The following is a 111,833-nucleotide window of genomic DNA, read 5'->3' on the forward strand; positions in this document are numbered from 1 at the left end:
TCCTTGCGGAGATGGGCCAAAAGTGACCCCGCGTTGCTTAAGAGTTAGCGGACTTCGAAGCCAGCCTCGCGAATGGCCGCTTTGACTTGGGCGATCATGTCATCCGGACCGAAGTGGAACACCGAAGCTGCCAGCACGGCGTCGGCTCCGGCCTCGACGGCTGGAGGGAAATGCGCAGGCTTCCCGGCACCACCGGAGGCGATGATCGGAATGTTGACCGCCCCACGGACAAGGCGGATCAGTTCAAGGTCGAATCCGTCCTTGGTGCCGTCGGCGTCGATCGAGTTCAAAAGGATTTCTCCCACACCCCGGTCCGCGGCTTCCTTGGCCCAGGCGATGGCGTCGATTCCCGTCCCGGTCCGGCCGCCGTGTGTGGTGACTTCAAAACCGGACGACGTCGGGGCGTCGCCTTCGCGGGTACGGCGCGCATCCACGGAGAGCACCAGGACCTGGGAGCCGAAGTGGCGCGTGATTTCATCGATGACCTCCGGCCGGGCCACAGCGGCGGTGTTGATCGATGCCTTGTCAGCACCGAAGCGCAGGAGTTTATCCACCTCCGCCACGCCACGGACGCCGCCGCCCACAGTCAGCGGGATGAAGACTTCCTCGGCGGTGCGGCGAACGACGTCGAACGTGGTTTCGCGGTTGCCCGATGATGCCGTGACGTCGAGGAACGTGAGTTCATCGGCGCCGCCATTGTCGTAGCGATGCGCCAGTTCCACGGGGTCTCCGGCGTCCCTCAGGCCTTCGAAGTTGACGCCTTTGACCACTCGGCCGGCATCGACGTCGAGGCAGGGAATGACGCGTACGGCTACAGCCATATGCTGCTCCTTAATTCTGCTGCGCGATGCTGAGGAATTCTGCTGTGCGCTGCTCAGGCGGTCCGGTCAGATACGGCAGGCGTGGATGCTGCTGACCAGGATGGCGCGGGCGCCAAGATCGTACAGCTCATCCATGATGCGGTTGGTTTCCTTCTTGGGAACCATGGACCGCACGGCCACCCAATCCGAGTCCCGCAGCGGGGAAACGGTGGGTGATTCAAGGCCGGGCGTGAGCGCAGCTGCGTCCTCCACCAGGTCCTTTCGGATGTCGTAATCCATCAGCACATACTGCCGCGCCACGAGGACGCCCTGCAGGCGACGGATGAGAACGTCGATTTCCTTGGCAGTGCCGTTCGCGGCACCACCTGGGCCTGTGCGCCTGATCAGCACGGCCTCGGACTTAAGAATGGGATCGCCGAAGATTTCCATCCCGGCTGCCTTGAGGGTGTTGCCCGTCTCGACGACGTCGGCAATGGCGTCGGCGACGCCGAGCCGCACCGATGACTCGACGGCACCGTCCAGTCGGACCACCTTGGCGTTCACGCCGCGATCCGCCAGATAGTCACGAAGGAGACCGTCGTAACTGGTGGCGAGGCGCTTACCTTCGAGCTGTTCGACGCCGGTGAAGTCACCCACGGGGCCGGCGAAACGGAAGGTGGAAGGGGCAAAGCCCAAGGGAAGGAGTTCTTCGGCTTCCACCTTTGCGTCCAGCAAGAGGTCGCGTCCGGTGATTCCGACGTCCAGGGTTCCCTGGCCCACATACACGGCGATGTCGCGGGGGCGCAGGAAGAAGAACTCAATGTCATTGTCGGGATCAACCATGACCAGTTCGCGGGTGTCGCGGCGCTGGCGGTAACCGGCCTCGGACAACATTGCAGAGGCGGCGTCTGACAGGGATCCCTTGTTGGGGACTGCTACACGGAGCATGGGGGAGACTTTCTGTTTGGAATGGAGGTTTTCAGGCACTTCGGCCACGCAGCTGGCTTCGCTTGAGGAATGCGAAGTGGCGTGGCTAGAGATGCTTGTAAACGTCTTCCAGGCTGAGGCCCTTGGCGAGCATGAGGACCTGCAGGTGGTACAGCAACTGGGAGATTTCCTCGGCAGCGGCTTCATCGGATTCGTACTCGGCGGCCATCCAGACTTCGGCGGCCTCTTCGACCACTTTCTTACCGATGCCGTGGATTCCGGAGTCCAGTTCGGCAACCGTACGCGAGCCTGCCGGGCGGGTCGCTGCTTTCTCACTCAGTTCTGCGAACAGCGTCTCGAAATTCTTCACGCCCTACAGACTACTTGCTTCGGGGCTGGCACCGCTTGTTGGGGCCTTGCATGACGAAGGGGATGTGAGTGAAGACACACCCACATCCCCTTCGACGCTTGCTGTCCCAGTGTCAGCTGTACTGCTTCAGCGTCACTGCCGTGGCAAGGGCCGCGGTGACTGCCTCGTGTCCCTTGTCTTCGTTGGAGCCCGGGAGGCCAGCGCGGTCCAAGCCCTGCTGTTCCGTATCGCAGGTCAAGACGCCGAACCCGACGGGAACGCCCGTGCGGACGCTGACGTCGGTGAGTCCCGACGTCGCGGCCTGGCATACGTACTCAAAGTGCGGCGTCCCGCCGCGGATAACAACACCAAGGGCCACGACGGCGTCGAAGTGCGGTGCGAGCCGGGCCGCGGCAACCGGGAGTTCGAAGCTGCCGGGGACGCGCAGAAGGGTGGGCTCGGCGATGCCGGCTTCCTTGGCTGCGCGGAGTGCGCCATCAACCAGTCCATCCATGATCTGGGTGTGCCAGCTGGCTGCCACAATGGCGAGCTTGAGCTGCGAGGTTTCCTCGGGCTTGAGGGTGGTGAGGTCGATGGTGGGTGCGCCGTGTCCGCTCATTGTTTGCTGGAATTCCGTTCAGTCTTGTTCGTGGTCAAAGGGGCTTCGGGACGGTGTCTTTCCGTTGCCGACGGTCTCGGTTTCGAGCGTCAGGCGGTGATCCATCCGGTCTTTCTTGGTCTGCAAATAGCGAAGGTTCTGTTCGCGCGAAGGAACTTCCGTGGGAACCATTTCCACCACCGAGACGCCAGCCTCGGCCAGCCGGTTCTGCTTGTCCGGATTGTTGCTGAGCAACCGGACCTCATGCAGGCCCATCTCGGCCAGGATCTGACCCGCGGCACCATAGGAGCGTGCGTCTACCGGCAGGCCCAGCTGTTCGTTGGCCTCGACGGTATCGAAACCGGCTTCCTGCAGCGCGTAGGCCTTGATCTTGTTGGCGAGGCCAATGCCGCGCCCTTCCTGGCCGCGCAAGTACAACAGCGTTCCACCCTCAGCGTGGATGAGTTCCAGGGCAAAGGCCAATTGCTCGCCGCAATCGCAACGATAAGATCCGAAGACGTCGCCAGTGAGGCATTCGGAGTGCAGGCGCACCAGTGGTGCCTGGCCATCCTTAGGCGGGTTGGGGGAACTCACGGCAAGGTGTTCCACGCCCGTAACGTGGTCCGTCCAGGCCTGGGCTACAAAGTCCCCAAAGGCTGTGGGCAGCTGGACAATCGGGCCGCCGCTCACCGGGTGGGGTGTGGGCTCGGTGTCGCCGCTGCTGCGCGTTGTCGGTGCGGTCATCGCTTCTCCTCGTCTGCCACTGAAACGTGTGCCGTCTGGGACTCTACCGCGTCAACGTATGCCACCAGATCCTCAATGGAGATGAGGGGGCATCCATGTTCGGCGGCAAAATCACGCAGACTGTCCAGGCGCATCATTTCACCATCGTCATGTACCAACTCAGCGATCACGCCCACCGGAGCAAGCCCGGCAAGCCGACACAGGTCCACGGCTGCTTCCGTGTGTCCCGGACGTTCACGCACTCCCCCCTTAACCGCCCGAAGCGGGAAAATATGCCCGGGGCGCGTAATCGCCGCTGGAGTGCTCTGCGGATCGGAGAGGATCCGGGCCGTCAATGCGCGGTCCGTAGCCGAGATACCAGTGCTCACTCCGATGGCCGCGTCGCAGGAAACAGTGTAGGCAGTACCTTTGGCGTCCTCATTGACTGCCACCATGGGCGGAAGCGCAAGGGCATCTGCACGTTCCGCTTCAAGCGGAACGCAAATGACGCCCGATGAATACCGGATGGTCCACCCCATGAGGGCGGGCGTGGCGTGTTCGGCAGCGAAAATGATGTCGCCTTCGTTCTCGCGGTCTTCGTTGTCCACCACGATGACTGCCTGGCCGGCAGCCATCGCCGCGATCGCAGCTTCCACAGGATCCAGACCTGTACGATCCGTCGCCGTCGAGACAGTCTTGGTCGGGGTGCTCATCGCGCAGCCTCCTTGTTTCCAGCTGACTCGCCCGCGCGGTGCGCCGGGGAGCCCTGCGGAGCGAAGGACAGGAGCCTTTCGGTGTACTTCGCAAGCACGTCCACTTCCAGGTTCACCCGGGCACCAACCGGCTTAGCCCCCAGGCCTGTCTCCTCCAGAGTCGTAGGGATAAGCCCTACTTCGAACCAGGGAGCCGCTTCAGCGGCTGGGCTCACGGCCGTCACGGTCAGCGAAACACCGTCGACGGCGATCGACCCCTTCTCGGCAATGTACCGTGCCAGCGGACCAGGGACGCCAAACCGCAAACGGTCCCAGTTGCCCAGCGGCTCACGTTCCAGCAGCTCACCCACGCCGTCAACATGTCCTTGGACCACATGGCCGTCGAGGCGCCCACCCGCAGGGACGCAGCGTTCAAGGTTCACCGTATCGCCCGCGGCCAACTCGCCGATGGTGGTGCGGACCAGGGTCTCCCCCATGACGTCGACGCTGAAATCCTGCCCGTCAATCTGAGTGGCGGTGAGGCAGACTCCATTGACTGCGATGGATCCTCCCAACGGGAGACCTTCTGTGGTGGTCGGGGCTTTCAGCCGCAGCGTCGCGCTATCATCGCCGTCGCGGTCAATACCCAGGACGGTGCCCTGTTCGGCAACGATTCCGGTAAACATTTAGTGTCCTCCTGTGAAGTATTCCGCAGCTTCACTGCGCGGAATGGAATTCGTGGTGGTGCTGGCTGGTGCTGTATTGGTTGCCGATCTCATTGACCGCAAATGCAGCCGAAGGTCGTTGCCCAGGGTCTGTACAGCCCCGCCACCGGCATCGTCCCAGGCCCATTGCTGGGCATCGGCCAAGGTGGTAATGCCGAGGTCGTTCAGAGCGGGCGTTCCGGACCCCAAAAGGGTGGGAGCAAGATAGACGATCAGTTCGTCCACCAAGCCAGCAGCAAGGAACGTACTGAGGATGCTGGATCCGCCTTCCACCATGACGTGCCTGACGCCTTGGTGGAACAGTTGGCTGAGCGCTTCCGCCGGGTCCCTGCTTTGCAGGTGCACAAAAAGGCCATCGGTTCCGCGTACCGCCGCGTCTTGGGGAACGTCCCTCAAACCCATGACGGCGCGGAGCGGCTGGCGCTGAGCCAGGCTACCGTCGGATGCCCGGGCCGTAAGCCGGGGGTTGTCGATAAGTACCGTGCCTGTGCCCACCAGGATCGCGTCGATGAGTCCCCGCAACGCATGGTTGTCCGCGAGGGACTCAGGACTGGAGATCCATTGGCTGGTACCGTCCACGGCGGCGATGCGGCTGTCCAGCGTCTGGGCAATGTGCAACGTGACGAACGGACGTTTGGTTGCGACGGCGTCGAACCATTCGCGATTGAGGTCAAACGCCTTGTCGGCGGCGAGCCCGGATTCGACGTCGACTCCCGCTGCTTTCAACGTGCGGGCGCCGCCCGCGGCGGGATCGTGGGGATCGTCGACGGCGTAAATCACCCTGGAGATTCCGGCCTCAATGATGGCCTGTGCGCAGGGACCGGTACGGCCCACATGGTTGCAGGGCTCCAGGGTGACCACCATGGTGGTTCCTGCAAGGTCCACTCCCTGACGGCGTGCCTCAAGAATGGCATCTGCCTCGGCGTGGGCTGTGCCGGCCCCCCGATGGTAGCCGACGGCGAGTTGTTCGCCCCCGGCGCTGAGCACAACGGCGCCCACCAAGGGGTTGGCTCCACGCGGCCCGCCCAAGGCGGCTGCAAGTGCCACATCCATGGCCGCTGTCTCGGCGGTACTGAAGAATTTGGGTTTCAGAGTCACGGAGCAACCCCCACAACAGCAGGAGCGGGGCCGGCCGAGGCACGTTCACGCTTCTCTGCACGCCACCACACGAAGAAACCGGTCAACGTAAAGAAGCCATAGAAGAGGTACATGACGGCACTCGCGTAGTATCCGGCGCTGAAGAGCAATGGGACGCCAACTATGTCCACGGCTACCCAGATGAGCCAGAACTCCGTCCATCCCCGGGCCATACCGTAGGTGGCCAGCAGGGAACCCGTGAACGTCCAGGCATCAGCCCACACGGGCGGGTAGGAACCCAGCGCGTCGAAAAGCGGAGTCAGGGCGGCCGTTCCTGCCACCATTGCCCCGATGAGGGCTATGCGGACCTTGTTACTGGCCCAGCCCGGAAGGATTGCGCGTCCCTGGGTGCTGGCCTGCCGCCCTTGTTGCCAGCGGTACCAACCGTAGACGGCGACGGCTATGAACATGATCTGCCGTGCGGCCTGTCCCCATAGCGTCGCGGGGGCGGCCGCGCCGAAAACGTTACCGAGGAAGACCGTCAGCAGGAGGATATTCCCCACGATGCCTATAGGCCATGCCCAGACTTTGCGGCGCATTCCGCCGAGGGCGCTGGCGAGCCCAAAGATGTTGCCAAGCACTTCGCGTAAAACAAGCGCAGATCCTCCAACGGGAATCTGTGCTTCGAAGAGCCATCGCAGAAAGTCCATGCCGTTCCTTCCCAGTAAGCCGCGATGGCTCCGGGGGTGTACGACAGCGAACTGCGCGGCATCCCTAAGGACGCACACAGCATGACTGTACGTGCTTCTCCCATCCAGACTTTAACTGTCGGTACCGGAATTCCACCGGTTCAACCGTTTGCCAGCGGCTTCCAATTACTTGGATTCCAAGGCGCGCGGGTCGCGGACTATAACCGCCGGTTCGGACTTACACCGACCCCGGAGCACGTATGTGTGTTGCTATTCTGCCACAACTGCGAAGATACCTGAGCTATTCCCTGCAATCTTCGTAACATCTGATGACGGTCGTCACGGTTTCGCCGAGCCACCCGCCATTGCGGCCTTGGATCCGGCGGCGCGGAGCCGATCAATTGCCGCCGCGGGGTCTTGGTCCCCGTACACGGCTGAGCCTGCCACGAACACATTCGCGCCTGCCTCAGCGGCGCGGAGGATGGTTTCCTCAGTGATCCCGCCATCCACCTGGATGGCCACGCCGATTCCGGATCCTTCAATTGCTACGCGGGCGCGGCGGATCTTGGGCAAGGTGATATCCAGGAAGGACTGGCCACCAAAGCCCGGCTCAACCGTCATGATCAGGAGCATGTCCAGTTCACTGAGCATGTCAAGATACGGCTCAACGGGAGTGGCAGGCCGCAATGCCATACCCGCTTTTGAACCTCGGGCCCGGAGCTCACGGGCAAGCTTGATAGGCGCCATGGCAGCCTCGGCGTGAAACGTCACCGAGGCAACACCGGCATCCGCGTAGGCAGGTGCCCACCGGTCAGCGTCTGAAATCATCAGGTGCGCGTCCAAGGGAACCGGGCTGACAGCTTGGATCCGCTGTACCACCGGCAAGCCAAGCGTCAGGTTGGGAACGAAGTGGTTGTCCATGACGTCCACGTGGACGGCATCGGCATTGCTGATCCGCTGCAGCTCCGCCTCAAGGTTGACGAAGTCTGCGGACAGGATGCTCGGGTTGATACAGCACTGAGACAAGGCAGCCCCTTTGGGTCAGTTGTTTTATCGATTGAGTTCAAGCGAGGGTGGCGGCGGGCCAGGACTTTTTGCGGAGCTAGGACTTTTTGCGGATGAGCGCCATGAACATGGCATCCGTGTGGTGAACGTGCGGCCAAAGCTGGGCCGTAAGCTCATGCCCGGCACCGAGGCCACCGGTGAGGCTGACAGCGTCCAGCGCCTGACCGGCGTCGAGCATCTCAAGGTCATCACGCTTTCCCATGACGTCACCCACAACGGCTGTTGTTTCCGCCGGGTGGGGTGAACACGTCACGTACGCCACCACGCCACCGGGCTTGACGGCGTCGATGGCCGACGTCAGCAGTTCACGCTGCAGTGGACCAAGGTCCGCGATGTCCTTGGGTGCACGGCGCCAGCGCGATTCGGGACGCCTGCGCAGGGCACCAAGACCACTGCAGGGAACGTCCACCAATACGCGGTCAAAGGAGTCGGGCTGTTCGCCACCAACCTCCCGGCCATCACCGGTCCGCACCGTCCAGGATTCGCCAGGCACCGCAGACAGCGCCTGCTGGACCAGCTTGGCGCGGTGCGGGGCGGGCTCGTTGGCCAGCAAGGTGGCGCCATCGCGGTGAGCCAAAGCGGCAAGCAATGCAGCTTTGCCTCCCGGACCTGCGCACAAGTCCAGCCAGCGCTCTCCTTCCCGGGCAGGGGCGCCGAGATCGACGCTTGCAACGGCGCGGGCCACGAGTTGGGAGCCAACATCCTGAACACGGGTAGTGCCCTTTCGGACGGACTCGAGCCGGCCAAGGTCGCCTCCGGCCGACAGCGCGGAGTCCTCTACGAGCTCTCCGGCTGTAGCCCCGTTCTCGAAGGCTTCCTCCAGGTTACCCAGCCCAGGCAGGGCAACCAGATTAACCACAGGCGCTGCGTTGTCTGCCTCCAGCAGGGCGTCAATCTCGGTTTTGGATCTCCCATGGTTCACCAACGACTGGCGCAATGCGCGGACGATCCATTCCGGGTGCGCGTGCCGCAATGCAGCAATCTTGGTCTCGTCAGTCTCCTGCTCCAGCAGAATGTCCAGCCACTCGGTCATGGTGTGCGCCGTGACTTTACGGAGAACAGCGTTGATGAGCGCAGACGGCCCGGCGCCGATGACCGCGCGGGCCAGGCCCACGGTTTGGTCCAGCGCAGCATGGGCCGGAACACGCATGGAGAGCAGCTGATGCGCGCCGATGCGCAAGGCATCCAGGATCGCGGGGTCAAGTTGCTCGAGGGGGCGGTCAACGCAGCGGGCCAGGATGGCATCGTACGTGCCCTGCCCTCGCAAGGCACCGTAGCTCAGCTCGGTGGCAAAACCAGCGTCGCGGCGGTCCAGGCGGTGCTCACGGATTCTGGCGGGAAGGACAAGATTCGCGTACGCGTCTTCCGATGCGACGGCACGGAGGACTTCGTAAGCTACCAGGCGTGCAGGATCAGCGCGGCGCGTCCGCTGCGATGGGGCGTTATTGGAGTAGCCCCTCTGGGGCCCCCTGTTTCGTTCCCTGCCCTGGGCATTGCGCTTGCTGTCGCTGCGGCCTCCACGATCGGCGTGTCCGCCACCGTCCCGGCTCCCGCTGTTGTTGGGGCCTCGCCGGCCGGACTCACTCATTCGAATACCACTTTCTCAGGTGCAGCCAAGCCGCGGGCCCAGTCGGCCGGCGACATCATCTTTTTGCCGGCGGGTTGAATCCGCCCCAGTTCCACGGCGTGGGAACCAGTCCCTACCAGCACGGTCTTTCCATCAACGCGGATGGCTCCAGGAGCAATGTCCTTGACATCGGGTCGGAGTGCGACGGGTTCAAGCTTGATCCTTTGCCCCTCCAACGTTGTCCACGCGCCGGGCTCGGGCGTAACGCCGCGCGCCCTTCGATTCAGGGCAAGGGCCGGCTGCTGCCAGTCCAACCGTCCATCCTCGAGCGACAGCTTGGGGGCCAGGGATACCTCGCCCGTCTGCGGCTGCGGCGCCGCCTGACCGGCGTCGATGGCGGACAGCGTCTGGCTGAGGAGGACGGCGCCACTCAGGGAAAGACGCTCGAGAAGATCGTCAGCAGTGTCATCCGGCCGCACGGTTTCGGTTAGCGTGCCAAACACAGGGCCGGTGTCCAGCCCTTCTTCCAGTTGGAAGGTAGCGGCTCCCGTGACGTCGTCACCCGCGATGATGGAGCGCTGAACGGGAGCCGCACCACGCCACGCGGGAAGAAGCGAAAAGTGGAGATTGACCCAGCCATGCCGGGGAACGCCCAGGGCAGCGCGGGGAACGATTCCCCCATAAGCCACGATGGCGGCTACATCCGGAGCAATTTCAGCAATTCGAGCCGTAGTGTCAGCATCCACTTTGGCAGCGCGAATGACCTCGATGCCAAGTTCCTCTGCTCGGGCGGCAACCGGTGAAGGTGTCAGGACCCGTTTGCGTCCCAACGGTGCGTCCGGGCGGGTCAGGACTGCAACGACGTCGAACCCGGCCTTCACCAAGGCGTCCAAGGATGGGACGGCAACAGCCGGGGTTCCTGCAAAGAGGACCCTCACTCGGGAGCCCCGAAACTGCCGCCACCAAAGCTGGAACCAACAGAGCTTGCCCGCTTGGATGTGGTCTGCTCAGTCACGGCGTGGTAGTTGGCGTTTCGGATGGCACGCAGCGCAGCTTTTCGGTCTTCGCCCTCAAGCCTGTCCGTGAAAAGGACGCCGTCAAGGTGATCGGTCTCGTGCTGGAAGCAACGTGCCAGCATTCCCTCCGCTTCAACCGATACTGGATTGCCATTCAGATCCACGCCGGTGGCGTGCGTTGCGCGGTGACGGCGCACGGGGAAACCAAGGCCGGGAATAGAGAGGCAGCCCTCAACTTCGTCCGGTTGGAAGTCATCGCTGTTTTCCAGGACCGGGTTGATGATGTGTCCTTCTACACCATCAATGCGATAGGTGAAGACTCGCTTACTGACGCCCACCTGGGGTGCGGCGAGGCCTGCGCCTTCCACGTCCTCCATGGTTTCCATCATGTCTGCTACCAGCTTGGCGAGCTCCGGACCGAATTCAGTGACGGGATCGGCTACGGTGCGCAACACCGGATCCCCAATGATTCGGATACTCAAAATTGCCATCTGCTGTCAGTCCTCACGATCGTCACACTCTGGTCCGGCTGTTGCGGAGCCTAAGCCAGTTTAGTTGAGTGCAGGCTGCTGCCGCTGTCCCCAGTCCCAGCGCCGGCAGGCACCAGCGACGCCGACTCAAACGACGGTGAAACGAACGACGGCGGTGGGACGGGCATGAGCGCCTGACCGGCCGCAGTAACATCAGCTGACATCTCCCAGACGCGCCTCAGGGCGCAGAACTTCCACCAATGGTGCTTCAGGACATCCGGGTTGGCTCGCTGGGGCCGCACTTCGGTCTCTCCGATGGCTACCGCCAACAACATAGGGTTCTCGCCAAACTTCCATGCCTCCCACTCCCCCGCTACGGGGTCCACGAGGCTCTCTTCCGCTTTCATCCCCGCCACAAGTTGCATCACGACTTTGTCGTCGAGGGCCTTAACAGTGCCATCGCGTGTGGTGCCCTTGGTCTTGTAATCGATCAGGCAGATGCGCCCGTTAATCCGCGCAACGAGGTCCAGGGTGCCGGCATAGCCAACGGTCTTGTTCCAGACAGTGATTTCCGGAGCAAGCGGCTCCACTCTGTACAGTTCCCACCATTCGTCGAAGCGCGCTGCAAAGGCCTGTTCACCGTGTGAAGCAAGCTCATCGCGGCATTCCTGCATCCGATGCGGACGACCCAGGGCGCGAAGGGCTACCTGCTCACAGTAGTTGTGGACGCGATCGCCCCTTGCCGCAGCATGGTCCCTGTAGGCCTCAGCAGCCTTGGAGGCCTTATTGACCGCCTGCCGGATCCTTGCCGGGCTGCCAAGCAAGGCGGGGAGTTCGGGATCTGCGGCCAAGCTGCTTGCTCCCATATAACTGAACCAACCGTCCAGGGAGTGCGCCTGCTGCCCTATCACCGTGGTGATGGAGGGGACAGAGAATTGCTCTGTTGTGGAGCGGGCGTACATACGTCCGTAGTCGGTAGCGTGGGCAAGAAGTGGAGCAGTCATATAAAGACTCTGACACAGAGCACCGACAGAATTCCCCTCAGCCGCCAGACGTGCCTGTGCATATACCGCCTTCAGCGGGCTTTTCCCCAAAAATCATGGCCGCTTGTTCAGCCGGCAGGCGGGCGAGCTTAGCCGCGAGGATGGGCGACGTTGTGGCCAAGTCCTTCAGGAGTACCTTGGAGTCTTCAGCTTCTGTTGATGCATTCATGTTGATGGTGTGCGCTGGCGGGCATTTTTGTGACGCCGAATGCTCCAACGGTGTCCTGAGAAAGAAAAACCCGTCCGGACTGAGTCTTATCAGTCCAAGCGATGGATCGATCAGCGGGCGCGCAGTTATGAACTTCGCGATAGGCCCCTGTAGGTGCCCGAATCAGGCTTGTACTCAGTGCTGAACGCACACACCCGGGAAAAGGTACTTACTCCCCCTCGACGGCGACGAACCGGAAGAAGGCAAGAAACGGAAGCGCACACAGAACTGCGCCTGCTATCCACCAAGCCATAGCTCCGGCAAAAAGGACCGTACCCAAAAGAACGGTCACCACGACAAGCGCACCAGCGATCGGAGTCAGGCTGTAGGCCCACGGCCGCTTTGACGAAGGGAACTTTCCTTGCACGACCAGTCCAAGCAAGATAGCCACAGGGATGAAGGCCAGGGCGGAAATCAACTGAAGTCCGCCGGGCGATGAAAAAGCACCCACGACAATGACAACAAAAACTTCCATCAGGGCAAGTGCTAAAGCGACCCATCGGGTTTGTGTGGACAACGAATGACGTACAACAGGCGACGTGCTCATTTGGTTTCCCCCTTTTACTGACCATCTCCACTAGTTGAGCCACGTGCCACTTCTGAGGCTATGCGGCGGCAATCAGCCTTAAAGATCTCCGCCATCATACCAAGAAGGGCGTTCATCAGCTGGTAAGAATCCAAGCAGATTCATTTCCATATGAACGTATTCCGATAAGAGCTGTTCGCGCGATGGACCTAGCGACAACCTTTCGGCCGTATCAAGCGTTGGGTTCAATTCTCATGCAATTTCCTCGGCCATGTCCACTATTCACGAGCCGTGACTAATAGATGAATGGGGAATCATTCGTGAACGTACAGGAGCCGTCTTCATCGACGTGTGGCTCGCCGGATTCCATTTCCGTAGAAACCTTGCGCTCACGGCGATGCAATTGGTCATCACCGGCTTGAGACTCGGCGGTTCCGGTGGGGAATGCAAGTGGGGAAGAGCGCGTGGTTGGCGTTCTTCCCCACTTGGGGTCACTGCGGGGGCCCCGGGTAGCGGCCCCCGCAGTGTTGCTTACCAGCTGTGGTGCTGTTGCTGGTGTTGGTTGGTGTTGGTGTTAGTTGTTGCTGGTGCGGCGGTTGCGGACGAACATCAGGGCCGCGCCGACGACGAGGAGGGCACCGGCTGCGTAGAGAATGCCGGTTCCGACGCCACCGGTCAGCGGCAGCTGGAAGCCGCTGTTGGAGGGGATGTTCTTCACTTCAAGGTCGATACCGACCGTGGTGCTGGCGGCGTTGATCAGGAAGGACACCGGCTCGGCGAGCAGTTCATAGCCTGTCGGGGCGGTGGTCTCTACCAGGTAGTACGTGCGGTAGTCCGGGGTTCCGGGTGCCACGGCTGCGCCGTTGGCCCAGTCGGAGTACCGCAGGCCCGAGATCGTCAGGGTGCCGTCAGCGGCGACGGTGAAGACCGTCTGGCCGTTGAGGTCCACCGGGTTCGTGCCGGCCTTCGCGTCGGCTTCGTTGGTGTAGACGGAGAACGCGGCGCCGGCAAGGGCTGCACCGTTCTCGTTGACCTTCTGCAGCGTCATTTCGCCCCACTTGGTCACGACCGGGGGCGTGACGATCGGGCCGCCGGGCTGGCCCGGTGCAACGGTGAAGCTGGAAGCGTTCGGGTAAACGAGGGCTTCGTTTTCGATCTCACCGATGGTGTTGACCTTGGTGTTGACCATGACCTGCACCCGGGTGTCGGTGTGGGCAGCCAGTTTGGCCCGGCCGGCGGTAGTGAAGATGACCGAGACGGTGTTGGTCGCGGCGTCGAAGCTCACGGTGTAGTCCGTGCCGGCCGTGATCGGGGTGCCGTCAACGAGGGTCGCGGACGCGCCGACGTAGGTCAGTTTCGGGTCCAGGACGTCCACGATCTTGTAGCCATCGATGACGGCTTCGTTCGGGATGTCACCGGTGATGGTGAAGTCGATCTGGTCCCCGAGTTTGACGTCAGGGGCGTCCGTGACGGTCTTCTCGGCCCCCGCAACGGAGTTCTTCGGGTAGACGTGGACGTCGTAGATCCAGTTGTCCTTGTTATCCGGGTCCGTCAACGGCACGGACACCAGGAACGGGGCCGACGGCGTCACACCGGCCGGGTAGTTCGTTTCGGTCACCAGGTACAGGCCCACCGGCAGTGCGGTGAAACCGGCGGTCCCGGCAGCGTCGGTGGTTTTCGCCTGGGCAGCGCCCAGGGTGTAGCCGGCACCGGTGATCGAGCCCGCCGGGTTGGCCGGGGCGAACACGCCCGAGAGGTTGTGCGCGGCGTCCCAGCCGGCGTTGGTGGACAGGTCAATGGTGTTGACCTGCTGGATCGTGAACTCGATACCGGCCAACGGTGTCAGGCCGGTGGTGTCCACGGACGTGCCGTTGTTCGGCAGGCCCGTCGGAGTAGCGGGACGTTCGAACTTGTGGACCGTGATGGAACCGGTCTGGTCCCCATCAACCAACGGTGCGGCCGAAGCCGGGGCCACGGAGAAGGACATCGCCAACACCGCCCCGGCGATCGTGGCGGCGGCGGTCTTCCAAACCCGCCCGGTGTGGTGATTACTCACTGTGTATTCCTCTTTCATCGTGATGGTTTCTGGTGGTGGTGCTGATGCTCGGAAATGAACATTCGCTGCCCCCGCCCCGCAAACACGCACGCAGGGCACGGGAATTCTTCTTTAGCAAGCAAGGGGCTGGCGTTTGCGGCGGTTGGCGGCCAGGGCCAGTGCAAGAGCGCCGATCAGCAGGGCTGATCCGGTGGTGGTGAAGGGCCACCAGCCGATCCCGCCGGACTCGGGCATCTCCAGTGCCGGCACGTCCCGGACCGTGAGGAGGAAAATCCCGTCCCCGTCCGCGTCGGTGCTGGTCACCACCCCGGCACCGGACCCTTGACCCGCGGAGCCTTGACCCAGGGTCACGGCACCGGTGGCTGCGATGGTGAATTTCACCGGTTCGGCGAGCAGGTTGAACCCGGCCGGGGCCTTGGTTTCTTCGAGCCAGTACGTTCCGGGCTGGATTCCTTCGAGTTGGAACCGGCCGGTTTGCCCGGCTACGGCGGTGACGACCGGGCTGGCCAGGACGGCGCCGGGTGCGCCGTTATTGTCGACGTGCACCGCCCAGGTGGAGCCGGCCATCGGCACCCAGGTCCCTCCGGAGGACTCGCCGATCTTCTCGATCAACACCTTGGCCGGGGTGCGGTGGGTGGTGGTGCAGTCAGGTCCCGGCCCGCTGGAACCTGGTGCGCACGTCTGGGGCGGGGTGGTGGTCGCCGTGCCCGTCACCATGTTGACAAGCTCCTTGTTCCACGCCCCGGTCTTGACCACGACGCTGTATTTCAAGGTGGCGGTCTGCCCGGCGGGCAGGGTGAACGCTGCGGTGGTCAGCAGGGTGGAGGGCGGCACCGGGTTGGCTACCGCCACCGGTGATCCCGTACCGATCACCAGGGACGCTGACCCGGAAACGAACGTCGCGTCATCCAGGACCTCCCCCAGGTTGTCCTTCAGCACAACCCCGGTGATGGTGCCGCTGATACTGGTCGCCGTGACCGTGTACACGATGGTCTGCCCCGGGCTGACGGATCCGTTCGCCGGAACAGCCCCGTTGGCCGTGGCGGTCTTTTTGATCTTCCACGCCGGCGGTGCGGTGACCTGCGCGTCATCGATTGCCGTGACGGGCAAGCCCAGGGGCGGGTTCCCGGTGACCTTTGCCGTGTTGGTCAGCAACCCCGTGGTGACATCGCTCGTCGTGACCACATAGGTCGCGGTCGCGGTCACGGACTGCCCCGGCAAAAGGATGCCCGGAAGGGCCGGCCAGGTATAGGACAAGGGCGACATCGTGCCCGTTCCGGAGAACTGGGTCTCGCTGATCACGACTCCGGTAAGTATCACGTTGCCCGTGTTTTTCGCCACGAACGTGTACGTGGCCGTTTCACCGGCCACCAGCGTGGTCTTGTTCACCGTCTTCACCAACGTGATCGCCGGAGCAGCGGCAGCGATCGTGAAGATGTAATCTTCCACCTCGCCGGAATTGGATCCACCGATCGGAGACTCGATCTGGGCGGCCGTATAACCGATCCGGAACCGCGCATACGTTGTCCCGGCCGTCACCCCCGCAGGGACCGTCCAGGTCAGTGTCGCGGTCGTGGCTCCGGGCTGGAAGGAGGCGCAGGCCTGCTCGGCCGGGTTGTCGAATTTCCCGTTCTTGTTAAAATCAATCCACGCACAGGTCCTACCGGGCTTGCTGGCTCCACTGATTGCGACCGTTGTGGAGTAGCTCGTGGCGCCCTGCGTCATCGGTGCGAGCGTCACGCCGTCGTCCATCAGGTCCTGGGCCGCCGTCGAACCCGCGTTCGGGGAGGCGGTGCCGTTGGCCACCGTCGCGTTGTCCTCAGTGACGTTCGGCCCAAGCGTCACATCGGACAGAACGGCCCAGGCCGCGTTGCTTTGGTCATAAGTGGCCGGGGCATCACCGAAATCCTGCGGGACGGTCATCGCGATAACGTAGTTGTCCTGGTTGTGGTCCGGATCCTGGACGTCATTGGTGGTGTATGGCGGAAGCGCGCTGGTGGTCTGCACGAAGACCGCGGTGATATTGAAGGTCAGAGAGGTGACGATTCCGTTGATCCGTACAGCCCCACAGGCTGCAGTCGCTTGTGCGTTGACAGGCTGGGGATCGTTCCCTTGGACTGTCGTGTTGCACTGGGTACCCGCGTTGTCGTTGGTAGCCGTAATGGCATTTCCGGACACACTGAGGTTTCCGCCGGAAAGCTTGGTCATTGTCAACCCCGTGGTTGCGAGATTCAACACGGCATGGAGCTGGGACTGTTTGTCGACAGGTCCTTTCTTGTTTCCGTAGGCGTTCACGTTTCCACCGAGGCCGGCGATGTTGAGCACAGGATTCCGCACCGGCTGGCTGAAAGCTATGGTGACAGTCCCCAAGCCGCTACAGGGGCCGGTTGCCCCGCAATTGTTGACTGCGTTGGTTGCGAATTCAACAGCCGGGGTCCCGGTTCCGATGTTTTGTGAGTAATCAGAGGCCACATATCCACGGCTGCCCATCGTTGTCTGCCCCACGAGGTCAGTCAGTCCGGATTGATCATAGGTGGCCGTGAGACCGGATCCCGGCATCGTCAAAATGGCCGCCCCACCGGTGACGTTCGCCTGGTTGGTTGCTACTTCGTAAGCGTGAGCTGGTGCAGTCGGGTGGAGCACCCCCAATAAAAGTGCGCCAAAAACAACCATTAACACGGTAACGAAGGCAGTAATTTTCCCAAGCAGATACTTCAAGGGATTCTCTCCAATGAACAGTGACCGACAGACCCCACAGCCGACGGCCAAACATATGTTGCGGAGACTGACCGATTGCGTCCGGCAAGGTCGGTCTCCAGTCAAAGGAGTGCAGGATAGGAATAGTTCATGTCGCAAAATGCGAAAACTTTTTGAGAGAAAGGCCCCGGAGCTCCTGCAGGGATGGCTGCGGTCCAGAGCTCGTACCGTGGATGGAGGCTGCTGAGCGAAACGAGCAGATCCTCACAGCATCGTGGGGAAAAATAGTACTGACGGTCCCCATGAGGGATCACGTCGCGGGATGAGACGAAAATGAGGCTTGAGCTGTTCTCCTGCAAAGCCGAAGGCATTCACACCCTGACGGCCAGACCTCGCTGACTATGAGGCCACTGGCCGACAGTCCGGGATCGGCATGGAGCTGGAGCTCGCGGGCAAAGGGGCAGAATCAGTCTGATTCGCGCAACAGAGCCTGAATTCTCTCTAAGTTTGCGATCCATCCAACGTAGTCATCGTCATCTTCGCCGAGCTCCGCCCATGTATCGTGACCGTCAACTTCCGGGTCATCGATGACGGCGTGGATCGCATCCGCTGCCGCCAGTTTCAAGGCGGATGACGGGGCCGGTCCGCCAGCACACCATTCGATAACATCCGGGTGAACGTCTGTATGCAGGTGTCCGCTCAGCACGGCCAAAACCGCGCCGGCGGCAATGATGCTCTCGGTCGAACCGTTGTTCACAGTCTGTTCAATGAAGGGCATTGCTTCAGGGGCTTCCCGCAGATCCCCAAACCAATCGAGGGCCTCGTCATTTCCGAAACTGCCGGTCGACCAAGTTCCCATTGCAAACTCCCGTGTTTTTAGTGCCGCTCACTTAGGCACCTCAAACGTTCATGTTCATAACATTCCAGCCGGGCCGACTCACCCTATCGTCAGGCACTGGTCTGGACCGGCCTTTGCTGCAAGCCGGAAACCTGCGTGTCGCATTCTTTGGAAGCGGTCGGATGGGTTGAGATGCCCCCAGTCCGCTGACTGGACGTGACAACGTCATCAATTGCGCGCAGGCTGGTCCGATGGGGGAAAGGAAGCGCGGCCAGGCCGATGGGCAGCGGGGCGAGGCACCGTCGACGTCGGTTGCGGTTGCGATCCTCTATATAGCCAGGGTCGTTACTTCTCTCATGATCATTGGCGGGCTTGGTCTGGCCATCTGGATGTACGTGTGGTCCCGGCAGGTGATCGCAACATACCCTGTCGAGCCTGACAACGACGTAACACGCGGGTTCTTCATCGGCGTGGCTGGCGGCCTTGGAATAGCAGGACTCTCCGTCGTGGCCCTTGTCGGATTAAGCCGCGGAAGGCGCTGGGGCGGCATTGTTGACGTGTTCCAGTGGGTTGTTATTTGGTTGCCCTTCTCGTTTGGCCTTCAACAGTTCTCAGCTGATGCCTTCGCGATCTCCACCACCGTGTCCCTGGCGGGTGCGCTGGTGGGCGTGCTGGCGTTCATTGCTGCCCCGCGAGGCCGCCTCGCCAAGGGCAGGCCCGGCGTGAGGCTTGGGCCTGAGACCTGAAGCGGTGGCGCACAACTCTATCGTCCGCTAAATGGCAGGCGTAATCTGAGTGGAATTCAATACCATCCAGCAAAGCCCGGCAGAAGGGGACGTCCAGGCATGAGCATTAAACACGAATGGAATCGGCTCGACTCGGAAACACGGACATGGCTCTTAGAGAATCCAGCGTGCCTTGTTCTGCCCGAAGCTCTATCAAGAAGGGTCAGCAACGAAGGATACAAAGACGTAGAGTACGACGTGCACGGGCAGGTTGTACTTTCCCGTGATGATCACGATTTCCTCCGGGACAAAGCGGAGGCCGCCGGCACCATCCGCATTCCGGATACGGAATACCGATTCTTCGACACGGCGCCCATACCGATCATCGGGACACCGTCCATTGGAAAGCATGCCCAAGAGTCGGCCAATAAAGGCCCGTAGGAGCAATTACCAAGCTTCCACTAGAGATGAACGCAACACCAGCGAAAGCCCATGTGTTTGTGAATCCGTTGTTTCGACCAGCGCGCCTAAAACGCGGAAGGCTGACCGCCTTCGGGTCGCACATGCTGCTGGGAGATCGCTACCCAAAGCGGGCATAGATCGTGCCCAAATACCAAGCGGCTAGACAGAAACCCACAAACCAAGCCAAGGAATGGGGCCATCTATCTCGATGCTGCTCCTCAGGCGGTTTCGCCCTTGCTCCAGTAGCCGGACTGAGGGCCAATGGGAGTCTCTGGACCTTCAAGGGGAAAAGAGCAAGCGAGGCGAGCAGGACGACGGCTGAGGTAAAAGCAATTCCTGGCAGACCCTGGAAAGCAGTCAGAGGTGGCAAGACGATCATGATCAGGGCAAGGAGCCCGATCCCGACGAGGTGGATTGTTTGGTAAGTCCATTCTGTCCGGGAACCACTCTTGAGGGTCATTCGGAATCGTCCGGACCAACCGAGTCCGTACCCAAAAATCACGAACACGATAAGTATGATTCCTTTGGTCATTAGCAGCGCCTGGTGGAGACCAAGGATTGGGATGCGAAACGCGCTCCATTCTGGGCGGCTAAGGCTCTACCAATATTCATGCCAGAACTTTCTACAGAACAGAAGCGACTCAATCCGAATTCGCGTTTCAAAACTGTTCCACTCGTTAGCTTCGTTCTCGCGGCGCTGAAGATCCAGAGCTGACACACCGCGATTTAGTGCTGTTTCGAACTCCTGGGACCACGGAATCCGTAGCCCTCCTGATATGTGGGATGGTCGATCTCGCGGCCCCCGGCCCTGAAGAGGCCGTGGCCAGCGTTACGGAACGGTCGTCTGTAGTAGCCAGGACATGGCCTCATCGCGGGAGGTGAAGAACCGAGTGGGACACGGGAGTGTCCGCCGTGCCATGGCGAAGTTGGCAATCACACGACTGACCGGGTTTGAGCCCAGCAGCGCAATTCGTGAAGCGGCGCACTTGACGCTGAAAACGGATCTGGCTTGGCGGGTCACGGCTTGGGTGTTCGCTATGTCGATCAACATCGGGTACTCGGCACCGGCGGCAAGTTCATTGACCTTTGCCATCGCCGCATGTACGTCAGCAGCCTCCAGAACAGTCCCCGGATGCCACACCAGGTGAAGAACTTCTTCGGCATCGAGTTCCACTGTCCCCTTGCCGCCGTCAACGGTTGTTGGCTTCATTTACTCCCCCAGAGCCTTGTAGAGCTAAGACTAACTGCCTGCTTGAATATGCGCACCGGAATGAACAGACAAAGGCGTGCAATTCGTTCGCAAATGCTGCTTGTGAACGGACCCAGACGGTCAGTCTTGTCCGATTTCGTTGGATATGGGCACGTTGGTGTCAGGAATCGGGTGCCTGGAGAAGCCAAGACATCGCCTCATCGCGGGAGGTGAAATACCGCGTGGGACACGGGAGTTTCCGCCGCGCCATGGCGAAGTTTGCAATGACCCGATTGAGTGGGCTTGAGCCAAGCAGGGCAATTCGTGAAGCGGCGCACTTGACGCTGAAAACGGACTTGGCCTGAAGGGTCACCGCTTGAGTGTTGGCTATGTCGATCAGCATCGGGTACTCGGCACCGTCGGCAACTTCATTCACCTTTGCCATCGCTGCATGTACGTCATCGGCTTCCAGAACAGTCCCCGGTTGCCACACCAGGTAGAGAATTCCCTGGACGTCGAGCTCCACTGTGCCCTTGCCGCCGTCGACGGTGATTGGTTTCATCTCTTGCTCCCCCAGAGTCTTGTAGAGCTAAGACTAACTGCCTGTTTAAAGATGCGCACCCAAACGACCAGTCAAAGTTGGCGGCGCCGAGAAGCTCCTATGACTTGACCTGACCGAGCGCCGGCTATTGAGCGTCCGGATACCGAAGCGGATACTGGTTGGGTCAACAGGCTTAGGCCGTTGTAAAAATACCGACAAGGATGACGGGGTGTTCGATATGGGAGCTGCAGAAAACGCTGAACTCGTTCGGCGCGGGTACGAGGCCTTCAACACTGGGGATTTGGCGACCCTTGGCGAACTATTCGCGGAGGACGCAGTCTGGTACGCGGCCGGAAGCGGCGTGCTGGCAGGCAAGAAAGAAGGACGCGAAGCCATCCTGGCTTACTTTGGCGAGCTGGGCGCACGCTCCCAGGGGTCGTTCCAGGCGAACGTCCAGGACATCGTCGGCGGGGAAAACCACACCGTGGGGATCCAGCAAAGCCACGCGGAAAACAACGGGAAGACTTTGGACGTGGCGTCAGCCATCGTGTTCGTGCTCCGCGACGGAAAGGTTGTCGAGGGCCGGGAGTTCTTCGAGGACACCGCCAAGGCGGACGAATTCTGGACCTGAGTTCTGGAATTGTCCAAGCCGGAGAATTGAGAACTCCAGGGGGTAAGGACCCCGATAGTCACAGCCCCAACTCTCTATCTTGTGTATGAAGCTTAGTCGGCCAGCACTGCGCCATGGCTGGCTTCCAAAATGCGCATACGGTCATCGGCCGTCGGCCCAAGCTTGACGTGGACCGCTGCGATGAGGGCTTCCACCAACACCGTTGCCGGCACGATGCTGTCGAACGAACCTGCTGCCTCCACCCGCGCCGGCAGAACGACGTCCGCGACAAAGGAAACCGGAGAGAGCCACGGGTCCGTGATGAGGACAATCTTTGCCCCCTTCTCACGGGCTGCCTTTGCCAGGTCGACGGTGTCTTTCTGATAGCGGCGAAAATCAAAAAACACGCAAACATCGCGTTTGCTGAGGTCAGCTATGAACGTGGAGTCATTGTTCGGATGCTGGGCGTGCACAACGGTGTTGGGTCGCATCAGGCGAAGGTGCAAGTCCAAGTAACTGGCCAGCAGGTGAGAGAACCTGCCACCGATCGAAGTAATGTTCAGTGACGTATTGCATAGAAGAGCAACGGCACGGTCAAACTCATGCTCCGGGAGCGAGGCGACCGTGCTCTCGATGCCCTCGACTGCGGTTTCGGCCACCGACTGAGCCAGTTCCGGGGCCGCTGAATCAACTCGTATTGTGCCTTGGAGCGTCAGCGGGGACGCCCGCCGCGCCTGCACTTCTTCCCGTAGGGCATCCTGGAAGTCCCGGTACTTGTTGAAGCCCAACCTGCTGACGAACCTGAGCACGGTGGGGGCACTGACATTTCCTTTCTTGGCAAATTCAATTGTGGACTCGAGCCCTGCAGTCGGGTAGTTGGCGAGGAACACACGGGACAGCTTGTGCTCTGCCGGAGAAAGCGAACCCTGAATTTGACGGATTCGGTCCGCCAGGGTCAACCGGGCAGATTGGTTCTCAGACTGTTCAAACTGTCCGGACTGCGTCATGGCGTTCCTTTCTTGCTCAGACGGCAAAGCTGGAAGTTAGTATGAACTCCACCGCTTTTATCCCCATTCAATCAGGAAACCCAGAATGGCTTGAGCAGTAGCCTGCCATCAGCTTGTTGGAGCAGCGACCAGGGGCAGCTCGTGGGCGGGCAGTAACGTGCTGGCGGCGCCAACGTATCCAGCCAGCAGTGCATGCGCTACATCATGGACGTGAGAGTCGTCGGGCACGAAAGTGCTTGAGTGCAGCCGTTCCCCGGTTCCGCTGGTACCCACGAACATCATCAATGAAGGCATCCTTTCCGAAAAATACGAAAAATCGTCGGAGCCTGCCGACCTGAGATTGCTGTCCACTTCCAAGCCCAGAGCCAGCAGTAGAGGGGCAGTCGCCTTCACGATGTGCACATCATTTTCCAGGACGGGTTCGCCTTCGGTGACGCTGACTTCGCCGCTGCAGCCGTGCGCAGCAGCAACCAGGTGCACTGTCTCGGCAAGACGACGCAGCACTTCCTCCCTCACTGGGGTGGCCATGGTGCGGACAGTTCCCCGGGCGGCCGCGGTCCCCGGTATGACATTGGCCGCGCTACCAGCCTGAAGGGTCGCAATGGTGAGCACCACCGAGTCCATGGGATCCACGTTCCGGCTCACGATGTTTTGCAAAGAGACCACTACGTGGGATAGCGCCAGGACAGGATCCGCTGCAATGTGCGGGTAGGCAGCGTGGCCGCCCCTTCCACTGATGTTGATGATGAACTCGTCCGATGAGGCATTCACGGCCCCCGGCGTGCATGCCACTGTCCCTCCGGGTAGCAGCGGCTGAACATGGGCCGCGACTGTGGCACGCACGTCTTGCTCCGCCAGTATCCCTGTTGCGCAGATGTCCTTTGCCCCGGACGGGTACGTTTCTTCCCTGGGTTGCAAGACCAGTGCCACAGGAGCTGCACCGGGTGTTGAATGGAGAGCCCTCGCCAAGGCAACGACGGCAGCCAGATGGACATCATGCCCACAGGCGTGCATGACACCTGGCCTTTGGGAAGCCCAATCGACTTCGGAATCTTCCACCGCCGGCAGTGCATCCAGCTCAGCCCTGATAGCGATCGCCTTGCCGGGCCCGCCGATTCGCAATACTGCCCCCGTTCCGGCCACAAACTTGGTCTGCAGGTCGCCAGGCAAGGCATTCAAGACCAGATCCAGGGTCGGCCCTTCGGAACCGGATAAATCCGGCATGCTGTGCAATTTGTGGCGCAGTTCTATTGCCTGCGGAATTTCCTGGTCAATGCGTCTCCTGAGCACTTCAAACAGTTCAGAGTTCACTTCTCCCCCAGCTCATAGACGCGCACCGCGTTATCCCTTCCGACCATGTGAACCACTCGAATGGCATCCTCCTCAGCCCAGTCCCCATCACGAACCCAAGCCCCCAGGACCTTGCCCATTCCTTCGCGCCATAGTCGCGCCCCGAGATAATGGAGTTCCGGAGGCCCCCATGCGTCCGTTGAAAACAGGATTTTGGAGAACGGTGCCAACTCGAAAGACTCTTTGATCAGTTCCAGAGACTGAACGCCTGTGTAGTTGGTCCCAAGCCCGACATCAAAGTAGACGTGCGGGAACACCTGCGCAAGGTAGCCCGCGTGACGATGGAATGGGTAGCAGTGGAGAAGGAGTACGTCCACCTTCACTGATTCAATCAGCTTCAACCAGGGAACCAGCAGCAACGGGTCGCAACGGTCCAGACGCAAGTCGGGATCACCGTATCCAGTGTGCATTTGAATGGGCAGGCCACGGTCGACGCCGGACCAGAGAAAGAAGCGTAAAAGCACAGGATCCGAAACACGGAGCGAGTAGCCGGCTGCTACCAGACGGAGCCAGGAAGCGGCCGCTTTCACCACTTCTTCTTTGGAGGGCCTGATTGGATCAAAGTCGAACCCATGTCGGTAGGCGATGATGCTCTTGACTCCCACCGCGTTCTGGGTTGCCAGCGCAAGCCGGGCCGTATAAGCGTTAGCGAAATCGGCGGCTGATACGCCTTCCCACGCCAAAGACTCCGCTATGGATTCCAGTCTGACAACCTCACCTACCGTGGCTGAGCTGATGCGCTCCATCCCCGAAAGGCCATGGATTTGATCACCGCGATATCCAGTCTCGACCAGGAAATGACCTATCCCCGCAGACTTGAGCAGGCGTGAGGTTACTTCCGACGTCCCGAGCCCCACACGCCGTTCAAAGTACGCGTCGGCACTCGCATGTGCAGGAAGGCCCAACAACGGCGCACACCAACGACGAATCGCGAAGCCCAACTGCGAATCGAATTGCGTCATCCATTCAGGAATGGGCCTGTCCGACTCCGTCAGCAGTTCCTCCAGTGAGGACCGGTCAACGTCATCCTTCAACGCTCCATGGACATGGTGGTCCACCAAGGGGATTTCCTCGATGGTGGTCAGGAGATCTTCTACGGAATTAGTAGACATCAGATACCGCTTTGACTCGGGCAGCATCGTCGAGTGTGGCCACGTGGGCGAGCTCATGCCGCTTGACCGCCAAATAGGTTGCCAACAGATCAGGATGGAACCACGACGTCACGGTCTGGTCCTTTTCCAATGCCAGGAGCGCGTCCTGGAGTGTATGAGGCAGTTGAGGGACGTCGTTCAATTCAGCCGGGCCGGCCGACTCAGGGAAGATGTAAGGATTGGGGTACTCGTCACCGCCTACGATTCCGGCCAACCCTGCCCGGAGCAGGACACCAAGCGTGAGCCACGGGTTGGCGGTTGCATCGGCTGCCCTGTATTCAAGGTTGAACTGATGGTCCGGAGCCGATCCACCTGCGGAACTGGTTGGACAGATTCGTAGAAGAGCCTCCCTGTTTCGTTCTGCCAGGAATATTCCCCCTACGCTCCATCGATCCGGGGCCAGGCGCATGAAGGAAGCCGGGCTTGGGGCTGTCCAGGCCGTCAGCGCTTCGGCGTGACGCAGGATTCCTGCGCTGAATCTTGATCCGACTTCGGATAGGCGCGCCGGACGGGTGGCGTCGAACAGAACCGGAGTACCGCCGTCGTCGACCAAGCTAATGTGGACATGGACGCCGGTACCGGTACCGTTTGGTTCCTGAAGCGGTGCGAAGGAAGCTCTGAGGCCGCGTCGGATTGCCAAATCGCGGACCAATTCGCGCAAGAGTACCGCCCTGTCTGCCGCAGTGAGGGGGTCGCTCGGTTCCACCGTGATTTCAAACTGGTTCGCCCCGTATTCGGGCAACCAGTTCTCGGGTGCGAGACCACAATCCGTCAAGAGACGCAGCAGGTCCATTCCGAACGGATCGGCGTCCAGGTGCCTGCGCAAGGAAAACGGAGCCGATTGAGGCAGGCCCTCCACAACGAACTCGTGTTCGAACGTGGCGATAACGCGCAGGCCCGTTTGCTCTCGAAAGTCGTTGATGGCCCGGCGCAGGAAGGTCCTGGGACAGCAATCCCAGTCGGTTCCGTCAGGTTGTGTTTGGTCGGCGAGCAGAATCCTGAGTCCGGCCTCTTTGGGGCCATCGGCCACGGTGATTTCCGTGGCCTCGTCCGGCATAAGGCGCAGGTCGCCGGTTGAACCGAAGGCGCTGCCCGGCGCAATGCTGCCGAAAGCCGAAATGCCAAGGTTGGCCGGCACCCAGCCCAGTCCGGAGCGAAGGACAGAGCCGTAGGCTTCCCCGGGTGCGCCTCGTCCTTTGACCTGACCAGCGAGATCGCAGGTTGCAACGAAGATATCAGGGGTGTTCACGGGCGCCTCCGGCCGGTCGTGGGTGGATTGATGTTGGATTCAGTAGCCGAGACGCCGCAATAGTCCATTGCAGATAGGGCGTATGTCTTTACTGCGGTGATGATCTGGTGGATTGGCACGTACTCGTTTTCCGCGTGCGCGGTTCGGCCAACCCCGGGCCCGTAAACGAGCCCGTCAATACCTTGGGCATCCATCCATGTGAGATCACAGACACCGAGGAACCCCTCTTGTTTGGGAGGGGTGGCCAGGTCAAACCCGCCGACGGAATCACCGTGGGCCTTCATGACCGCGGGGATGAGCTCATGGCTGGCCGGCGCGGTGTACGGCGGCCATAGGAGCTTCCAGTCGAATTCGGGTCGGTGGGCGCTCAGCCAGGGATCGTTGGCACAAGCTTGACGCACGGTTCGTTCGATCTCGTCGATGACTTCCTCGTTGCTTCGCTCAGGATGATGGTAGACGCAGTATTCGACTGTGAGCGTGTCGGCGAGGAAGAACGGGACCAGGACGCCCTCCGGGTTTCCACGGATCACCCCGGGCAAGAGATTGAAGTAGCCCGGCTGGAACAGGGGGTGCCTGTCACGCCGCGCCCAAGTATCTTCCAACTGCCGCAAGGCGTGATAAATGATCCAGAACTTATCGATGGTATTAACGCCCAAAGCTTCGCCTTCAAGGGTTGGATGGATGGTAAGACCCCGCAGTCCGGAGTGCGCAGCTTTGCCGACAAGAGACAGTGAGAACCACAGCAGGCCCGGCGTGGTGGGAACCAGATTGGGGGCTGCGTCCGAGAAGTTCGACGGTTCGCAGACGATTGCGGCGTCGGCCCCGTATCCCGCCTGTAAGGCTGCCGTTGTACCCGAGAGGTGGTCACCGACTTCTTCTCCGACGACCGCCTGCAGTACGAGGTCTCCTTTGAGCCGGATACCTGCGCTGGCTAATGCGATGGCAGCATATGCCGTGGCGACTGTGCCGGCTTTGTTATCCGTAGCTCCCCTGCCATGAACCGCGTCATCGGTAATCAACCCGGAGAACGGCGCCTGGTCCCACAGACCTTCCCGGTTGGGCGGAACAACATCAACGTGCCCGTTGAGAAGCAGCGAGCGGCCACCGCCCGTTCCGCCAATCCGCCCGCAAGCATTGTCCCGGCCTTTCTCAACTGTGACGAGTTCCGTGGAGGCTCCTGCTTCGCGATGAAGATCGTTCATGAGCGCGCTCACCTCACCCTCACCGCCCACAAGCTTCTGGTAGTCCTGACCGGGATACTTGGGGTTTATGCTCGGGATCCTGACTGCGTCGGCGACGGACTGCACGATCCTGGGCGCCAGACGATCCACAGCGTCCAGGACCGCCTTTCGCTGGTTCTGCTCTGCCCGGGCAGTGGCATCAATGGACATGCGTGGTGTCCTCGACTTCCATAGTCTGGCGTGCGGAATCTCGTAGTGCTCTATGGGCGGATTTGTTCGGGCTTCTCGGAAGGAGCCTCCGTGCTCTGGTCCATAAGTCTTCAAGGAGCCCGGAAATGCCGCGTGGAAGGAAAATGAGAACCAGAAGGGTTCCAATGCCGATGATGATCGCACGCGCAGGCCCAAGGTCCGTGAGTTGGCGGTCGACGACGGTGACTATCAACGCCCCCAGGACCGGACCCCAGATGTGGCCGGTACCGCCGAGGAAGATCATGCTCAAGCCAAGGGTGACGAATCCGAAACTGAAGAGTGTGACGTCCGCAACGCGGAAGTATGCGACATACAGGGCTCCGGTGACACCGGCAACGGCTCCACTGAGGATGAAGGCCAGGAGATGCTGCCTTATGCGGTTCATTCCGCGGCTCACGGCAAGGTTTTCATTGTCGCGCAGCGCGATGAGGCTCTTGCCGAACGGGCTGCGCAGGATGGTCCGGAGCAGCGCCAGGAGCAGGACCACTGCCCCGCCGAGCAACCATAAATAGCCCAATCCCGAGTACTTTGCGAAGGAAAAATCTCCTAAGCTCAGGGCAGGTACGCCTGTCAGTCCGCTGGATCCGCCGGTGATTCCGGGAATGGCCAACACCAGGTAGTAGCAGAGCTGCACGAAGACGAAGGTGATCAGTGCGATGTAAATGCCTCGCATGCGTATCACCGGGATATAGGCCAGGGCACCAGCCAGCCCACCGGCAACGGCTGCCAGTATGAGCCCAAGCCATGGATTCATATCCCATGTCACTGTGGCAACGGCCATCGTGTATCCACCGACACCGAAGAATCCAACGTGGGCGAAGTTGAAGATACCGCCGATACCCAGCGTCAGATTCCAGCTGGCAGCGAGCAGGGCGTAAATGAGCGCTGTCGCGGCCAGCAGGCGTGCAGAGCCGCTGATGACGACATATGGCAGCAAGGCGGCGGCAAGCAAGAGCAACGGCCACGTCGCGAAGCGCTTGAGGAATCCAAGAATGTTCATCAAGAACGTCCTTTCACTAGACCTTGGGGGCGGACCAGCATGATGAGGACCAGCACGAGGAATACGGCTACAGGGCTCCATTGCAGACCGAGCCAGTACGTTGTGCCCGCCTCCAACAGGCCTATGGTGAAGGCGCCGACCAAGGTTCCCCACAAAGTCGCCGACCCGCCGAAGACCAGGACGACAAAGGCAGTCAGCAGGGGTTCAAAGCCCTTGGTGGGCGTAATGGTGGTGGTCGTTCCGTAGACGAAGGCAGCGGCGCAGGCCAGAATTGACGCCACCGCAAATACGCCGGCGTATATGCGCGCTGGCCTGATTCCGACGAGCATTGCCATGTCCCGGTTTTGTTCCACTGCCCGGACGGCCATCCCCCACTTCGTCTTGCGCAGCAACGTAATCAGTCCTACGACTAGAACTAATGCCAGGGCCAGGGCAATGAGGGTGGAGCTTGCGATTTTTACGTCGCCCAAGGCAAATGTTGAGGTGCTCACGGCCTTTATCTGCTTGTTCTGCGGTCCCCAGATTAGTTGTGCAGCACCTTCGACGGCGTTGGCGATGGCGAGGGTGGAAACCATGACCAAGAGAGTTCCGTTTGCCCTGCTGATGAACGGCCGGACCGCGACGAGGTCCAGGAGCATACCCAGGAAGGCCAGCAAGGGAATCGCAGCGGCGAAAGCAAGGAGAACCGGGAGCCCGACCTTCTCTGAGAACGTCCAGATGAAGTACGCGCCCAGCAGCAGGAGCGCGCCGTGAGCGTAGTTGAAGACTCCTAGTGTGGACCAAATGAGGGACAGTCCGCTGGCCATCAACGAGTAGAGCGACCCAAGCACGAGAGCTGAGACGAGGATGGAAAGGAGCGCGTCAAACATGTCTGTCTCCCTCAATGTTGTTGGTGGCGGATGACGCGCGGGAACCGACGTACATATCCATGACTTCCTCGTGGCTGGGCTTGATGTCGGTGGTTCCGCTGGAGGCGATCCGCCCGAGCTCCACAAGATGCCAACGGTCCGTGAGTTCGAAGAGGAACTCAATATCGCCGTCGGCGACTATCAGCGACAGACCCAGTCGGCGGACTTCGTGGAGTGTGTCAAGGATTTCGTACCGGATCTTGGGTGCCAGCCCGAGAGTTGGTTCATCCAGCACCAGAAGCTTGGGCTTGGCCATAAGGCCCATTCCGATGGCCACCATTTGGCGTTCGCCTCCTGACAACGTGCCCACAAGTTGTCCTCGGCGTTGCTGGAGCTTGGGAAAGAGTCGCTGGATCATTTCCAGAGTCTCTTCCCGCTGGCCCCTCGCTGCCGGGATCGCGCCTGCCAACGCCAGGTTCTCCCTGACGGTGAGCCTCGGAAAGAGCTGATTGCCTTGGGGCACATGCATCATTCCGTGATTGACTACCGTATAGGCAGGCATGCCGGTGATATCGCTGCCATCGAAGACAACCTGACCTGACGAGATCCTGCCCAGGCCCGAGATGGCGCGCAGGGCGGTCGTCTTTCCATGTCCGTTTGGACCCAACAGGGCCAGAGCTTCACCCGGGAGAACCTCGATGGAAAGTGATCGGACCACAGGCAGGCGGCCATATCCCGCCTCCAGGTCACTGACTCGGAGCAGGGGGCTAACGGTCTGCTGATCGGTGTTCATGCTGCGGCCTTCCCCAGATATGCCTCCATCACCCGCGGATCCGAAAGAACGGCGTCGGGGGTTCCTTCAACCAGGACTTCGCCGGCCGACATGATGACCATCCTTTTGGCCAGGTCGCGAATGAGACTGAGCACGTGCTCAATGATCAGCAGTGTCAGGCCGCCTTTCTGAAGTTCTCGCAACAGCAGGATCAGTTCAGCCTGATCTTCATCGTTGAGGCCTCCAGCTGGTTCATCCAGCATCAAGAGCCGCGGCTGTGAGACGAGGGCGCTGGCTATCATCAGCTTCTTTTTTGCGAGCAAGGGTATGTCCGCCGCCCGATCATCCCTGTACCTGGTGATTCCGACGGTCTCCAAAGCAGCTTGCACGTCCCCTTTGCTTCGCTGGCGCCCGCCGAGGTACTGGTTGGCCACTGCAATGTTGTCCGAAACGCTCAACGAGGGGAACAGCTGTTCCGACTGGAAGGTTCGACGCATTCCCGAGCGAGCGATCCGGTGCGCGGGAAGCCTGTCAATCCGTACGCCGTCGAAGACAACCTCTCCGTCCGTCGGACCGAACGGCACCCCGGAGATCAGGTTGAAGAGAGTACTTTTTCCGGCGCCATTAGGACCGGCAATCCCCAGAATCTCCCCCTCGTCAACATTGAGCGTGACGTTGTCCACGGCCACGAATCCCCCGAAGCGCCGACTGACCCGTCGTACTTCCAGGAGGTGCCCTGTAGACGTGCTGGGGGCAGGTGACTTGGCGATCCTCATTTCATCCACTCGGGCCTCTGGAACTTGCCGTCGGCGAACTCTTCGGGAGCGATGTTCAGGCGTTTGCCGTTTTGGATTTGGTAGTACGTCATCGGGATACCGTCCTTGCCGGCTACGGCCAGATGGGTTGTGGGATCAAAATGGACACGCCCGAGGGTGGTTTGTTTGTCCAGCTTGCCCAATGCAGCTCCCACTTCCTCTCGTTTTTTAGGATCCCCGACTTCCTTGACGGCGTCGGCCCACAGATAGACCTGTTCATAAAGGCCATAGCTATAAAGGCTCGGTTCGTTCTGGTAAGCCCCCGTAAGCTTCCGGGTAAGGTCCCTGGTTTCCGGCAATGCCGGCAATGGGGCAAACGGCAGGTTGTAAAGCACGCCATCAGCGTTCTTCCCTGCAAGCTCAGTGAACTCCGGGACGCTCGGGGCATACTGCGAAAACACCAATGACTGCGTGGGATTCTGGCGGAATTGAGTGAGGAATTTTGATGCATTTGCAGTCAAGTAGTCGAGGTTAATGATCACAGCCGGATCGACCTGCCGGATTTTGGTAATTTGCGTCGTCCAGTCGTCCACTTCCCCAAAGGGAACAGTGTCAGGGCCGGTGACCTCCCAGCCTTTTGCCTTGAAGTTCTTGTCCAGGCCAGACGCGATGCCATTGGAATATGCGTTGTCGCTGGAGATGATGTAAACCTTGCGATTAGTCAGTGGGAACGTGCCATCGGCGTTCCAGGCATCCAGTTGTTCAGGGATTCCAGTGCTATAGCCCTCGTATGAAGGGGCAAGGGACCAAACACCTGGGTACCTCTCGGGGTTCTTGGCAATAATGTCCTGCGTTTGGGCGCTGTTGCCGCTGAGCAGGTAGGGAATTCCAGCTTCTGCGAGCTGATCGATTTCGAAGTTGGTAGTGCTGGCGTAGCCGGTGACCACTGCCGCAACATCGGGGTCTGAGGTCAATTGCGTCACAGCAGACGAGACCGCATCCGACTTCTGGTCCCGTACGTCAAGGGCTTTGAGTTCAACCTTCCTGCCATCGATGCCGCCTTTGGCATTGATTTCGTCGACCGCGAGCTGTGCACCCTGTTCCATGAGCTTGCCATCGGCAGCAGCCACACCTGTGAGTGGGGCCAATAGACCGAGCGTGATGGCATCTCCGGATGTCCCGGAGTCACCACCTTCGCCGGTGGGAACGGTACAACTCACCATCGAAATGGCCATGAGTGCAGCTGCTGATAGAAGAAGGGAAGAACGTAAGTGGGGCTTGATTGAGGTGGACATAGCGCTCCGTGGGAGATGGGGATTTTGGTCCGGGTTGGGGAGTCATAGCTGGAAGCATTTGGTGGATGGAGTCAGTCGCCTAACCAACGGGTGATAAGGCACCGACAAGACCGAACAGGTCTTTGGGGTCGTCGGGATTGGCAACGAGGTCGATGTCTTCAAAGAACTCGGAACCATCCACGGAGTCCCGCACATAACGCAGGGCTGCGAAGTCTTCCACAGCAAATCCGACGGAATCGAAGATAGTGATTTGATCTTCTGATGTGCGCCCGGGTGCGGCGCCAAGGAGGACCTTCCAGAATTCGGTAACGGCGAAATCGGCTGGCATCTGCTGGATTTCACCTTCGATCCGCGTCTGGCTCTCGTACTCGACAAAGACGTCACCGATTTCCAGGATCAACGGATCCAGTTCCGTCTTTCCGGGGCAATCTCCACCGATGGCGTTGAGATGGACGCCAGGAGCAATGTGCTGAACGCTGAGGATCGTGGCCTGGGCCTTGTCTGCCGTGCACGTCGTGATGACATCGGCGCCCTGAACGGCTTCCAGAGCAGATGAAGCCATGTCTATTTCGAATCCAAGCGGAACCATGTTTCGGATGAACTTCTGCACTGCGGCGGGATCGGTGTCCCAAACCCGCAGCTTCGCAACGCCCAAAGCCGTTCTCATGGCAAGTGCCTGGAATTCAGCCTGGCTGCCGGTTCCAATCATGGCCATGACCCTGGAATCCGGTCGAGCCAGTGCCTTCGCAACCATGGCGGACGTGGCGGCGGTGCGCAGCGCGGTAAGGATCGTCATTTCTGCAAGGAACGTTGGATAGCCGTTCTGGACATCTGCGAGGACGCCGAATGCCGTGACGGTTTGGTAGCCGCGTGCAGGATTGGAAGGGTGCCCGTTCACATATTTGAATCCGTAGGTCTCATGATCGCTGGTGGGCATGAGTTCTATAACGCCGTACGGGGTATGACTCGCTACCCGGGGCGTCTTATCGAACCGCGCCCATCGGCGGAAGTCTTCCTCCATGTAGTGGATCAGATCTTTGATGATCGTCTCCGGACCCTGGGATCTGACCCAGCTGATCATGTTGTGTACATCAACAAAGCGCGTCATCTGCGCTCCCTTCTTGTTGGTGCCGCTCGCGTCCTCGGGAACGGCTGATTCCATGATGCGTTACAAACAAACCAAAGTCAGTAGTTTTGAAGAATTTGTTACATTTCTTTCAGAATCTGTCTGTCAGAGACGGGTGTCGCGCTTCCTGGTCAACGACGGCGTGGACGGTCACCTCCAGCTGGCCGGTCACTCACCTCCCGGATCAACGGACACCCGCTGCAACGTGGTGGGTGCTTACTATGTCGCAGCTCGGCAGTACACTGAACTATCGAACATATATTCGAATAAAGGTGTGTTGTGGGCGTGATAGTTGGCCCCCGCGTGATAGATGCGGGACTCTCTCTGGTGAAGGTGTTGCTGGCACCCGTTGCGGTGGCAGCGGGCTACCCCTCGCCGGCCCAGGACTACTTCGACGGGCGGATCGATCTAAACGAACACCTGATCAAGGACGTGACCAGCACCTTTATCGTCAGGGTCACCGGCCAGTCCATGGAGCAGGCCGGAATCAGCGACGGCGACGAGCTGATCGTCAACCGCGCACTGGAACCCAAGGACGGTTCCGTGGTCGTGGCTGTACTTGATGGCGAGCTGACCATCAAGCGGCTGAGGATCACCGCCCACGGTGTCATCCTGCAGGCCGACAACCCGGACTTCCCCGATATCAAGGTTCCAGCGCTCTCGGACCTGACAATCTGGGGCGTCGCGACACGGTGTCTGCATTATGTCTAAGCCCGCGGTCATGCGCCGCATGCAGGAGATAGCGCACGTGGACGTGAACTGCTTCTACGCCTCAGCCGAGCGTGTCTTTAATCCGGCGTTGGAGGGTAGACCCCTCGTTGTGCTCTCCAACAACGATGGCTGCGCAGTAACCCGCTCTCCGGAAGCCAAGAAGCTCGGCGTTCCCATGGGTGAGCCGTGGTTCAAGCTCAGGCCCCGGGCCAAGGAATGGGGACTGGTGGCCCTGTCCAGCAACTACGAGTTGTATGGGGACATTTCTGCCCGGGTGATGGAGCTGCTGGGCCGCTACTCAGCCTGGCTGGAGGTGTACTCGATCGATGAGGCGTTCCTAGGCGTCAAAGGCGAGCCCGATGAGCTGCTGGCCCTGGGCCGGACGATAAAAGCCGCCTGTCGACGCCATGTCGGCGTGCCAGTGTGCGTGGGCATCGCACCCACAAAGACCCTGGCCAAACTTTGCAACAAATGGGCCAAGAACAACCCCGCCTTCGACGGCGTCTGCCGCTGGGAGTCTGTGCCCGTGGATCAGCGCGAAGCGCTGATGGCGAAACTGTCGGTCATTGAAATCTGGGGCGTGGCCACACGGCTGACCAAGCGCCTGAACGCGATGGGTATCTTCTCGATCCTGGACCTCACCCGGGTTAACCCAGTGGCGATCCGCGACAAGTTCTCCATCGTCATGATGCGTACGGTGCTGGAGTTGCAGGGAACACCCTGCATTCCGATGGAGGAAGAGCGCATCGGCCGGGACCAGCTGATCTTCTCGCGCTCGTTTTCGACGCCCATCACGACGACGGCCGGCTTGCGGCAGGTCATGAGCGTCTACGCACAGATGGCCAGTGCCCGTCTGGCCAAACACGACCTCCAGGCCAAAGTGCTGACTGCGTTTGCTGCGACGTCGCACTTCAATCCGAACGAAAAGTCTTTCCCCTCTGTATGTGTAGCACTGCCGATGCCCACTGCGGATCCTGTGTTGCTGACCAGGGCAGCCTACGCCCTGCTCCCCCAGGTCAACGAGGGCGTGAAGTATGTTCGCGCCGGGATCATGGTCACGGACCTCCGGCCGACCGGGAACCAGAAACCCTTGGAACTGTTCGAGAACCCGCACGAAGAACGCGGCATCGGGACCCTGCTGGAGGACGTGGCCAAACGCTACGGCCGCCGCGCTATTGGACTGGGCCACGCCGGGATCAAAGGCGGCCCGGACTGGACCATGAAACGCGACATGCTCTCCCCCAGATACACCACCCACTGGGACGAGCTCCCCCTCGTCAAAGCCGCCTGACCGGCAGCTCACGAAATTGAAAGGAACACCATGACCATTGCGCCTGAAACACCCACCACCAGCCACGAAGTCGCTATCCGGTTCAGCCCCGACGGAACACCCCTGGCCATCAGGTACGACGGCCGGATCTGGATGGTCGACCCCGAGGTGCATACAGCACACTGGTTCACCAGAGAGGCCTGGTGGGAAACACGGCAGCGCGTAGCCGCCGGTACCGGCGACGTCGTCAGCGTTGAGTACTGGCAAGTGCAGGCCCGCCCCTCTGGAACCCATGCAGAGCTACGTACGTTCACGCTTCGCCGCGAGCCCCTGGCCACCGTGTGGCAACTCGAATCCATCAGCTGGTGCTAGATGACATTTACCGCCAGCCCGTCCCGGACCAGCTCTGGGAACGAATCCGGAACGAGTTCAAGCTACCAAGCCTGGAACAAGTCCGTGAGACACGCTGCCCTCAAGAATCAGGACATCTTCGGCCCAAGTTCCGTTGGATGGACGACAACGCCAACAGGACCAATCCCAGGCTGCGCCCGAGGCAGACGGCCAGCACGCTCCATAAATTCATTGGCGTCTGCCAGCGCAGCTTTTAGGCGATCGCCCTTTTGTTCTATCGCGACGACGAAAGGGACATCTACGGTGCGCCAACGATCGAGGATATTGGGAAACATTGATATGAAGTCACCCGCGATGGGTGAGGAATCATTGGCCCCGCGAACGGATACCAAGTAGCCTTGTGCGCTCCCAAACCATTCAAGGTCCGAGATCAGGTCAATTGCTGCATCGAGTCCTGCGGTCCTGTGAGGGTACATAAACTCTGTTTCGAGGTACTGGCAGAGGGCTGTAACGTCCGAAAGTCCCGAGAGGTCAAGTTCGAAAACCATCATGCCGAGTAGACGCGCGTCAGCTTTGAGTTCATCAAGCTGAGAACCAGCAACCCCCAGATGAACGGCATACTGTTTGCTGATTTCGTCGATTTTCACGTGCCTACCTGATCTGAACCGGTGGATTTATGTGGTCCCAATAATAGATCCGATCTCACCGCTAGGACGCCCCTACACCCAAGACCGTTTGGGACGGTCTGATGTGGGGTCCACATTCGTACTTCCGAAGGAGGTACTTACGGTCATTATCTGGATCGCCCGTTTAAATGATCAATTCCCAAGAACCATTCTCCTCAATTATGAACAATTGATTCGACGTACGAAGCTCGATGCTCCTGGCTCGAACATAGGCAGTGCCTACGCCGGTTTCCTTACCTTGCAGCTCCGCGACCGATAACTACACTTTTCTGTCACTTCAGGAAATAGCCATTCTGCAAGCATCCCAACACCATTGGATTGGGCGCTCATGCGCCCTGACCATTCCACTATCGCTTGCCTACGTCCGGACAGGTTCGGGGAATGTAACGGGTGGCCCTAGACAATGGGGCTCATGACGTTCCAGCCCTGACCTACTTGGACTCGTGGCATCCAGCCGTAGTCACCGGCTTCCGGATAAAGCCACAGCAAGCCCTCATTGTCCCTTGCGAGCACGTCCGGCCTACCGTCACCAGTGAAGTCACCGGGTGCGGTGATGGCGCTCATGACGTTCCAGCCCTGCCCTGACTGGAACCGTGGAAGCCAACCTCCGGCGCCGTCGCCGGGGTACACCCACAGCAGCCCTGCTGAATCCCTGGCCAGGACATCAGGCTCCTCATCCGCGTTCAGGTCACCGGCGCCAAGGACCGTCGTCATGCCGTTCCAGCCCTGACCAACCTTGATCCTGGAGAACCAGCCGCCGGTCCCGTCGCCTGGATATAGCCACAGCACACCCCCGGGGTCCCGCGCCAGGACGTCAGGGAAGCCATCGCCGTCGAAGTCCCCCGCACCTAAAAGGGCCGTCATCGACTGCCAGCCTTGCCCGACTTGAATGCGTGGAAGCCAGCCGCCATCCCCATCCCCCGGGTATAACCACAGCAACCCGGCGGTGTCCCGGGCCAGCACGTCGGCTCGGCCGTCGGTGTTGAAGTCACCACCGGCGATGATGGTTGTCATGGCGTTCCATCCCTGGCCAACACGTTCTGGGGCAAGCCAGCCGCTGGAACCATTCGTCGGGTACAGCCAGAGGGCGCCATTACCGTCACGAGCCAGCACATCGGTACGCCCATCGGAGGTGAAGTCCCGATTGGAAGGGTCCCGGATGACAGCCACTGCGCCGACCGGCGAGGGGACATAGACAGAGTGTGATACCGGGTCCACCTCGGGTCGACCGGGTTTGTGGAACGAGACGCTAGAGGACACCGCGCTGCCATGAATTACGGACACCAGGTGGGGACCGGGACTTGTGACGTACGCGGTGTGGGTTGATGAATCCACCGCAACGTCCCGGGGAAACAAGGGAACATCAATCGTGCGCACCACCGCGCCGCCGTTGATCACCACGACTTTCCTGAGGAACTCAGCCGGCACATAGACGTCATGGGTTACCGAATCGACAGCGATTGACCAACCACTGGCGGCCGGGATGGTTTTCGTGACGACGCCATCGACAATGACCGAAACCGCGGCCTTGGAATAGTTCCCTGCATACACTGCGTGCGTGGAGGTGTCCACGGCGATCGACCACACGTATCCTTCATCCTTCAAGGCAATCGTGCCAGTGACTTTATCGCCCTCGATGACTGTCACACCCGCCATTCCGTTGGCGATGTAGACCTTTCCGGTACCGGGGTCCAGTGCCAGATCCTGAGACCCCTCAGGAACCGGAATGGTGGCCGTCACTGTCGTCCCGTCGATGACCGCCACAGTGTTGTGTGTTGAGTCGAGCGCGTACAGCGTGTGCGTCAGAGGGTTTACCGACATAGTCCCCGCAACCACGGCAATCTTGCCCACCGTGACGCCGTCCTTCACAACGGAGATAGCTCCATCGGCCGCCACAAAGAGAGTCCGTGTCGTCGGGTCATAGGCAACCGCGTACGCGGAGTCCCCAACCTCGAGCCAGTCGCTCACCTCCGGAGCTGCCACCGCAAGATTACTGCCCCCAGCAGCAGCGACAGAGAAAGAGAGGGTCATAACCAGAGCAATGCCAATACGACCCAGATGCCTAGCCAACATCACGCGACATCATTCCCCCAAGGATTTCGCACCAATTCATCCTGCTCAGACAATATGTCCAGACCCGCTTTGCGGCAAGCTGTTTGGACACGCATCGGGGAATTATGGGTGCCTACGGGCGGCAAAGTGATGGTCGGTCCACCAGGGAGACCGCTGCCCGGAAGACAAGGCACGCGTTGACGACCATTAACGCAGACCACGCCACAAGCCAGGGGGTCGCCCCGCCGCGCTTCACTGCAGTCGTCGTTACCTCTGCTTTATCCGTGCCCTTCCCTTGGTATTGCATGCGGGCCGATGGACAACTTCTGGTGTAACGGGAGCCCTCATCGGACGCATGTTCACGATGCTTTCCTATTGGCACCCTGAAGAGGTCTGACCACCGCGATAGGAGGGCCCTGCAAAGGATGCGTTCGCGGGCAGCTGAACCGATACCGGCGCGGTCATCGTCGCAAGATCCAGTCCATCGGGTATGCGAGTTCCTCGAGACTTAGAAGCAGTGGTTCGGGAGGGAGCGCAAAGACAAAGAGCTCAAAGTCGCCTCCGCGGATGTGGATCCGCTTAGAGAACAATCCGCGAGTGGTGAAGACCTCGATGACCTGTTCCCAGCGGAATTGCCATGGCCCGAAGATGCGCCGACGACCGAACCGAAAGCGAAAGTTGAGATCCTCCTGCGTTGCGGTTAGTTCAACGAGCGGCGCACTTGACTGGAGTGTTGGCTATGTCGATCAGCTTCGGGTAGTCGGCACCTCCGGCAACCTCGGTGACCTTCGCCATCTCTGCATGTACGACATAGTCCTCAAAGAGGCTCCAGGCCGACTCTTTCCTCACTGTTCAGAGTTTCCGGCGGCGATTCCGGCATATGTGCATGCGATCAGCAGTGAGCTGGCCGCATGCTGAGGCGTATCTCGCTCGAACGATGCACACCCTGTCCTCGTCGCGTGTTTCTAACGAGAGCCTGGTCATCGACTCGATGGAACCGCGCGGATTCCCCCGCGTTCCTTCACTAGAGTGTTCTCGCCCTCTTTCGCCGTTATGACTGCCTCCAGCAAGTGCACGTTGAATAATCGCAAGGAGGCTTCCTCGACAGTAGCCTCGGGCCATAAAGCATTCCTGTCCGACTCACGCACTTGTATTTGATTCCACAAATCTTCCGGTTCGATCGGCATTGTGAACTGCCGGGAAACGCCTCGGTCATCTGTGAAGACAACTTCGAATTGCCGCTCGGACTCATTGAACGTCGCTTCCAACTCGCTATCGTTCATTTTGGCCAGCAGCGCGGCGAGATGTTCGATGGATGTGTTCATCAGGTCCGATCTAACTAATGCGCAGGTTATGCCGTGATCAGCACGTAGTTACAGAGTCCACGGTGAAGCGTCCATCTGAGCAGTTACTAAAGGCTCTTACTCTTACGCTAAGGCGCCATGTGTGGCCGTGAGGGTGAAGCCTGATCTCTGGAACCAACTTTGGCCCACCTATACGCCGCTACTGCGAAGGCACTCCCAACAACGGGGCCAGTGACAGCAGCCGCCACCCAGCGATCGTACGTCAGCGGAAAAAGAGTGTAGTACGTATAAATGAGCGCGCCGGTCATCAGCATTGCGACGATACCAGCCACCAGAGACCAGACTGTTGGGGGCATCACCTTCGGGAGTCGAAGCAGGACGACGAGCACTGCAGCTGCAACGACTAAGCCCAGAATCACCATGGTAGGTACCTCGAACACGAAAAGATTAAACAAGACCCATGGAACGTACGCGATACTGAAGCGCCCTGTGTTGTACGAAGCGCTGAGCCCCACGGCCCCACATGCACCAAGAATCGCGCCCAGGAGGAAAAGTCTCCAATTCAAGCTCTTGGAGCGCCACCAGTTCCCCGGACGTCGACTAACCACCATAGTGCTGCACCTCTTCGAGTTTCACTTTTAGTTTGCTCCACGGGATCTGCGCCTCAAAGGAATGTTGATACCGGTAGCGGGGTAAGTACTGGCGCCACGCCCCACTCACGATCCAGCTGAGCGCCACTAAATATGTCTTGCTTATCCCAGCAGCTTGGATGGGATGATGTCGATTTGGCGCCGGGCGAAAGTGAAGCCTCCGCTGCCGTTGCCCGGGTAGAGCCAAAAGGCACCAGCCCCGTCCTTGGCTATGACATCGCCGTAGCCGTCATAGTCAAAATCGCCGGGAGCAACCATCAAGTCCATGTCCGTCCAGCCCCACCCGATCTGAAGGCGCGGCTTCCACCCTCCAGTCCCGTTGCCTGGGTAAAGCCATAGGTTTCCATTCGTGTCCCTGGCAATGACGTCGGGGACGCCATCGCCGCTGAAGTCGTGGCCGCTGAAGATGGACGTCATGATGTTCCATCCCCAACCAACCTGCGTCCTGCCCGGTATCCAGCCGCCGGTTCCGTCGCCACGGTACGTCCAAAGAGCACCAGAACTGTCTCGGGCCAGAACGTCCGGTGCCCCATCGCCATCCCAATCTCCAGGCGATGTTAGCGCCGTCATGACGTCCCATCCCCACCCGATTTGGGAGATATACGCAGATCCATGCCCCTCCTTCAGCCCTCCACGTACGTGCAGTCCGCCGTCGGCATGCCGATACAGCCAGTCGGCGTAGCCATCACCGTCCCAGTCGCCGGGCAGGAGGAGGGCATCAGCATCCGGAATCACAGTATGGCCGATGGTGAGCAGCTGGGTCTCCCAATTCGGTTTGCCCTCATAGACCCACTGGTCCCCGTTGCCTTCCACAACCAGGAGATCAGAATAGACCACGTCCCAGTCCCACCAGATCTGGATGAAGTTGTGCCACGAGTCGTCGGCACGTGCCGGCGCGGCCACTGCCGGTGCAGCCAGGAAGAAGACTAGAAGAGCGGCAATGGAAAAACTTATGCGACGCACGGTACTCCCCCTCAAACCGTTATCCCCCACGCGCACGAGGGATTTCTTGACCTTATCTGCCGCGAATACGCTGGGCAATGGCCGACGACCAACCGCGACCGGACTTAGTATCGGATAGCTTTGTCTGTGCCATCTGTCTGTCTCTAGGCGCGTTGGACCCCGGACGTCCGGCAGACACACTGAAGGGAGTCCCCGAATGGCCGCAAATGCCGGTGTTGAGGTACTCAAGGGTCTTTACCTGGACGACAGCTATGTGCTGGACATTCGAGCCAGCCGCGGTCTGCTAGCCATCACTGTGGAGTTCGCCCTCGCCCCGGAACATACGTCCTACTCTCCAGCTCTGGCCGGCGAGCAATACTGCTACCGCCAGGGCGTCCTGGTCTTCGAGGGAGTAACCGAACTGAACTGGACCGGACAGCTCACTTCCAGGCCGTCACAAGACCCTGACGGATCGATCGACTATGGCAACATTGACACCCTCGTTATCGACGGGAATCACTACACCCTGGAAGGAGACTTAGGGACGATCGAGCTTCTAGCCGCTTCTATCAGAGTGGCCCTGGTCTCAGACGGCACCACCCGGACACCGCCACAATAGGTATGGCAAGTACAAGTCAACAAGGGGCTCCGCCCGCCCCCGTACCTTGGTAGGCAGTCATGAATTACATCCTCGTGTTGCAATGGCCAGGTCGCACTGAGGCTGGCTATTACGAACTTGTCGCCATGGAAGACCTTCTGCTGGCTGAACTCCCGGAAGCGCATGGATTGGTTGATGGGCACGATTTTGGGTCAGGCGAGATGAATATCTTCATCCATACTGAACGACCGCTGGAAGCGTTCGCGGATGCGATGAGGACGCTGGGTTCTCACTCACGATGGGCCGATGCCCGGGCAGCGTACAGGAGCATTGATTCAGATGATTTTGTCATTCTGTGGCCAAAATCCCTGGAACAATTTGAAGTGTCATGACGATGCAACTAAGTCCCTGGAGGCCGGCAAAGTTGGGTCTGGCTCACAGAGGGCCGCGGAGGTAGTTGCTGTCCGGGCGAGGCTCCAGGACGGGCGAGCAGAAAAATAACGCAGACACGAGCCGCTGTCCTATCACGATTCCATCAGGAGAAATGGTCCCGGGGATGGAAGAAGGGAACTCCCGCCTCACGAAAAATCGTGGATGCCAGTTAAGAAGGCCAACGCAGCTGCAATCAGGTGGCAATACTGCATTACGAATTCGCTTGTCTGAGCAACACACAAGCGTGGCAGCTGGCTAATTTCTTGTTGGGATCAGGCAACACAGACCGAGGTGGAAAAATGGCGTACACCCGGTCGGCCACAGGGACACCGCCGAACTACATCCTGCTTATTTGGCGGTGTCCCGCCAAATAAGCACTGTCTCGTGGGCACACCCGAAGCCACTCAGGAACCACCTAAAATGTGAACGCGATAGTAACCCTGACCGTAGAAGCCCCCGATGGCACGCCGGACCATGTCAGTGCCGGAGGCCAGACATATGACGAAGCCAAAGCAGCCGCCGAGGCACTGATTCCCGAGGGCTTCAAAGTACTCGTCATCCGGACAAGCGAGAGCCGGGATCCGCAGCCGTAGGCACCGCCCCGTACTTTCAGCAACTGATCCAGCGCGAGTCCGCACAGGCCAGAACAGGCGATCGCTGGCCATTTGTTCAAGTTGATGTTGGTAATCCGCACCCATACCGTTGGGGCGGAAGCCCGTCGATCCCCCATCGGCGGGCTTCTTCTATGTCCGCGGGCGGCCTGCCCGACAACGCGACCGTTCGCGGAGAAGGCCAGGATTTTCTCTGGCGTTGCGTGCTTTGGGTGATGTATAAATACGGATCAGAGAGGACGAGTATGTTCTGGAACCAGCGTCTCCTGGCATCAGTTGTAACGTCCGTACTGTCGCTGTGTAGTCTGGCTCTGATTGTGGTCGCGGCGCTCCAACCTGGCGCCGGTCCTCTGGACGCCCTCTGGCTTGGTTTTTCGTTAATGGCGATTTACACGCTTGTACGCGCTTGGCAGCTAGGTAGAAAACAGCGCTCACCGCAGGTGCTTAGTACCAAGCTGTGGAAATGGGTGGTCTTCGTTGCGGCCCTTTTTGGTTCAGGTATTTTCGCGGCTTTTACCATAGGCACTCCCCGAGTTTTTGGCATCAGCGGCATGCTCCTGCTGTTGATTGCCAACCTGATCCCAATGCTTCTTTTCGAGTCTGACCCTAGGCCCGCTCAGCAGACCGATGACGCCAAGCACTGAGACCCTTGGTCAGTGGGACAACTCTTTTTGTGTTCGCGAGCGTCGCATAGGTCCTTGGCCTCGTCGGCACAGTACTTTCAGGTCCGACCAACTAAATCAAAGGATATACACAATGAAGGGGTTGATGCTCACTTTCGGCGCGTTGGGTCTAATAAGCATTGCAATGGTGTTCCTATCTGAACAGCTAAGCGTTCGTATCATCTTCGTCGCTCTATTGGCTGTCTGCGTGGGAGCCATCCTTTGGATGGGCCGCAAGTCCAGAGCGCAGTAGCCTAAACGAGCACCATCAGTTACGCGCAGCAGCGACGACGAGGTCTTCTGACAAGAAAGGAGCTCGCGTGAGGAACCTTTCGAGCAAAGCGACTTGGAACGCTGTCCTCTCGATGTTCGGTCCTTACAACATCGCCAACGTCATCATGCTGATCACGATCATCTTCTTCTGGGTCACACAGCCAAAAATCAATGACGCCTCCACATATTGGTCCATCGCCTTAGTGGGCCTGCTCTTGCTTGCGGCGGCTCTGTTCGTGGTCAAGGGCGCACGGGGACTACGGCGAGTCAACGCGGAGGCAAGGGAGGACCGTCGGCGACACGCAGCAGGTCTTCCCCTGGAACGCGAAGAGCCTGAACCGCCGGAAACGAGATCAGCGGACGGAGATGGTCACTAACCAGCTTTACGCGCCAAATTTGATGCGGGTCCTTTGTTTGGGGCCGCTGGAGGCCTTGTATCAGGTGGTAGGAACGATTGTGACGGTTTTCGTTCTCGTCGAGGTAGCCCGGAATGCTTGGATTTATAGAAGAAGACACAGGAACAGTGGCCAATAACCTGGCTTCGATCAAGGTGGTCAAATGACGTACATGTTCAAAGGCGGCCTGGAGAGACCCGGGAAATTGATAAGGATCCTGGGTCCTTGGGTGCTGCTGATCCTGGATGACTCACACATTGAATTCCGGATGAGGTTTCGTTGGCTAGCGCACTTTGCCGGGCCATGACGTGTTGAACGGTCCGCCATCCGTGAGGTGTACCTGGGCCGTTTGAACCTCATAACGCCGGCGCAGGTGGAGTTCCTCGCAGATGAGAACATGCCCTGGACGTTTCTTGCCCGAACACCACATATCGTGCTTGAAGCCGCAGAGGAGCTTGGCTACCCGGTTCGATATGACGACCGAATGCCATGACGGTGCGTTTACCACCCGTCGGTAGCCTCGCGAAGACACAAAACGAAACCGCCAACTGAAACTGCAAACGAAAGGAGCCTTGACTTTGAGCGGAAAATCAAAACGCCTGATACCTATCGGCAAGTTTCCCACTCCACTGGCCATTTTGTTTGCTCTAACAGGGATCTCGGCGTTGTTTACCGACGTACACGAACCCTTCTGGGTGACGTGGAAGATTGTGCTTGTCGTTATCACTCTCGGTTTTGCTGCAGCCAATGTCATCGCCTATGTCGTCCTTTGGTATCGCCAACAACGATCCGCCCGGAAAAGGAGCAACCAATGATCGGCGCGATTCTGATGGGAGCAACGCTTATCGTCATGGGCCTTGTGGGGTATGCCATATCCACCACGCTTGCAAGATGGGGTGCAAACTGGCATTGGACACTCCGAGACGAACAAAAGCCCGCATATGCGAGTAGGAATCGGCAAACGCTTAGGATCGGGGCGATCTGCTTCATGGCGCTGGGTGGTGCACTGATAATCATTGGTCTTCTTACTGCCCTTGTGACCGGTCGCTGGGTGTGGAGCTCTCTGGCCCTTTGATCATCGCCCTTGGTGGACATTGCAAGAGAAGCCAGCCAACTGCGACAAAACCACAAGGAGAAAAAACGATGGCGTCGGGAACGTCAAGGTGCTGGGCGCCATGTTCGGGGCCTGGATTGTCCCGGGCGTTGTCCTAGCCCTCGTCGCTTGGATCTCAGGGCCGTCATGATTGGTCTGCAGCGCCCTGGCGCTCAAGCAAAGTACGCAAGATGAGCCTTTTGCCGGGACGAAGCAATCCGGAGGCCAGCCGCTAGCTCCTGCTCATAAATAGCTCCACGACTTTGCGGCTAACGGCTCCCCGAGAGGCAACATGGATGCCGTTCTCTTTGACCCAAGCCCGCACCTTCTCATTCTCTGGTTGTGGAGAGCGTGGCTTCCGGGCCTGTTTCACGACTCGGGCAGCTGCAGCGCACGGAGCAAGCGCTGAATGTAGCTGCTGTGCATGTACATCGTTGAGGTCGATTTCGTACGAAGTGCCCTCAACGGAAAAGGAAACTGTCTGGTGGGCTTCAGTTCCATCCAGATCGTCGTGCAAGGTGATTATTGTTTTCGTAGCCACCCTCAGACAGTACCTCGCGGAATAGCTGGTTTTGAAGCAAATAAGCGTGAACTGCGGCCTTTTAATTTACGTTAGAAGCGACCTCCTCCACGGCTACAATTCCCCCTACGGCTACAGTGCGTTCCGACTTGCAATCCTGACGCGAAAAGCGCCAATGAATATAACGCGCAAGGACGAAATAGGCTCTTCGACTTATTCACCCGGGCGGCCAAGCTGCTCGTCGCCGGAAGCCACCGAGGCTGGCTCGATCAGTTCAGGTCCGTTGTGGCGCACACTGTTCACACGCGGGCTGACTATCCGTGGCGTCAACGTCGGCTCGGGCAGCGACTTGAGCAAGTGCTGGACAATCGGCTTTATCAGTGAGGTTCGGATCCAACCACTCAGCGAACCTGTCGCGGGGAACAATAACGGGCGACCTGTCGTGGACATGCCCCAGAGCGTCCTGCGTCGTTGTGGTGAGCACCGTGCAGCTGAGCAGCCAACGGTTTGGATCATCCTCTTCCAGCTCCGGGTCCGGCCAGAACTCGTACAGACCCGCGAAGCCTAGCAACGGCTCCTGCTCCGAGAACAAGTAATTGGGAGTCTTCTTGCCATCCTCGGTCTTCTGCCATTCGTAGTAACCCTCGGCCGGATATGGCACGGCGCTTCACTGCCGCGTTGCGGAACGAGGGCTTCTCCAAAATGGTCTCGCTCCGGGCATTGATCAGCTTGGAGCCGATCTTGATGTCCTTCGCCCACGACGGAACAAGGCCCACCGGGCGATCAACAAGTGTCGATCGATCGTGCCCCTCGTCAAGGCGCTCAGCGATGATCGGCACATCCTGTGTTGGCGCCACATTCCAGCTCGGACGCGGAGGAGTGCCTTCGACTTCCTTGGCCTCGAAGTAGCTCAGAAGATCACTGGTTGCCTTGGACATCACGTATCCGCCGCACATAAGCCCATTCTGCCAACAGACTCACCGGAATAGATCCACCACGCCAGCGCTACAGAGTTACTCATCGCGACACGACCGAACCCTCACTCGGTTGTCTCGAGATTGCGGCCGAATGAGTCTCAATGGTTCATGACAGGATTGCTTTGTGATTACCGAGACGATGAATGAGGCGATGCGGCCCCTTCGCGGCATGGCACAGCTTCTTCTGGAGACCAGCCACCTGGAACCCGGAATCCAAGCTGAACTCGACAAGGGCCTGACAATCCGAGACGGGTGCCTGTTCTTTGTCTCCCAACTACACAACATCCGCCAGAACAGCGAGGGTGACTTCGGCGGCCCCACCGGCTTTGAGGGCTACATCAACAAGCTCCCTCTGGACTGGCTTATCGACGGTGCCAATGATTCGCCAGCTTGGCCGGAGTTCGCTGGGACCAGCGACTGGGCGGCTGGTTGTTTGACCCAGGGCATCCTGCTGGGCCACCTGGTCATCGCCGCAGCTGCTGAGCTCACGGACAATCCCATCGATGTCTGGATCCACGTCGACTACGGCCACGACGAGGAGAATCCCTCTGCGTCTTTCCGCTTCGTGACATACCGGGAAGAAGACCTCTGGGCTAGCAACCTGGACGGCTTCGAACAGCCGGTCCTGCGGATGGCTTCCAGGAACAAGATCAAGAGCGTCGGAACATGATTCAATCAGCCGAAGAGTTCGTGAGACTGCGCTCGAGCGAAGACGCCGCGGAGTATCACCGGGCAGCTCATGAAGAGGCTGACGTTTCGGTATGGCTGGACGTCATCGACAAGTACCCTGACATGCGCTTCTGGGTCGCCCACAACAAAACGGTGCCACTGGAAATCCTTGAACTACTCGCGTCAGATCCCGACGTGCGCGTCCGCTCCTTCGTGGCGACAAAAAGAAAGATCAACATTGATCTCCTGCAAAAACTCGCCCTGGACGAAGACGACACCGTCCGGGCCGCAGTCACCCGCCACCGCCGAGCAACCACCGAGCTTATCGAATCACTGCTTGATGACGAGTCCTGGTTCGTCAGGGATGCCGCCAACGAGGCACTGGCCAAGAGGACAATCAGCCGCGGGCTCGCCTGAAATTGACTCGAGACTCAGGCCATGGGGAACGATCCGTCCTTGCCTTCCCTTTGCAAAGGGGCGCGGATGACTGCCCGCCACAAGAGAACGGTTGGGCTGCGATGCCGCTACTAAAGTCCACTAACGAGTCCGGCCAGACATGGGAGGATCCTTCCGAGGATGCCTTGTTCATGTTCATGGAGGACATCGAGCAGGGTGAAGAGGCATTCCTGATCGTGGAGCTACTGGCTGATCCCAGCGGTCAGACCTTCATACAGTCAACCCGCAACGATGACGGAACCTACGTCGTCGAATTCCGTGAAGGAGCCCGAGCCAGCACTTCGGCACGGTAGTGGACGACATGCGCGCCGCCCATGCCCTTATCGCTTCGTGGTCCTTTGGTTTGGACGGCTGGCGCGAGAGTGTGGAATGGACCAAGATTCTGTTCGACGAATAATGGCCAACGTGGAAGGGCAGCTCCGCGGGCATGGCCAATTTTCCATGCGATCCCCATTTTGGGGGTTCCGGTAGTTGATTCACCAAGGCCACAGACTCAGCTCCGGCGCTATCAGTCGCCGCCCATGCTCAGGTAGCAGTTTCGGGCAAGGTCCAGTCAAAGTCGCGGGGACTTAATTGCTCATCGGTCGGACTGAAATCCAAGGTGATGAACTCTCCTGAATCGGGATCTATCTCGCCGCCTACAAACCGAATGCCGGACCAGACGCCCATCACGCAGGAACCCGGATGACGGCGGGCATGATTGACCTCGTTGCGGGTAACGATGACTGACTCACCACGGCTCTGGGTACCTTTTGCCTCAAGATAGATCCGCTCATTGCCTTTGACGGCCAGTGCATCGTACGGATGGTTCAGTCGAGTGTCCGTCACCGTCCATCCTTGTTCGACGTAGAGCCCCATCAACCGGTCCTGGGCAGCGTTCTCGATGACCCGGCGGATCTCGGCGTCCATTTGCTTTCCCTGACCCCGTGCACCGGGCAGGTCGATTCCACCATTGAGCAAGTCAGAAGCAGCTGGGCCTGCAACGGCAGGGTCTGCAGTGTAGAGGATCGAGTTCCGGCTGCCTGCTGGATAGTCCACCTGTGTTCCGATGAGCGCATCGTAGATGGCAGAACCGCCTTCCAGGACACGGCCAAGGAGGGCCTTCTTCGGCACCCTTGAAGTGCTAGGAAGAATCTCGTGATTCGGGTCCAGGAGTTCCGCTACCAGCACGACGCGGCCCTGATAGTTCAGCGCTGCCCAACGATGCTCCGAAATCCTGTCCGCATTCAGGGACCAGTCGCCGCGGTTGTTCTCCCACAAAAGCTCCGGCGTCACGGAGGGATCGTAGCCGTACCACGTCCGTCCCAACGGGTCGTCGCTCTCGGCAGTCTTTCGATCGCTGAGTCTAATGTTAATGACCATGAATTGAGTATCGCCGATCGACGCAGAATCATCGTGGACATCGAATCCCAGCAGCGCAGGATGCAAAGGCTCTCGCTGGAGAAAGCTAAATTTTACAATTGGAACCGTGGTGGATCCTCACCTGTGATCATCTCCGGAGCCGCAACCGTGGCCTGGCGGAACGCTACCCTGATCGGAGCCTGATGGTCATTGCCAGGTGCCCAGGACAACACGACGCGGCCTGCTAGGACTTGAACACCGGCAAGGTCTCCATGTAACACTCCATCTGGGACGATAGCGACGAAGTCGCTGTTCATAATGTCCTCGCCGCCTTGTCCACGAAGCTTTCATGGGCCAAAATTCCCAGTCCCGGCTGTAAGAATCCTGCCGATGGCGGAAACATAAGGGGTATCTGGAAACAAAAGGCCTCAAACGGACGGGGGCGGCGTGATGTTGTTGCAGCGGGAAGCCGAGTTCATCTCTCTTCATGCTGCCCAGCACGAGCGCGTTCTGCACTATGTCCTCCGCCGGGTTGGCGACGTGGAAGTAGCCCGGGAACTCACGGCGGACGTTTTCCGGATTGCATGGCAGCGATCCGAGGATGAGCCCACGACCGACATTGCCTGGCTGTTCGGCGTCGCGAGAAACGTCATAGGCAACGAGTATCGCGGCAGACGGCGAAGGCGAGAGTTGATGCTCAAACTCGCCGACGGTGTCCGCGCCGCCGCCCCATCGGATGGCGAAGTGGAGGCCACGGTTGCCGAAACGCTTGGCAAACTCCGCCCAAGAGACAGGGAGATCCTGATGTTGCATTTCTGGGACAGGCTCTCCACGGCGGAGATCTCGGCTACGCTCGGCTGCACCGAAAACAGCGTAAGCGTGCGCGTTCACAGGGCAAAGCGGGCATTCGCGGCCGCGATGCCCCCAGAACTCCGAACCGGTCATATGGACAAAGCGGGTGATCACTCACATGGACAAGATTGACCAACTCCTGGAATCAGCCAATCCCGTGCGCCCCCCGAACGCGCCGCGGCTTGACCCCCGGGCAGAGCTGCGTGCCGCACTCGATGGTGCGCCCGGCCTACAAGCCAGCGGTTCGGACTTTGTTGGACAAAACAGAAAAGCCCTTCCCCGGAGCAGATACTCTCGCAGGTCCTTCGCTCTTGCCGTGGCCATGGCCGCGTTGACCGTCCTGGTAATAGCCACCATCGCCCTGGTCCAACTGCTGGCCCCGCTGCAGCCCACACCACCGGCAGTCAGCCCATCACCAAGTGTCAGCAGCACCACCGAGATTGGATCGGAGGGGTGGCGGGTGGTGCGCCTATCCACTACACAGGCTGGCTCTGATAAGGGTCCTCAGATTCAATTGGATATTGCGCCCGGATTTACGACAAGCAGCGACGTCCCGAACGAAGGCTACGACTCCCTTTCCATCAAGATCGTCAGGGACACTCCGACGCAGGATGTCCTTGCCCAGATCTACTACGGAAAGGCGCTGCCGCAGCGCGACCCCCACGCCTGTGTCGCCTCTCCGGAGAACTATGTGGAACTGGATAGCACCCCGGTGGATGTACCCGCCAACGCTGCTACGCCCGGAACGGCGTCGCCACGGTTCGTTTACCGGGTTGTGGACGGATCGACATTGAAGCCATCCCTCGGAATCACCTCGCTGCCACCAGGGAATGCAGTCGATTCCTGCACTGAATACCACCACGTGGAATCCTTCCCGGCCGGCACCATGCTGATCGTTTCCGACCACTTCCAATTCAATGGCCTGGCCGCCGGCTGGTTGTCGAGCTCGACAACATCACTAACCCCCAGGTTTGCCTCAATTGACGATGCCCGGGCATACATGGGGACCGATGAATACCTGACGTTCAAGCGGATGCTGACTTCGGTGCGCATCATCGAGCCGAAGTAGGAGCGATGACGATGCCCAGTGCAACGGACTATCAGCGGCTGGCCATCTTCCTCGCCCGCCGGATAGGCGATATGGATTATGCCCAAGTGCTTACGACAGACACTTTCCGCTGGGCCGTGAGCCAGGCACAAGCCGGAATAGAAATCCCCTTCGGAGCCCTGCTTGCCGCATCCGCCCGGTCCGCAGCAATTGCAATTCGAGACAATGACAAAGCAGTCGCCGAACAGGTGTCCATGGCCGGGATCATCGCGGCACTACACCCTGTGGAGCGCGAAGTACTGAGGCTCATTTACTGGGACCAACTCAGCATGGGTGAACTTGCAGACTATCTGGGCTGTTCCATCTCTCATGCGGGAGCGCTTCTGGACAGGGCTTATGGACACGCGGAAGACCGGGCCAAGAATCTCGGATTCTCTATGGAGGACAGCGCCCATGAAACCCCTTGAGCTGCAAATATCCAACGCAGCTCCATCCATCGACGTTGCAGTCCTTCCCGTCAACACGATTCCGCCAGGCACCGTCGATGACGTCGAAACACTCGGGATCGGTTTAGCACCGTCCTGGCGTCGGCCTAGATCCAGTCGGAGAAGGATTAACCAGACCATCCTTATCTTCGCCCTGTCAGCCCTCATTGCCTTAGCGATCCCTGCCGTCCTATCGTCGGCGACAAAGCAGACGGGCAACGACGGCGATGCTGGCCGACCAATAGCCAGCGGCAATTCCGGAGCCGCAACCCACGAAGCCTCACCAGCAAAATGGCGCACCGCCGTCTTGGTCAATCCGTGGGCCGACACCGACACCGCGGCCGAGGCCAGCATCGACCTACCCGCTACATGGAGTGTTCAGCGCCACGAGCCCTCGGCCGAGTACCCGGGACTGCACGTAACCGTATTGGACCAAGACTCGCTGCCTGTCGCCAATCTGTACTTCGGTCCGTTGGCCGATGCCGTTTCGTGCCCGCTCCTGCCGCCGCCCATTGTCCAGCTCCAACATTCGGAAATTTCAACGGGCGCCGAACTCCTGGATCCGACCCTGGCAGCTGCATTCTCCTTTGGATTGACGGCGGAGGCAGAACCCAGGGGTTCCTTCGGGCTCGTGGCTCAAACGACCGCCGACCAAGTCTGCGACAGTCCGTTTGGAGCAACGGTGGGACCTCGGTCCGTCCTCCGCTTCGGCGACCAGCTGGGACTGGGTAATGCCGCTCACCAGTCCAGCTACGCCCGCACTTTTGTGTCGGCGGATGAAGCGCAGCAGTACGTCCGATCCCAGGAATTCGTCACGATCAAACGCCTCATCAGCTCACTAAGGTTCGCATTTCCTGAGGACCGGTCGCGGATGTGGCAACTTCCCCCTCAACGGCGCCCCGTGGGCTGAAGTCAAAGATGGCCGCCCGCGGCACAAAAGAGATCCTGCACATCTCTGCTACGACGACCAATCCCGCCCGTAAGCTTGTCGCGAAAGGGGCCCACGTGAATTCAAAGAGAACCTGCGTCGTCATCGAAGACAATGCTGACATCCGCGACCTCATCGCACTGATCCTCACGGGTGCCGGCTTCGACGTCCATCCCTGCGAAACAGCACATGAAGGCATGACCGCAGTCGAACGGCTGAACCCGGTACTGATCACCCTTGATCTGGGACTGCCCGACATGGACGGTCGCGAAGCCGCCCGCCTGATTTCCGCGGTTTCCCAGGCCCCGATATTGATGATCACAGCTTTCGCTGAACGGGACGATGAACTCCATGGCATTGCCTCCGGCGCCACGGCATACCTGATCAAGCCCTTCCGGCCCCGCCAACTGCGTGAGCTCGCGCTGAAACTCAGCCCCCAGGAACTCACATCCCCGGATCCCTACAGCACCTGAAGGGACGTCTGAGCCAGACCTGCCAGTCGCCCTCCGCTACCCTTCCCGGTTGGCAGACTGCAACTATTTACGACGTCGCGCAGTACTTCGCGGAGGTAGCCGTGACGCAACTGTTCGCTGCATAGGCTGATGCGTGGAATCCGTGCTCCTGGACAAGTTCGACCTCATCCGGGGTGACAATGGCGGCTTCGACTGCATCTACGAAGAGGACTTGTCCAGCTGCGGCTTCACGAGCAAGAGCCTGATCGTCTGAACGCAGATACCCACATTCAGGAACAACATAAAAAGACTCGGAATCCTGCCGCTGGTCGTCGCGAAGTCAAAGACATTGATCACGGTGAACGTCAGCGCGAGGCACGACAACACAAGCGCAGCAATGAGCGGCAGTTTGGACGTGCTACGCCTGGCAGCGATATTCCAAATACCAACTGCAGCCAACGCCATGAAGTAAAAGATGTTGAGGGTTACGAAGACTGCGTGTTCAGACCTATCGCTCTCGGTGAGGGTTGCCAGCCCAGCCCCATACAACGAATACAGCCAAATCATTGCCGCCGCACTGATCACGGCGACAGCAATGAGGCCGATGCCAATGGAAGTACGGGCTTTGCGGTTCTTCTTCGGGTCCTCGTCTGCTGTCGCTGCGGGTAGGTCGCCCGGGCGCGGAATCTGAAGGCTCATACGGGAACTCCTCGGCGTGCAGGAAGCACCCTTTGCACCCCCCATCGGAAACAATGTAGCAGTGAGCGCAGTCACATACGGAGCTTCTTCGCGATAGCGATCGATGCGACGCCCTGGGGGTACAACGCAAAAAACCCCCGGAAATCCGGGGGTTTCTCTTGGTGGGCGATACTGGGTTCGAACCAGTGACCTCTTCGGTGTGAACGAAGCGCGCTACCACTGCGCCAATCGCCCGGGTAGAACGTGCATCAACTCGCTGATGCATACAGAAGACTAGCCCACCCTGGCTGGATTGCAAAACGCGCTCAAACGTCCGAATCACAACGAGGGAATTACAACCATGAAACTCCCCGCCAGCCCCGTAAATTCAACGATCCAAGGCCGTTAAGAAGCCAAAGCAACCAACCGATTTGGAGTTTCAAGCAACCTCCTATAGAGTTTTTACTCGTCGGAAAGCGACGGAATGCCTACTGGGCAGGCCGGCGTAACGGCACTGCGGACGTAGCTCAGCTGGTAGAGCACCACCTTGCCAAGGTGGATGTCGCGAGTTCGAATCTCGTCGTCCGCTCGCAAGGCACTGTCAAGGCAAGAATTCCTCGGAATCTGCTTACACGGTGGGTTGGCCGAGAGGCGAGGCAGCGGCCTGCAAAGCCGTATACACGGGTTCGAATCCCGTACCCACCTCGGTGAAAACCATGTCTTCCAGCCACGGCTGGATGCATGGGCGATTGGCGCAGCGGTAGCGCGCTTCCCTGACACGGAAGAGGTCACTGGTTCGATCCCAGTATCGCCCACCAGAACAAGGCAACTTGTTTGTTGTTGAAGGCCAGGCATGTGCCAGGCAGACAACATGTGCGGACGTAGCTCAGCTGGTAGAGCACCACCTTGCCAAGGTGGATGTCGCGAGTTCGAATCTCGTCGTCCGCTCTCTTTCATGAGGAACGGATTCCTTCATGAGGACCCGGAAACGGGCGATTGGCGCAGCGGTAGCGCGCTTCCCTGACACGGAAGAGGTCACTGGTTCGATCCCAGTATCGCCCACCAGAACAAGGCAACTTGTTTGTTGTTGAAGGCCAGGCATCTGCCGGGCAGACAACATGTGCGGACGTAGCTCAGCTGGTAGAGCACCACCTTGCCAAGGTGGATGTCGCGAGTTCGAATCTCGTCGTCCGCTCCAACGAAAAAAGGCAGCTCCTCGGAGCTGCTTTTTTTATGCCCACACTGAGCCTTTATGCGCACACGCGGAGCCAAATGCCATTCATTATTTGAAGTAACTGATACACCTAAGAAAAAGTCGCTTTATCTAATGTGATTCGTCTCGCAGAATGTAATGCGAGCTCATCACCGTTCCACGCCAACTGGCAGGAGTACCCCATGAATCAACAGACGGCTTCCCAATCCGTCATGAGGCGCAAGCCCATCGACGACATCGAGGAAGAAAGCAAGCACAGTGGACTCTTCAAGAGTCTTGGCCTCTGGCAACTGACGGCCATCGGCGTCGGCGGCATTATCGGCGTCGGCATCTTCTCGCTGGCCGGCCTTGTAGCCCACGGCGACGCAAACAACCCGGGCGTTGGCCCTGCAGTGCTCGTCTCGTTCCTTATTGCCGGACTCGCTTCCGGAGCCGCCGCTCTGTCCTATGCCGAATTTGCCGGCATGATCCCCAGGGCAGGCTCCGCCTACACCTATGGCTATGTGGCTTTGGGCGAGATCATCGGCTGGTTTATTGGCTGGGATCTCCTGCTTGAATACATTGCCATTGTTGCCGTTGTGGCAATCGGCATCTCCGGCTACTTCGATGCCTTCTTGTCCGGCATCGGAATCCACATGCCCACGTGGATGACATCCACAGCGGATGAAGGCAAGGGCGGCATCATCAACCTTCCGGCGATCCTGGTCTGCCTCTTGGTGACCTGGATCCTGAGCAGGGGAACCAAGGCTTTCGGGCGCTTCGAGTTGGTGGCTGTCGCCATCAAAGTGGTGCTGATCCTGTTCATCATCGGGTTGGGCACTTTCTACATCAACACTGAGAACTTCAATCCGTTCATGCCTAGCGGCTTCGGCCCGGTCTTCTCCGGTGCAGCCACGGTGTTCTTCGCTGTCTTTGGTTACGACGCCATGAGTACAGCCGCGGAAGAAGCCAAGGACGGCAAGAAGCACATGCCCAAGGCGATCGTCCTGTCCCTGATCATCGCCATGCTGCTGTATGTCGCGGCTACGCTCGTCCTCACCGGCATGCAGAACTACAAGGACATCGATCCCAAGGCTGGCTTCGCATCGGCGTTCACTGGGGTGGGTCTGCCTGTCATCGCCACCATCATTTCGGTTTTCGCTGTCCTGTCCATCCTGACGGTCATGCTGACCTTCCTCCTGGGCGTCACCCGCGTATGGTTCTCCATGAGCCGCGACGGCCTGCTGCCGGGCTGGTTCGCCCGTACGGACCGTCACGGCACACCGCAGCGCGTGACGTGGATCGCGGGCATCGCCTCAGCGTTCCTGGCTGGCGTTTTCCCGATCAAGGAAGTGGCAGACCTCACCAACATCGGCATTCTGGCAGCATTCGTTGTGGTTTGCATTTCCGTCATCGTCTTCCGCTACAAGCGGCCCGAGGCCCCCCGCACGTTCCGTTTGCCCTGGATGCCGGTTGTTCCTGCGTTCGGCGTGCTGGCCTCCGCGTTCCTGATGTCCCAGTTGCACTGGGAAACCTGGCTGCGTTTTGTCGTCTGGCTCATTGTTGGCTTGGTCATCTATTTCTCCTACGGCCGTAAGCACTCGCTCATGAATCCGGACAGCCCGCGCCACCTTGAGCTCAGTAAGCCCTTGGCGTAGCGCGTCTGGAATCCTTGGCACACCCTGAATGTGGTGTTAGGGTCGGACGCGGAGGAGCGAACTGGCTCCGCGAAGGAAGGGAGGTGCCCGTGGGTTTAATTGACGACCTGAAGGGTAAGGCTCAGGGTCTCATTCAGGGCAACGAAGAAGCCATCCAGAATGGCATCGAAAAGGCCGGAGACTTCGTCGACGAAAAGACAGGCGGCAAGTTCGCAGGTCAGGTTGACGCGGTTCAGAATGCCGCTTCCGACTTCGTGGCTACAACAGACGGTGACGCCGCACAGGCTCCCGTCGCGGATGAGCCTAAGCAGCTGTAGCTGCCTGAGCCCGCCGTACCAGATACGTCAAGGGGGCACCGGTCCCGCCGAGAGGCGCCACCGGTGCCCTTGGCGTTTAACAAGTAACCAGCTTCCTGTCCGGTATTTTGGTCCTTATGCCATCAGTCTCTTCCGCAGTCCAGCGCCCCTCCCGCCAGGACACGTTGGGGCCACCCATCACGGCAGGCATCGTCACCGCCCTGGTCGGTTTCACGTCCTCCTTCGCTGTGGTCCTTGCCGGACTCCGGGCTGTGGGAGCCAACCAGACGCAAGCCTCCAGCGGCCTCCTGGCCCTCACGCTGACGTTCGGCCTGGGCATCTTATGGCTGGCGTGGAGGTCGAAAATGCCTGTCACGTTGGCCTGGTCCACCCCAGGTGCGGCGCTCCTCGCCTCGGCAGGAATGGTCGACGGCGGCTGGCCGGCGGCGGTGGGTGCGTTCGTCGTCGTCGGGGTGCTGATCGTCCTGACAGGGTTACTGCCCAGCCTGGGAAACCTCATGGCGAAGATACCCACAGCGCTTGCGCAGGCGATGCTGGCGGGCGTGCTGCTCCCCCTATGCCTGGCACCCTTCAAATCCCTGGGTGAGGCGCCCTTGCTGGTTGGCCCGGTGGCCCTTTGCTGGTTGGTCATGATGAAGTTCGCGGCCCGCTGGGCAGTCCCCGCCTCACTGTTGGTCGCCCTGGCCGTTATCGGCATCCATATCGTGACGAACGGCGTTCAGATTCCCGGGGACGACCTGTTGCCGCGGCTCGAATGGACTACTCCAACATTTACTGTGGAGGGAGCAGTGGGGCTTGCCTTGCCTCTGTTCATTGTCACGATGGCATCGCAGAACATTCCCGGCGTCGCCGTGCTTAAATCCTTTGGCTTCACAACACCCTGGCGGGCATCGATGGTGGTAACCGGAGCCGGAACCATCGCGGGCGCTCCGTTCGGAGGCCACGCCATCAACCTTGCTGCTTTGAGTGCCGCCTTGGCCGCGGGCGAGGAAGCGGGGAAAGATCACGGCAGGCGCTGGATCGCCGCGTTCGTTGCGGGGCTGGCCTACCTGATATTGGCAGCGTTCTCCGCAGCCCTTGTCACAGTGGTGGCTGCTGCACCGGCGGGTTTGCTTGAAGCAGTGGCAGGGCTGGCCTTGCTGGGCACCTTGGCCTCAGCCATTTCTTCCGCATTGGCAGTCGCCGAAGAACGCGTACCGGCGTGCATCACTTTCCTGCTTGCCGCCTCAGGGATCAGCTTCGCCGGAGTAGGTGCCGCCTTCTGGGCATTGGCGGGAGGCATCCTGGTCCGCTGGTTACTGAAAGACCGGGAACCGCTTATGCCTTCACACAAGTAAAGCCGGAACCGAATCAGGCAGGTTCGTGGTTCTGCCCCTCACGGGCAAGAGCCGTAAGCCGGGACACGGCACGGAAGTACTTCTTCATGTAGCCGCCCGTCATCATCTCTTCGGTGAAGAGTTTGTCGAAGGGGACGCCGCTGGCAAGAATCGGCACATCTTTGTCGTAGAGCCGGTCCGCGAGGACTACGAAGCGCAGCGCTACTGCCTGCTCGGTAATCGTCTCGACGTCGCGCCACACCACGGCTTCGATGCCTGAGATCAGCTGGCGGTAGCGGCTGGGGTGAACGCCGGCGAGGTGGTGCACGAGAGTGCCGAAGTCATCCACGGCAACTGTTTGTCCGTCGAACTCGGCATGCATGCGGTGCTTGAGCTCTTCAGTCTTCAACGGTGACGGAGCTGCGGGCAGGCCACGGTGGCGGAAGTCTTCGCCGTCAATCCTGACAACATCAAACTGATCGGCAAGGACCTGGATTTCCCGTTGGAAGTCCACGGCTGCGAAGCGTCCTTCACCCAAGGAACCCGGCAAGGTGTTGGAGGTTGCGGCCAGCTTTACGCCAGCGTCGGCCAGTTCACGCATCAGGCGGGACATCAGCACAGTATCGCCGGGATCGTCGAGTTCGAACTCGTCAATGCAAACCAGCTTGTAGTTGCTGAGGGCTTCCACGGTCTTGCGGAACGAGAGCGCGCCTACGAGGTTGGTGTATTCAACGAAAGTACCGAAGGCCTTGGGACCCGGAGACCGGTGCCAAAGGGAGGCCAGAAGGTGGGTCTTTCCGACGCCGAAGCCACCGTCAAGGTAAATGCCAGCACGGGTGGCGGGGGCCTTCTTGGCGAACAACTTCTTGAACAGGCCAATGCCGTCATCGGCTCCAACACCGTCAGCGAATGCGGACAGCAGCTTCACCGCATTGGCCTGGCTGGGCTGGGCAGGGTCCGGGCGGTAGCTATCGAACGATACCTCTCCGAATCGCGGAGACGGGTAGAAACCCTTAAGGAGTTCCTCCACGGAGACTGCCGGTGTGCGGGCAGCCAGTTGTTCGATCTGTACCACGGTGGTCCGTTCTTAGAGTATTTGGGTCCCCAGCAAGAATACCGGCATCGGGCGGCCCGAAAACGGTGACGTGACCAAGGCCATGTTTCACCATGTGACCAGCGGGGAAGCATTCCTCGCGGCCCATGGTTAGTGTTGGAGCACGCCGGGCCGGCAACTGATGCAGCTTCCAGGGCCTGGCTCCGCCCGTTGTCAGTGAAAGGCCATCATCATGTCCTACCCCGTTGAAGAAAACGAAAAGTTCGCGTCCTATGCGAACCCTGAACGACTCGTATCCACTCAGTGGCTTGCCGCAGCACTTGCCGAAGGCGCCATCGCCGACGGCAAGCTGGTGGTTGTGGAGTCCGATGAGGACGTCCTCCTGTACGAAACCGGCCACATTCCGGGTGCCGTAAAGATCGACTGGCATACGGACCTGAACGATGAAGTAACGCGCGACTACGTCGACGGTGCCGCATTCGCCGCTTTGGCTGCATCCAAGGGCATCTCCCGCGACACCACAGTGGTGATCTACGGTGACAAGTCCAACTGGTGGGCTGCCTACGCCCTCTGGGTCTTCACGCTGTTCGGACACGAAGATGTACGCCTGCTGGACGGCGGCCGCGACAAGTGGATCGCTGAAGGCCGCGAATTGACCACGGATGTACCGACGCCGGCCCCGGGCACCTACCCGGAAGTAGAGCGCAACGACGCTCCCATCCGGGCCTTCAAGGAGGACGTCCTGGCTCACCTGGGCAACCCCCTGATCGACGTCCGCTCCCCCGAGGAGTACACGGGCCAGCGCACCCACATGCCCGCGTACCCGGAAGAAGGCGCGCTGCGTGGTGGCCACATCCCCACTGCCGCTTCGATTCCGTGGGCCCGCGCTGCTGCTGAGGACGGCACCTACCGTTCCCGTGAGGAACTGGAAGCCCTCTACCTCGGCGAAGCCGGCCTGACGGCGGGCGACGACGTCGTGGCCTACTGCCGCATCGGCGAGCGGTCCAGCCACACTTGGTTCGCGCTTAAGTACCTGCTGGGCTTTGAGACCGTCCGCAACTACGACGGTTCCTGGACCGAATGGGGCAACGCGGTCCGCGTACCCATCGTCAAGGGCGCCGAGCGCGGTTCCGTACCGGCAGCCTTGGTCCGTAACTAGCGATACAACGTAACCAGCGATGCAATCAGCACCGTTGTGCGTAAGCTGGAAGTGATGAGTACCAACACTTTGCCCGCCGCGCTGGCGGAAATCGTCGATGACTTCCAGGCACTGACGGAGCCTGACCGCCTGCAACTGCTGCTCGAGTTCTCCCGTGGGCTGCCCGAACTTCCGGAGCGCCTCAAGGACCACCCGGAGCTGCTGGAGCAGGTTGTGGAGTGCCAGTCGCCTCTGTTCCTCACGATCGAATCCGAGAAGAACAAGGACGACGCCGAAGGCCCCCGCGCCTACCGGTTGTTTTTCAAAGCTCCCCCGGAGGCTCCCACCACGCGTGGATTCGCCGGGGTACTGCACGAAGGACTCGATGGGTTGACTGCCCAGGAAATTCTGGACGTTCCGGATGACATGCCGGAGTTGCTGGGATTGACCAGGGCTATCACTCCCCTGCGTATGCGCGGCATGACCGCCATGCTGGGCCGTATCAAGCGGAAAGTGGCGGCCGCAAGCCGCTTGGAACGCTGAGCCTTTCGATGAGGGAAGGCTGAGAGGCACCAGAAGGAATGGCCAAGAAGATGGCATCACAGGGAACGCCGGCCACTGCAGCACTCGCTGCGGCCGGCGTTCCCTTCGTGCTGCACCCGTACTCCCACGATCCGTCGGCCTCAAGCTACGGGCTGGAAGCTGCCGAAGTCCTTGGCATCGATCCCAAGCGGGTTTTCAAGACATTGATGGTGGAAGTCGAAGGCAAACTCGCCGTGGGCATCGTCCCCGTTTCCGGAAACCTGGACCTCAAGTCCGTGGCGGCAGCCCTGGGTTCGAAGAAGGCAGCCATGGCCGACCCCAAGGCGGCCGAGCGCAGGACAGGCTATGTCTTGGGCGGAATCTCTCCCTTAGGCCAGCGCCAACCCTCCCCCACTGTCCTGGACGAGTCGGCTTTGTCCTTTGACACCATCCTGGTGTCCGGTGGGCGACGCGGTCTCGACATCGAGCTTGCCCCAGGGGACCTGGTCCGGCTGACCAAAGCAGTGACGGCGCCCATCGGCGCCAAGGGCTAACATCACCCAGGGCTAATGTCACCCAGCCTGCGCGTTACCCTCCGACTGCCCGGCACGTTCTGACAGACCAGCAGCCTCCGACTGCCCGGGATTGTTCCGGGGAGCCAACTGACGCTGCAGCCATGAGCGAACCAGCCGTTCCCATTTCTCCGGGTCAACGTTCCACTCCTTCGTGTGCCGCGCTCCATGGAATGGTTCGAACGTCACCATGTCCGGGTTCTTCTCCGCAAGGCTCGCAGAAGGCTCAAACGGGACGTAGTCGTCGTCAACACTGTGGATCAGCAGGGTTGGGGTTCGTAGCTCAACGGCTCGTGCTTCCCAGTCCATCGCTTTGAAATCCACGGGAGCGGATAATCCGGTGAGCCTGCGGCCCAGTGGATGTCCGAGCATCAACTGTCCATAACGGCCCACGTTGTAGGGGATCCTGTTCATCTCTGCGTGGTGGGCCATCACGTTGACCCAATTGATGACTGGCGCGTCCAGCACCAAGGCCCGGATCAGGTGCCTGTGCTTGGAGAGATCTGCTGTCTGGAGGCTGATCGCTCCGCCCATGGACCAGCCGAACAGCACAACTTCCCGGGCACCGTTTGCCATCGCATATTCGATCGCAGCTTCCACGTCCCGCCACTCCGTGGAGCCCAGGCCGTACCGCCCATCGATCGCCGAGGGCGCAAGTCCATCATTGCGGTACGAAATCAGCAGGCTATCCAGTCCCAACTCCCGGGCGGTCCGAACAGCCCTGAGGCCTTCAAGCCTGGTGGCACCGCGGCCATGAACCATGATGGCCCAGATGGGTGCGTGGGTAGCGGCATCGGCCCGGACAAGCCATGCTGGTGCCTTTCCGACGTCGAGGTCGATCTCCACCTCCTCGGCGGCGAGGCCGATGGCCGCAGGATCCGGGTACGTTGCCCCGCTCCACCATCCCCGGCGGGCTTCAGCCAGATTGCCGCTGTAAACCTCTTCGACCTCGCGCAGCACCGTTTGTTCAGCTGGTGAGTAGGACACGATCCTGCCAATCCTGGCATGGCCTTTGCCGCCCTCGAAGAAGAGGCTGAACACGCCGTCGATGGTGGTGTCAGGGGTGGCCGCAAGGATGACCTGCAGTCCCTTGTCGCTGCGGATGAGGGCGAGAACCTCCTGGTCCTCATGACGGGCAGCGGGCGTAATGACGCGGCGGGCAAAATACACTGCGAGCGCGGAGGATCCTGCACCGACGAGTCCTGCGAGTGTCCCTCCGGTGAGGATTCCCGCGATGGCCCATTTGGTGCTCAGGGACATTTTCTTCTCTGCAGCGTTGCTTGCTGACCGGGTATTCAATGCCATGGCTCCATTGTCGCCGTTCAGTAGCCGTGGTCCATGCAGGTGGAGGGCGCGCGGCGGATTGGTTGCGGGGAATGGGCTGGCAGGAATTGAGTGCCGAAAATCTGCGTCGTCTTGTTCGGCGGGACTACGCTGTAGCCATGAGCGATCCCATCGTCATCCTGACAGAAGAGCCCCTTGGTCCCGACGACCGCGTCAATATCGCCAAATTGGTCGACGGCGGCGACGCACCTTTGGTTGTCCTGGTCCCGGCCAATACAGAGCGACATCTCCTGGTCGATTTCCTGGAGAACCTTTCCATGCTCGATATTGCCAAAGCGTTCCGGGAACTTGGCGGCCAGTCCCCCACTCCGGATGCTGAGAGGGCGGAGGCGTCGGAAACCCTGACGACTTCTTTGGCAGCGCTGGAAGGTTTGGGCGGCGGTGTCACAGGCGAGATTGTCGACGGCGGTGCCGTGGCCGGCTTGGTATCGAAGGTCCGGGCCCTGGACGCCGCGCAAGCTGTGGTGGTAACGCGTCCGCACGCAATCGCGGATACTTTCCACACGGATTGGGCCAATAAGGCGCAGGACCAGTTGGGGCTTCCGGTTCTTCACTTGTATGCGGGTTCGGGATTTATCGGCGACTCGTGAGCGTTGCATAAGACATGAACACTCCTGAGAACACCAGCAAGACCACGGGCGTGCCCATGGAGAAGTCCGACGCCCAGTGGCGTGATGAGCTAACCCCTGATGAGTACCAAGTGCTGCGCCAGGCCGGTACTGAGCGGCCTTACACCGGCGAGTACTGGGACACTCATACAGAGGGCGTTTATCAGTGCCGCGCTTGTGGCAGTCAGTTGTTCACCAGCCACGAAAAGTTTGATTCCCATTGCGGTTGGCCGTCTTTCTGGGCGCCGTTGGCGGAGGGCACGGTGCGTTACCTGCATGACCGCACCATGGGGATGGACCGGGTGGAAGTCCGGTGCGCGAACTGCGACTCGCATTTGGGTCACGTGTTTGAAGGCGAGGGGTACGGCACTCCCACGGATCAGCGGTTCTGCATTAATTCGATCTCGCTGCGGCTTGTGGAATCGAAAGAGCCAGTTGAGTCCATGGAGCCAGCTGAGTCCGACAAGAAGTAGGCCCTTCCGGGGCGGGCGGGCATGCCGCGCGCCCCGGAACGCACAGCTGCTGCATCTCGAGCACTTTGAAACAACCCTTTGCAACAGTCTTGCTTATGCTCAGCCCATTTTTGGATTAGCTAAGCTTTTCGGTTGCTACGCTCACATCAGAAATATGAACGACTTCTGAAAGGACGAGCATCAATGACCATCACTGCCACCGCCGCCCTCCCGCGTGTCGCTGCCGACAACATGGAGTGGACTGCGCTCAAGGCCGCTGCCACCAGACTTCAGGCGTTCCAGGAGCAGGACGGTTCCATTGCGGATCCGGCCGTCCACGCAGAAGCCGCACAACTGGTAGCAACGATTTCGGATGCCATCATCACGTTGGCCCCTCACTTCCCGCACGACGCCCGATACCTTGAACTGTTGGTGGAAGACTTCAGCCGCTGGGTCCAGGGCGGGTTTGGAGCTCCGGATTTCCTGGACTCCCTCCAGGCGTTCCAGCCGCAGGAGCAGCGTGTCGATGGCCTCCAGCATCTGGTGGTCTTCCCGATGTACACCCAGAACGGCAGCACCAACCGCTTGTTTGAAGCTGTCTTGATCGAGGTCATTTGGCCGGAGTTCATTGGCGGACTGGAAGCCGGCGAGTACTCCAACAAGCTCTTCGTTCCCATTCGTTTTGTTGATTTCACCCCGGGCTACGACACCAATTCGGCAGTCCTCTTCCCGGAGACAGTGGCTGTCCGCGAGACACCGACGTTCACGTGGGGCGCCATCTTTGCAGACCGCGAAGCGGCCCGCTTCCGCCGCGTACTCAAAGCTGCGGCTGCCACCACATCACTTGTGCTCCCTGCGGACGCCGCGGAGCTCCTTGAAGACCAGGAACTCACCCAGCGCACTTTCGTCATGTGGGACTTGATCCACGACCGCACGCACATGCGAGGCGACCTTCCCTTTGATCCGTTCATGATCAAGCAGCGCATGCCGTTCTTCCTCTACTCCCTGGAAGAGCTCCGCTGCGACCTGACGGCCTTCCGGGAGTCAGTACTCATCGAAAAGGACGAGAACGCCGATCCTGATGCCCGCAGGCATGCCAAGCTGGTGCAGTACGCGGTGATTTTTGACCGGATCTTCCGGTTCGCCATCACCGGCAGCCGCGTCCGCAATTACGACGGCCTTGGTGGCCAGCTCCTGTTCGCGTGGATGCACCAACACCACGTGCTGCACTGGACGGACAGCAAGCTCAGCATCGACTGGGATGAAGCAGCAGACGTAGTTGTGGAGCTCGGTGCCAGGATCGAAGAGCTGTACTGGCGTTCCATCGACCGCCCGAAGGCCTCCCACTGGCTTGCGGCCTATGAACTCATTTCCGGTACAGTGACTCCACACCCGGCGTCGATCTGGGCCAAGGGCCCTGAAGCCCTGCCTTTGAACGGTGCCCCCCGCGGCCTTACCGACCAGGTCCTGGACGATGAGTTCCCGCTGTCCATGTTCTACGAAGCATTGGAGAAGAAAATGCGCCCTGTTATCGAATCCACTACCGGCATCACTGGCGCGACGGCGGCCTGATGAGCCCACTGACAGTCCTGGTGACCGGCGGCAGCAGCGCGTCCGGTGTAGCTGCGGCGCGCGCTTTGGCGGCCGCCGGTCACAGGGTTTTCACCATCGGTTCAGACGATGTCCGCATCAAGGCCGCATCCTTGGAGGCCGGTGATGGCGTAACCCCGCTGGTTTGCGATCTCGCCAGCCTTGATTCTGTTCGCGAACTTGCAGAGACGATTCATCAGCTCGGCGTCGAGCGAATAGACGGCGTCGTCCATCTGGTGGGCGGCTGGCGCAGCGCGACCGGCATCGAGGACCAGTCCGACGACGACTGGGAATCCCTTGAAGAGGGCGCGATTACCACCCTGCGCAACGTCTCGCGCGTTTTCTATCGCCAGTTGGAAGAGTCACCCCATGGCCGCTTTGCCATGGTCTCATCCACCGTCGTGTCTGCACCGACCGCCGCAACGGCCAGCTATGCAGCTGCCAAGGCCGCGGCGGAAGCCTGGACCCTCGCGGTAGCCGACGGTTTCCGGCAGGATCAGTCAGGAAACAAGCAAGCCCCGGCGCCTCAACACAGCGCCGCGGTGATTTTCGTGGTCAAATCCCTCGTCGATGCCGCTATGCGGCGCGCTCACCCGGAGCGGCGCTTCCCCGGCTACACGGACGTCGAAGAACTGGCTGCCTCCGTCGTCGAACTCTTTAGCGAACCGGCGGACACCCTCAACGGCCAGCGCATCCTGCTGGCCAAATAGACTTGAAAGCGTGAATGAACCAGTGACGAGCACAACAGAGGCGCTCCACAGCGCCACCGCCACAACCGGCCACGGCCAACTCCACGACCCCTCGGTTCGAGGCTTTGCTTCGGACAATTATTCCGGAGTCCACCCCGAGGTCCTCGCTGCTCTGGCTTCAGCCAACGGAGGCCACCAGGTCTCCTATGGTGAGGACGTTTACACCGCCCGGCTCCAGGAGGTCCTGGAACAGCAGTTCGGCAGCGGCATCGAAACCTTCCCGGTCTTCAACGGCACAGGCGCCAACGTCCTGTCCCTGCAATCGCTCCTCCCCCGCTGGGGTGCCGTCATTTGCGCATCCACGGCGCACATCAACATGGACGAGAATGGTGCGCCCGAGCGGGTTGGCGGTATCAAGCTGCTGCAGATACCCACCGAAGACGGAAAGCTCACGCCTGCGTTGATCGACCGCGAAGCCTGGGGCTGGGGGGATGAGCACCGCGCTCAGCCCCTGGTTGTCTCCATTACCCAGACCACCGAGTTGGGCACGTGCTACACCCCTGAAGAAGTACGGGCCATCGCCGATCACGCCCATGCCAAGGGCATGAAGTTGCACATGGATGGAGCGCGGCTGGCAAACGCGGCAGCACACCTTGGCGTTCCCCTGCGTAAGTTCACGCGCGACGCCGGTGTGGACATCCTGTCGTTCGGCGGCACCAAGAATGGACTGCTTTTTGGTGAAGTCGTGGTTGCCCTCAACCCTGAAGCCGCCGACGGCCTGAAATTCCTTCGCAAAATGAACATGCAGCTGGCTTCGAAGATGCGCTTCATCTCGGCGCAATTCATCGCCTTGCTGGAGGACGGACTGTGGCTACGGTCAGCTGCCCGCGCCAACGCGATGGCAGCACGCCTGCGCTCGGCCATCGAGGGTATCGACGGCGTGGAGCCCACCCAGGCCACACAGTCGAACGGCGTCTTCGCGATTCTGCCCGGCGGAGTCGCCGACCGCCTGCGCTCATCCTTCGCCTTTTACGATTGGGACGCTGCCCGTGGTGAAGTCAGATGGATGTGCTCCTTCGATACCACGGAGGAAGATATCGACGCCTTCGTCGCCGCCATTAAGCGGGAGCTGGCCACCGATTTGGCGGCCGGCTAACAAGTGAACAAGGAATTGTCCGGGGCGGCGAGCCTGCAGGGATTCGCTGCCCCGGACGCATAATCTGCGATGGTGAACGCCCTCGCCCAGGTTCCCTCGGAATTTCTTTCCGCCTTGGGATCGCTACGAAAAGCACAATGCCGCAGCGAACTGCGGTTGGACGAAATCCCTGCGCCCGCCCGTCTGGCACCATACGCTGTGGCCCTTGGAGCGGAAGTCTTCAGCCCGACGGCAGCCACCCGCCAAATTCCGGTCCACGGCCCTGCAGCCAAAGCCTTCGCCGAAAAGCAGAACGCCAGCCCTCCGGATGAAGAGGACGACGAGCTGGCTACCGGCCGTTTCATCCTGCTGTACGACCCCGATGGATCGGCAGTATGGGAGGGCGAATTCAGGATTGTCACCTACATCCGCGCCCAGATGGACGCCGAGATGGGAAATGACGCCATGCTGGGTTCCGTCGCCTGGACCTGGCTTGTGGAAGCCCTTGAAAACCATGCTGCCCAGTACCGCGCTGCGGGAGGTACTGCAACAAGGATTCTTTCGGAGAGCTTCGGCACCCTGTCCGATCGCCCCGACACAATAGATATAGAGCTGCGTGCCTCCTGGACACCTGCCACGGCAAATGTGCAAGCGCACCTGGAAGCCTGGTCTGACATGGTTTGCACGTTCGCCGGACTGCCACCCTTGCCCCCAGGCGTCACCGGACTACCCAACAGGAGGCTCAATTGATAGCCCTGAATTCGTCCGCAAGGACCTGCCGCAGCAGGAATCGGTAAGCTTAAGCCACCATGACCCCTGAAAACCTGGATAAAACCACAACCGGCGATCCGGTTGCTGATCCCACCACCCACATCAAAGTTGAAGGCTTCGACAGCCACATCCCTGAAGTCATCGATCTCGATACCCCGCGCGAAGGCGTGCCCCTGGTCATCGATACCTTGGCAGGCCTGGAGCGATGTGCCGCGGCTATTGCGGCCGGAACCGGGCCGGCCGGCGTCGACGCCGAACGCGCTTCCGGATTCCGCTACGGCCAGCGCGCCTTCCTCGTACAAATCCGGCGCGAAGGAGCCGGCACCTGGTTGATTGACCCCGAACCGTTTGACAACCTGAACATCGTCAATGATGCGCTGCGCGGTGTCGAATGGATCCTGCACGCTGCCACCCAGGACCTTCCCTGCCTTTCCGAGCTGGGCATGTGGCCGGACAAACTCTTCGATACCGAACTTGCGGCCCGGCTGGCCGGACTCCCTCGCGTCGGGCTCGCTGCCGTCATCGAACAGCTGCTTGGGTTCGGTCTCGCCAAAGAACATTCCGCCGCAGACTGGTCAACACGGCCGCTGCCGGAGCCTTGGCTGCGCTACGCTGCCCTAGACGTCGAAGTCCTGGCTGAACTGCGCGAGGAGCTCATCGAACTTCTTCAGGCCGACGGCAAGCTCGGATTCGCAGAGCAGGAATTCGAGGGAATCCTGGCTGCCGGTATCGCACCCCCAAGGGTGGATCCATGGCGGAAGACATCCGGACTCCACCAGATCCGTGACCGCCGCCAGCTGGCCGCCGTTCGGGAACTGTGGGAGGAGCGGGATCAACTGGCCCGCAAGCGTGACGTCGCTCCCGGACGGCTCATCCCCGATTCCGCCCTCGTCGCAGCAGCCAAGGCGCTTCCCACCACCGTTCCCCAGCTCCTGGCCACCAAAGGCTTCCATGGCAGGTCAGCCCAGCGCGAAGCCCCCAGATGGCTGCGGTGCATAACCACAGCCCGCACGCTCACGGAACTGCCTCCCCTGCACTTGGTCACCAACGCCCCGCCGCCGCCACGCGTATGGGTGGACAGGGATCCGGCAGCTGCCGCACGCCTTGCCACAGCCCGCCCCGCGCTCCAGGAAAAGGCCGACGAACTCAAGCTACCTATCGAGAACCTACTCACCCCGGACTACCTCCGCCGCGTGGCGTGGCGGCCGCCGTCGGACGTTTCACTGGAATCGATAGCCGATGAGCTACGCACCCTGGGTGCGCGGGAATGGCAAATCTCCTTCGCAGCGCCCATCCTGACTGAGGCATGCTTGAACCCAAAGCCACTCCCCGGCAAGGAGTCCAAGTCGAGGGAAGCGCAGCAATCCAAGGACTCCGACTGATTCATTACCTTGCCCCCTGGGCCCGTCACCCGAACTTCGGTTCGAGGTGGCGGGCCTTTTGCGTCCCGGGACACGTCAGGCATCCGCAGCATCTTGCATCCTAACCACCTTGCACCCCCATCTACCTTGCACCCTAAGTTACTCACGAGTAACATTGCATTAATGCCAATCGGAGACCGCTCTGCGGAATCCAGCACCATGTCTCAACGAGGAGTTAACACATGAGTCCATCACGCAGTGCTCAGAGGAGCGTCCGCGACGTCGTGTTCGTGGATGGTGTGCGGACACCCTTCGGCAAAGCCGGCGAGAAAGGCATCTACGCTGGTACGCGCGCTGATGACCTCGTCGTAAAGTGCATCCGCGAGCTGATGCGCCGCAATCCGTCGTTGCCTGCTGACCGCATTGACGAGGTAGCCATCGCCGCGACAACCCAGACCGGCGATCAAGGCCTCACCATTGGCAGAACGGCGGCCCTTCTGGCAGGCCTTCCCCGCACGGTGCCCGGCTTCGCAATCGACCGCATGTGCGCTGGAGCCATGACAGCAGTGACGACGACGGCGAGTGGCATCGGCTTCGGCGCGTACGACGTCGTCATTGCCGGCGGCGTGGAGCACATGGGCAACCACCCCATGGGGTCCGGCGCTGATCCCAATCCGCGTTTCATGTCAGAGCGGCTCGTGGATCCCGCAGCGCTGAATATGGGCAACACGGCCGAGAATTTGCACGACCGCTTCCCGGCCATCACCAAGGACCGAACGGACGCCTACGCTGCCGCTTCGCAAGCGAAACTGGCCCAAGCATATTCCCGCCAGCAGATCCAGAACGACCTCGTCCCGGTGGCCACTATGAAGCCAGGGCAGGGTTGGGCATTGCACACCGCGGATGAGCCACCCCGTCCAGGAACCACGGTGGAGGATCTTGCCGAACTGCGTACACCCTTCCGGGCCCATGGACGGGTCACGGCGGGCAACGCAGCAGGCTTGAACGACGGCGCCACCGCTGCGGTACTCGCTTCGGCGGAAGCTGCGGCGGAATTGGGCCTGCCCGTGAAGATGCGCTTGGTCTCCTATGCCTTCGCAGGAGTGGAACCGGAAGTCATGGGGATCGGTCCCGTGCCAGCCACGGAAAAGGCCCTCAAAAACGCGGGCCTCGCCATCGAGGACATTGGATTGTTCGAGATCAACGAGGCCTTCGCGGTACAGGTCCTGAGCTTCCTTGATCACTTCGGCATCGCGGATGACGACCCCCGGGTCAACCGCTATGGCGGGGCGATCGCCGTCGGACATCCGCTTGCTTCCTCAGGCGTTCGGTTGATGAACCAACTGGCCCGGCAATTCCAGGAAGACCCCTCGGTCCGTTATGGCATCACCACCATGTGCATCGGCCTGGGCATGGGCGCCACAGTGATCTGGGAGAACCCGAACCACGCTGACTTCGAATCGTCCCTCCAGACCACTACAGAAGGAGCCGCCGCATGAGCGCCACAGAATTCCAGAAGCTCGCCTCCCTCTTCCCCGACGAGATCGTGACGCATTCCTACGTCCAGGACATCCAGCTTCCAGGCGGTGCAGGCACCTTTGCCTTAATCACCCTGGACAACGGACTGGACCACTCCAAACCCACCACGCTGGGGCCAAACACCCTGGTGGAATTGGGCGAAGTCCTGGATGGACTCAAGGAGCGTGCCGCCAAGGGTGAAATCGTAGGGGTCGGAGTGACCGGCAAACCATACTTCCTGGTGGCCGGCGCAGACTTGTCTGCCGTGAAGACCCTCAAGGAACGCGAGCATGGCCTGTGGATGGCCCAGCTTGGACACGCTGTGTACTCCACCCTGGCCAACCTCGGGGTGCCCAGCTTCGCCTTCATTAATGGTCTGGCGCTCGGCGGCGGACTCGAGATCGCCCTGCAATCCACCTACCGGACCGTCTCCACCGGCGCAGGTTCCCTCGCACTCCCTGAGGCGTTTATTGGCCTTGTTCCGGGCTGGGGCGGCGTCTACATTCTCCCCCGCTTGATCGGACCCGAAAACGCCGTCAAGGTAATGATCGAGAACCCGCTCAGCAACAACCGCACACTCACCGGCCCGGAAGCGTTTGAGCTCGGTATCGCCGATGCCATCTTCGAGCCGGCCGACTTCGTGGAGCAGTCCCTGGCGTGGGCTGCCCGTGTCATTACCGGCAAAGAAACCCCAGTGCGGAAGAACGCCGTCGACCCCTCGGACGAAGGCGTCGCCAGCCGCTGGGCTGCGGCGGTTTCCGCAGGCCGTGCGTTTGTTGAGGCGAAGACCTCCAATGCTTCGCCCGCGCCTGCCAAGGTGCTGGACATCATGGAAGCAAACCGCACCATGAGCCAAGGCGAATCGGCGGAGCTGGAATGTGAGACCCTTGCCGGCCTGATGCAGACGGATGAGTTCCGCTCCACCGTGTACGCTTTCCTGGACCTCGTGCAGAAGCGCTCCAAGCGGCCTGCAGGCGCACCGGACCGGAAGCTGGCCCGCCCGGTCACCAAGGTAGGCGTGGTAGGCGCGGGGCTCATGGCAAGCCAGCTGGCGCTACTTTTCGCCCGCCAGCTCAAGGTGCCGGTCGTCATGACCGACATCGATCAGGCCAGGGTGGACAAGGGCGTCGCGTACGTCCACGCAGAGGTCGACAAATTGCTGGCAAAGAAGCGAATCAAGGCCGACGCCGCCAACCGGACCAAGGCGCTCGTCACCGGTTCGGTGTCCAAGGCAGTCTTCGCTGATGCCGATTTCGTCATCGAGGCCGTGTTTGAAGAGCTGCACATCAAGAAGCAAGTCTTCGCCGAAGTGGAAGAGATCGTCTCCACCGAGTGCATCCTCGCCACCAACACTTCCTCGCTGTCCGTAACCGCCATGGCCGAGGACCTACGGCACCCGGAGCGGCTGGTGGGCTTCCATTTCTTCAACCCTGTTGCCGTCATGCCGCTCCTGGAAATTGTCAGGGCGCCAAAGACTGACGACGCCGTGCTGGCTACTGCTTTTGAGCTCGCCAAGGGCCTGAAGAAGACCGCCGTCCTGGTTAAGGACGCGCCGGCGTTCGTCGTGAACCGCATCCTGCTCCGCCTCATGGGCGAAGTCATCGCCGCTTTCGACGAAGGCACCCCCGCCGAGGTGGCAGACACCGCTTTGCGTCCCATGGGCCTGCCGATGACTCCCTTCACCTTGAGCGCCATGGTGGGACTGCCGGTCGCACAGCATGTGCAGGAGTCCCTCCATAATGCCTTCGGAGACCGTTTCCCCGTTTCACAGAACCTGCAGAAGCTCATCGACAACGGCGTAAAGTCCCTCTGGGTCCCCGGTCCGGATGGAAAGCCAGTCATCCCGGCTGAGACCTTGGCCATCATGTCCTTCGGTAACACTCCCTCCACACGCGAGGAAGTGCTGCGGCGAACCCAGGACGCACTGGCCGAGGAAATCGGACTGATGCTTGAAGAAGGCGTGGTTGCCGGGCCTGAGGACATCGACCTCTGCGTCATCATGGGTGCGGGCTGGCCCATGTTCCTGGGCGGCATCACTCCCTACTTGGACCGCGTTGGCGCCTCTGAACGCGTCAATGGCAAGCGTTTCCTGGCACCCGGCGTCGCCTCCGCCCCGGCCTAAACCGGAAAGTAGGCAGAGTAGGGGCAGTGGCCGGAGCGAAAGCCCGTGCCACTGCCCCTCCTTGTTTACGAGCGCTTTTGTGTCTAGAAGAGTGCCACCTTGGGAGCACGGGGGAAGATGTCGTCCAGTTCCTCGCGCTCCTCCTGGCTCGGGATCCAGCACACTGCTTCCGCGTTCTCACGAATCTGCTCCGGACGCGTCGCTCCAGCGATGACACTGCCGACGCCGGGTTGGGCTGCCAACCACGAGAATGCCAGCTGGAGTTCGGTGATGCCCCTCTCCTTGGCGAACTGACCAAAGCGGCCCAGCTGCTGCCAATCGGCATCATGCACCAGATTGGTCCGTGTGTGGCTCAGGCGGGAACCCTCGGGGGCATGGCCGGCGGAGTACTTGCCTGTGAGCAGGCCATTGGCCAGGGGGAAATACGGAAGCACACCAAGCGAGAAGGCGCTGGCTGCCGGAATGACCTCGAGCTCGGCCCGGCGGTCCAGCAGGTTGTAGTGGTTCTGGGTTGAAATGAAGCGGACCCCTCCAGACTGCCGCCCAACGTACTCGGCTTCGGCGATCTGCCACCCAGCGAAGTTCGAGTGACCGATGTAGCGGACCTTGCCGCTGGTGACCAGGACATCCAACGCTGCAAGGGTTTCCTCAATGGGCGTCTGTGGGTCCGGGGTGTGGAACTGGTAGAGGTCGATCCACTCCGTGCCCAGCCTGCGCAGTGAGGCTTCAACCGCCTTGAGGATGTAGCGCCGGGAACCGCGCGCGCCAAAGTCGTTGCCATTGGCCCCGTGCATATCCATGCCGAACTTGGTACCGATGACGACGTCGTCGCGATGTCCCTTCAGCGCCTTGCCAAGCATGGTCTCGCTGAGGCCAGGCTCCCGGCCGTAAACATCTGCGACGTCGAAGAACGTCACCCCGGCATCGATCGCGGCGCGGACAACGGCATCCGTGCCTTCCTGCGACTCCGTGGGAGTGTTGGCGCGCCCCAGGTTGTTACAACCCAGCCCTACAGCTGAGACGGTCAGTCCGGAGTGGCCAAGGCGTCGATATTCAGTCATGGAACCCAGCCTATAACGCTCTTCCGGGGACTATGGCCGATGTTAGCGCGAGCCGAAAGTGATGCCGGATTCCTCCATTGCTTCCTCGAGCTGGGCAATGGCTACCGGCCCCATGCCGTGGAGCTTGGAGGCCTTCTGTTCGCCAAGCTCAGCCAGCTGTTCCAAAGTTTCGATGCCTTCGTGGGCCAGGGCGCGTTTTGCCGGCGCCGCAAGGCCCTTGGGCAGCGGCGTATGTCCGGGCCAATTGCTCTTGGACGACATGGAACATCCCTCCTGAGTGCGTTAGGTCCTACTTAGAGGGTAAAGCCCACACCTTGCTTGGGCGAGTGCTTCACGCGGAATGCGGTGGGGTCGCTGTGCGGAGCCGCTGCGATGGAGAGCTTGGTGAAATCCAGGTCCTCATTGCGAACGCAGATCTTGATGGCATTGACGGCCTTGTTGACATCCGGGCACAGGCAAAAAACGTTCAGACGCGAGTTTCCGATCTCCGTGCGGTCCACGATTCCCAGTCCTCGCCAAGCCAGTTCGCCCGTGAGCGCGGCCTTTGCCTTGCGCTCAAAGTAACGGTCACGTTCAGTGCCGTCCTTGGTCTTCAGCGCAAACTGTGCAACCACCCAGAACTGCTCGGACTCCGGGATCTCGGCGTATCCGTCCTCTTCACACTGGGCAGCGAAAGCCGCCATCAAACCGTCTACCGAAGTGTCGTCGTCAACGTCTGTTTCATCGGTCTTGCTTTGGTGGCCCACAACGCCGTGATTGATCACGAACTGGTGGTCGTCGTCGTCGTACCAGGCTTCACGGAAGTGAAGTACTCCCTCGTCGTCGCGTTTGTATGCGCGGATAATGCCGCTCATGTTCGTCCTTTCCTGAACCACTCTGCACTGGTGTTGCTGGTGCCCTCGACGTCGAATGGAGCCTTCATGGCCTCCACTCCCTCACGAAGGGCTGCGCACTCCGCACGCATGGTTTCCACGATTTCTGCGGGATATCCCATGCCTGCCCTGTGGTCCTCAAACTCATCCTCGTCATCGACAAACACACCGTGAAGGGTGGATCGGATGACGTCCAGGTCCATATCGATCATGTGGAACTCGGTAACGCCTGGCCTGATGGTGTTCCATCCATGACCGGTTGCCAGGTCTACGTAGATCCGGAAGTCACCCGGGTAGGTGACGTCATAGAAAGTGGCCACGAATTCGCCGGTCCGCGGTACCAGCAGGACTGCATCCGAGGCTGTGTAGAAGGCAGCACCGGGACGAGAACAGAACTCCCCCGCGCCTTGGAAAATCCACCAGCCGTGGATGTCCTCACCCAAGTAGCGGCCGGGTACAACCCAGTGCGCCTTGCCGTTCCACTTCCTGTTTCTCGCCACCACGAGGTCGCCGGGCTGCAGGGAGCCCGGCTCGCGATCGGGGCTCACAGCTTGGGCAGACTGCCGGTGGTGGGGTGTTCCTGACCTGGCAGAGGCCGCGCAAAGGGGACTTTTGTCCCCAGGACCTGCGCTACGACGTCGTGGGCTATCTTCTGTGCCGTCAGTCCGACGCGCTCCAGGACCTGGCTCCTGGATCCGTGCACCAGGAACTCAACGGGCAAGCCGACCTCGTTCAAAGCCGTATCAACGCCGGCTGCGCGCATTTCCTGGCGGATGCGTGAACCCACGCCGCCGGCGCGGACGCCGTCTTCGATGCAGATGACCAGGCGGTGCCTGGCGGCAAGGGCGATGATTGATCTGCGGACAGGCAGAAGCCAGCGGGGATCGACCACCGTTGAGCTGATTCCCTGGGCGCCAAGGCGGCCGGCGACATCCAGGGCGAGCTCGGACATCGCGCCAACACTGATAATGAGGACGTCGTTTTCGGTGGAACCCTCGGGACGGCGTGCCAGGATATCCACGCCGTCGTGGAGCCGCTCAATGGCCTCCACTTCAGAGCCGACGCTGCCCTTGGAGAACCGCACCACGGTGGGGGCGTCATTGATGGCGACCGCCTCGCGCAGTTCTTCCCTGAGCCGGGTGGCGTCGCGCGGAGCGGCTAAATGGAGTCCTGGGACAATCTGGACCATCGCCATGTCCCACATGCCGTGGTGGCTGGGACCGTCCGGTCCTGTGACGCCTGCACGGTCCAGGACAATGGTGACCCCCGCCTTGTGGAGTGCGACATCCATCAAGAGCTGATCGAAAGCACGGTTCAGGAAGGTTGCATAAACCGCCACCACCGGGTGCAGGCCACCGAAGGCCATCCCGGCAGCAGACGTGAGCGCATGCTGTTCGGCGATACCGACGTCGATAACGCGTTCAGGATGGCGCTCCGCAAACTTGTGCAGACCAACGGGTATCAGCATTGCCCCGGTGATGCCGACAACGTCAGGACGCTCATCAGCGATGTCGGCGATTTCCTCGGCGAAGACCGAGGTCCAGGACCTGGCGCCGGGCCTTTCGGTCGGCTCACCTGTCTCTGGATCGATGATTCCCACAGCGTGGAACTGATCGGCCTCGTTGGCAAGGGCGGGAGCATATCCGTGGCCCTTTTCCGTCATGGCATGCACGATCACCGGGCCACCGTAGGCTTTGGCCGTGCTGAGAGCGTGCTCCATGGCTTGGAGGTTGTGTCCGTCCACCGGACCGATGTACTTCATGCCCAGGTCTTCAAACATTCCCTGGGGCGCCCACCAGTCCTTGATGCCCTTTTTCATGGCGTGCAGGCTCTTGTAGGTGAACTGGCCTACCGGACCGCCGTCCTGGAGCTTCTTCTTCCACCAGTCAAGCATCCGCTCATAGGCCGGTGTGGTCCGCAAAGTGTCGATGGTGGGGCGCAGCGATGCCAGGTAGTCGGCAAAACCGCCCACAGTCGGTGCATAGGAGCGGCCGTTGTCATTGACCACAATCACCACGCGGCGCCGCTTATCAGCGGCAATATTATTGATTGCTTCCCAGGTCATGCCACCAGTAAGGGCACCGTCACCTACAACCGCGACGACGAACCGATCGCCTTCGCCGGTCAACTGCCGGGCGCGGGAAATGCCGTCCGCCCAGGACAAGGACGAGGAAGCGTGGGAGCTTTCGACGATGTCGTGCTCGGATTCGGCGCGGTCGGGGTAACCCGAGAGGCCGCCCTGCTGGCGCAGCGTACTGAAGTCCTGCCTGCCCGTGAGGAGCTTGTGGACATAGGACTGGTGCCCGGTATCAAAGACAACGCTGTCCCGGGGAGACTCGAAGATGCGGTGTACGGCAAGCGTGAGCTCGACGACGCCGAGGTTGGGACCCAGGTGTCCACCGGTAGCGGCTACGTTGGTAATCAGGAAGTCCCTGATCTCGCCGGCCAGCTGTTCCAGCTCTTGGCCGGACAGCTTGGCCAGGTCCTGTGGATCCTTGATGGTTTCCAAGAGTCCCAACGGCCCTCCTTAGGGTGAATGACGTGCTTGTTAACTTTAGCGCGTGCCCGGGGCCAACATTTTCGCGCCTGTGTGGGGAACGAATACGCGTCCGGGGAACGCCAACAGCCCCGGCTCCGCGGGGAACGGCGCATCCGGGCTCTAGCGGTATTCACTCACGTCCGCTACCAGGCGTGCGACGTGCAAGGCCAGGTATGCCACCTCGTCCCGGGTGAGGCTGGTGTCCAGTCCCATTTCCAGGAGGTACTGGATCTTGGCGGAGCACACGACGGCCTCCGGGTGGCTCTGAATGATCGCGTCCACCAGCACGGAGGACTTCTCGGAGATCTGTTTGCCCGAGGCGACTCGGCTGAACAGGTATCTCAAATGCGTGACGAAGCGTGCCGCGTTCATGGACTGCTGGTCCACGGTGAAGCCGAAAGTCTTATCCACCAGCGCGAATGCCTGCGCGATGACACCAGTCATCTGCATGGCCTTCTCCATGCCGGGCGTGGCGAACTGAGCGTTCACGAAGTGCATGGCCAGGGCCACCGCCTCGTCGTCATGCAGCCTCACCCCCAGCGACGCCTCCACCAGGCCCAACGCCTCGCGTCCCGTGGCCAGCTCCTTCGGGTAAAGCTGGGAGACCTCCCAGACCAGCGGGAACTGGGCGGGGATCCCCTCTTGCAGCCGTTCGACGGCGAAGCTGAGGTGATCCGCGAGCGGCACCACCAGGGCTTGGCTGACCCGCAGGTCGAGCCGCTTCTGCGCCAGCTCCGCGACCTCGCCGGCTGCATTCAGACAGTCCAGGGGGATGTCATCCAGGAAGCGGGCGAGCCGTTCCAGATTGGCGTTCTCCGCCGCAACGAAGACCTGATCCGCCACCTCGCGGGAGATCTCGTCACCTGGCCTGCGGCCGTGCCCGAGGCCGCGGCCGATCACCACGAGGTCCTTGCCGTCGACATCGACCGCCAGCACCGCGTTGTTGTTGAGCACGCGCTTGACTTGCACGTCTCACCGTTCCTTCCGTCAAAAAATCATGGTGGTGGTGCGGGGCGGATTCTGCCCCGCACCCCACCCCAGCGGGCGGTCCACATAGATAAAGCCGTACCGCTTGGAGATGCCCTGATGCGTGGACACCAAGTCGATCGCCGTCCACGGGCAGTAGCCGAACACGTCCACGCCGTCGCTGATGGCCAGCCGGATCTGCTCCAGGTGCAGGCGCAGGAACTCGATCCTGTAATCGTCCCGCACTCTGCCGTCCACCAGCTCGTCAAAGGCACCCAGCCCGTTCTCGGTGATGATGAGCGGCAGCTGATAGCGGTCCCAGAGCCGGCGCATGGTGGTGCGGAACCCCACCGGGTCGATCTCCCAGCCGAAGGCATTGACGGGCAGATGCTCATTCTTCACCGCACGGTAGAGGCCCACCTCGCCCCGCACGATCTGCTGGTCCCCGCCCCGCACTTGGATGTCCGAGGAGTCCCCACGGGACGCACCGACCGTCTGAGTCGAGTAGTAGTTGAACGCGAGGAAATCCGGCTTGGCCGCAGCCAGCAGCTCAAGATCACCATCCAGGATCTCCGGCTCCCAGCCCTTGGCACAGAGGTAGGCCCACGCCAGATTGTGGTACCTGCCCCGGACGGACAGGTCCACATAGAGCAGGTTGCGAATGGCATCCCAGTCATCCGCCGCGATGATATCCTCCGGCGCGCAGGTGGCCGGGTAGACGGACACGATGTTCGGGGCCGGCCCGATCTTCGCCTCAGACAGCAGCTCATGACAGAGCACCATGGCCCGCGCCTGCGCCAGGAACATGTGGTGGTTCTGCTGATAGAGCTCCTTTCCTCCCACCTGGCCACTGCGTCCGGTGGTCCCGATGGCGCGACCGTGCAGGATCATCATGTTCTGCTCGTTGATGGTGAGCCAGTACTTCACCTTGGAGCCATACTCCTGAAAAAGTACCCGGGCGTAACGCTCGAAGGCGTCGATGGTGGCCCGCTCCGACCAGCCGCCCTTGGCGTCCAGCGCTGCGGGGAGGTCGAAGTGGTACATGGTCACGACAGGCTCGATGCCGTTGGCCAGGAGCTCGTCAATCACCCGATGGTAATGCGCTACGCCGGCCGGGTTCACCGCGCCGTCGCCGTCCGGGATGATCCGGGTCCATGCGATGGAGAAGCGGTAGGCGTTCAGACCCATCTCAGAGAACAACTCCACGTCCTCGGCGTAGCGGTGGTAGTGGCCCGCCGCCACGGTGAAGTCCGTGACGCCGTCCGGCCTGTGCATGTGGATGTCGATCACGGACGGGCCTTTGCCGTCGGCGTCCCAGCCGCCCTCCACCTGATAGGCGGAGGTGGAGGCTCCCCAGAGAAAGTCCTCAGGGAACGGGGTGAGCTGCTCGTGCTGCATTCTGCGGTTCCTTTCGTGGCTTCCTGGTCAGCGTCCGACGACGGCGATCGCCGCGCCTGCCACCACGGAGCCGCCTTCAAGCTGCTCCACCGGTGCGTCCTTGGGTCCGTTGGTCACGACCACCAGCACGGTGGCCGGATGGCCGGCGGCGCGAATGGCTTCCAGGTCGGCCGTGACGAGCGGCTGCCCTGCCTCCACGCGTGTCCCGCGTTCCAGCGCGCCGTGGAAACCCTCACCCTTCATGGTCACCGTGTCGATGCCGACGTGCACCAGTACCTCTATGCCGTCGTCGGTTTTGATGCCGAAGGCGTGGCCGGTCTTCATGGCCACGGCTACTGTTCCGCTCACCGGGGAGACGATGACGCTCTCGGACGGTTCCACGGCGACGCCCGGACCCATGGCTCCGGAGGCGAAGACCGGATCGCTGACCTCGGCCAACGGAACAACGGTGCCGGCGCAGGGCGCTGCCAATTCGATGGTTTCGGTCCGCACCAGAGTTGCTGTGCCACCGGCGACGGCGGCGGTCTCCTTGGCAGCAGGGCGACGGACGGACGGGGCCGCATCGTCGTCCGCTGCCGAGGCCGTTTCGACGGCGGGCTTTTCGAACTTGAACGAGAGGATGAAGGTCAGCACGGCGGAGACGACGGCGGAGATGACCAGGGCGATGATGATGTTGATCATGTTCACCAGCGTGTTGTCACCGATGTACAGCAGAACGGCGGGCAGGCCGGAGGAGCCGGTGGCAAAGCGGTGCGTCTGGGTCAAGCCCGCGTACAGGCCGCCCGCGCCACCGCCGATCATGGCCGCGATAAGGGGGTAACGCTTGGGCAGGGCGATGCCGTAGAGAATCGGTTCGGTGATGCCCATCAGGCCGGTGATGCCGCCTGCGGTGGCAATCTGACGGGTCTTCTTGTCCTTGGTGCGGAAAGCGACGACCAGGGAGGCCGCGCCCATGGCGATGTTGGAGACCAGTGCACCGGGGCCGAAAATACTTTCCTTGCCCGTCTGGGCGAGCTGGACGACACCGAGCGGGGCGATGCCGTTGTGCAGGCCGAACATGACCATGACCGGAAGGGTCGCACCCACCAGCAGGGCCGGGGCCCAGGCGGCGTTGGTGCTCAGGAATGTGAAGAAGGAACCCAGGTAGCCGCTCAGAATGCTGCCGATGGGTCCGAGCACACCGAGGGCCAGGGTACCCATGATCAGGAACGTCAGCATAGGCACGAACACCAGGTTCACGGACTTCGGAACCACCCGGGTCAGACCACGCTCCACGTAGTACTGGGCGAACACGACCAAGATGATCGGAATGACCGCGCCCGAGTAGTTGACCAAGGGGAACGGCAAGATGTCGAAGAAGGTGACCGGGTCCTTCTTCGTCACCAGGGCGACCCAGTTGGGATGCAGCATCATGGCAGCGACCGCGGCTGCCAGGATCGGGCTGATCTTCAACTTCTGAGCCGCACTAAAAGCCAGCAGCACGGGGAGGAAGTAGAACACCGCATCTGCGAAAAGGTTGACCAAAGCGTAAGTCTGAGATTCCCGGGACACGAGATTCAGCACTACGAGCAGGGCAAGGAGCGCCTTGACCATACCAGCTCCAGACAATGCTGGGATGAGGGGCTGGAAGACACTGGAGACGAACTCGATCACCGCGCTGCCCACGTTTTTGCGCTTGACCTTGGCTGCGCCGCCGTCGTCCTTGGCGTTGACAGACAAATCGCCGAGCTCGCGCTCCACTTCGTTGAACACCTCCTTGACGTGCATGCCGACCACCACTTGGAAGACCCCTCCCTTGGAGAGGGTTTTTACGATGCCTTCAGTGGCGTTCAGCTCGTCCAGCGCGACGGCGGATTCATCCTTTAGGGCGAAACGAAGCCGGGTCTGGCAGTGGTAGGCCTCGGTAATGTTGGCTTTGCCGCCAACGAGCCGCACTATGTCTGCGGCTAAGGGAGCGTATTGCTTGCTCATGATTTCCTCGCATTCTCAGATCCGCCCTTCATTGGGCGGGGTGTGAGGCAACGCGGCTTGAGCTGTTTCAGGTGATCCTGTATCAGGGCACGAAAAAGGCCCAAGCCGGTTGACCGATGAAGGTCGCAGAGCTTGAGCCTTGCCTCGCCCGAAGCGAGTTACATACCCAGGTCTCGAAAGAACCAGAAATCATCATGTCAGGTGATATGAGTCACGTCAAGCCGTCCAGATCGCCGGACGATCGGAGGACGTGACGGCGTCACCGGTTCCACGCAGTCATGCTACTTGGTCCTCCTGCGTCACTTGCCGCTGTAGACGTCGATCGCGGCGACCGCGCCCGCTGCCTCGTCATCGTTGATGAACCACGTGCCGAGCCCCAGCTTCGGGATCTCGATGCCGGTGGACAGGGTGTAGCTCTCGTTCAGGATGCTCAAGCGTTCTCTCCGTTGGTCGGAAGCGCGCCGTACACCTCGTCGGTGACGGGCTCCAGCCATTCGTTGCTTACGCCTTCGCCCGGGGTGATGAAAGCAAGGTGGGAGAACCACGAATTGGCCTTCGCACCGTGCCAGTGCTTCGTGCCGGCCCGGACGTGGATCACCGTTCCGGGCTCCAGGCTGATCGGCTCGGTGCCCTCTGCCTGGTACCAGCCGCTGCCCGCAGTGCAGATCAGGATCTGGTCTCCTCCACCATCGGTGCCGTGGTGGATGTGCCAGTTGTTGCGGCATCCCGGCTCGAAGGAGACGTTGCTGACCGGAACACTCCCCGAGGCGAGCGGGGCCAGATAACTCTGGCCGATGAAGTACTGGGCGTAGGCGTCGTTCTTTTCCCCGAGCGGGAAGATCTGGTCGAATTCGTTGTCAGTCATTTTGCTTTTCCTTTTGTTCCGTCCAGCGGTTGACGTAAGCCATGTGCCGGGGATCGGCACGATCATCGCGGAGACCTCAAGCCCCTGGCCCAGTGCTCTGGTCTGCATGATCAGTCCTTCGTGGTGGTGGTGTCGCCGAGTACGGGGTGCGACGGCGTCGCGGTTACGGTGGCGGCGAGGCTTGCCAGCAACTGCAGCCGTTGATCGCTCGGCGAACCGGGCTCGGCGGTGTAAATGAGGAACGAAAGCCCCGGCTCGGCGGTCAGCTCGAGTCCTTCGTAGGTGAGGGTGAGGTCGCCGACCTCGTGGTGGTGAAAGTCCTTCGTGCCCGAGCCGTGGCGGCGGACGTTGTGCGCACCCCACCGCGTACGGAACGCGTCACTGCGGGTGGAGAGTTCACCGACAAGGTCATGCAACTGCTTGTCACGAGGATCATGACCGGCCTCCGTGCGCAGAATCGCCACGGTGACGTCGGCCGCCGCCTCCCAGTCCGGGTAGAACGTCTTTGCGCGTTCGTCGAAGAAGCAGTACCGGGCGAGGTTCCCCTGCCCGGGTCCGTCGAAGACCTCGTCATAGAAGGCGCGACCCAGGGCGTTGGTCGCCAAGATGTCCATCCGTCCGTTGCGGACGAACGCCGGACCGTTCACGATGACGTCCAGCGCACGGGTCAGGCTATCCCGCGCCACCCATGTCTTCGACTTGCGCCGGCGCACGTGCTGCGCGCCTCCGTTTGCGGCCCGTGCGAGATCAAAAAGGTGCTCGCGCTCGGCATCGTCGAGCTGCAGGGCCCGTGCGACCGACTCCAGCACGGAGTCGGACACCCCGGCGAGGTTGCCTCGCTCGATCTTGGCATAGTACTCCGGACTCACGTCCGCAAGCATCGCAACCTCCCCCCGCCTCAAGCCCGCGACGCGACGGTGCCCCGAGACCGTCAGTCCGGCCTGCTCGGGGCTGATGTTCGCCCGACGGGATATGAGGAACTCCCGTGCTTCGTCCTTGGTGTTCATGCAGACAACGCTATTCGGGCCACTGGCTTGGAGGGAGTCCCCGCTGGTACACCCTTCACTGGAGACTCCCCTCCCCTGCCGCAGTGGGGATGGAATAGAGGCATTCGAGCAACTACGACGAAGGAGAAAAGGAGCTCAAGGAAGCGTTACTGCACCTTTCCTTCTACGCCGGCTGGCCCAACGGGATGGGCGCGACGACCGTGCTGAAGAACGTCGTCGAGGACGCCTGACACCGGGCTCAATACACGCGAAACACCCGACGCGGCGGGGAAACCCCTACCGAGAAGGAGAAACCACCCATGACCACATGGATCCCGGACGGAACAGCAGAGACGCCGCAACATCTCAGCGGAGCCACCCGCTTGTTTCCCATCATCGGAGACCCCATCACGCACGTGCAGTCCCCCATATGGCTCACGCGGACTTTCGCCGAGCGCGGCCATAACGGGATCTGCGTACCGATGCAAGTACCAGAGGGCGCACTCGATGCCGTCATGGCCGGACTCGCAGCAACGCCGAACGTCGACGGGATCCTGGTCACGATGCCGCACAAGCACGACGCCTTCACCTATTGCTCCACCAGCACCGACCGTGCGGGCCGCTCTGGCGTCGTCAGCGTCATGCGTCGCAACCCGGACGGCACCTGGCATGGGGACATGCTCGACGGCCTCGCGTTCGTCAAGGCGCAGCAGGACCACGGCGCGACCATCCACGGCTCACGAGCGTTGCTAGTGGGTACCGGAAGCGCGGGCAGTGCGATCGCAATCGCCCTCATCGAAGCCGGGGTGCGGGAGCTCGTGCTCCACGACGCCGACCTGTCGCGCGTGAGCGGTTTACTGGACCTGCTGGAGATGATGGATCCTGGCCGCGCGCGTGCCGGGACGGCCGACCCAACGGGCTTCGACCTGGTCTTCAACGCGACCCCTCTGGGGATGGGAGACAAAGACCCGTTGCCGGTGGATCGCTCATTGCTGACCTCCTCAATGTTCGTCGGCGACGTCGTCTCGGGACACGGCACTACACCTCTCATTGCTGCCGCCCGTTCCGTTGGCTGCGGAACTGCCTCCGGTGAGCACATGGTTGAGGCCGTGCAAGATCTTATGGCTGATTTCATGCTCGGTCGCCGGAGTGAACAGCGACCACTCCCATTGCACCGCAGAATAGACCCAAGGAGACATGATGAACCATTCGCACCCACCGCTCCGGCACAGCCCCCGCGGGCAGGCCATGGCCCCGAAAACTATGCCAATTCGTGCTGAGGCCTTCGATAACCCGCACGGTACCGTCCTTTACTGGCTCGGCATGGCAGGATTTCTGATCAATGCACGGGGGACGCTGATTATGGTCGATCCGCTGCTCCAGGACTTTGACATGCCTGTGCTCATCGACTTCCCGCTCCGGGCGGCAGACGTCCCCCGAGTCGATGGGATCCTGGTCACTCACGCGGACAATGACCACTTCAGCGTGCCGACGTGTAATGCCTTGAATGCAGTCACCCAACGGTTCCACTCGACGCGCTACGTCTCCGATCTGATGCAGGAACTGGGCATGCCCGCCGAAGGCCACGGCACCGGCGACGCCTTCTCCATCGGCGGGGTACGGGTCACGGTCACACCGGCGGACCATGCCTGGCAGAATGCCGCGCCCAAGCCGGGGCAGCGCACCTTCCGCGATGAGGACTCGTGCGGCTTCTGGATCGAGACCCGTGACGGCGTGATCTGGGCACCAGGGGACTCACGGCTGATCCGCGAACACCATCTGACCATGCCGACCCCGGACGCGCTACTGTTCGACTTCTCGGACAGCGAGTGGCATTTCACCTTCGACGGCGCGGTCGAGATGGCCAATGCCTACCCGGACGCAGACCTGATCCTGCACCACTGGGGCTCGGTGGACTCCCCCGATTTTTCCCCGTTCAACGCCGACCCGGACACGCTGTGGGACGTCGTGGTCAACCCCAAGCGCATCCGCGTACTCGCACCAGGCGAGCCTTTCCCGCTGGGCGGCGCGTCCGCGTAGCGCGAAGTCGGACCGACAAAGCACACGTGCCCCGCCAGGCCGAAGCCTGACGGGGCACTTATGCGAGACCCTAGTGTGACCGCCGGTGAAAGCGAGTCAGCGACCAGATCCTCTGGTATCCGAGCTGATCAGCTCAAGAACCGCTAATTTGCCGAAGCACGTACTGCAGGATGCCACCGTTGCGGTAGTAGTCCGCTTCACCCGGGGTATCGATGCGGAGGACCGCGTCGAAGGACTTGGAGGTGCCGTCCTCGGCCGTTGCTGTCACCTTGAGCGTCTTTGGCGTGGTGCCGTTGTTCAGCGCCGTGACGCCTTCAACCGAGAAGGTCTCCGTACCGGTCAGGCCCAGCGTTGCTGCAGACTCGCCAGCGGGGAACTGCAGGGGAAGAACGCCCATGCCGATGAGGTTGGAGCGGTGGATGCGCTCGTAGCTCTCGGCAACGACGGCCTTGACACCCAGGAGCGCAGTGCCCTTGGCTGCCCAGTCACGGGACGATCCCGAACCGTATTCCTTACCTGCAAGGACAACCAGCGGCGTTCCCGCAGCCTGGTAGTTCTGTGCGGCATCGTAAACGTAGGCCTGCGGTGCACCTTCCTGGCTGAAGTCGCGGGTGAAGCCACCCTCGACGCCGTCCAGCAGCTGGTTCTTGATGCGGATGTTGGCGAAGGTACCGCGGATCATGACTTCGTGGTTGCCACGGCGCGAGCCGTAGGAGTTGAAGTCCTTGCGCTCCACGCCGTTGGCCAGGAGATACTGGCCCGCCGGAGTGTCCGACTTGAAGGAGCCAGCCGGGGAGATGTGGTCCGTGGTGACGGAATCGCCAAGCTTCAGGAGCACGCGGGCACCCGCGATGTCCTTGACGGGATCCGGCTGCGCCTTCATGCCTTCGAAGTATGGGGGCTTCCGCACGTAGGTGGAGTCCTCGGCCCAGGCGAACGTATCGCCTGCCGGGGTGTCGAGTGCCTTCCAGCGCTCGTCGCCGTCGAAGACGCCCTCGTAACCCTTGGCGAACATAGCCTTGTCGATGGAGGAGTCAATGACTTCCTGCACCTCGATGGGGTTCGGCCAGATGTCCTTCAGGAAAACTTCGTTGCCCTCGGAGTCCGTACCCAGGGCATCGGTGTCGAAATCGAAGTCCATGGAACCGGCCAGGGCGTAAGCGATGACCAACGGCGGGGAAGCCAGGTAGTTCATCTTGACGTCCGGGTTGATACGGCCTTCGAAGTTGCGGTTGCCCGAGAGGACAGCCGTCACGGAGAGGTCGTTGGCCTGGATGGCTTCGGAGATCTCCGGCTCCAGCGGGCCGGAGTTGCCGATGCACGTTGCACAGCCGTAGCCCACGATGTAGAAGCCGAGCTTCTCCAGGTACGGGGTCAGGCCGGACTTCTCGTAGTAGTCGGTGACGACCTTCGAGCCCGGAGCCACAGAGGTCTTGACCCACGGCTTGGACGTCAGGCCCTTGTCAACAGCGTTGCGTGCAAGGAGGGCTGCAGCCAACATGACAGACGGGTTGGAGGTGTTGGTGCAGGAAGTGATCGAGGCGATCGATACTGCACCGTGGTCCAACTCAAACTCGCGGCCGTCAGCGGTCTTGATGTGCACCGGAGCGGACGGGCGGCCCTGGGCGCCGTTGGCAGCGGAAGCAACACGTGCCGTCTCCGTGGTGTGCGAATCAGCATGCGTGAAGGACGGAGCATCCGAAGCCGGGAACGATTCGTCCAATGACTCGTCCACGCTGCCATCTTCAATGGCGACGTAGTTGTGGATGTCCTTGCGGAACTGCTCCTTGGCATCCGTGAGCTCGATGCGGTCCTGGGGACGCTTCGGGCCGGAGATGGACGGAACAACCGTGGACAGATCCAGCTCGAGGAACTCGGAGAAGCGCAGTTCGCGGGAAGGATCGTGCCAGAGGCCCTGTTCCTTGGTGTATGCCTCCACGAGGGCGACATTCTCTTCGGACCGGCCAGTCAGGCGCAGGTATTCCAAGGTGACATCGTCGATCGGGAACATGGCGGCCGTGGAGCCGAACTCCGGGCTCATGTTTCCGATGGTGGCGCGGTTTGCCAGCGGCACAGCGGCAACGCCTTCACCGTAGAACTCCACGAACTTGCCAACAACACCGTGCTTGCGCAGCATTTCGGTGATGGTCAGCACAACGTCGGTTGCGGTGGCGCCGGCCGGGATGCTGCCGCTGAGCTTGAAGCCCACGACGCGGGGAATCAGCATGGAGACGGGCTGGCCAAGCATGGCAGCCTCGGCTTCGATGCCGCCGACGCCCCAGCCCAGGATGCCCAGGCCGTTGACCATGGTGGTGTGGGAGTCGGTTCCAACGCAGGTGTCCGGGTAGGCACGAAGCACGCCGTCGATCTCACGGGTCATGACCGTGCGGGCCAAGTACTCGATGTTGACCTGGTGGACAATGCCAGTTCCCGGGGGGACAACCTTGAAGTCATCAAAGGCCGTCTGGCCCCACCGCAGGAATTGGTAGCGCTCACCATTGCGCTGGTATTCGATCTCCATGTTGCGCTCCAGTGCGCCGGAGTTACCGAAGGCGTCGATCTGGACGGAGTGGTCGATGACCATTTCGGCTGGCGCCAAGGGGTTGACGCGCTTGGGGTCGCCGCCAAGTTCTTTAACGGCCTCGCGCATGGTGGCGAGGTCTACAACGCAGGGTACGCCGGTGAAGTCCTGCATGATGACTCGGGCCGGGGTGAACTGGATCTCCGTGTCGGGCTCCGCATTGGGGTCCCAACCGGCCAGGGCGCGGACGTGGTCAGCCGTTATATTGGCGCCATCCTCAGTCCGCAGGAGGTTTTCAAGCAATACCTTGAGGCTGAACGGAAGGCTGTCTGCGCCCTCTACGGAGTTCAACCGGAAAATTTCATAATCGGTGCCGGCTACATTCAGTACGCCTTTGGAACCGAAGCTGTCCACAGTGCTCATGGCAGGACTCCTCTCGCAACAGTTTCATCTTTGTCGCGTGGTTGGCCGCTAGCCAGTTAGGCGCACCTTACTTAGCCGGGCGGCACTCTCAGTTGGTCAACCCCTATCCCCCGCGGAACTACGCGGAGTGGGGCTGCTATGTGGGACTACTATGCCCATCGTAGTGGCATCGATCATGTTGAAGCACTGCCGCAGGCAGTTGCACCCAGCGCGGCACCCTCCACGAATCGCCCGCCATCCGGTGGCGCGGCGGGCGATAGACGCCTAACCGGCGGGAACGATGAGGCTGACGGTCTCCAAGTGATGCGTGTGGGGGTACAGGTCGAACGCCCTCAACGACTCCAGGCGCCAACCGCCTTGCTGGAAGTAACCCAGATCACGTGCAAAAGAAGCCGGATCACAGGACACATAGGCAATTGCGCGGGGATGTGAGGCCATGAGTTGGTTTACCACTGCTTTTCCAGCCCCCACGCGCGGCGGGTCCAGGACCAGGGAATCGAAGTTCCGGGGGCGTTGGTGCAATACCCGCTCCACTCGCCCCTGCACGATCTCCACATGGGATTCTCCGTGCAGGTTCTTGCGGGCATCACGGCTGGTGCCAGGCGATCCCTCAACGGACAATACCGAACCCGTGACGCCTACCGCATCAGCCAAGGGTGCCGTAAACAAGCCTGCACCAGCGTAAAGGTCCGCCACCGCAGCACCGGGTTGGAGATACCCTCCACCTGCCAGGTAGCCGGTCACCGCGTTGACCAACGTCTGCGGCGCGTCTTTGTGAATCTGCCAGAAGCCTTCGCCCGTCACCCGGTATTCATGCCCTGCCGCCGATTCCTGCACCCAGGTCCGTCCCCGAAGCTGCAGTACTTGTCCCTTGCCGGGATCGAAGCTGGCTACGGAGACATCGTGCGGCAACTGCGAAAGGATGCTGTGCAGCCGCTTGGGACTGGTTGTTTCCTCTGGCGCCAGCAACACGAGCGGCCTGGAGCCATTGGCTGGCGCCGCCACTTCTACGCGTGCTATCCCGCTGAGATCAAGGTCCCACAACTTGAGGTCGTTGATTCCGGAGAGCGCCAGTGGCATCTCCCGTATGGGCACCACGGCGTCCGAACGGTGGGCATGCATTCCCAGCCGTCCCTTGGGTGTGACAGCAAAGCTGGCGCGCGTACGCCAGCCGAGTCCGCCGTCGTCGTTGGCACCCACGCCCTCAACCTCGACCGCGAGGTCCAGGCCCGCGAGTCTCTTGAGTTGCTCGGACAACACTTCGGCCTTCAGGGCACGCTGCCGTTGCAGGGAAATGTGGCCGAGCTCGGCGCCGCCCACGGGTGGATTCCCGTGCTGCCAGGCCGCCAGCGAATCGGCTGGCTTCCAGAAGTGCGGCACGCGGTCCGGCGAGGCTTCCAGGACCTCGACGACGTCGGCACGCCAGAAGCGCGACGAGTCGCCGGAGTCGGTCAATCGGATCCGGACCTTCTCCCCCGGAATGCCATGGCGTACGAAGATGACGCGGCCTTCATGGCGTGCTACGAAATGCCCGCCGTGTGCGACAGGGCCAACGTCAACGGTCAGTTCGGTGCCGGGCGTACCTTGGCCTCCGCTGTTGTCAGTGAGGGGGGAAATGCTGTGGGAGGTCATTGTGTATCCTGCAGTGCCTTTGCTTCTTCGGAGGACTTCAGCTGCCACGGAACGCTGGCAACCATGACTCCAGGTTCAAAGTGGAGCCGCGTCTTGATTCTGAGTGCCGTCTGGTTGTGAACCAACTGCTCCCACCATTTGCCCACGACGTACTCGGGGATGTACACCACGATCAAGTCCCGGGGTGAGTCGCGTCGCATGTTCTTGATGTACTCCATGATGGGAGTCACGGTCTCACGGTAGGGGCTGGCCAGTACGGTGAGCGGTACTGGAATTTCCAGCTTCTCCCAATCCCGCACGGTATGTTCTGTCTCTTCGGAGTTGATGTCCACGGTAATCGCATCCAGTCGCGAGGGCCGCGACGCCCGGGCGTAAGCCAGGGCCCGCAATACAGGTTTGCGGACGTGGGAAACAAGCAGTACGGCGTGGACACGGGTAGGCAGCGCGCGTGGCGATGAATCCTCGTCAACAGCCAACTCCTTGGCAACATTGTCATAGTGCGCCCGGATACTCCACATGATGAGGAACAGCACGAACATTGCCAGAAGTGCGATCCAGGCACCTTGCTCAAACTTGGTGATGAGCACGATGACCAAGACGAGCGCAGTCATGCCGAAACCCACCATGTTGATGGTCCGCGATTTGATGATCCTGCGGCGTACCGATTTGTCCCGCGCGAGTTTCAGTTCGCGGCCCCAGTGGCGGACCATGCCAAGCTGGCTGGCGGTGAAGGAAATGAAGACCCCCACGATGTACAGCTGGATGAGCTTGGTGACATCAGCGTTGAACGAAAGGATGAGGACCAGCGCACCGGCAGCCAAGGCCAGCACGCCGTTGCTGAAGGCCAGCCTGTCGCCGCGGGTGCGGAGCTGGCGGGGCAGATAACCGTCCTGAGCCAGGATAGAGCCCAGCACAGGGAAGCCGTTGAATGCGGTGTTGGAAGCGAACACGAGAATGACGCCGGTGGCAGCCACCACTATGTAAAAGGGGATGGAACCGGCCCCAAAAATGGTGTCCGCAATCTGGCTGATGGCCGGGTTCTGGATATAGCCCTCCGGCAACGGCTTGCCATCAAGGAGGAACTCCTTGGCGGGATCCAAAACAATGTGCACCTTCGTGGCGTTGGCGAGGTAAAGGATGCCGGCCAGCATGGCCGCCGCGATCGCGCCGAGCAACAACAGGGTGGTGGCAGCGTTCTTGCTCTTGGGCTTCCGGAAGTTGGGCACGCCGTTGCTGATCGCCTCCACACCCGTCAAGGCAGCAGCACCCGAGGAAAAGGCACGCAGCAACAGGAATGCACCGGCAAGGCCAACGAGGCCTTCGTCGAAGCCGGCCTCCGGCACGATGGTGAAGTTGGCGGACGCCGCCTGGCCCAGTTGTCCCGTAATGGCCTGGAAGATGCCCACGAGGGTCATGCCAATGATGGAGGCCATGAAAATGTAGGTGGGCACGGCGAAGACCGTGCCAGCCTCCTTGATGCCTCGCAGGTTGACCAAGGCGAGAATGATCACGCCCACAGTCGCGATCATCGCCTGTTGGCCGTGCAACGAAGGGATCGCCGTGGTGAGATATGCAGCGGCAGAGGACATCGACACTGCAACGGTCAGGACATAGTCCACGAGGAGCGCAGCAGCAACGGTGAGCCCGGCGTACTTGCCCAGATTGACGTTGGCAATCTCATAGTCCCCTCCGCCCGACGGGTAGGCGTGCACATTCTGGCGGTAAGAGGCCACCACTGTGAGCAACACCACCATCACTGCCAACCCAACAAAGGGGGAGAACGCTACCGCGCTCACACCCGCGAGAGCCAAGGTCAGCAGGATTTCATCCGGTGCGTAGGCCACCGAAGACAGGGCATCCGAGGCGAAGATCGGCAAAGCGATGCGCTTGGGCAAGAGGGTGTGGGATAGGCGGTCATTCCGGACTGGCCGGCCCACCAACACACGCTTCGCAGCATTCAGTATTGTCAACACTTTCGCAAAACTACTCTGAATCCCCAGCGATGTCATGACGGCGGTCTCCGACTTACGTCCAGCGCACCGGTAAAGTCATACGCAGCGACACGGTAAACACACATAAGGAGACACGGTGGCTCACTTCGTGATCATGGGTTGCGGCCGTGTTGGCGCAACCCTGGCACATACTTTGGAAGACGCCGGCCATTCGGTGGCCATCATCGACCAGGACGAGCGGGCGTTCCGTCGGCTTCGCAACACGTTTACCGGCCGCAAGGTCACCGGCGTAGGTTTCGACAGGGACACACTCAAGCAGGCAGGAGTGGAAGAGGCTTACGCATTCGCCGCTGTTTCAAGTGGTGACAATTCCAACATCCTGGCAACCCGTGTGGCACGGGAGACATTCCATGTTGGACACGTCGTGGCCCGCATCTACGATCCCGGACGCGCCGAAATCTACCAGCGCCTCGGCATTCCCACCGTAGCCGCGGTGCGCTGGAGCGCCGACCAGGTCCTCAGGCGTATCCTTCCGGAGCAGCATCTCGCCGGCGATTACCGGGAGCCATCCGGCAGGCTCGTCCTGGCGGAAGTGGACCTGCACGAGGGATGGATTGGCCATAGCGTGACGTCCATTGAAGCTGCCGCAGGCATCCGTGTCGCCTTCCTGACGCGTTTCGGTGAGGGCCTCCTGCCTCTGCCAGGCACGGCCTATCAGGAGGGCGATACCGTCCACGCAATGTTGAGCCTGGACAGGACTTCGGAGATCAGCCGGGTCCTTGCCAAAGCACCGGCCAAGGAGTCTTAGTGAAAGTTGTCATCGTTGGCGCAGGCAGCGTCGGCTCGTCCATTGCCCGTGAGCTCCTGGCCCACAACCATCAAATCCTGCTCATCGACCTCAAGCCTGAAGTCATTGGCCGCAGCGGCCTTCGGGGTGCGCGCTGGCTGGTGGGCGATGCCTGCGAACTCAGCACACTTCAGGACGCCAAACTTGAGGATGCCGACGTCGTGGTTTCCGCTACCGGTGATGACAAAGTGAACCTCGTGGTGTCCCTGCTGGCCAAGACGGAATTCGCCGTAGGGCGCACTGTTGGGCGTGTCAACAACCCCAAGAACGACTGGATGTTCAATGACTCCTGGGGCGTGGACGTGGCCGTCAACACTCCGCAGCTAATGACTGCCCTGGTTGAGGAAGCCGTGGAAATCGGCGACATCGTCCGGCTGTTGACTTTGCAGACCGGCGTCGCCTCGATCGTGGAATTTACCGTTCCCCACGACTCCCACGTCATTGGGAGCACAGTGGGCGCCATTGAGTGGCCCGAAGACGCCACCCTGGTAGCCATCCTGCGTGATCAGGCACCCATCACCCCAAGCCGGGACGATGTCCTCGATGGTGGCGACGAACTGTTCTTCGTCACCACCATCCAGGCAGAGGACGGACTGCGGGCCCTGTTGTCACCAGCCTCAATGGCGGGCCAAGGACCCCGCGACGGCGATGCCAGCGTTACTGATCAGGCGGAGGACGACGGCTTCGACGGTTGAGGTGCGGGCTTGGTAACAAGCCATGCCACCCAAAGGCCGAGGATGTAAAGCGGTGCACCCATGAGGAGCCGGGTGGTAGCCAACGCCGTCAAGCCTGGCTCACCCAGGAAGTACAGGGGAACCTGCACCACCAGCCGCAGCGCAAGCACCGCCACAACAATCCACGTGCCAAGCTGATACGCCCGCAGGCGTTCCGGGTCTTTGCGCCATTCGAGACCCTCGTTGCGGACGAAACCAAACAGCAAGCCGGCGATAGGCCACTTGAGCACTATGGACAGCACCATGCCCGCAATATAGGCAATGTTGGTGAAGAAGCCCAGAACGTAGAAGTCTTCAGCCTTCCCCGTGGTGTTGGCCAGCCAAGCAGAAATCCCGACGCCGACCACACCGGCAAGCGCCTGCGTCAACGGGCGCCGTTGGATCAGGCGGACAACGGTGAAGATTGCTGCCGTCGCCAACGCCGCGACCAAGGAAACCGTTAAATCGCGGCTAATGGTGAAGGCCACGAGGAAAGCGAGGCCCGGCAGGATACTCTCCGCGATGCCTTGCACTCCCCCGGCAGACTTCAACATGTCCACATGGCCGGCGCTGTTGCGCTGAAGCCCCGCTTTTTCTGCATAGCCGGCAGCCAGGTCGGCGACGCCCGGGCTTTGGCTTGCCGGTGTGCTGGCTGCCCCTGTGCCAGTGGTTTCACCCTTGCCGGTCGTAGGCTGCGCCGGATCCTTAGGTTCTGATCCATTGGCCACTGTCATAAGTGCTCCTGACGGGAAAGTATTTCGTAGCGTGGATTGAACATCGCAGGCAGGCCATCCTTATGTGTCACCACGCCGTTCAAGCGCAACTCCGCTCCTGCTTCAATACCTGGTACCCGGTTCCTGCCCAACCAGATGACGCGCAACCGTGCATACGGCCTTTTCACGCCCCCGCCACCCACTGATGGTTGGGAACTGTGCTCCAGCGCGTCCACGACAATCGCCGAAAAGAAGGGTTGCTCACTTGGCGGCTGGTACGTGACAGATTCGATGAATCCAGTGCAGGTGGCCCTGCCGCGGGCAGGGAGATCACGGACGCCGTGTTGCTGGGACTGCTGCCCGGCGGATCCTGGCAAGCCGGGCGTATCAGCCAATCTGGGTGATCTCCGGTCCCCGCTCCGGCTGGTGCAGGGCGGGACCACCTTGCTGTGCAGCGGGATCGGAAGCTTCAGCGGGGGCCTGAGCTGGGGCTTGGGCGGCAGCATCCTTGGGCAGACGCAGCTGCAACAGTTCGCGCGGCGGCATCGGATTGTCGCCGCGTACAACAACCACGCGCCGGAAGAGCTCCTCCAAGCCTGCCGCGGCGTCCCGGTCCAGGGCAGCTTCGCCGCCGAGGACACCACGCAGGAACCACCGGGGACCGTCCACCCCCATGAAGCGGGCGGCCCGGAAACCCCGGCTGCCGTCAGTAGCTTCGGCGGGGAGCTTGGCGACGAGTTCTGTGCCAAACGTTCCAGATACTTCTTCTGTCTCGCCACCCTGGCTTGCTACGGATTGGCCAATCTGCTCGCGGATCTCGTCCCACAGGCCTTCCGAACGCGGAGCGGCGAAGGCCTGGAGCTGCAGGCTTGACCCTGCCAGGTCCATGGTCACTGCCACCACGCGCTGAGTAGCTTCTTCCACTTCCAGCCGCAACTGGAGTCCATCGGCGGGTGCGATCAGCAGTGCGCCGAGATCCACGTATCCGTCGCGATCCTCGATCTCATCGATGTCCCAAGGACCTTTGCCAAGCCGGAAATCACCCTTGGTACCGGACGCGCCGGTTGCAGGGGTTGTTGCCTCAGCCGCGTCGTTTTCCTCGACGGTGCCAGCGGTTTCCAGCCGCTCGGCCTTGGACTTTTTGCCGCGCCCAAAAAGCATTGGGTTGTCTCCTTAGTAGTGGTCTATCCCCAAGTAAACCGCAACCCCGTGGGTTATCAGGCCACCGGTGCGTTGAATCCGCCAGTGGAACCAAAGCCGCCCGTACCGCGGGCGGAGTCGGATAGATCATCAACCATCACGAAGCGCGCGTACTCGACGCGCTGAATCACCATTTGGGCAATTCTATCGCCGCGCTTGAGCTCAATGGCGTGGTTTTGGTCTGTGTTCAGCAGCGTGACGGCGATTTCGCCGCGGTAACCTGCGTCCACAGTTCCGGGTGCGTTGACAACCGTGAGGCCATGCTTGGTCGCGAGGCCGGACCGCGGGTGGATCAGTGCCACAAACCCGTCAGGGAGGGCAATTGAAACGCCCGTAGGAACCAATTTCCGCTCGCCCGGGGCAAGTTTAACGTCCTCGCGGGCCCGGAGGTCCGCGCCAGCATCGCCTGGGTGCGCATAGGACGGCGCTTCCAGTCCGGCGTCGAGCATTTTCAGCTGAACGTCCAAAGTGGGCGTGCCATACGCTGCGGTGGTGTCATTACTGAATACTGCGGTCTCGTTGCTCACAGTGGACCATTCTACGTGGGGCACATCCATGCGGGCACTCCGGGCAGATAGCCGGCCCAAGGGCCGATAAGCTGGACCCATGCCTACGTCTGACCAGTCCGCCCCCATGCCTGCCCGGAATACTCCCTCCGCCTCCGAGGTGTTGTTCACCGAGAAATTATGGCCGACCATCTGGATCTGGGTTGTCGTCGTGGGCCTGTCGAGCGCTGGAATCCTGATGTTCGCGCCCATCAGTGCCGCCGCGGGCGTCATCGCCGCCCTGGTGCTTCTGGCCGTCATGACCACCCTGCTGGTGGTTACAACACCTACCATCACCGTTACGCGGGACAGCCTTCGGGTGGGACGCGCCACTATCGACCGCAAATTCGTCGGCACCGCCGAGGCCTTCAAAAAAGACGAGGCCACCGCCGAACGTGGAACCCGCCTCAACGGCCTTGCCTACATGTGCTTCCGCGGGTGGGTCGATGCCGTGGTGAAAATCGACATCACCGATCCCGCCGATCGAACGCCTTACTGGCTGGTCTCTTCGCGCCACCCGGACGAACTCGTCGCTGCCCTGGGCGCGCGGTAGCCGCTCCCCTTAGGTAGCTCCTGAAGTCGCCGGTACTGCTAGCTCTCGCATTCCGTGCAGTACAGGTGCCCGTCCCTCTCAGTGGCAATCTGGGAGCGGTGCTTCACAAGGAAGCAGTTGTAGCATGTGAATTCGTCAGGCTGTGGTGGCATGACTTGAATCAGGAGCTCTTCGCCGGAGAGGTCTGCTCCCGGGAGCTCGAAGCCATCGGCAAGATCGGTCTCATCGACATCCACCGCGGAGGATTGCTTCCCCGACTGGCGCGTCTTGAGTTCCTCAATCGAGTCCTCGCTGACGTCTTCCTCGGTCTTTCGAGGGGCATCGTAATCCGTGGCCATGGTCCTTCTTCATCCTGTCGTACTTGCTCCGGGTAGGATTCCGGCCTGGCGGATTTCGTGCCCGCCGCCGGTCTAAGGGTGTAACGCCGGACGCCCCGGATTTGTGCCCGATATCGGCCAGATTGTCCTCCCCTGCCCAGCGATTGTCCAGAGGCGGCAAATTGGGCTCGGATGGCTGGGAAGGATCCACCCTGTAATCTGACTCTTTCGCCGGAATATCACGGCACGCCCTTTGTCCTAGTAGGAAAAGGGCAACGGGGGTGGCAGAGTTTCGAATGTCAGTTATGCCATGTGGTGGAGGGTGTTATGCAGGATCTACGGCTGGTAGGCGTCCACGACGACGGCGGGCATCTGCTCCTGAGCGGACCCGGCGGTGCGATGTTCCAGCTTCCGATCGACGAGGCACTTCGTGCCGCGACGAGCCGGACACCCGCCCAGGTCGCTGCGCGGGCGTCAAACACCCCGATTGCCATGTCCCCCAGGGATATCCAGTCCAGAATCCGCAGTGGAGCCACGGCGGCCGAAGTGGCGGAGTTGTCCGGGCTGCCCCTTGCCAACGTGCAACGTTACGAGGGCCCTGTCCTTGCCGAGCGTGAGTACGTTGCGCAGCAGGCCAGAAACATTGAAGTAGCTTCCCCGGCCCCTGGCCATGACATCTACCGCTCTGCCTTTGGCGACAACCCAGCGACGCTCGGCGAAATGGTGGCCCACCGCCTGTCGGCGCACGGCATCGATTCTTCAACGGTTGAATGGGACTCCTGGCGCCGTTCCGATGGTTCCTGGACCGTCGTCGCCCGCTTTGATGCAGTTCCCGGTACGCACGGAAGCATCGGCGAGGAGCCACCGGCGATGTGGACGTTCAGTCCGCAGCGGAAATCCCTGCAGAACGCCAACCGCTGGGCTCAGCAGCTCAGTGAACTGGAGCCCTTGGACGGACCCGTTCCTGCACGCCGGCTTGCCGCCGTCTCGGATCGTCCTTTCGACTTCGAGACCGACGCCGAAACCGCGGCACGCGCGTCTGCGAAGGAATCCGACAGCCTCTTGGAAATGCTCCGCTCACGCCGTGGGCAGCGCCTGGGCGTGGACGAAGACGGCGATGACGCCTTGGCCGTCCTGCTCAGCAACGTTCCGGCCGCCCACCCGCGTTCTGGCGGGGAAGATCAGCAGCCGGCCGAGGAACCCGCCGGGGATCACCCAGAACCGCAAGCTTCCCCTGCGGCTGAGCCAACGCGGAAGGATGGACGTCCGTCCATGCTGTCCCGGCTGAGCCTGGCGCCCCGGAACCATGACACGGACGACGACGACTCGCTGAAACTCCATGACGGCGTCAGCACGGAGACGCGCGAAATCACCGTTGTGGCAAGCCCATTGCGGCCCGTTACTTCCTTAACCGAGCGCAAGCCGGGGGCGGCCAGCGCTCCTGAGCCCAAAGATGCGGATCGAATCGATTCCGCGACCAACCAGATGCAACGGGCAGGGCTGGACGAACTGCTTGGCGGAGCCACATCCCCGCAAACACAGACTGATCGTGCTGCCTCCCGTACAGAGACAGCCGCACAGGACACGGCATCCCTCGAGGCCGGGGACCGGAACACGCACAAGGATGCTGAGGCGCCCGTAGAGCGCCAGCCCTCGCGTCCAAAACGGTCCAGCATCCCCAGCTGGGACGAGATCGTCTTCGGCGCCCGCGGCGACTAACCTCTGGCGTGGCGACTAACCTCTGGCGCGGCGACCAGCCCTAGCTACGCGTCAAGCCGGAGCCACTGCCGGAACCGGCTCCCGGCCATAGGCAGGCATCGACGTCGAACGGAAGAGTCGGGTCTCCCCCAGCCATGAGGTTGGCGCCGTGGGCTGTCACGCGGCGCATGTAATGGCGTCGGCACAAGGTCTCGTAGCCCACCACCACGGGTTCATGGCCGCCAGCTTCCCCTGGGGTAATTTGATCGTTCACGCCCGGGGCGTCGCCGGCTGTCTGGGGTGCGACATCGCCGACCATGACCTGGTCCCCTTCCACCACCATGATGCCGTCCACCGTTCGGGCATTTTGAGTTGCGCGACGCCCGCACCAGCACAGTGCCTCGACCTGGAGCACCTGTACTTTGTCGGCGAGTTCGATCAGACGTTGGGAGCCGGGAAACAGGGTGGTTCGAAAGTCCGAGGTGATCCCGAACGCGAAGACGTCCACGTCCATCTCATCCACCAGGCGTGCCAACTGCTCCACCTGGGCGGCGGAGTAGAACTGGGCTTCATCGCAGATCAGGTAATCCACGCGGAGCCCACTGGTCCGGCGTACAACTACTTCATCCCAGAAGTCCGTGTCCGCATGGACTTCAACGGCGTCTGTCTTCAGGCCCAACCTGCTGGAAATCGTCGAATCACCTGCGCGGTCGTTGCAGCTGAACCGTACCCCGCCCCTGCCCCGAGCACGGTGGTTGTAGTCCATTTGCAAAGCCAGTGTGGACTTGCCGCAGTCCATGGTGCCGGAGAAGAAGACGAGTTCAGCCACGTTTGCCCTTTTTACCGGCTGCCGGGAAGCAAAGGAACGGCACTTCGCGTTCCGCCTTCGTCAGGGAACCATGTTGGCCGACTACTTCCAACGATGCCGGACGGACCCTGCGGGTGTCGTAAAGGGCAAGGGTATCCCTGGCGGCGATCATGACGTCGCCAATGCGCGGCGCCACGTCCGGCTGGACGTCGCCGAACAGCCCTGCGCCTATCGCCTGTTCACGGGTGAAAGCCCAGATGCGTTCGCCAAACCTTGCCCGCCAGGCGGAGATGAGCAACTCGCGGTGCGTGTCCGGGAGGCCGGGCTCAAGGTAAAGATGAACCATGCGGGGTTCCCCTGCAGTGTGGCGGACCCCGGCGACGAGTGAAGCATCAGCTGAGTAGTCAATGCGCTGGGACTCGGGAACGTCCAACATTCCGTGATCCCCGGTCAGCACGATCGTGGTTCCCGGCGGCAGGGTCGCGGACAATCTCTTGACAGTGGAGTCGAGCTCTTCAAGTTGGTGTTCCCAGCGGTCGGACTGGCAGCCGTAGCGGTGACCTGCTTTGTCCAATTCGTTGACGTAGAAGTACATCAGGGAACGGCCACCGCCGGCCATTGCCTCTGCTGCGGCGGCTGTGCGCGCATGCAGGCTCGTGCCGCCCACGAAACGGCTGCCACGCAAGGCAGCCTGGGTCATCGGGGAATTCCCGAACTGCGGGAGGCTCACAGTAACGACGTCGGCTTCGGCCCCTATGCGTTCGAAGACGGTAGCGTGCGGCTGCCAAAGCGCAGGGTCCACATGGGCGTCCCAGTTGCCCAGCAGGTTCACTACTTTGTCCTGGGAAGGATCCAGGACGTCATAGCCCACCATGCCGTGCTGCCCGGCGGGAAGCCCTGTTCCCAGGCTGGCCAGGGAAGCTGCCGTGGTGCTGGGAAAAGCGGAATCAATCCAGTTGGGGACATTGCCCTGTCCGCTGGACAGGAGGGAACGCAGGAACGGTGTGTGCGAAGCCTTTTGCTTGAGCAGGCTGCGGCCCAGGCCATCGGCGAGGACCACACAGACACGCGGCGCAGCAGGCAGGTGAAGCTGGTTGGCAAATCCGGGGATGCCCATGCTGGCGGCAGCACTGGTAAAAACTTCGGCGATCGACCTGCTCCCAAAAAGCGGGGGCGAAGGGAGGTCCGGGGCCGGCGCCGTACCGGATGTCGGCTGCATGTGCTCCTGTGCAGTCACCCTCAACGCTGGTGTCCGCGGCTCAAGCGGTTGCTGAAGACCCCCGAACGTGGCCGCGGCGCGGGGATGCCTGTGTGCGGGATGGGTGTGGGATTTGCCGTGTTCACGGCACGAAGGGCGCGTGCGAAGACCTTCGCATCCTGGACTGCCTGGAGGCCGTCCGCTTCGGCACTGATGCGCAGGACGATATCCTCTTGGGCGATGGTTCCGCTGTAGCCGTGGTCCGCTTCGCACTGCGGGTCACCGCAACTTGCTGGGCCCATGTCCAGGCGCTGCCCACCGGACCAGGCGATGGAGACTGTCATTTCCCGCACGGGATCCGAGGGCTTGTAGTCCTGCGGCTGGGCGTACATGTAGCTAAGGACCACCGAACGGATCTGTGCAACCGGCACGGACTCCGTGGAAATCTGGGCGACGATTTGTTCCCCGGCTTCATCCAGCTGCTGATCGTCAACGTGGGTGATCACCAGCATGTCTTCCGTGAGCACCAGCACTGTGATGTGGCGGCGAACCTCGGCGCGATCAAAGTGTGTTTCAAGGTGCACGAGGTGTGACAGGCAATCGCGGCCATCCAAGGCGTCATCCACGACGTCGGCCACCAGCCGGGGGTAGAAACCAGCCTGTTGCAGCGCTTGGTCCAGGCTCTGTCCCTGCAAGCTGTGGTTATGGGCGCTGTGGAGCCCGGCATTGGACGGACGGGACTGAGGCGTCGGAGACTGGGTGCTCATTCCCCCATTTTCACAGATCCACTGGGGACTTCCTAACTGTCGGCCTCGCCCCTGGACCGGTCACTGGCCTACAGGGAGCCGTTAACCACGCATTGCCCTGCGAGCGCTGTCGGTGCGCCGGGCCGCGTTACCTATCCACACATCCGCACCCAGAATCGTTGCACCGGCGGGGCCCGCGAGCACAGGGTTGAATTCCACCAGGGCAATTCCGGGGTGGTCATCCTTGAGTTTGGCCAACCTCGCGGCGATGTCCTCAAGGGCAGGCACGTCCACGGCGGGGAGGCCTTGGTAGCCGAACAGTTTCCTGGAAGCGCGTGGCGAGCGGATGAGGTCGTGCAGGTCTGCTGCGGACAATGGTGGGACCCTGTGTGCCCAATCGTCCAGCAGATTTACTGCGTCCCCTGCCAAGCCGAAAGATACCACTGGACCCAGCAGGGGATCCTCCATGGCCCGGAAGGTGCATGCTTGGCCTACCGGGGCCATTGCCTGAACTTCAAGCGATGGCGAACCGTAAGGTTCCAGCGCCCGCTTCATTTGGGCGATGTTCTGCAGCAAGGACTCTGCATCCTGAATGTCCAGCCGGACGCCGCCCAGGTCCAGTCGGTGCCTTAGGGCGGGATCAGTGGTCTTCAGAACCACCGGCCAGCCCACGCGTTCGGCTGCTTCAACGGCTTCCTCAGGTGTGCCGAATCCGATTGTTGGCACCACGACGATACCGTAGCCGGCCAGTAACTCTGCGGCAGCACCGGCGTCGAGCTTGTGGAGTTTTTCGCCTGTCACACCGGTCAGCATCCTTGCCAGGGATTCCTTGGTCCCTTCGATGTCGCAGCCAGCGGGTTCGACGAAAAGTCCTTGGTCGCGGTCCAGCCATTGGGCGTAGCGAACGATCGCGGCCAGGGCGCCTACGGCGGCACCTGCATTGGAATAGCAGGGCAGTAAAGGACCATCAGAGCTGCCTACCATTCCTTCCACGGGGATGGAGGGGTCCAGGATGCCTGTGAACACCGCCACCGCAGGTTTGCCGGCCTCGGCCGCGCACTCGGCCAGGACACCAGCCAGCGCTTCTACGGTGAGTCCGCGTGCAGGCAGGAGTGCGGCCACGATGGCGTTGACAGATTCGTTTGCGAGGCTTGCCCGCAGGCTCTCCCGGAGCGCTGGAAGGGCGAGTGACATGCCGGCGTCGAGGTCGACGTCCGTTACCATCCGGTTCACATCAAGCCCGAGGGGTCCCGCACTGTCAGCGACGACTTTCGCCAGGGCGACGGAATTGGAGTAGACCGCCACGCCGGGGCCGGTGGGCAACGCCTGGGAGGAGACAATCTGGGCGATGTCCATCAATTGCTCAATGGTTCCCACCCTGATGACGCCTGCCTGCCGCATCATTGCATCCACTGCGGCGGCGGGTGCTTGCGTGGTCCGGACTTCATGTCCGGGCGGCAGGCGGAGGCCCGTGACATCGGACTTTGCGACGATCACCGGTTTGCTCCGGGACAACCGGCGGGCAAGCCGGGAGAACTTGCGGGGATTCCCGATTGACTCAAGGTAGAGCCCTACAGCGGAAGTATCGGGGTCGTCCTCCCAGTACTGCATTGCGTCGTTACCCGAGACGTCCGCGCGGTTCCCGGCGGAGAGAAAGGTGGACAGGCCCAACCTGCGTCGTCGGGCCGCGGCGTAGACGGCTACGCCTACGGCGGCTGACTGGCTGAAGAGGCCCAGACCCCCGCGGGGCGGCATGCTCGGAGCCATGGAGGCGTTGAGGGACACAGCTGGATGAGTGTTCAGTATCCCCAGCGACTCGGGGCCAATCACCCGCATTCCGTTGGCCCGGGCGCGTCGCACCAACTCATGCTGGCGTGCAAGGCCCCTCTCGCCGTCGTCGGCAAATCCGGCGGTTGCCACCACGATGCCCTTGACGCCCGCTGCTGCGCAGTCGTCCACTACTTTGGGCACTTCCTCGTAAGGCACGGCGACGATCGCCAGCTGCACGGGCCCGGGGATCTCCGATAAGCGTGCAAAGGAGATCATTCCGGCGAGCTCGAAGGCTTCGGGGTTGACCGCATAAACCGGGCCCTCAAATCCACCTTCAATGATGTGTTCCAGGAGTTGGTAGCCTACGGTCCCCCACTTGCGGCTGGCACCAATGACAGCCACCGACGACGGCGCCAGGAGGTCGCGCACGCTGCGGGCCTCTGCGCGGTGCTCGCGGGATTCCATGACGGCCCGCGATTTCTCGGTGGGGTCGATATTGAACTCGACGCTCACCACGCCGTCGTCAAACCCGCGCTTGAGGTCATAGCCGGCATCAGCGAAGACCATGAGCATCTTGCGGTTCTCGGGCAGGACCTCGGCAATGAACCGACGAATACCGTTCTCCCGGGCGGCCGCCGCGAGATGCTCCAGGAGGATCGAGCCAATGCCGCGGCCTTGATGGGCGTCTGAAATGTTGAAGGCCACCTCGGCTTCGTCGGGATCCTCCAGACGGTCGTAGCGGCCCACGCCCATGATCTCGCCACCGATCGTGATGACGAATGCCACCCGGTTCACATGGTCCACTTCAGTGAAGCGCCGCACTTCTTTTCCGGACAGTTTGGGCTTGAAGGAGAAAAACCGCATGTAGATGGAAGTCTGCGATTGCCCGGCATGGAAGGCCTGCAGGGCGTCTGCGTCCTGGGGGCGGATGGGACGGATGTGGGCTGTCCCGCCGTCGCGCAGGACGACATCGGCCTCCCAATATTCCGGATAAATGCCGACGCCGGGCTGATCCACCATAGGCTTAGCCTAGCTAAAACATCCGCAGTACAACTTTCAAGGATCCACCGACCCCATGGCCCGCAGCCAAACTCCCGCACGCAAAGGCGAGCCTCTCGGCGATTTCACCGAGAACATCGTCGACATCGACGTCACTTCCGAGATGGAGGGCTCCTTCCTGGAGTACGCCTACTCGGTGATCTATTCGCGCGCCCTTCCTGACGCACGTGATGGCCTGAAACCGGTTCAACGCCGCATCCTCTACATGATGGCGGACATGGGTTTGCGCCCGGACCGGGGCCACGTCAAGAGCGCCCGCGTCGTGGGCGAAGTCATGGGAAAGCTCCACCCGCATGGCGATGCCGCGATCTATGACGCCATGGTCCGCATGGCCCAGGACTTTTCCCTGCGCCTGCCGCTGATCGATGGCCACGGAAACTTTGGATCGCTCGACGACGGTCCCGCCGCTCCGCGTTACACGGAGGCGCGCCTGGCGGCGGCTGCCCTGACCATGACGGACCACCTCGACGAAGACGTCGTGGATTTCGTCCCCAACTACGACAACCAGTTGACCCAACCGGACGTCCTCCCGGCAGCGTTTCCCAACCTGTTGGTTAACGGAACTACAGGCATTGCCGTCGGCATGGCAACCAACATGGCTCCGCACAACCTTGTTGAGGTCATTGCGGCCGCACGTCATTTGATCGCTAATCCGGATGCGACGCTGGGCGACATCATGAAGTACGTCCCGGGTCCGGACCTTCCCACCGGTGGCCGCATCGTGGGCCTGGACGGTATCCGCGATGCCTATGCCACGGGCCGCGGTTCCTTCAAGACGCGCGCCAAGGTGGAAGTGGAGCAGTTGTCTGCCCGCCGTACCGGCCTGGTGGTGACCGAGCTGCCTTACATGGTTGGCCCGGAAAAGGTCATCGAAAAGATCAAGGACGCCGTCAACGCCAAGAAGTTGACCGGCATCAGCGATGTCGTGGACCTTACGGACCGCAACCATGGCCTGCGCCTGGTCATCGAGCTGAAGAACGGCTTCAACCCCAACGCCGTGCTTCAGCAGCTGTATCGCTATTCGCCCATGGAAGATTCCTTCGGCATCAACAACGTCACGTTGGTTGATGGCCAGCCGCAGACCCTTGGCCTGCTGGAGCTCCTGCAGGTTTACGTGGACCACCGTCTGAACGTGGTCCGGCGTCGGACGGCTTTCCGGTTGGGCAAGAAGAAGGACCGCCTGCACTTGGTGGAGGGCCTGCTGATCGCGATCGTCGATATCGACGAAGTCATCCAGATCATTCGCTCCTCTGATGAAGCTTCCGCAGCCCGCGAACGGCTGATGTCCATCTACGACCTCACCGAGATCCAGGCCAACTACATCCTGGAACTGCGCCTACGGCAGCTGACCAAGTACTCCCGCCTTGAATTGGAGAAGGAACAGGACGAGCTGCGCCGCGAGATCGAAGCGCTGGAGGCTATCCTTGCCTCCGACGAGCTGCTCCGTGACCTGGTTTCCGGTGAGCTGGCCGAAATCGCCACGAAGTACGGTACGCCCCGACGCACCGTACTCCTGGAGTCCGAGGCAGTTTCGCCCACGGTCGCCGCGGCCCTTGCGGCGGCGGTACCGGGGCCCAAGGGCAAGGCCGCAGCGCTCCCCCTCGAAATCCCGGACGACCCCTGCTGGGCCCTCCTCAGCGTGTCCGGACAGATCGCACGGACAACCAATCAGGAACCGCTGGCCGAGGCTGGTCCGCGGGCGAAGCACGACGTCTTCCGTTCGGTGGTGAAGACCACGGCACGTGGCGAGATTGGCGCCGTCACTTCCCTGGGCCGTATGTTGCGCCTACAGGTCATGGACATGCCAGCCCTGCCCCCTGTCGGAGGCCTTCCAAATCTGGCCGGTGGAGTGCCGGCCAAGGATTTCATCACTCTCCTCAAGGGCGAGACACTGGTTGCGTTCGTTCCGTTGGACGCCATCCTTGCGATTGGAACCGTGCAGGGCGTGGTTAAGCGTGTTCAGCCGGAGTACCCGCTGAACCGTGAGGACTGGGAAATCATTTCGCTCAAGGACAAGGACACCGTTCTTGCCGTTGAACCCGCCCAGGAGGACGACGTCGAACTCGTCTTCGTCACCAAGCAAGCCCAATTGCTACGGTTCAGTGCGTCAAACGTGCGTCCGCAAGGCCGGACCGCTGGTGGCATGGCCGGCATCAAACTCGCTGACGGCGACGAAGTCATCCACTTTGGCACCGTGCGCGCGGACGATCCCGCCGCCGTCGTTGTCACTATTGCCGGAACCAATGGCGCTCTGCCGGGCACTGCCCCGGGGACCGCGAAGGTGACTGCCTTCGACGAATACCCGTCCAAGGGGCGGGCCACCGCAGGCGTCCGCGTACACCGCTTCCTCAAGGGCGAAGACACGCTGCTCTTGGCGTGGGCCGGACACGGACCAGCGAAGGCGTCATCGGCCGCCGGAGTGGCCCGCGCACTTCCCCACGAGCACGGCCGCAGGGACGGGTCAGGTGTGCCGCTGTCACAGCCAGTCGAAGCGATCGGTCCGAGCATGGCCTGGAACGCAATGGCTGTGTCCACCGAGTAGGCCAACAGCCAGCAATGGCAAAGGGAACAACAGCAGGGCCGGTGGTTTAAGACCACCGGCCCTGCTTGCTGCGTCAGGCGTTTTGGTTGAGGCTCAGTATGTTTCCCTCGGAGTCCAGGAACCAAGCCGCTGCCGTTCCGTCCGGCATCGTTGCAATGCCGTTTTCAGTCTTCAGGCCCGGGAAATCGTAGTCTTCGAACACAACACCCTTCTCGCGGAGTTCCGATACGGTGGCAGCGAGGTCACTGACCATCCAACCGATCTGGGTGTTCTTGGCCGTACCTGCATTGGATGTTTGGTAAATGAAGAATCCGGTCCCGTCCCCGCACCTGTACTGGAGGTTGTCGTCGGCGTCTGGATTTTCTGGTTCGAGTCCGAGTTTCTCGCTGTAATAAGCGCGGGCCCGGGCAATATCCGATGCCGGAAGAACGGCACCCACTTGCTGATCCTTGAGCATGTTTTTCTCTTTCCGACTCTCTCCCCGGAGCGAACTTTACTCCTGGGCGGCAACGAAGTCAGGGGCAAACAGCTTCGGATTTTACGCCTTGCCTGAGATTGCCGGTGGTGACCCTTTAGACTGGCGGCATGCCGATCATCCCTGACGCAAAAGACTGGACATGGGTGCTTTCAAAGCCCTGCCCCGAGTGCGGCTTTGACGCCTCCACCGTGACGCCGTCCACGGTCCCGGGCACCGTGCTGAATATGCTTCCGAGGTGGCGCGCCGTTCTGCGCCGCGAGGACGTCGCCGTACGCCCGAATGATCACACATGGTCTCCTCTGGAATATGCCTGCCACGTGCGCGATGTCTTCAGCCTCTTCGATAAGAGGCTGAACCTGATGCTGAGTGATGACAACGCCGAATTTGCCAACTGGGACCAGGACCAAGCGGCCATCGACGGCGAATATGGACGCTCGGATCCCCGCGTTGTCTCTGACGAGCTGATCGCGGAAGGGGAGCAAATCGCCGAGTCCTTCGCACGGGTGGTGCAGGATGAATGGCAGCGTACAGGGCGGCGAAGCAACGGTTCCGAGTTCACGGTGCTGACGTTCTCGCAATACTTCCTGCACGACGTTGTCCATCACCTCCACGACGTTGACGGCTAAGGCCGCTGGATTTATAGCGTCTTCTCCCACGTCATGCTCCGGTTCACCGGGCTGTATCCCATGCCAAGGTAGAGTGCCAGGGCCCCGGTGGGATTGGCAGAATCGACGTCCAGCGATGCAATGTCCATCCCGGCGGCCGTGAATCGCCGCAGGGCGTCGGCCAGCAGTGCTTGCGCTATTCCCCGGCCACGGAACGCACGCCGGACACCAAGCAGTTCGGTATAGCCCTCCTTGAAACCCCGGGCAACCGCTGAAGCGGGATCGTAGCTGGCCAGTTGGTACCCAGCTACCTCGCCTGTGGAAGCATCAATTACCACAGCGCTCCAATCGTGCCGCGCCGTGGGTTCCTCGATGGTGAATCGCCAGGTTTCTTCGTCGCGTGGCTCGCTTCCCCAGTGGTCCCTGAAAGCATCGTTATGGGCCAGACGAACGGCCTCGTGCAGGGATGCGTCAAACGTGCAAAGTTCCAATCCCGATTCGAGCCGTGCTGCTGGAGCAGGCTTGGCAGCAGGCCCGGACAACGGCCGATGCATTTCATTGAACCAGCGCACAACGTCATAGCCCCGGGACCGGAACAACGCTTCCTGGTGCTGGTGTTGTTCTTCAGTTCGGATGCGGAGGCGGGGTGGGGCACTGCTGTGCCCCGCAGCCTTGTCCGTGTGGAACCTTCTCCGGGTCTGTGCTTCCTGCCACGCGAGGACTGCTGAACCGATGCCCCTGCGTTGCCAGCCCGGGTCCACGCATCCCATGCCTGTGGCCTTGTCCCCCTCGGGGTTCTTGGTGATGCGTCCGTACGCGCGGGCAACCCCATCCCGGTCCAATCCCAGCAGCGTGTTGGTCCTGGGATCATTCTTGGTGGACTCCAGGACGTGGACAAGGTCGGCACGCTTTTCGAACCAGGCGGGATGCTCGACGGCGGCAGTCCGGGCGATCAATTCCGCCCAGTTGTCGAGGTCTGCAGTTGTGGCGGGCCGCCATTGCAGACCTGTTCGGCCGGCATCGGGCTGCATCAGGGGTGGAACCTCAGAAGACATGCCAACAGGCTACTGGGGAGTAGGAACTCTCACCAGCTCAGCCGCGCTGGGGAGCTCAAGCCTGGCGTCTGCAGGATCGATGTCATCAGGGTTATGGGTCACCAAGACTACTGTGACGTCCCGCAAACCCCGGCGAAGGGTGGCCATCATTTCGCGGGCGGCTTCAGCATCAAGGTGCGCCGTAGGCTCATCCAGCAACAGCACGCTCGCGCCCGTCAGAAGTGTCCTGGCCATGGCAAGACGCTGCCGCTCGCCACCGCTGAGGAAGGCCCCGGCTGATCCAATGCGTGTGTCAAGCCCCTCCGGCAAGGTCCCTACCAATACGTCGAGACCCACATCCTGCAAGGCCTTGGCCATTTCTTGTTCATTGGGCTTGTTCCCCGGGGGCCTCGCCAGAAGGAGATTACCCCGGATGGTGGAGTCGAAGAGGTGGGCTTCCTGCGGGCACCACGCCGCTGTCCCCGTGAGCAGTGCCCTTCCTTCCTTCACAGGAAGGAAGCCAAGGAGGACTGAAAGCAGCGTCGATTTGCCGGCTCCCGACGGGCCGGTGACTGCCAGCCATCGGCCCGGCCCGGCCTCGGCGGTAACTCCGGAGATCACCGACGGGCCACCTGGCCAGGCAGCGGCAACTCCATCCAACTTTAGCCCCGCCTTGCCGTCGCGGTCAGGCAAAGGGTGCGTACCGGCGTCGTGTTCTGCGTTGTCCGCGTCGACGGGGGCGGACAACGCCCCGGTGACTGCCACGCGACCCAGGACGTCTGCGAGCGCTGGGCCCTGGCGGACGGCGGAAACCGTTGCCGCAAAAGGTTCCACGAGGGCCAGTTGCATGAGCACAATCACGGCCACAAGGGCAGGCGCGGCGGAACCATCGTGCACCGATTCGGCGCCCAGGAGTGCCGCCCACAGGGCGGCGAGCGAGCAGGCGAGGACGGTGACAGCTTGGCCGAGACCTTCGGCCCAGGCAGAACGCTGCGCCGAAACGGTAGCCGCACGATCTTTGTCGCTGAGTGCGGTCAGGATGCTTCCGGCCACACCGTTGGCGGTTAGTTCGGCGCGGGCATCGAGGGCGGCCGCAACATCGCGGAGCACCACCGAGCGCAGCTGTTGTTCTGCCTTGGCGGCGTTCCGGTCAGCAAGTACGGCAACAAGCGGCGCAACAATGAGTCCCATTACGGTGGCAGAGGCAACGGCGGGCACGGCAACGGGCAACACCATGGCCGTTGCCGCGATGGCCGCACCGCCAACACCCACGGCAGTCAACGGAGGCAGGGCGACCCTCGGTAGAAGGTCCCTGAGTGTGTCAACGTCGTCCACGATCGAGCCCAGGACGTTACCGCCTTGCAAAAGCCTGCGAAGTGAGAGTGCACGGCGGCTCAGGGTGGCCCAGAGCGCCCCGCGCAGGCGTGTCATCGCAGCAAAGACGGCGTCGTGGGTCAGGAGCCGCTCACAGTAGCGAAGGACGGCCCTGCCGATGCCGAAGAAACGCACGCCGACGATCGCGCCCAGGAGGTAGAGAATGGGTGGTTGCTCGCTGGCCCGGATGATGAGCCACCCTGACAGGCCGGACAGGGCGACTGCGAAAAGCGCGGCCAGGACCCCCACCACGCCTGCTGCCGCGAACTTGGCCTGAACCGGCCGGAGGACCAGCGCGAGCCGTTTCACGTTGGGGAGCCATCCCTGGTTGAGGGCTGTGTGAAGGTTTCCGTCCTCTGCGTGCTCAGTTTGACTCGTACCGGCAGCTGTCCGGGTGGACTGCTGCAGATCGGTTGATACGAGGGCCGCGGTAGATGCAGCCCTTCGTTCCGGCAGGTCGATATGCCGGTTCGCTGCCGTCAAGTGCTCTACCCGGACTACATGGTCGGCGAGCGCACGGGTGGCGGAATCGTGTGCGATCAGGATGACGGTGGCAGAGCCGCGAAGGGACGTGATGGCAGAGCGGACCACGCTGGCTGAGTAGTGGTCCAAATGTGCGGTGGGCTCGTCCAGAAGCAGCACGGTAGCGCCGGACTCCAGCCGCGCCAGGCCCCGGGCAAGCGCAACGCGTCGCAACTCCCCCGGGCTGAGTTCGGCTGGATGCTTGGCCGCAAGGTGATCAGCAGAGACCCTTCGCAGGATGCTCGCGACAGCCTGCGCGGTATCTGCTGAGTGCTGCCCGCCAAGGTACAGCTCGATCTCCTCCTGCACGGTGTCGGCCACCATCACGGGGTGTTGCGGTACCCAGGCGACGGTACCCGGTGCCACACCAGTCACGGTGCCGGTCACGGATGCGCCCGGACCCGGGCCGATCAGGCCGGCCAGGACACCCAGCACAGTGCTTTTTCCGGCGCCGCTGTTTCCGTCCAACGCCGTAACCAGGCCTGCCGGAGCGGTAAAGTCCAAGCGCTCGACG

The 111,833-nt window shown here is 61.1% G+C and carries 114 protein-coding genes, 7 tRNA genes and 1 riboswitch (1 of these 122 running past the window's edge); of the genes, 48 read left to right on the forward strand and 73 right to left on the reverse strand.

Annotation, left to right across the window (positions count from 1 at the left end; genetic code table 11):
* Nucleotides 1-44 precede the first annotated feature (44 nt).
* The 19 genes from hisF to AB4Z15_RS12055 form a co-directional block, all read right to left on the reverse strand.
* The gene (hisF, locus tag AB4Z15_RS11965) at nt 45-821 is read right to left on the reverse strand and encodes an imidazole glycerol phosphate synthase subunit HisF (protein WP_216923206.1); all 777 of its coding nucleotides are present in this window, start codon (nt 819-821) and stop codon (nt 45-47) included.
* Nucleotides 822-887: 66 nt separating this feature from the next.
* Complete coding sequence (gene hisG, locus AB4Z15_RS11970) at nt 888-1,748, reverse strand: ATP phosphoribosyltransferase (RefSeq protein ID WP_442017452.1); 861 nt, start codon at nt 1,746-1,748, stop codon at nt 888-890.
* A gap of 85 nt (nt 1,749-1,833) precedes the next feature.
* Nucleotides 1,834-2,097 (reverse strand): phosphoribosyl-ATP diphosphatase, encoded by a 264-nt coding sequence (locus AB4Z15_RS11975; RefSeq protein ID WP_018778638.1) that lies wholly within the window; start codon nt 2,095-2,097, stop codon nt 1,834-1,836.
* 112 nt (nt 2,098-2,209) lie between these two features.
* A complete protein-coding gene (ribH, locus tag AB4Z15_RS11980; protein WP_223948696.1) occupies nt 2,210-2,695 on the reverse strand; it encodes a 6,7-dimethyl-8-ribityllumazine synthase in 486 nt (161 codons plus the stop codon).
* A gap of 18 nt (nt 2,696-2,713) precedes the next feature.
* Nucleotides 2,714-3,418 carry a GTP cyclohydrolase II gene (gene ribA / locus AB4Z15_RS11985; RefSeq protein WP_442017453.1) on the reverse strand — a complete coding sequence of 235 codons (705 nt, stop codon included), beginning with the start codon at nt 3,416-3,418 and terminating at the stop codon, nt 2,714-2,716.
* Nucleotides 3,415-4,110, reverse strand: coding sequence for a 3,4-dihydroxy-2-butanone-4-phosphate synthase (gene ribB, locus AB4Z15_RS11990; protein ID WP_442017454.1), 696 nt, complete (start codon nt 4,108-4,110; stop codon nt 3,415-3,417). The genes ribA and ribB overlap by 4 nt, the downstream gene beginning before the upstream one ends.
* Nucleotides 4,107-4,775 carry a riboflavin synthase gene (locus AB4Z15_RS11995; protein ID WP_442002989.1) on the reverse strand — a complete coding sequence of 223 codons (669 nt, stop codon included), beginning with the start codon at nt 4,773-4,775 and terminating at the stop codon, nt 4,107-4,109. Before AB4Z15_RS11995 ends, ribB begins: the two co-directional genes overlap by 4 nt.
* Nucleotides 4,776-5,867: a bifunctional diaminohydroxyphosphoribosylaminopyrimidine deaminase/5-amino-6-(5-phosphoribosylamino)uracil reductase RibD gene (ribD, locus tag AB4Z15_RS12000; RefSeq protein WP_442017620.1), complete on the reverse strand. Its 1,092-nt coding sequence runs from the start codon at nt 5,865-5,867 to the stop codon at nt 4,776-4,778. It lies immediately after the preceding gene.
* A gap of 41 nt (nt 5,868-5,908) precedes the next feature.
* Complete coding sequence (gene pnuC, locus AB4Z15_RS12005; protein WP_442017455.1) at nt 5,909-6,601, reverse strand: nicotinamide riboside transporter PnuC; 693 nt, start codon at nt 6,599-6,601, stop codon at nt 5,909-5,911.
* A gap of 87 nt (nt 6,602-6,688) precedes the next feature.
* Nucleotides 6,689-6,842, reverse strand: a riboswitch (FMN riboswitch).
* 77 nt (nt 6,843-6,919) lie between these two features.
* Complete coding sequence (gene rpe / locus AB4Z15_RS12010) at nt 6,920-7,606, reverse strand: ribulose-phosphate 3-epimerase (protein ID WP_442017456.1); 687 nt, start codon at nt 7,604-7,606, stop codon at nt 6,920-6,922.
* 76 nt (nt 7,607-7,682) lie between these two features.
* Nucleotides 7,683-9,233, reverse strand: a complete 1,551-nt coding sequence (locus tag AB4Z15_RS12015; RefSeq protein WP_442017457.1) for an RsmB/NOP family class I SAM-dependent RNA methyltransferase — start codon at nt 9,231-9,233, stop codon at nt 7,683-7,685.
* Nucleotides 9,230-10,150 carry a methionyl-tRNA formyltransferase gene (gene fmt / locus AB4Z15_RS12020; protein ID WP_442017458.1) on the reverse strand — a complete coding sequence of 307 codons (921 nt, stop codon included), beginning with the start codon at nt 10,148-10,150 and terminating at the stop codon, nt 9,230-9,232. The genes AB4Z15_RS12015 and fmt overlap by 4 nt, the downstream gene beginning before the upstream one ends.
* A complete protein-coding gene (def, locus tag AB4Z15_RS12025; RefSeq protein WP_442017459.1) occupies nt 10,147-10,719 on the reverse strand; it encodes a peptide deformylase in 573 nt (190 codons plus the stop codon). The genes fmt and def overlap by 4 nt, the downstream gene beginning before the upstream one ends.
* Nucleotides 10,720-10,769: 50 nt before the next feature.
* Nucleotides 10,770-11,702 carry a cytochrome gene (locus tag AB4Z15_RS12030; RefSeq protein WP_442017460.1) on the reverse strand — a complete coding sequence of 311 codons (933 nt, stop codon included), beginning with the start codon at nt 11,700-11,702 and terminating at the stop codon, nt 10,770-10,772.
* A gap of 37 nt (nt 11,703-11,739) precedes the next feature.
* Nucleotides 11,740-11,910, reverse strand: a complete 171-nt coding sequence (locus AB4Z15_RS12035) for a hypothetical protein (protein ID WP_442017461.1) — start codon at nt 11,908-11,910, stop codon at nt 11,740-11,742.
* A gap of 208 nt (nt 11,911-12,118) precedes the next feature.
* The gene (locus tag AB4Z15_RS12040; protein WP_442017462.1) at nt 12,119-12,496 is read right to left on the reverse strand and encodes a hypothetical protein; all 378 of its coding nucleotides are present in this window, start codon (nt 12,494-12,496) and stop codon (nt 12,119-12,121) included.
* Nucleotides 12,497-13,049: 553 nt separating this feature from the next.
* Nucleotides 13,050-14,531, reverse strand: a complete 1,482-nt coding sequence (locus AB4Z15_RS12045; protein WP_442017463.1) for a SpaH/EbpB family LPXTG-anchored major pilin — start codon at nt 14,529-14,531, stop codon at nt 13,050-13,052.
* Between the two features lie 111 nt (nt 14,532-14,642).
* The gene (locus AB4Z15_RS12050) at nt 14,643-17,249 is read right to left on the reverse strand and encodes a DUF7507 domain-containing protein (protein WP_442017464.1); all 2,607 of its coding nucleotides are present in this window, start codon (nt 17,247-17,249) and stop codon (nt 14,643-14,645) included.
* A gap of 445 nt (nt 17,250-17,694) precedes the next feature.
* Nucleotides 17,695-18,087: a DUF4259 domain-containing protein gene (locus AB4Z15_RS12055; protein WP_442017465.1), complete on the reverse strand. Its 393-nt coding sequence runs from the start codon at nt 18,085-18,087 to the stop codon at nt 17,695-17,697.
* Nucleotides 18,088-18,317: 230 nt separating this feature from the next.
* Here AB4Z15_RS12055 and AB4Z15_RS12060 point away from each other — a divergent pair, with 230 nt between their 5' ends.
* A complete protein-coding gene (locus AB4Z15_RS12060) occupies nt 18,318-18,812 on the forward strand; it encodes a hypothetical protein (RefSeq protein ID WP_442017466.1) in 495 nt (164 codons plus the stop codon).
* A 192-nt stretch (nt 18,813-19,004) separates the two neighbouring features.
* On the opposite strand, the gene AB4Z15_RS12065 is transcribed toward AB4Z15_RS12060, so the two are convergent.
* The 3 genes from AB4Z15_RS12065 to AB4Z15_RS12075 all read right to left on the reverse strand — a co-directional run bounded on the left by AB4Z15_RS12065 (nt 19,005) and on the right by AB4Z15_RS12075 (nt 21,004).
* On the reverse strand, nt 19,005-19,202 hold the full coding sequence (locus AB4Z15_RS12065) for a hypothetical protein (protein WP_442017467.1): 198 nt from the start codon (nt 19,200-19,202) through the stop codon (nt 19,005-19,007).
* Nucleotides 19,203-20,082: 880 nt separating this feature from the next.
* Nucleotides 20,083-20,463, reverse strand: coding sequence for a DUF7793 family protein (locus tag AB4Z15_RS12070; RefSeq protein ID WP_442017468.1), 381 nt, complete (start codon nt 20,461-20,463; stop codon nt 20,083-20,085).
* 160 nt (nt 20,464-20,623) lie between these two features.
* Nucleotides 20,624-21,004 (reverse strand): DUF7793 family protein, encoded by a 381-nt coding sequence (locus AB4Z15_RS12075; protein WP_442017469.1) that lies wholly within the window; start codon nt 21,002-21,004, stop codon nt 20,624-20,626.
* Nucleotides 21,005-21,221: 217 nt separating this feature from the next.
* On the opposite strand from AB4Z15_RS12075, the gene AB4Z15_RS12080 reads away from it, so the two are divergent.
* Nucleotides 21,222-21,614, forward strand: coding sequence for a nuclear transport factor 2 family protein (locus tag AB4Z15_RS12080; protein WP_442006064.1), 393 nt, complete (start codon nt 21,222-21,224; stop codon nt 21,612-21,614).
* A 92-nt stretch (nt 21,615-21,706) separates the two neighbouring features.
* Here AB4Z15_RS12080 and AB4Z15_RS12085 read toward each other — a convergent pair whose 3' ends face one another.
* The 11 genes from AB4Z15_RS12085 to AB4Z15_RS12135 all read right to left on the reverse strand — a co-directional run bounded on the left by AB4Z15_RS12085 (nt 21,707) and on the right by AB4Z15_RS12135 (nt 33,558).
* Entirely contained in the window at nt 21,707-22,600 is an 894-nt protein-coding gene (locus AB4Z15_RS12085) for a MurR/RpiR family transcriptional regulator (protein WP_442017470.1), read from the reverse strand.
* Between the two features lie 108 nt (nt 22,601-22,708).
* Nucleotides 22,709-23,911 (reverse strand): M20 metallopeptidase family protein, encoded by a 1,203-nt coding sequence (locus AB4Z15_RS12090; RefSeq protein ID WP_442017471.1) that lies wholly within the window; start codon nt 23,909-23,911, stop codon nt 22,709-22,711.
* The gene (locus tag AB4Z15_RS12095) at nt 23,908-25,062 is read right to left on the reverse strand and encodes an amidohydrolase family protein (RefSeq protein ID WP_442017472.1); all 1,155 of its coding nucleotides are present in this window, start codon (nt 25,060-25,062) and stop codon (nt 23,908-23,910) included. The genes AB4Z15_RS12090 and AB4Z15_RS12095 overlap by 4 nt, the downstream gene beginning before the upstream one ends.
* Nucleotides 25,052-26,350: a glutamine synthetase family protein gene (locus tag AB4Z15_RS12100; protein WP_442017473.1), complete on the reverse strand. Its 1,299-nt coding sequence runs from the start codon at nt 26,348-26,350 to the stop codon at nt 25,052-25,054. Before AB4Z15_RS12100 ends, AB4Z15_RS12095 begins: the two co-directional genes overlap by 11 nt.
* Nucleotides 26,347-27,741 (reverse strand): M20/M25/M40 family metallo-hydrolase, encoded by a 1,395-nt coding sequence (locus AB4Z15_RS12105; RefSeq protein ID WP_442017474.1) that lies wholly within the window; start codon nt 27,739-27,741, stop codon nt 26,347-26,349. The genes AB4Z15_RS12100 and AB4Z15_RS12105 overlap by 4 nt, the downstream gene beginning before the upstream one ends.
* Nucleotides 27,731-28,780: a branched-chain amino acid ABC transporter permease gene (locus AB4Z15_RS12110; protein ID WP_442017475.1), complete on the reverse strand. Its 1,050-nt coding sequence runs from the start codon at nt 28,778-28,780 to the stop codon at nt 27,731-27,733. The genes AB4Z15_RS12105 and AB4Z15_RS12110 overlap by 11 nt, the downstream gene beginning before the upstream one ends.
* On the reverse strand, nt 28,780-29,649 hold the full coding sequence (locus tag AB4Z15_RS12115; RefSeq protein WP_442017476.1) for a branched-chain amino acid ABC transporter permease: 870 nt from the start codon (nt 29,647-29,649) through the stop codon (nt 28,780-28,782). The genes AB4Z15_RS12110 and AB4Z15_RS12115 overlap by 1 nt, the downstream gene beginning before the upstream one ends.
* Nucleotides 29,642-30,421 carry an ABC transporter ATP-binding protein gene (locus AB4Z15_RS12120; RefSeq protein WP_442017477.1) on the reverse strand — a complete coding sequence of 260 codons (780 nt, stop codon included), beginning with the start codon at nt 30,419-30,421 and terminating at the stop codon, nt 29,642-29,644. The genes AB4Z15_RS12115 and AB4Z15_RS12120 overlap by 8 nt, the downstream gene beginning before the upstream one ends.
* Nucleotides 30,418-31,176, reverse strand: coding sequence for an ABC transporter ATP-binding protein (locus tag AB4Z15_RS12125; protein WP_442017478.1), 759 nt, complete (start codon nt 31,174-31,176; stop codon nt 30,418-30,420). The genes AB4Z15_RS12120 and AB4Z15_RS12125 overlap by 4 nt, the downstream gene beginning before the upstream one ends.
* Nucleotides 31,173-32,390 (reverse strand): ABC transporter substrate-binding protein, encoded by a 1,218-nt coding sequence (locus AB4Z15_RS12130; protein WP_442017479.1) that lies wholly within the window; start codon nt 32,388-32,390, stop codon nt 31,173-31,175. Before AB4Z15_RS12130 ends, AB4Z15_RS12125 begins: the two co-directional genes overlap by 4 nt.
* A gap of 139 nt (nt 32,391-32,529) precedes the next feature.
* A complete protein-coding gene (locus AB4Z15_RS12135; RefSeq protein WP_442017621.1) occupies nt 32,530-33,558 on the reverse strand; it encodes an ornithine cyclodeaminase in 1,029 nt (342 codons plus the stop codon).
* Between the two features lie 297 nt (nt 33,559-33,855).
* Between AB4Z15_RS12135 and AB4Z15_RS12140 the strand changes: the two genes are divergently transcribed.
* The 3 genes from AB4Z15_RS12140 to AB4Z15_RS12150 are packed head-to-tail and all read left to right on the forward strand — an operon-like array spanning nt 33,856 to nt 35,929.
* The gene (locus tag AB4Z15_RS12140; RefSeq protein ID WP_442006043.1) at nt 33,856-34,287 is read left to right on the forward strand and encodes a LexA family protein; all 432 of its coding nucleotides are present in this window, start codon (nt 33,856-33,858) and stop codon (nt 34,285-34,287) included.
* Nucleotides 34,280-35,578, forward strand: coding sequence for a Y-family DNA polymerase (locus AB4Z15_RS12145; protein ID WP_442017480.1), 1,299 nt, complete (start codon nt 34,280-34,282; stop codon nt 35,576-35,578). The genes AB4Z15_RS12140 and AB4Z15_RS12145 overlap by 8 nt, the downstream gene beginning before the upstream one ends.
* A 30-nt stretch (nt 35,579-35,608) precedes the next feature.
* Nucleotides 35,609-35,929, forward strand: coding sequence for a hypothetical protein (locus AB4Z15_RS12150; protein WP_442017481.1), 321 nt, complete (start codon nt 35,609-35,611; stop codon nt 35,927-35,929).
* A gap of 107 nt (nt 35,930-36,036) precedes the next feature.
* Here AB4Z15_RS12150 and AB4Z15_RS12155 read toward each other — a convergent pair whose 3' ends face one another.
* The 6 genes from AB4Z15_RS12155 to AB4Z15_RS12180 all read right to left on the reverse strand — a co-directional run bounded on the left by AB4Z15_RS12155 (nt 36,037) and on the right by AB4Z15_RS12180 (nt 41,563).
* Complete coding sequence (locus tag AB4Z15_RS12155) at nt 36,037-36,555, reverse strand: hypothetical protein (RefSeq protein WP_442017482.1); 519 nt, start codon at nt 36,553-36,555, stop codon at nt 36,037-36,039.
* Between the two features lie 435 nt (nt 36,556-36,990).
* On the reverse strand, nt 36,991-38,625 hold the full coding sequence (locus tag AB4Z15_RS12160; protein ID WP_442017483.1) for an FG-GAP-like repeat-containing protein: 1,635 nt from the start codon (nt 38,623-38,625) through the stop codon (nt 36,991-36,993).
* Between the two features lie 726 nt (nt 38,626-39,351).
* A complete protein-coding gene (locus AB4Z15_RS12165) occupies nt 39,352-39,495 on the reverse strand; it encodes a hypothetical protein (RefSeq protein ID WP_442017484.1) in 144 nt (47 codons plus the stop codon).
* 131 nt (nt 39,496-39,626) lie between these two features.
* Nucleotides 39,627-39,971 (reverse strand): hypothetical protein, encoded by a 345-nt coding sequence (locus AB4Z15_RS12170; RefSeq protein ID WP_442017485.1) that lies wholly within the window; start codon nt 39,969-39,971, stop codon nt 39,627-39,629.
* A gap of 107 nt (nt 39,972-40,078) precedes the next feature.
* Entirely contained in the window at nt 40,079-40,390 is a 312-nt protein-coding gene (locus tag AB4Z15_RS12175; protein WP_442017486.1) for a hypothetical protein, read from the reverse strand.
* Between the two features lie 312 nt (nt 40,391-40,702).
* On the reverse strand, nt 40,703-41,563 hold the full coding sequence (locus AB4Z15_RS12180) for an FG-GAP repeat domain-containing protein (protein ID WP_442017487.1): 861 nt from the start codon (nt 41,561-41,563) through the stop codon (nt 40,703-40,705).
* 196 nt (nt 41,564-41,759) lie between these two features.
* Here AB4Z15_RS12180 and AB4Z15_RS12185 point away from each other — a divergent pair, with 196 nt between their 5' ends.
* The 6 genes from AB4Z15_RS12185 to AB4Z15_RS12210 all read left to right on the forward strand — a co-directional run bounded on the left by AB4Z15_RS12185 (nt 41,760) and on the right by AB4Z15_RS12210 (nt 45,328).
* Nucleotides 41,760-42,161: a hypothetical protein gene (locus AB4Z15_RS12185; protein ID WP_442017488.1), complete on the forward strand. Its 402-nt coding sequence runs from the start codon at nt 41,760-41,762 to the stop codon at nt 42,159-42,161.
* Nucleotides 42,162-42,220: 59 nt separating this feature from the next.
* Nucleotides 42,221-42,532, forward strand: a complete 312-nt coding sequence (locus tag AB4Z15_RS12190) for a hypothetical protein (protein WP_442017489.1) — start codon at nt 42,221-42,223, stop codon at nt 42,530-42,532.
* Nucleotides 42,533-42,994: 462 nt separating this feature from the next.
* Nucleotides 42,995-43,165 carry a hypothetical protein gene (locus AB4Z15_RS12195; protein WP_442017490.1) on the forward strand — a complete coding sequence of 57 codons (171 nt, stop codon included), beginning with the start codon at nt 42,995-42,997 and terminating at the stop codon, nt 43,163-43,165.
* A gap of 263 nt (nt 43,166-43,428) precedes the next feature.
* The gene (locus AB4Z15_RS12200; protein ID WP_442017491.1) at nt 43,429-43,827 is read left to right on the forward strand and encodes a hypothetical protein; all 399 of its coding nucleotides are present in this window, start codon (nt 43,429-43,431) and stop codon (nt 43,825-43,827) included.
* Between the two features lie 338 nt (nt 43,828-44,165).
* Entirely contained in the window at nt 44,166-44,495 is a 330-nt protein-coding gene (locus AB4Z15_RS12205; protein WP_442017492.1) for a hypothetical protein, read from the forward strand.
* 596 nt (nt 44,496-45,091) lie between these two features.
* Nucleotides 45,092-45,328, forward strand: coding sequence for a hypothetical protein (locus tag AB4Z15_RS12210; RefSeq protein WP_442017493.1), 237 nt, complete (start codon nt 45,092-45,094; stop codon nt 45,326-45,328).
* 510 nt (nt 45,329-45,838) lie between these two features.
* Here the strand turns inward: AB4Z15_RS12210 and AB4Z15_RS12215 are convergent.
* From AB4Z15_RS12215 to AB4Z15_RS12225, 3 genes are all read right to left on the reverse strand, one after another.
* A complete protein-coding gene (locus AB4Z15_RS12215) occupies nt 45,839-46,147 on the reverse strand; it encodes a histone-like nucleoid-structuring protein Lsr2 (protein ID WP_442017494.1) in 309 nt (102 codons plus the stop codon).
* A gap of 253 nt (nt 46,148-46,400) precedes the next feature.
* On the reverse strand, nt 46,401-46,718 hold the full coding sequence (locus AB4Z15_RS12220) for an SOS response-associated peptidase family protein (RefSeq protein ID WP_442017495.1): 318 nt from the start codon (nt 46,716-46,718) through the stop codon (nt 46,401-46,403).
* Nucleotides 46,639-47,082, reverse strand: coding sequence for an SOS response-associated peptidase family protein (locus tag AB4Z15_RS12225; protein ID WP_442017496.1), 444 nt, complete (start codon nt 47,080-47,082; stop codon nt 46,639-46,641). The genes AB4Z15_RS12220 and AB4Z15_RS12225 overlap by 80 nt, the downstream gene beginning before the upstream one ends.
* A 145-nt stretch (nt 47,083-47,227) precedes the next feature.
* Between AB4Z15_RS12225 and AB4Z15_RS12230 the strand changes: the two genes are divergently transcribed.
* From AB4Z15_RS12230 to AB4Z15_RS12240, 3 genes are all read left to right on the forward strand, one after another.
* Nucleotides 47,228-47,773, forward strand: a complete 546-nt coding sequence (locus AB4Z15_RS12230) for a hypothetical protein (protein WP_442017497.1) — start codon at nt 47,228-47,230, stop codon at nt 47,771-47,773.
* Nucleotides 47,770-48,189 carry a HEAT repeat domain-containing protein gene (locus AB4Z15_RS12235; protein ID WP_442017498.1) on the forward strand — a complete coding sequence of 140 codons (420 nt, stop codon included), beginning with the start codon at nt 47,770-47,772 and terminating at the stop codon, nt 48,187-48,189. Before AB4Z15_RS12230 ends, AB4Z15_RS12235 begins: the two co-directional genes overlap by 4 nt.
* Before the next feature lie 101 nt (nt 48,190-48,290).
* Complete coding sequence (locus AB4Z15_RS12240) at nt 48,291-48,521, forward strand: hypothetical protein (protein WP_442017499.1); 231 nt, start codon at nt 48,291-48,293, stop codon at nt 48,519-48,521.
* Between the two features lie 232 nt (nt 48,522-48,753).
* Here the strand turns inward: AB4Z15_RS12240 and AB4Z15_RS12245 are convergent, their stop codons facing one another.
* The gene (locus AB4Z15_RS12245) at nt 48,754-49,590 is read right to left on the reverse strand and encodes a protein NO VEIN domain-containing protein (RefSeq protein WP_442017500.1); all 837 of its coding nucleotides are present in this window, start codon (nt 49,588-49,590) and stop codon (nt 48,754-48,756) included.
* 429 nt (nt 49,591-50,019) lie between these two features.
* On the opposite strand from AB4Z15_RS12245, the gene AB4Z15_RS12250 reads away from it, so the two are divergent.
* The 5 genes from AB4Z15_RS12250 to AB4Z15_RS12270 all read left to right on the forward strand — a co-directional run bounded on the left by AB4Z15_RS12250 (nt 50,020) and on the right by AB4Z15_RS12270 (nt 53,355).
* The gene (locus AB4Z15_RS12250; RefSeq protein ID WP_442017622.1) at nt 50,020-50,553 is read left to right on the forward strand and encodes an RNA polymerase sigma factor; all 534 of its coding nucleotides are present in this window, start codon (nt 50,020-50,022) and stop codon (nt 50,551-50,553) included.
* Nucleotides 50,540-51,490, forward strand: coding sequence for a hypothetical protein (locus AB4Z15_RS12255; RefSeq protein ID WP_442017501.1), 951 nt, complete (start codon nt 50,540-50,542; stop codon nt 51,488-51,490). Before AB4Z15_RS12250 ends, AB4Z15_RS12255 begins: the two co-directional genes overlap by 14 nt.
* Nucleotides 51,491-51,501: 11 nt before the next feature.
* Nucleotides 51,502-51,936 carry a sigma factor-like helix-turn-helix DNA-binding protein gene (locus AB4Z15_RS12260; RefSeq protein ID WP_442017502.1) on the forward strand — a complete coding sequence of 145 codons (435 nt, stop codon included), beginning with the start codon at nt 51,502-51,504 and terminating at the stop codon, nt 51,934-51,936.
* Complete coding sequence (locus AB4Z15_RS12265) at nt 51,923-52,864, forward strand: hypothetical protein (protein ID WP_442017503.1); 942 nt, start codon at nt 51,923-51,925, stop codon at nt 52,862-52,864. Before AB4Z15_RS12260 ends, AB4Z15_RS12265 begins: the two co-directional genes overlap by 14 nt.
* Before the next feature lie 95 nt (nt 52,865-52,959).
* Nucleotides 52,960-53,355: a response regulator transcription factor gene (locus AB4Z15_RS12270; protein ID WP_442017504.1), complete on the forward strand. Its 396-nt coding sequence runs from the start codon at nt 52,960-52,962 to the stop codon at nt 53,353-53,355.
* A 198-nt stretch (nt 53,356-53,553) separates the two neighbouring features.
* On the opposite strand, the gene AB4Z15_RS12275 is transcribed toward AB4Z15_RS12270, so the two are convergent.
* Both AB4Z15_RS12275 and AB4Z15_RS12280 read right to left on the reverse strand, forming a co-directional pair.
* Nucleotides 53,554-54,033: a hypothetical protein gene (locus AB4Z15_RS12275; protein ID WP_442017505.1), complete on the reverse strand. Its 480-nt coding sequence runs from the start codon at nt 54,031-54,033 to the stop codon at nt 53,554-53,556.
* A gap of 159 nt (nt 54,034-54,192) precedes the next feature.
* Nucleotides 54,193-54,267, reverse strand: a tRNA-Val gene (locus AB4Z15_RS12280).
* Between the two features lie 261 nt (nt 54,268-54,528).
* Here AB4Z15_RS12280 and AB4Z15_RS12285 point away from each other — a divergent pair.
* From AB4Z15_RS12285 to AB4Z15_RS12325, 9 genes are all read left to right on the forward strand, one after another.
* Nucleotides 54,529-54,601, forward strand: a tRNA-Gly gene (locus AB4Z15_RS12285).
* 45 nt (nt 54,602-54,646) lie between these two features.
* Nucleotides 54,647-54,717 (forward strand) — tRNA-Cys (locus AB4Z15_RS12290).
* Nucleotides 54,718-54,755: 38 nt separating this feature from the next.
* Nucleotides 54,756-54,830: transfer RNA gene (locus AB4Z15_RS12295), tRNA-Val, on the forward strand.
* A gap of 57 nt (nt 54,831-54,887) precedes the next feature.
* Nucleotides 54,888-54,960: transfer RNA gene (locus tag AB4Z15_RS12300), tRNA-Gly, on the forward strand.
* A 42-nt stretch (nt 54,961-55,002) separates the two neighbouring features.
* Nucleotides 55,003-55,077: transfer RNA gene (locus AB4Z15_RS12305), tRNA-Val, on the forward strand.
* Nucleotides 55,078-55,134: 57 nt separating this feature from the next.
* Nucleotides 55,135-55,210: transfer RNA gene (locus AB4Z15_RS12310), tRNA-Gly, on the forward strand.
* Between the two features lie 197 nt (nt 55,211-55,407).
* Nucleotides 55,408-56,862 carry an amino acid permease gene (locus AB4Z15_RS12315; protein WP_442006531.1) on the forward strand — a complete coding sequence of 485 codons (1,455 nt, stop codon included), beginning with the start codon at nt 55,408-55,410 and terminating at the stop codon, nt 56,860-56,862.
* An 83-nt stretch (nt 56,863-56,945) separates the two neighbouring features.
* Entirely contained in the window at nt 56,946-57,179 is a 234-nt protein-coding gene (locus AB4Z15_RS12320) for an antitoxin (protein WP_442006530.1), read from the forward strand.
* Nucleotides 57,180-57,295: 116 nt separating this feature from the next.
* On the forward strand, nt 57,296-58,516 hold the full coding sequence (locus tag AB4Z15_RS12325; protein ID WP_442017506.1) for a benzoate/H(+) symporter BenE family transporter: 1,221 nt from the start codon (nt 57,296-57,298) through the stop codon (nt 58,514-58,516).
* A gap of 13 nt (nt 58,517-58,529) precedes the next feature.
* On the opposite strand, the gene zapE is transcribed toward AB4Z15_RS12325, so the two are convergent.
* Nucleotides 58,530-59,570: a cell division protein ZapE gene (gene zapE / locus AB4Z15_RS12330; RefSeq protein WP_442017507.1), complete on the reverse strand. Its 1,041-nt coding sequence runs from the start codon at nt 59,568-59,570 to the stop codon at nt 58,530-58,532.
* 211 nt (nt 59,571-59,781) lie between these two features.
* Here zapE and AB4Z15_RS12335 point away from each other — a divergent pair, with 211 nt between their 5' ends.
* The 3 genes from AB4Z15_RS12335 to ybaK are packed head-to-tail and all read left to right on the forward strand — an operon-like array spanning nt 59,782 to nt 61,763.
* On the forward strand, nt 59,782-60,708 hold the full coding sequence (locus tag AB4Z15_RS12335) for a sulfurtransferase (RefSeq protein ID WP_442006527.1): 927 nt from the start codon (nt 59,782-59,784) through the stop codon (nt 60,706-60,708).
* Nucleotides 60,709-60,762: 54 nt separating this feature from the next.
* The gene (locus AB4Z15_RS12340; protein ID WP_442006526.1) at nt 60,763-61,230 is read left to right on the forward strand and encodes a SufE family protein; all 468 of its coding nucleotides are present in this window, start codon (nt 60,763-60,765) and stop codon (nt 61,228-61,230) included.
* 38 nt (nt 61,231-61,268) lie between these two features.
* Nucleotides 61,269-61,763 carry a Cys-tRNA(Pro) deacylase gene (ybaK, locus tag AB4Z15_RS12345; protein WP_442006525.1) on the forward strand — a complete coding sequence of 165 codons (495 nt, stop codon included), beginning with the start codon at nt 61,269-61,271 and terminating at the stop codon, nt 61,761-61,763.
* A gap of 18 nt (nt 61,764-61,781) precedes the next feature.
* Here ybaK and AB4Z15_RS12350 read toward each other — a convergent pair whose 3' ends face one another.
* Entirely contained in the window at nt 61,782-63,086 is a 1,305-nt protein-coding gene (locus tag AB4Z15_RS12350; protein ID WP_442017508.1) for an alpha/beta hydrolase family protein, read from the reverse strand.
* Nucleotides 63,087-63,223: 137 nt separating this feature from the next.
* Between AB4Z15_RS12350 and AB4Z15_RS12355 the strand changes: the two genes are divergently transcribed.
* From AB4Z15_RS12355 to AB4Z15_RS12395, 9 genes are all read left to right on the forward strand, one after another.
* Nucleotides 63,224-63,715, forward strand: coding sequence for a hypothetical protein (locus tag AB4Z15_RS12355; protein WP_442017509.1), 492 nt, complete (start codon nt 63,224-63,226; stop codon nt 63,713-63,715).
* A gap of 14 nt (nt 63,716-63,729) precedes the next feature.
* Entirely contained in the window at nt 63,730-64,206 is a 477-nt protein-coding gene (msrB, locus tag AB4Z15_RS12360) for a peptide-methionine (R)-S-oxide reductase MsrB (RefSeq protein WP_442017510.1), read from the forward strand.
* A 183-nt stretch (nt 64,207-64,389) separates the two neighbouring features.
* Complete coding sequence (locus AB4Z15_RS12365) at nt 64,390-65,757, forward strand: DUF6421 family protein (protein WP_442017511.1); 1,368 nt, start codon at nt 64,390-64,392, stop codon at nt 65,755-65,757.
* The gene (locus AB4Z15_RS12370) at nt 65,757-66,485 is read left to right on the forward strand and encodes an SDR family NAD(P)-dependent oxidoreductase (RefSeq protein WP_442017512.1); all 729 of its coding nucleotides are present in this window, start codon (nt 65,757-65,759) and stop codon (nt 66,483-66,485) included. Before AB4Z15_RS12365 ends, AB4Z15_RS12370 begins: the two co-directional genes overlap by 1 nt.
* 22 nt (nt 66,486-66,507) lie before the next feature.
* Nucleotides 66,508-67,620 (forward strand): threonine aldolase family protein, encoded by a 1,113-nt coding sequence (locus tag AB4Z15_RS12375; RefSeq protein WP_442017623.1) that lies wholly within the window; start codon nt 66,508-66,510, stop codon nt 67,618-67,620.
* Between the two features lie 69 nt (nt 67,621-67,689).
* Nucleotides 67,690-68,349 carry a DUF3000 domain-containing protein gene (locus AB4Z15_RS12380; protein WP_442017513.1) on the forward strand — a complete coding sequence of 220 codons (660 nt, stop codon included), beginning with the start codon at nt 67,690-67,692 and terminating at the stop codon, nt 68,347-68,349.
* A 59-nt stretch (nt 68,350-68,408) separates the two neighbouring features.
* Nucleotides 68,409-69,752, forward strand: a complete 1,344-nt coding sequence (locus AB4Z15_RS12385) for an HRDC domain-containing protein (RefSeq protein ID WP_442017514.1) — start codon at nt 68,409-68,411, stop codon at nt 69,750-69,752.
* Between the two features lie 221 nt (nt 69,753-69,973).
* Entirely contained in the window at nt 69,974-71,230 is a 1,257-nt protein-coding gene (locus AB4Z15_RS12390; RefSeq protein ID WP_442017515.1) for a thiolase family protein, read from the forward strand.
* On the forward strand, nt 71,227-73,371 hold the full coding sequence (locus tag AB4Z15_RS12395; RefSeq protein ID WP_442017516.1) for a 3-hydroxyacyl-CoA dehydrogenase NAD-binding domain-containing protein: 2,145 nt from the start codon (nt 71,227-71,229) through the stop codon (nt 73,369-73,371). The genes AB4Z15_RS12390 and AB4Z15_RS12395 overlap by 4 nt, the downstream gene beginning before the upstream one ends.
* 83 nt (nt 73,372-73,454) lie before the next feature.
* Here AB4Z15_RS12395 and AB4Z15_RS12400 read toward each other — a convergent pair whose 3' ends face one another.
* The 11 genes from AB4Z15_RS12400 to AB4Z15_RS12450 all read right to left on the reverse strand — a co-directional run bounded on the left by AB4Z15_RS12400 (nt 73,455) and on the right by AB4Z15_RS12450 (nt 84,050).
* Nucleotides 73,455-74,432 carry an aldo/keto reductase gene (locus AB4Z15_RS12400; RefSeq protein WP_442017517.1) on the reverse strand — a complete coding sequence of 326 codons (978 nt, stop codon included), beginning with the start codon at nt 74,430-74,432 and terminating at the stop codon, nt 73,455-73,457.
* Nucleotides 74,433-74,474: 42 nt separating this feature from the next.
* The gene (locus AB4Z15_RS12405; RefSeq protein ID WP_442017518.1) at nt 74,475-74,693 is read right to left on the reverse strand and encodes a hypothetical protein; all 219 of its coding nucleotides are present in this window, start codon (nt 74,691-74,693) and stop codon (nt 74,475-74,477) included.
* Nucleotides 74,694-74,725: 32 nt separating this feature from the next.
* Complete coding sequence (locus AB4Z15_RS12410; protein ID WP_442017519.1) at nt 74,726-75,286, reverse strand: hypothetical protein; 561 nt, start codon at nt 75,284-75,286, stop codon at nt 74,726-74,728.
* Nucleotides 75,283-75,852, reverse strand: coding sequence for a DUF402 domain-containing protein (locus AB4Z15_RS12415; protein WP_442017520.1), 570 nt, complete (start codon nt 75,850-75,852; stop codon nt 75,283-75,285). The genes AB4Z15_RS12410 and AB4Z15_RS12415 overlap by 4 nt, the downstream gene beginning before the upstream one ends.
* Nucleotides 75,849-77,822 (reverse strand): 1-deoxy-D-xylulose-5-phosphate synthase, encoded by a 1,974-nt coding sequence (gene dxs / locus AB4Z15_RS12420; RefSeq protein ID WP_442006512.1) that lies wholly within the window; start codon nt 77,820-77,822, stop codon nt 75,849-75,851. Before dxs ends, AB4Z15_RS12415 begins: the two co-directional genes overlap by 4 nt.
* A gap of 141 nt (nt 77,823-77,963) precedes the next feature.
* A complete protein-coding gene (locus tag AB4Z15_RS12425; protein ID WP_442017521.1) occupies nt 77,964-78,812 on the reverse strand; it encodes a PRD domain-containing protein in 849 nt (282 codons plus the stop codon).
* Between the two features lie 18 nt (nt 78,813-78,830).
* Nucleotides 78,831-80,207 (reverse strand): glycoside hydrolase family 1 protein, encoded by a 1,377-nt coding sequence (locus AB4Z15_RS12430; RefSeq protein ID WP_442017522.1) that lies wholly within the window; start codon nt 80,205-80,207, stop codon nt 78,831-78,833.
* Nucleotides 80,208-80,234: 27 nt separating this feature from the next.
* Nucleotides 80,235-82,178 carry a beta-glucoside-specific PTS transporter subunit IIABC gene (locus AB4Z15_RS12435; RefSeq protein ID WP_442017523.1) on the reverse strand — a complete coding sequence of 648 codons (1,944 nt, stop codon included), beginning with the start codon at nt 82,176-82,178 and terminating at the stop codon, nt 80,235-80,237.
* Between the two features lie 299 nt (nt 82,179-82,477).
* Nucleotides 82,478-82,612 (reverse strand): hypothetical protein, encoded by a 135-nt coding sequence (locus tag AB4Z15_RS12440; RefSeq protein WP_442017524.1) that lies wholly within the window; start codon nt 82,610-82,612, stop codon nt 82,478-82,480.
* Nucleotides 82,609-83,043, reverse strand: a complete 435-nt coding sequence (locus AB4Z15_RS12445; protein ID WP_442017525.1) for a cupin domain-containing protein — start codon at nt 83,041-83,043, stop codon at nt 82,609-82,611. Before AB4Z15_RS12445 ends, AB4Z15_RS12440 begins: the two co-directional genes overlap by 4 nt.
* 110 nt (nt 83,044-83,153) lie before the next feature.
* Nucleotides 83,154-84,050, reverse strand: coding sequence for a helix-turn-helix transcriptional regulator (locus tag AB4Z15_RS12450; RefSeq protein WP_442017526.1), 897 nt, complete (start codon nt 84,048-84,050; stop codon nt 83,154-83,156).
* A gap of 299 nt (nt 84,051-84,349) precedes the next feature.
* On the opposite strand from AB4Z15_RS12450, the gene AB4Z15_RS12455 reads away from it, so the two are divergent.
* Nucleotides 84,350-85,309 (forward strand): shikimate dehydrogenase family protein, encoded by a 960-nt coding sequence (locus AB4Z15_RS12455; RefSeq protein WP_442017527.1) that lies wholly within the window; start codon nt 84,350-84,352, stop codon nt 85,307-85,309.
* Nucleotides 85,293-86,069, forward strand: a complete 777-nt coding sequence (locus AB4Z15_RS12460; RefSeq protein ID WP_442017528.1) for an MBL fold metallo-hydrolase — start codon at nt 85,293-85,295, stop codon at nt 86,067-86,069. The genes AB4Z15_RS12455 and AB4Z15_RS12460 overlap by 17 nt, the downstream gene beginning before the upstream one ends.
* Nucleotides 86,070-86,202: 133 nt before the next feature.
* Here AB4Z15_RS12460 and acnA read toward each other — a convergent pair whose 3' ends face one another.
* From acnA to AB4Z15_RS12475, 3 genes are all read right to left on the reverse strand, one after another.
* Nucleotides 86,203-89,013, reverse strand: a complete 2,811-nt coding sequence (gene acnA / locus AB4Z15_RS12465) for an aconitate hydratase AcnA (protein ID WP_442017529.1) — start codon at nt 89,011-89,013, stop codon at nt 86,203-86,205.
* 264 nt (nt 89,014-89,277) lie between these two features.
* The gene (locus AB4Z15_RS12470) at nt 89,278-90,645 is read right to left on the reverse strand and encodes a class I SAM-dependent RNA methyltransferase (protein WP_442017530.1); all 1,368 of its coding nucleotides are present in this window, start codon (nt 90,643-90,645) and stop codon (nt 89,278-89,280) included.
* Nucleotides 90,642-92,618 carry an APC family permease gene (locus tag AB4Z15_RS12475; protein ID WP_442006509.1) on the reverse strand — a complete coding sequence of 659 codons (1,977 nt, stop codon included), beginning with the start codon at nt 92,616-92,618 and terminating at the stop codon, nt 90,642-90,644. Before AB4Z15_RS12475 ends, AB4Z15_RS12470 begins: the two co-directional genes overlap by 4 nt.
* A gap of 115 nt (nt 92,619-92,733) precedes the next feature.
* Between AB4Z15_RS12475 and AB4Z15_RS12480 the strand changes: the two genes are divergently transcribed.
* Nucleotides 92,734-93,405: a potassium channel family protein gene (locus AB4Z15_RS12480; RefSeq protein WP_442017531.1), complete on the forward strand. Its 672-nt coding sequence runs from the start codon at nt 92,734-92,736 to the stop codon at nt 93,403-93,405.
* The gene (locus tag AB4Z15_RS12485; RefSeq protein WP_442006507.1) at nt 93,405-94,139 is read left to right on the forward strand and encodes a potassium channel family protein; all 735 of its coding nucleotides are present in this window, start codon (nt 93,405-93,407) and stop codon (nt 94,137-94,139) included. Before AB4Z15_RS12480 ends, AB4Z15_RS12485 begins: the two co-directional genes overlap by 1 nt.
* Here the strand turns inward: AB4Z15_RS12485 and AB4Z15_RS12490 are convergent.
* From AB4Z15_RS12490 to dut, 4 genes are read right to left on the reverse strand one after another with little or no spacing between them, the layout of a single operon-like run.
* Nucleotides 94,109-94,891 carry a DUF3159 domain-containing protein gene (locus AB4Z15_RS12490; RefSeq protein ID WP_442017532.1) on the reverse strand — a complete coding sequence of 261 codons (783 nt, stop codon included), beginning with the start codon at nt 94,889-94,891 and terminating at the stop codon, nt 94,109-94,111. The genes AB4Z15_RS12485 and AB4Z15_RS12490 overlap by 31 nt on opposite strands.
* Nucleotides 94,888-95,265 carry a hypothetical protein gene (locus tag AB4Z15_RS12495; protein ID WP_442017533.1) on the reverse strand — a complete coding sequence of 126 codons (378 nt, stop codon included), beginning with the start codon at nt 95,263-95,265 and terminating at the stop codon, nt 94,888-94,890. The genes AB4Z15_RS12490 and AB4Z15_RS12495 overlap by 4 nt, the downstream gene beginning before the upstream one ends.
* On the reverse strand, nt 95,258-96,031 hold the full coding sequence (locus AB4Z15_RS12500; RefSeq protein WP_442017534.1) for a DUF3710 domain-containing protein: 774 nt from the start codon (nt 96,029-96,031) through the stop codon (nt 95,258-95,260). Before AB4Z15_RS12500 ends, AB4Z15_RS12495 begins: the two co-directional genes overlap by 8 nt.
* 56 nt (nt 96,032-96,087) lie before the next feature.
* On the reverse strand, nt 96,088-96,597 hold the full coding sequence (gene dut / locus AB4Z15_RS12505; protein WP_442006503.1) for a dUTP diphosphatase: 510 nt from the start codon (nt 96,595-96,597) through the stop codon (nt 96,088-96,090).
* 79 nt (nt 96,598-96,676) lie between these two features.
* On the opposite strand from dut, the gene AB4Z15_RS12510 reads away from it, so the two are divergent.
* On the forward strand, nt 96,677-97,168 hold the full coding sequence (locus AB4Z15_RS12510; protein WP_442017535.1) for a DUF3093 domain-containing protein: 492 nt from the start codon (nt 96,677-96,679) through the stop codon (nt 97,166-97,168).
* A 38-nt stretch (nt 97,169-97,206) separates the two neighbouring features.
* Here the strand turns inward: AB4Z15_RS12510 and AB4Z15_RS12515 are convergent, their stop codons facing one another.
* On the reverse strand, nt 97,207-97,506 hold the full coding sequence (locus AB4Z15_RS12515) for a DUF4193 domain-containing protein (RefSeq protein ID WP_216923072.1): 300 nt from the start codon (nt 97,504-97,506) through the stop codon (nt 97,207-97,209).
* 306 nt (nt 97,507-97,812) lie between these two features.
* On the opposite strand from AB4Z15_RS12515, the gene sepH reads away from it, so the two are divergent.
* Entirely contained in the window at nt 97,813-99,204 is a 1,392-nt protein-coding gene (gene sepH, locus AB4Z15_RS12520; protein ID WP_442017536.1) for a septation protein SepH, read from the forward strand.
* Nucleotides 99,205-99,244: 40 nt separating this feature from the next.
* Here sepH and AB4Z15_RS12525 read toward each other — a convergent pair whose 3' ends face one another.
* The 4 genes from AB4Z15_RS12525 to AB4Z15_RS12540 form a co-directional block, all read right to left on the reverse strand.
* Nucleotides 99,245-100,012, reverse strand: a complete 768-nt coding sequence (locus AB4Z15_RS12525) for a thymidine kinase (protein WP_442017537.1) — start codon at nt 100,010-100,012, stop codon at nt 99,245-99,247.
* Nucleotides 100,005-101,210: an alkaline phosphatase family protein gene (locus AB4Z15_RS12530; RefSeq protein ID WP_442017538.1), complete on the reverse strand. Its 1,206-nt coding sequence runs from the start codon at nt 101,208-101,210 to the stop codon at nt 100,005-100,007. Before AB4Z15_RS12530 ends, AB4Z15_RS12525 begins: the two co-directional genes overlap by 8 nt.
* A gap of 20 nt (nt 101,211-101,230) precedes the next feature.
* The gene (locus AB4Z15_RS12535) at nt 101,231-101,956 is read right to left on the reverse strand and encodes a DUF5998 family protein (RefSeq protein WP_442006498.1); all 726 of its coding nucleotides are present in this window, start codon (nt 101,954-101,956) and stop codon (nt 101,231-101,233) included.
* Nucleotides 101,957-102,037: 81 nt separating this feature from the next.
* Nucleotides 102,038-104,725 carry a bifunctional acetate--CoA ligase family protein/GNAT family N-acetyltransferase gene (locus AB4Z15_RS12540; RefSeq protein ID WP_442017539.1) on the reverse strand — a complete coding sequence of 896 codons (2,688 nt, stop codon included), beginning with the start codon at nt 104,723-104,725 and terminating at the stop codon, nt 102,038-102,040.
* A 55-nt stretch (nt 104,726-104,780) separates the two neighbouring features.
* Here AB4Z15_RS12540 and AB4Z15_RS12545 point away from each other — a divergent pair, with 55 nt between their 5' ends.
* Nucleotides 104,781-107,306, forward strand: a complete 2,526-nt coding sequence (locus AB4Z15_RS12545; RefSeq protein ID WP_442017540.1) for a DNA gyrase/topoisomerase IV subunit A — start codon at nt 104,781-104,783, stop codon at nt 107,304-107,306.
* 73 nt (nt 107,307-107,379) lie between these two features.
* Here the strand turns inward: AB4Z15_RS12545 and AB4Z15_RS12550 are convergent, their stop codons facing one another.
* Nucleotides 107,380-107,763, reverse strand: coding sequence for a VOC family protein (locus AB4Z15_RS12550; RefSeq protein WP_442006495.1), 384 nt, complete (start codon nt 107,761-107,763; stop codon nt 107,380-107,382).
* A gap of 128 nt (nt 107,764-107,891) precedes the next feature.
* Between AB4Z15_RS12550 and AB4Z15_RS12555 the strand changes: the two genes are divergently transcribed.
* Nucleotides 107,892-108,410 carry a DinB family protein gene (locus AB4Z15_RS12555; protein ID WP_442006494.1) on the forward strand — a complete coding sequence of 173 codons (519 nt, stop codon included), beginning with the start codon at nt 107,892-107,894 and terminating at the stop codon, nt 108,408-108,410.
* Between the two features lie 11 nt (nt 108,411-108,421).
* Here the strand turns inward: AB4Z15_RS12555 and AB4Z15_RS12560 are convergent, their stop codons facing one another.
* Together AB4Z15_RS12560 and cydD are read right to left on the reverse strand one after the other, a co-directional pair.
* Nucleotides 108,422-109,444, reverse strand: coding sequence for a GNAT family N-acetyltransferase (locus tag AB4Z15_RS12560; RefSeq protein ID WP_442017541.1), 1,023 nt, complete (start codon nt 109,442-109,444; stop codon nt 108,422-108,424).
* A gap of 9 nt (nt 109,445-109,453) precedes the next feature.
* On the reverse strand, nt 109,454-111,833 hold the 3' portion of the coding sequence (cydD, locus tag AB4Z15_RS12565) for a thiol reductant ABC exporter subunit CydD (RefSeq protein WP_442017542.1). 1,055 nt of this gene lie beyond the right edge of the window; 2,380 of the gene's 3,435 nt are visible here — the last part of the coding sequence; its start codon lies beyond the right edge, outside the window — the gene reads right to left on this strand; it ends in the stop codon at nt 109,454-109,456.

This window comes from Paenarthrobacter sp. 2TAF44, from assembly GCF_052114885.1.
GTDB lineage: Bacteria > Actinomycetota > Actinomycetes > Actinomycetales > Micrococcaceae > Arthrobacter.

Excerpts from the sequence above, each read along its gene's own strand:
- AB4Z15_RS12105 (WP_442017474.1), bottom strand. The coding sequence starts at position 27,741 with ATGTCCATTGATGCCACTGCCCGGGCAGAGCAGAACCAGCGAAAGGCG.
- AB4Z15_RS12170 (WP_442017485.1), bottom strand. The coding sequence starts at position 39,971 with ATGAACACATCCATCGAACATCTCGCCGCGCTGCTGGCCAAAATGAAC.
- AB4Z15_RS12560 (WP_442017541.1), bottom strand. The coding sequence starts at position 109,444 with ATGTCTTCTGAGGTTCCACCCCTGATGCAGCCCGATGCCGGCCGAACA.
- AB4Z15_RS12530 (WP_442017538.1), bottom strand. The coding sequence starts at position 101,210 with ATGCAGCCGACATCCGGTACGGCGCCGGCCCCGGACCTCCCTTCGCCC.
- AB4Z15_RS12545 (WP_442017540.1), top strand. The coding sequence starts at position 104,781 with ATGGCCCGCAGCCAAACTCCCGCACGCAAAGGCGAGCCTCTCGGCGAT.
- AB4Z15_RS12500 (WP_442017534.1), bottom strand. The coding sequence starts at position 96,031 with ATGCTTTTTGGGCGCGGCAAAAAGTCCAAGGCCGAGCGGCTGGAAACC.
- AB4Z15_RS12430 (WP_442017522.1), bottom strand. The coding sequence starts at position 80,207 with ATGCAGCACGAGCAGCTCACCCCGTTCCCTGAGGACTTTCTCTGGGGA.
- AB4Z15_RS12110 (WP_442017475.1), bottom strand. The coding sequence starts at position 28,780 with ATGAACATTCTTGGATTCCTCAAGCGCTTCGCGACGTGGCCGTTGCTC.
- AB4Z15_RS12015 (WP_442017457.1), bottom strand. The coding sequence starts at position 9,233 with ATGAGTGAGTCCGGCCGGCGAGGCCCCAACAACAGCGGGAGCCGGGAC.
- AB4Z15_RS12035 (WP_442017461.1), bottom strand. The coding sequence starts at position 11,910 with ATGAATGCATCAACAGAAGCTGAAGACTCCAAGGTACTCCTGAAGGAC.
- AB4Z15_RS12365 (WP_442017511.1), top strand. The coding sequence starts at position 64,390 with ATGACCATCACTGCCACCGCCGCCCTCCCGCGTGTCGCTGCCGACAAC.
- AB4Z15_RS12380 (WP_442017513.1), top strand. The coding sequence starts at position 67,690 with ATGGTGAACGCCCTCGCCCAGGTTCCCTCGGAATTTCTTTCCGCCTTG.
- AB4Z15_RS12245 (WP_442017500.1), bottom strand. The coding sequence starts at position 49,590 with ATGGTCATTAACATTAGACTCAGCGATCGAAAGACTGCCGAGAGCGAC.
- AB4Z15_RS12225 (WP_442017496.1), bottom strand. The coding sequence starts at position 47,082 with ATGTGCGGCGGATACGTGATGTCCAAGGCAACCAGTGATCTTCTGAGC.
- AB4Z15_RS12130 (WP_442017479.1), bottom strand. The coding sequence starts at position 32,390 with ATGGCCATTTCGATGGTGAGTTGTACCGTTCCCACCGGCGAAGGTGGT.
- AB4Z15_RS12275 (WP_442017505.1), bottom strand. The coding sequence starts at position 54,033 with ATGAGCCTTCAGATTCCGCGCCCGGGCGACCTACCCGCAGCGACAGCA.
- AB4Z15_RS12255 (WP_442017501.1), top strand. The coding sequence starts at position 50,540 with ATGGACAAGATTGACCAACTCCTGGAATCAGCCAATCCCGTGCGCCCC.
- pnuC (WP_442017455.1), bottom strand. The coding sequence starts at position 6,601 with ATGGACTTTCTGCGATGGCTCTTCGAAGCACAGATTCCCGTTGGAGGA.
- AB4Z15_RS12145 (WP_442017480.1), top strand. The coding sequence starts at position 34,280 with ATGTCTAAGCCCGCGGTCATGCGCCGCATGCAGGAGATAGCGCACGTG.
- AB4Z15_RS12350 (WP_442017508.1), bottom strand. The coding sequence starts at position 63,086 with ATGGCATTGAATACCCGGTCAGCAAGCAACGCTGCAGAGAAGAAAATG.
- msrB (WP_442017510.1), top strand. The coding sequence starts at position 63,730 with ATGAACACTCCTGAGAACACCAGCAAGACCACGGGCGTGCCCATGGAG.
- AB4Z15_RS12455 (WP_442017527.1), top strand. The coding sequence starts at position 84,350 with ATGACCACATGGATCCCGGACGGAACAGCAGAGACGCCGCAACATCTC.
- AB4Z15_RS12515 (WP_216923072.1), bottom strand. The coding sequence starts at position 97,506 with ATGGCCACGGATTACGATGCCCCTCGAAAGACCGAGGAAGACGTCAGC.
- def (WP_442017459.1), bottom strand. The coding sequence starts at position 10,719 with ATGGCAATTTTGAGTATCCGAATCATTGGGGATCCGGTGTTGCGCACC.
- AB4Z15_RS12325 (WP_442017506.1), top strand. The coding sequence starts at position 57,296 with ATGCCATCAGTCTCTTCCGCAGTCCAGCGCCCCTCCCGCCAGGACACG.
- AB4Z15_RS12405 (WP_442017518.1), bottom strand. The coding sequence starts at position 74,693 with ATGTCGTCCAAGAGCAATTGGCCCGGACATACGCCGCTGCCCAAGGGC.
- sepH (WP_442017536.1), top strand. The coding sequence starts at position 97,813 with ATGCAGGATCTACGGCTGGTAGGCGTCCACGACGACGGCGGGCATCTG.
- AB4Z15_RS12135 (WP_442017621.1), bottom strand. The coding sequence starts at position 33,558 with ATGACGCGCTTTGTTGATGTACACAACATGATCAGCTGGGTCAGATCC.
- AB4Z15_RS12460 (WP_442017528.1), top strand. The coding sequence starts at position 85,293 with ATGCCAATTCGTGCTGAGGCCTTCGATAACCCGCACGGTACCGTCCTT.
- AB4Z15_RS12200 (WP_442017491.1), top strand. The coding sequence starts at position 43,429 with ATGTTCTGGAACCAGCGTCTCCTGGCATCAGTTGTAACGTCCGTACTG.
- AB4Z15_RS12370 (WP_442017512.1), top strand. The coding sequence starts at position 65,757 with ATGAGCCCACTGACAGTCCTGGTGACCGGCGGCAGCAGCGCGTCCGGT.
- acnA (WP_442017529.1), bottom strand. The coding sequence starts at position 89,013 with ATGAGCACTGTGGACAGCTTCGGTTCCAAAGGCGTACTGAATGTAGCC.
- AB4Z15_RS12030 (WP_442017460.1), bottom strand. The coding sequence starts at position 11,702 with ATGACTGCTCCACTTCTTGCCCACGCTACCGACTACGGACGTATGTAC.
- AB4Z15_RS12450 (WP_442017526.1), bottom strand. The coding sequence starts at position 84,050 with ATGAACACCAAGGACGAAGCACGGGAGTTCCTCATATCCCGTCGGGCG.
- AB4Z15_RS12125 (WP_442017478.1), bottom strand. The coding sequence starts at position 31,176 with ATGAGGATCGCCAAGTCACCTGCCCCCAGCACGTCTACAGGGCACCTC.
- AB4Z15_RS12390 (WP_442017515.1), top strand. The coding sequence starts at position 69,974 with ATGAGTCCATCACGCAGTGCTCAGAGGAGCGTCCGCGACGTCGTGTTC.
- AB4Z15_RS12080 (WP_442006064.1), top strand. The coding sequence starts at position 21,222 with ATGGGAGCTGCAGAAAACGCTGAACTCGTTCGGCGCGGGTACGAGGCC.
- AB4Z15_RS12315 (WP_442006531.1), top strand. The coding sequence starts at position 55,408 with ATGAATCAACAGACGGCTTCCCAATCCGTCATGAGGCGCAAGCCCATC.
- ribB (WP_442017454.1), bottom strand. The coding sequence starts at position 4,110 with ATGAGCACCCCGACCAAGACTGTCTCGACGGCGACGGATCGTACAGGT.
- AB4Z15_RS12355 (WP_442017509.1), top strand. The coding sequence starts at position 63,224 with ATGAGCGATCCCATCGTCATCCTGACAGAAGAGCCCCTTGGTCCCGAC.
- AB4Z15_RS12060 (WP_442017466.1), top strand. The coding sequence starts at position 18,318 with ATGGGGGAAAGGAAGCGCGGCCAGGCCGATGGGCAGCGGGGCGAGGCA.
- AB4Z15_RS12190 (WP_442017489.1), top strand. The coding sequence starts at position 42,221 with ATGAATTACATCCTCGTGTTGCAATGGCCAGGTCGCACTGAGGCTGGC.
- AB4Z15_RS12265 (WP_442017503.1), top strand. The coding sequence starts at position 51,923 with ATGAAACCCCTTGAGCTGCAAATATCCAACGCAGCTCCATCCATCGAC.
- AB4Z15_RS12445 (WP_442017525.1), bottom strand. The coding sequence starts at position 83,043 with ATGACTGACAACGAATTCGACCAGATCTTCCCGCTCGGGGAAAAGAAC.
- ribA (WP_442017453.1), bottom strand. The coding sequence starts at position 3,418 with ATGACCGCACCGACAACGCGCAGCAGCGGCGACACCGAGCCCACACCC.
- AB4Z15_RS12115 (WP_442017476.1), bottom strand. The coding sequence starts at position 29,649 with ATGTTTGACGCGCTCCTTTCCATCCTCGTCTCAGCTCTCGTGCTTGGG.
- AB4Z15_RS12400 (WP_442017517.1), bottom strand. The coding sequence starts at position 74,432 with ATGACTGAATATCGACGCCTTGGCCACTCCGGACTGACCGTCTCAGCT.
- ybaK (WP_442006525.1), top strand. The coding sequence starts at position 61,269 with ATGGCCAAGAAGATGGCATCACAGGGAACGCCGGCCACTGCAGCACTC.
- hisF (WP_216923206.1), bottom strand. The coding sequence starts at position 821 with ATGGCTGTAGCCGTACGCGTCATTCCCTGCCTCGACGTCGATGCCGGC.
- AB4Z15_RS12555 (WP_442006494.1), top strand. The coding sequence starts at position 107,892 with ATGCCGATCATCCCTGACGCAAAAGACTGGACATGGGTGCTTTCAAAG.
- AB4Z15_RS12235 (WP_442017498.1), top strand. The coding sequence starts at position 47,770 with ATGATTCAATCAGCCGAAGAGTTCGTGAGACTGCGCTCGAGCGAAGAC.
- AB4Z15_RS12075 (WP_442017469.1), bottom strand. The coding sequence starts at position 21,004 with ATGAAACCAATCACCGTCGACGGCGGCAAGGGCACAGTGGAGCTCGAC.
- AB4Z15_RS12490 (WP_442017532.1), bottom strand. The coding sequence starts at position 94,891 with ATGACAGTGGCCAATGGATCAGAACCTAAGGATCCGGCGCAGCCTACG.
- AB4Z15_RS12055 (WP_442017465.1), bottom strand. The coding sequence starts at position 18,087 with ATGGGAACTTGGTCGACCGGCAGTTTCGGAAATGACGAGGCCCTCGAT.
- ribH (WP_223948696.1), bottom strand. The coding sequence starts at position 2,695 with ATGAGCGGACACGGCGCACCCACCATCGACCTCACCACCCTCAAGCCC.
- AB4Z15_RS12470 (WP_442017530.1), bottom strand. The coding sequence starts at position 90,645 with ATGACCTCCCACAGCATTTCCCCCCTCACTGACAACAGCGGAGGCCAA.
- AB4Z15_RS12410 (WP_442017519.1), bottom strand. The coding sequence starts at position 75,286 with ATGAGCGGCATTATCCGCGCATACAAACGCGACGACGAGGGAGTACTT.
- AB4Z15_RS12040 (WP_442017462.1), bottom strand. The coding sequence starts at position 12,496 with ATGAGCACGTCGCCTGTTGTACGTCATTCGTTGTCCACACAAACCCGA.
- AB4Z15_RS12260 (WP_442017502.1), top strand. The coding sequence starts at position 51,502 with ATGCCCAGTGCAACGGACTATCAGCGGCTGGCCATCTTCCTCGCCCGC.
- AB4Z15_RS12250 (WP_442017622.1), top strand. The coding sequence starts at position 50,020 with ATGTTGTTGCAGCGGGAAGCCGAGTTCATCTCTCTTCATGCTGCCCAG.
- AB4Z15_RS12065 (WP_442017467.1), bottom strand. The coding sequence starts at position 19,202 with ATGCTTTCCAATGGACGGTGTCCCGATGATCGGTATGGGCGCCGTGTC.
- AB4Z15_RS12120 (WP_442017477.1), bottom strand. The coding sequence starts at position 30,421 with ATGAACACCGATCAGCAGACCGTTAGCCCCCTGCTCCGAGTCAGTGAC.
- AB4Z15_RS12335 (WP_442006527.1), top strand. The coding sequence starts at position 59,782 with ATGTCCTACCCCGTTGAAGAAAACGAAAAGTTCGCGTCCTATGCGAAC.
- AB4Z15_RS12535 (WP_442006498.1), bottom strand. The coding sequence starts at position 101,956 with ATGAGCACCCAGTCTCCGACGCCTCAGTCCCGTCCGTCCAATGCCGGG.
- ribD (WP_442017620.1), bottom strand. The coding sequence starts at position 5,867 with ATGGATGTGGCACTTGCAGCCGCCTTGGGCGGGCCGCGTGGAGCCAAC.
- AB4Z15_RS12550 (WP_442006495.1), bottom strand. The coding sequence starts at position 107,763 with ATGCTCAAGGATCAGCAAGTGGGTGCCGTTCTTCCGGCATCGGATATT.
- AB4Z15_RS12070 (WP_442017468.1), bottom strand. The coding sequence starts at position 20,463 with ATGAAGCCAACAACCGTTGACGGCGGCAAGGGGACAGTGGAACTCGAT.
- AB4Z15_RS12510 (WP_442017535.1), top strand. The coding sequence starts at position 96,677 with ATGCCTACGTCTGACCAGTCCGCCCCCATGCCTGCCCGGAATACTCCC.
- AB4Z15_RS12185 (WP_442017488.1), top strand. The coding sequence starts at position 41,760 with ATGGCCGCAAATGCCGGTGTTGAGGTACTCAAGGGTCTTTACCTGGAC.
- AB4Z15_RS12095 (WP_442017472.1), bottom strand. The coding sequence starts at position 25,062 with ATGTCTACTAATTCCGTAGAAGATCTCCTGACCACCATCGAGGAAATC.
- AB4Z15_RS12395 (WP_442017516.1), top strand. The coding sequence starts at position 71,227 with ATGAGCGCCACAGAATTCCAGAAGCTCGCCTCCCTCTTCCCCGACGAG.
- AB4Z15_RS12340 (WP_442006526.1), top strand. The coding sequence starts at position 60,763 with ATGAGTACCAACACTTTGCCCGCCGCGCTGGCGGAAATCGTCGATGAC.
- AB4Z15_RS12240 (WP_442017499.1), top strand. The coding sequence starts at position 48,291 with ATGCCGCTACTAAAGTCCACTAACGAGTCCGGCCAGACATGGGAGGAT.
- AB4Z15_RS12150 (WP_442017481.1), top strand. The coding sequence starts at position 35,609 with ATGACCATTGCGCCTGAAACACCCACCACCAGCCACGAAGTCGCTATC.
- AB4Z15_RS12435 (WP_442017523.1), bottom strand. The coding sequence starts at position 82,178 with ATGAGCAAGCAATACGCTCCCTTAGCCGCAGACATAGTGCGGCTCGTT.
- AB4Z15_RS12385 (WP_442017514.1), top strand. The coding sequence starts at position 68,409 with ATGACCCCTGAAAACCTGGATAAAACCACAACCGGCGATCCGGTTGCT.
- hisG (WP_442017452.1), bottom strand. The coding sequence starts at position 1,748 with ATGCTCCGTGTAGCAGTCCCCAACAAGGGATCCCTGTCAGACGCCGCC.
- AB4Z15_RS12540 (WP_442017539.1), bottom strand. The coding sequence starts at position 104,725 with ATGGTGGATCAGCCCGGCGTCGGCATTTATCCGGAATATTGGGAGGCC.
- AB4Z15_RS12160 (WP_442017483.1), bottom strand. The coding sequence starts at position 38,625 with ATGACCCTCTCTTTCTCTGTCGCTGCTGCTGGGGGCAGTAATCTTGCG.
- AB4Z15_RS11995 (WP_442002989.1), bottom strand. The coding sequence starts at position 4,775 with ATGTTTACCGGAATCGTTGCCGAACAGGGCACCGTCCTGGGTATTGAC.
- AB4Z15_RS12085 (WP_442017470.1), bottom strand. The coding sequence starts at position 22,600 with ATGACGCAGTCCGGACAGTTTGAACAGTCTGAGAACCAATCTGCCCGG.